Here is a 113327-nt window from a genome sequence, read left to right as displayed (position 1 = left end):
CTACGCCGTACCGGGGCCCCGCACGGTCCGGCGTTCCGGCGGCGCAGCTGCTGCCTGTACTGGCGCTGTCCGGGCGGCGGGCTGTGCGGGGACTGCGTGTTCGACCGGGCGCCCGGAGCGGGGGCGAAGGGGCGGTAGCCGTACCGCCGTACCCGGTCCGGGAGCGTCAGGAAGGCAGTACGGCGTCGATGGCGGCGTCCACGGACGGCAGGACGGGCAGGGCGCTGTCGAGGCCGATCATCTCGATCAGGCGGCGCATGAACGGGGACGGTGCGGCCAGTCGCAGCCGGTCGCCCAGCGCGGTGTGTCCCTGAAGGAGCACGTTCACCGTCGTCGAGTCCGCGAAGCCGACGCCGGAGAGGTCCACGACGACCGGGCCGGAGTCGTCGTCGGCCGCCGCGGTCAGGGCGAGTCCCAACGGTGCGACGCTGTCGATATCGAGGTCACCCGACACGGTGAGGACCAAAGCGCCCCGATCGTGCCGGGTGGTGATTCTGACGGCTCTGTCTTCGTTGGGCGATGAAAGCACGGAAGGCACCTCGGGCGGGTCGGAAGGGGGCGAAGAGCCGTGTCGCCGGACGGGTCGGCATGGTTCCGTCCCTGGTCGCGGCGGGGTACGGGGTAACGATAGAAGTAACAGTTGTCATTTGACAACATTCTCCATCGGGTAACAATCTGATCCTCGACGGTTGCTCGGCAGGCTGTCGACGGTGGAGAGCCGATGAACGCGGAAGCAGGAGCTGGATGAGGCTAGGCGCTGTCGGCGACATCATCGCGGAGTGGCGGGGCGGCCGTGTCCCTTTGCGGGGAAAGACGTTCCGAAGCGGCGGCGTGGAAGGCCGCGAGCCCCTCGGCGAGGGCGGCGAGGGCGGCGGGATCCATGCGCTCCAGTACGGCGTTCAGTTCGCCGGCGCGCAGGGCCCGGTACTCTTCGAGAAGGGTGCGGCCGCGCAGACTCAGCCGCAGTTCCACTTCGCGCCGACTGGTCGGACTGGGCGCCCGCAGGACGAGTCCCATCGCCTCCATCCGGTCGCAGAGCCTGCTGACGGAGGGAGCACGCGAGCCCAGGGCTTCGCCCAGCGCCCGCAGATTGGTGCCTTCCTGCTTCTCGATCACGAGCAGGGCCCGAAGCTGGGAGGGCGATACGGTTCCCGAAGCGGCCGATTCCTGGCCCCGGCCCCACAGCACCTCCAGCAGCTCCGAGGCGGCGACGGCGTCGGCGGACGCCTGTTCGCGACTGCTCGGGCGAAATCCTCGGTGGGGCATTCAGCCACTGTGTCACCCGTCAGGCCTGCTTGTCAGCCCGGCCCCGGCCCCTACCACGTCGCAGGACGAAGATTGCGCGAGAGACCGTGAACAGACGAACGGACATCGAGGCCGCGGTACGGGCCGCCGCGCCGCACGCCCTGCTGGCCACCCTGCGCACCAAGCTCAGCAGTGTCTACGGGGCCCTCGCGGTGGAGCTGCACCTCGCCGACTACGGCCTGCGGGTCCTCAAATCCCTGGACCGGCCCGACGACGAGAACGAGCCGCTTTCCCTCCACAACAGCCCCGAGGGCCGGGCGTTCGGCAGCCAGGAGCCCCGTGAACAGCAGGTCCGGCACGATGACGCCGTCGACCACCACCTGCCCGTGACCGTACGGGGCGAACGGCTCGGCATCCTCACCGTCCGGCTGCCCCAGGCCCTGTCCACCCCGGAGCTGGTCGGCGAGCTGACGCACATGGCCGACCTGCTGGGCCACGAGATCCTCGTCGCCGAACGGGACACCGACCTGTACCAGCGCGCCCGGCGCACCACCCGCCTCACCCTCGCCGCCGAGATGCAGTGGCAACTGCTGCCCGCCCGCGCCTGCACCGCCGCCGAGTTCGCGATCGGGGCCCAGCTGGAGCCCGCGTACGCCATCCACGGGGACAACTTCGACTGGGCCGCCGACGCCGACGAGCTGACCCTCGCGGTGACCAACGGCATGGGCGAGGGCATACAGGCCTCCCTCCTCACCAACCTCGCCGTCAACGCCCTCCGCAACGCCCGCCGGGCCGGCATCGGCATCGCGGACCAGGCCGCCCTCGCCGACCAGGCCCTCTACGACCAGCACCGCGGCGCGTCCCACGTCTCCACCCTGCTGCTCCGCTTCGAGCTGGCGACCGGACGGGTCGGCGTCGTCGACGCGGGATCGCCGCAGCTGTGGATACAGCGCGGCCGGGAGGTGCGCCGGATCGAGCTGGAGGCGCAGCTGCCGCTCGGCATGTTCGAGGAGTCGCAGTACACGGTCCAGGAACTCCACGTGGAGCCCGGCGACCGGCTGCTGCTGCTCAGCGACGGCGTCTACGAGGCGGTGTCCCCGCTCGGCGAGGCGTACGGGGAGCGCGCGCTGGCCCGCGCCATCCAGTCGACACGGCTTCTGCCGGCCGCCACCGTCCCGCGCGCGATGCTCGGCGAACTGGCGGAGTACCGGGGCACGGAGACGCTCGACGACGCGCTGGTGCTGTGCCTCGACTGGTTCGGCCGGCCGGAGGGCCGGAGCGTGTCCTAAGCCGTGTCGAAGGCGCGTCGGGAGGCTTCGATGTGGCCGATGTGCTCATGGGTCCAGTCGCACATCACATGGACCGTCCGGCGCAGGCCCTGCCCCGGCTCGGTCAGGGTGTACTCGACCCGCGGGGGCACGGTGGGGTGCACGCACCGCTCGACCAGCCCGTAGCGCTCCAGCATCCGCAGGTTCTGGGTGAGCATCTTGTGGCTGATGCCCTCGACCTCGCCCCGCAGCTCGGTGAAGCGGAGAGTGCCCTCGCCCAGAGCCTCGATGATCAGGAGCGCCCACTTGTTGGCGACGTCGGAGAAGATCTCCCGAGCCAACGAGTCCGCGCGCCGCAGATCCGCGTCTTCGGGCGACCCGCTGAACTGCTTGGTCACCATCAGGTTCCCCCGTCACCGAAAAGTGCGTTCTTCCATGTCAGCGGTCACTCTCCTACGGTTTCCGAGTAACCACAAGTGACCGGAAATCGGCCGGTCCGGTGGAGAAGAGGGGGCGCGGCCCCCAGGACGAGGAGGCGGGCAGGATGGCCATCACCCTGATGAACCCGAGCGGGCTGCCGGAGATCGGCGCCTACCAGCAGGTATCGGTCGCGACCGGATCGAAGCTGGTCTTCGTCGCCGGGCAGGTCGCCTGGGACGCGGAGGGCCGCACGGTCGGCGAGGGCGACCTCGCCGCGCAGGTCGAGCAGTGTTACGTGAACATCGGCACGGCCCTTGCGGCGGTCGGCGGCACCTTCGCGGACCTGGCGAAACTGACCGTGTACGTCGTGGACTGGGCGCCCGGGAAGATGCCGCTGTTCCTGGAGGGCGTCTCCCGGGCCGCCACGCGACTGGGTGGCGCTCCCGTACCGCCCGGCACGCTGGTGGGAGTCGCGGCCCTGGACATCCCCGAACACCTGGTGGAGATCGAGGCCGTCGCCGTGCTCGACGCCTGAGGGACGCCGGCCGGGCTCAGGTGCTGAGCTGGAACTCCGCCCGGATCCGCTTGCCCACCGGTACCCGCTCGGCCGTGAGACGGTCGCACAGGGCCACCACGATCTCCATGCCGTGACCGCCGAGGCGGGACGGGTCGGGGGCGTACAGCACGGGCATCGCGGTGCTGCTGTCGTACACCGTGACGCTGATGAGCTGCGCGTTGCCCTCCAGCTCCAGGAGATAGGGGCCGTGGCTGTAGCGGTCGGCGTTGGTGACCAGCTCGCTCACGGCCAGCATCAGGTCGCTGCGTGTGTGTTCGCCGATCGGGGCGAGGCACTCCACCGCGAGTCTCGTCAGGAAGCGGTCGGCGAGCGCACGGGCCAGCGCGATGCAGCCCGGCTCGCCGTCGAAGACCTCGGCGCTCAGCAGTACCTCGGCGGAAGCCAGCCCCTGACCCGGTTCTTCCGGTGGGGAGGTGACCTGTTCGTTCATGTGCTCCAGCCAGGGCGCCGCAGTGAGGTCGGAGACCTTTTCCGCCATTCGTCTACCCCTGGCGAACGATCCCACTCCAGGAGATCCGGACCGATCCTACGCACGTCCGGGCAGCCGCACCACGGTCACGAAGAACTCGTCGATCTGGCGGACCGCCGCGATGAACTGATCGAGGTCCACCGGCTTCGTCACGTACGCGTTCGCGTGGAGTTTGTAGCTGCGCAGGATGTCCTCCTCGGCCGAGGAGGTGGTGAGCACGACCACGGGGATGAGGGAGAGTTCGGGGTCGCCCTTGATCTGCTCCAGCACCTGCCTGCCGTCGTACTTGGGCAGATTCAGGTCCAGCAGCACCAGGTCCGGGCGGGGGGCCTCGGTGTACTCGCCGCGCCGGTAGAGGAAGTCCAGCGCCTCCTGCCCGTCGCGCACGACGTGCAGGGTGTTGCGGATCTTGTTGTCCTCGAAGGCCTCACGGGTCATCAGCTCGTCGCCGGGATCGTCCTCGACGAGCAGGACCTCGATGGGCTGGACAGGGGTGTTCACGAAGGATCTCCCGGCTGGCTGGTGAGCTGGGCGGGAGCGAGCAGCTCCGCCGTGGTGTGCGTGGGCGCCTCGGGCGCCACGGGCAGGGTGAAGTGGATGCGGGTGCCTTCGCCCGGTTCGGGCTCCAGCCAGATCCGGCCACCGTGGAACTCGATGATCTTCCGGCAGAGCGCGAGGCCGATGCCGGTGCCCTCGTACTCGTCACGGGCGTGCAACCGCTGGAAAATGACGAACACCTTGTCCGCGAACTCGGGCTCGATCCCGATCCCGTTGTCCGACACGGTCAGGTGCCAGTCCTCGTCCTCGCGCACGCAGTCGACCGAGATCCGGCACGGGACCCCCTCCCGGCGGAACTTCACCGCGTTGCCGACGAGGTTCTGCCAGACCATGGTGAGCGCGGTCGCGTCCCCGAGCAGTTCGGGCAGGGACTCCGGCCGCTCGATCACCGTCCCCGACTCCTCGATCGCGAGGGTCAGATTGCCCAGGGCGCGGTCCAGGGCCCGGTCCAGATCGACCGGTTTCCAGCTCTCCTGCACCCGGCCCACCCGCGAGAACGTCAGCAGGTCGTTGATGAGGACCTGCATCCGCTTGGCGCCGTCCACCGCGAAGGCGATGTACTGCTTGCCCCGCTCGTCGATTTCCTTGCCGTACCGCTTCTCCAGGAGCTGGCAGAAGGACGCGACCTTGCGCAGCGGCTCCTGGAGGTCGTGCGAGGCGACGTACGCGAACTGTTCCAGCTCCGCATTGGAACGGCGCAGCTCCTGTGTCTGTTCCGCGAGCAGGGCCTCGCGGTTCTGCGCCTCGGCCAGTTCGTCGGCCAGCCGCCGCCGCATGTCCTCCACCGTCCGGGCCACGGCCTGCACGTCGGAGGGTCCCTTGATCTCGATCCGCGTTCCGAAGGCCCCCGACCTGACGCGGTCCGAGGCGGCGCGCAGCCGGTTCAGCGGAACGCCCACCACCCGGTGGAGCAGCAGGCTCAGCGCCGCCACGGTCAGCACGAAGACGGTGACCAGCGCGATGAGCACCCGGTCGCGGGTGGTGCGCGCCGTGCCGAGGTCGGTGCGCGCCTGGTCGCGGGCCTCGGCGAGATGCCCCTGCTGGGCGCCGTACGCCTGCCGAAGCTGGTCGAAGTCCGCCTTGCTGCGCTGCAACTGCGCAGAGGTGGCGGCCTCGCTCGGCCCCTTCTCCCGGACCGTCGTGATCAGCGGCTCGGCCTTGCTCCGCCGCCACTTCTCGGCGGCGGCGGCGATGGTGTCGAGGTCGTCGGCGTACCGGCTGTCGGGGCCCACCAGCCGCCGTACCTGCGCGAGGCGCTCCTGCTCGGCGGCCTTTCCCGCCTCGTACGGTTCGAGGAAGGAGTCGTCGCCGGTCAGCGCGAATCCCCTGATCCCGGTCTCCTGGTCGAGCAGGGCGTTCTGGAGCTGGAAGGACGCGGATCTGGCGGGCTGGATGCGGTCCACCAGCTCGGTCGTACGGTCGGAGATCCGGGCCATCACGAGCCCGCCGATCAGCAGACAGGCGCAGACCACCACGATGAATCCGCCGAGTATGAGATGGACCCAGTTCTGCACCGACAGCCGCGCGGCGAGACCGCCCGGCGCCGGCTTCTCCGTCATGTCACCGCTCATCGGATTCCGATCCCCAGCCCAGATGCAGAACGGCCACATCGTCCGCGAGGCCGCCGTAGGGGGCGGCCCCCTCCGCTGCCCCCGCCACCAGGGCGTCGACGAACGCGCGGGCCGGCAGATGGCCGTTGGCCCGTGCCATCGCGAGCAGCCCTTCCTCGCCGAGACGGCTGTCGGGTCCGTCGCGCCCCTCGAAGAGCCCGTCCGTGAAGAGTACGAGACCGGCACCGGGTGTCAGCGGGATGTCGATCGTCGGCCACCGGCCGGCCCCGGGCAGCAGCCCGAGCGCCATGCCGCCCTCGGGCTCGACCCAGGTCACGTCCGTGCCCTCACGCAGCAGCAGGCCGGGGTGACCGGCCCGCAGGACCTGCGCGTGCCGTTGCCCGGGCGGGAACGCCAGCGAGGTGACGGTGGCGAACACGTGGGAGTCCGACCGCTCGGCGACCAGGATCTCCTCCAGCAGGGCTATCTGCTCGGGGTGGGACGTACCGCACAGCACGGCGGTACGCCAGGCCACCCGCAGGCACACGCCGAGTGCGGCCTCGGCGGCACCGTGCCCGGACACATCGCCGATCACCGCGTGGACCGTGCCGTCCGAGGTCTGCACGACGTCGTAGAAGTCACCGCTCAGCAGCCCGTGGACCCGCCCCGGCTCGTAGCGGGCGCGCGCCCGGAAGCGGTCGTCCCGCAGCAGGGGGACGGGCAGCAGCCCGCGCTCCAGCCGGGCGTTCTCCTGGGCGATCAGCCGGTTGTCGCGCAGCGCGGCGGCGGCCCGTTCCACTTCCTTGCGCTGCAGGGCGTAGCGGATCGCGCGCGCGAGCACCTCCGGGTCCAGGCGGCCCTTGACCAGGTAGTCCTGGGCGCCTCCGGCGACCGCGCGGAGCCCGGTGCCGGACTCCTCCAGACCGGTGAGGACGACGATTGCGGCGTCGCTGTCGGACTCCAGTATCTGGCGCACGGCGTCCAGGCCGTGGACGTCGGGAAGATGCAGGTCCAGGAGCACGCACACCGGGGTGGTGGCCGCGCTCAGGAAGGCGCGCGCCTCGGCCAGGGTCTTGCACCAGGTGAGGGCGGAATCCAGCTCGCTGTCGGTGAGCATCTCCTCGACGAGCAGCGCGTCACCCGCGTCGTCCTCCACGAGCAGGATCGACGCGTTCAGACTCCACAGCGGGGCCTCGGGGTGGAGCGAGGCCCCGACCTGCTGGGAGGGAATTCCGGAGATGCCCACAGGAATCGGAGCTGTGCCCACGGGCGACTCGGTCAACCCTCCACCCCCTCGTGCGACGGCGCGGTTCGTCCGGCCTGATCGTCAGGAAGCATAAGCGAGCGAGGGTTCCCGCAGTGTCATGCCTCGACGCTCATCCCCTTGCGCAGCTGCTGGACGATCCTGCTGAGCAGCCGCGACACGTGCATCTGGGACACACCCAGCTCCGCGCCGATCTGCGACTGCGTCATCTCCGCCCCGAACCGCATCTGCACGATCCGGCGCTCCCGGTCGTCGAGCTGGTCCAGCAGCGGGGCCAGGGTGTGCAGGTTCTCGACGGTCTCCATGGCCGGATCCGTCTCGCCGAGGACATCGGCGTACGCCCGCTGCTCCTGGCCGGAGTCGCTGTCCGCCGAGGGAGTGTCGAGCGAACCGGCCGAATAGCCGTTGGCGGCCACGAGCCCCTCGATGATCTCCTCCTCGGGGAGGTCGAGGTGGCCGGCAAGCTCCTTGACGGTGGGGTCGCGGTCGAGCTCCGCGGAGAGCTGCTCCTTCGCCTTGGCGAGGTCCACCCGCAGCTCCTGGAGCCGCCGCGGCACGTGCACCGACCAGGTGGTGTCGCGGAAGAAGCGCTTGATCTCCCCGACGATGTAGGGCACGGCGAAGGTGGCGAACTCGACCTCGCGGGACAGGTCGAACCGGTCGATCGCCTTGATCAGGCCGATCGTGCCGACCTGGATGATGTCCTCCGTGTCGTCGCCGCCGCGGTTGCGGAACCGGGAGGCGGCGAAGCGCACCAGGGAGAGGTTCATCTCGATCAGGGTGTTGCGGGCGTACTGGTGCTCATGGGTGCCCTCCTCCAGGACCTGGAGCCGGTCGAAGAAGATCTTCGACAGGGCCCGTGCGTCCTGCGGGGCGATCTTCCCGGCGTCCTCGACCCAGGGCAGTTCTCCGGTGACGTCCGCTGTCCGCGCACCAGTCCGGTCGTCGCTGTCGCTCAGCGGCGTCGTTCCGGTAGCTCGCACTGACATCGCCGTCATGATGTCGCCCTCCCTGCTGTCCAATGTGTCGGACGGTCGCCTGCCCGGTCCTCGCCAAGTCATGCGTCCCTGTTCCGTTTCTTTTCCAGCTGCTTCTTTCCGGCGCCCCTCCCGGGCCTGCTTCGCCGCAGGCCGCTCGTACGCGGGTCGTACGCCGCCCGTACGTCGCTCGAACAGAGCAGTGGCCCGCGCATGGCAAACTTGGGCGGGGTGTTTCGGCCTGCGGTGATCCATGATCCGCGGCGAGAAGATGACAGAGGAACGGCAATGACGGTGACAGAGGACAGCCCGGAGCTCGCTCCCGGAATCGAGGAGTTCGGTCCCGGAATCGACCCGGAGCGGCTGGCCGTCTGCCTGAGCGTGCTCGACGAGCTCGACCGGATCGAGGTGGACCACCCGGACGCCATCGCCGTCCGCCGGGCCACCGCCGGGATCTACCGCACCGTGAAGCAGCGCCGCCGCCAGGAACGCCGCGCGGCGAAGACCGCCCACGACCGGGCCGTCACCGAGGCCACGGCGACCGGCTCGGCCGAGCGCATCGACGACGAGACGCAGGGCGTGCTGCCCTCCTCCTCCGCCCAGGCCGAGATCGCGGGCATCCTCCAGCGGCCCCGGTCCTGCTACATCTGCAAGACGCGGTACGTCGAGGTCGACGCGTTCTACCACCAGCTCTGCCAGTCGTGCGCGAAGGAGAACCGCTCGCGCCGCGACGCCCGTACCGATCTGACCGGACGCCGGGCGCTGCTCACCGGCGGCCGGGCGAAGATCGGCATGTACATCGCGCTGCGGCTGCTGCGCGACGGTGCGCACACCACCATCACCACCCGCTTCCCCAACGACGCGATCCGCCGCTTCAAGGCGATGGATGACAGCGACGAGTGGATCCACCGCCTGAAGATCGTCGGCATCGACCTCCGCGACCCGGCCCAGGTCGTCGCGCTGGCCGACTCGGTCGCGGCCGAGGGCCCGCTGGACATCCTGATCAACAACGCGGCCCAGACCGTGCGCCGCTCCCCGGGGGCCTACAGCGAGCTGGTCAACGCCGAGTCGGCCCCGCTGCCCGCGGGCGAGCTGCCCGTCGCCGAGGTCATCGGCACCTTCGGCAGCGGCACGGTCGACCGGGTCGCCGCCCTGCCCGCCGCCCGCAAGGAGGGCCTGAGCGCCCAGGACGTCACCGATCTCGCCCTGGTCACCGGCTCCGCCTCGCCGGCCCGGATCGCCGCAGGCACCGCGATCGACGCGGGCGGCCTCGTCCCGGACCTGCACGACACCAACAGCTGGATCCAGACGGTGGAGGAGGTCGAGCCGATCGAGCTCCTCGAAGTCCAGCTCTGCAACTCCACCGCGCCGTTCATCCTGATCAGCCGGCTGCGCCCGGCGATGGCGGCGACCGCCGCGAAGCACGCGTACGTCGTCAACGTCTCGGCGATGGAGGGTGTCTTCAGCCGCGGCTACAAGGGCGCCGGCCACCCGCACACCAACATGGCCAAGGCCGCGCTCAACATGCTGACGCGCACCAGCGCCCAGGAGATGTTCGAGAAGGACGGCATCCTGATGACGGCCGTGGACACCGGCTGGATCACGGACGAGCGCCCGCACCCGGACAAGATGCGCCTCGCCGAGGAGGGCTTCCACGCGCCCCTCGACCTGGTCGACGGCGCGGCCCGGGTCTACGACCCGATCGTGCGCGGTGAGGGCGGCGAGGCCCTCTACGGCTGCTTCCTCAAGGACTACGCCCCCGCCAACTGGTAATCCGAACGGCTCAAACGGCCCGACGGCCCCGTGCGGCGGCCGAAAACCCGGCCCAGGATGTTTCCTGGGCCGGGTTTTCGCTGTATCCGGTGGCCGAAAGTGACCTACTGCACACGTTCTATCGAGCGCGGCAGCGCTCATTTGGTTACGCTGAGGCGAACGGACGCCATCGAGGAGCCCACGAAGGTTCCCCGACCGTCCTGGGACATGGCCGGAAACCCGGCCACTGTTCCGCCCCGAACCGGCGCCACCGCGACCGACATATCCCAGCCCCTGCCCCGCGCGGGGCGGTCGTGCCCCGGCATCGCTGCCGGAGCGACGGCGCCGCCCCGGGCGACGCGACACGAAGGAGTGCGCGGTGACGACACCGGAACTGACCGAGCGCGACAGGCGCCCCGCCGAACGGACCACGGGCCGGCCCGGCCGCCCCGAGAAGCTGCGGAACATCGAGGTCTGGGCCAGGTCCGCCCCGATCCGGCTCGCCGGATACGAGGACGACCTCGCCGAGCCGCACATCCTGCCCGGCATCGACTGACCGCTCAGCGCGTCCCGCGGCCCCTCTCCCCGCCCTCCCGCTCCGGCGGCAGCGGCCGGGCGAGGGGCCGCAGGAATTCCCGGACGTAGGTGCGGTGCCACCAGCACCCGGTGGCCCGCAGCTCCCGGAGCCCGGTGAACCGGTAGCGGAACACCCGGGCGCGCACCTGCCGGGGCGGTGCGTCGGGGAACGGGTTGTGGCCGAGCAGCCGGAGTGTGTCCCGGTCGCCGTCGAGCAGCCGCTCGGCGAAGGGCCCGAACCAGGAGCGGGCGTACGCGGGGGAGAGCGCCGCGAACCACATCATCCAGTCGAGCCGCAGATGATACGGGGCGAACAGGCGCGGCATCCGGCGTGGATCGCCCGGCTTGCCGCGGAAGCCGTACTCCCGCCACTCGGCCCCCTCGCGCGCCACCGGATCGGCGCAGCCCTCCACCACGACCTCCAGCCGCATCCGGCTGATGGATCCGAACGCGCCGTAGGTGTTGACCAGGTGCAGCGGATCGTAGGACCGGTTCATCGCCTGCCGTCGCGAGAGCAGATTGCGCACCGGGCGGTAGCTGAGCACCAGCACCAGGGCGGTGACCGCGATGACGACCGCCTCGTACCACAGCGGCGGCGCGGCCTGGGCCGGCGGCGGCCCGGCCAGGGGAGTCCAGTCGATCGCGGAGAGCGCCAGCGTGATGGTGAGCCAGTTCAGCCAGGCGAAGTTCCCCGACAGGACCAGCCAGAGCTGGGTGAGGACCATCAGACCGGCCGCCGCGCTCGCCACCGGCTGCGGGGTGAACAGCAGAAAGGGGACCAGCAACTGGGTGACGTGGTTGGCGGCGGCCTCGATCCGGTGCACGGGCCTGGGCAGATGGTGGAAGAACCAGCTCAGCGGCCCCGGCATCGGCTGGGTCTCGTGGTGGAAGTACAGGCAGGTCAGCTCCCGCCAGCACGCGTCCCCGCGCATCTTGATCAGCCCCGCGCCGAACTCCACCCGGAACAGCAGCCACCGCAGCAGCCACAGCACCAGCACCGGCGCGGCCGTGTCCCCGGTGCCGAGGAAGACCGCCAGGAACCCCGTCTCCAGCAGCAGCGACTCCCAGCCGAATCCGTACCAGACCTGCCCCACCTGGACGATCGACAGATACAGCACCCACGGCAGCGCCCAGAGCAGCATGCCGCCCCACAGCGGCAGCAGCCCGTCGAGACCGGCGATCAGGGCCACCGAGACGGCGCAACCGCTCCAGGCGACGACGGCGAAGAACCGGTCCGAGTAGTGCAGCCGGAAGAGCCCCGGAGCGGCGCGCCAGGGCGTACGCCGCAGGAGCTCGGGAACGGGCAGCATGCCGCGCTCGCCGATCAGCGCCCGGAACTGGAGCGCGGCGGAGAGGAAGGCGACCAGATAGACCACGGCCAGAGCCCGCTGGAAGATCAGCCGGCTCAGCCAGTAGCCGTCCGCGGTGAACCATTCCATCCCTGCCAGTATCGGCCAGGTGTCAGCTCGCGGCGACGATCCGGCGCAGGGTACGACCGAGCCTGCGCGCGTACCAGTGCTGTACGACCGGCACCAGCGGTCCGGCGAGCCGGGCGTACCAGGAGGCCGGGCGCGAGAACGCCAGCACCGTGAACCACACGGTGCCGTCGTCGGCGAGGTCCACGACGAAGCACTCCTCGCCGCGCTCCGGGTGTCCGGCGAGGGTGCCGTAGCCGAAGCCGGTGCGGCCGTCCTCGCCGTACGCCGTCCAGGTCACTTCGCAGGGGGCTGTGAAGCGCAGCGGCCCGAGGCCCAGGGAGACCCGGACGCTGCCGCCCGGCTCCGCGCGCCGGGCCGGGGCCTCCACCCGTGCGCCCGAGGCACGATGCATCCGCCACTCGGTTATCGCCGCTCCGGCGGCCGCGAAGTCCGCCCCGCCCCGGCCGATCCGGGTGCGGTGGTGGAGGTGGTGGTAGCCCCGGGGGAGCGGGCCCAGGCGGGTCGCGCCGACCTCCGGGTAGGTGAGGGTGCTCATGCGGTCCTGCCTCCGGTGGGGTCGGGTGTTTCGGTGCGGATGCGCCGCCAGGCCAGCAGCGAGCAGAGCGCGAAGCCCAGCGCGTTGCCCAGGCCATGGGTGGCGGCCATCCAGGTCAGGGTGGGGTGGGGCAGTCCGGTCGCCTCGCCGAGCGCCCAGCTCAGCGCGAGCAGCATCGTCGCCACCAGGACGGTGGCGGAGGCGAGCAGCAGGAGTCGCGTCGTCCGGTCCCGGCCGTCGGCGCGCCCCATGCGCCAGGTCAGCAGGCCGACCGTCCACATGCCGGCCGTGAGAACGAGGGCCCCGGCGAGCTCGGCCCAGTCGCCGATGAAGTACCCGACGAGGACGAGCAGGGTGCCCAGCGGCACGCTCAGCGCGGCGAAGCGACCCGCCGGGCCGTCGGAGACCCGGCAGACCAGCCCGGCGATCAGAGCGGCGGCGAACCCGGCGAAGTGGAAGTGCGGCACGGTCAGCGCGAGGATGCCGAGGTCGAACCCGAACAGCTCGTGCCCCGACCGTTCGGCGACCAGAGCGGTCGCGGCGACGGCCGGTGTGGCCAGCGCGGTGAGCAGCGCGATCCCCGCCGGGTCGAGGTCGCGTCCGCGGGCCGCCCGGCGCGGGGCGTGCAGGGCGAGCAGGACGGCTCCCAGCGCATAGCAGCAGGCGAGCGCCGTGGCCGCGGGGCCGCGCGGCAGCCAGAGGGCGACGGCGCCCGGCACGGCGAACAGGGGCCAGAGCCGACGGATGCGGTTCAGGTCCTGCTGCCCGGTCAGCCGAAGGCCCGCGGGCACGACGACGAGCATGCCCAGCATCACGATGGCGTTGACCAATGCGGACACGACTTCCCCCCTTGCGAACGTCCCGCTTCGAGCATCCAGCTTTGAACGTGTTCAAGTCCTGGGGGTGACAGTAGAGGGTTTCTTGAACGTGTTCAAGACGGGGGTGGCGGCCGGCTGTCCGCTTGCGGGACCGTGCTCGGTGCGGCACAGATGGTGACACCCATCCGTTCCCCAGGGACAGGCAGGAGAGCTCTGTGCGCTCACCCAGACGTATCCGGCGTACGGCGCTCGCCGCGCTGTCCGCCGGGGTGCTGCTCGCCGTCGCCGGCTGCGGCGAAGGCGGCGACCGGACGGCGAAGGGCACCACGGGTACCGCGGAGGCCAAGGACGTCCTCCTCCAGTCGCTCGCGTCCCCCGGACCCGGCCCGTTCACCGCGTCCACGGCGCGGGCGGCGGCCTCCCCTTCCCCCACCGGCGCACCGGACGCCGAACCGACCTCCGCCACCCGGACGGTCCATCCGGTCTCCGGCGCCGTCCCCGGGCTCTACGGCGGCACCCGGTCGGTCGCCGCCTGCGACGTCGAACAGCAGGCCGCCCTCCTGGCCGACGACGAGGACAAGGCGCGCGCCTTCGCCGACGCGTCCGGCATCGAGGCCGTACAGATCCCGGGCTACCTGAAGTCCCTCACCCCGGTCGTCCTGCGCGCCGACGCCCAGGTCACCAACCACGGCTACAGCGCGGGCTCGGCCACCGCCTTCCAGGCCGTGCTCCAGGCGGGCACCGCCGTGCTGGTCGACAGTCGGGGGATGCCCCGCGTCCGCTGCGCCTGCGGCAACCCGCTGCGCCCGCCCGTGGTCGCCGACGGGAAGGTCGCCCATCGAGGAGAGCGCTGGCCCGGCTACGATCCCTCGCGCATCGTGGCCGTCGAGCCCGGCGTCAAGGCGGCCACCAGCCTGATCATCGTGGACGTGGACGACAACAGCTGGATCGAGCGGGCCATGGGCGACAGCGGTGGCCGCGACCGTGCCCCGGACGACCCGCCGCCGTTCGAGCCCGACGCCGACCTGCTCTTCCCGTCGCCGGGCCGCCCCACCGAGTCCGCACCCCCGGACACCACCCCGTCCGACCCGGTCCCCTCCGGTCCTGCCGAGCCGGAAGCACCCACGGACCCCGGACCCGCGGAGCCGTCCGACGACTTCGGTGACACGCCGCCCGAGGAGCCGTGGGAGGACGAGGAGGAGGGCTACCCGGACGTCGCGCCGGAGCCGACCCAGGTCTTCCCCGGTGAGCCGGACGAGCCCTCGGTGCCCGACGGGCCCGTCGAGCCCGTCGGGCCGGACGAGCCGATGGAAGCGGGCCTCGATGACGTGTTCGCCGGCTGACGGCCCCGGATGCCAGGGGCTCGCGCCCCGCCGGCGGAATCCGTACGGCACCACCCCCGGGCGCCGTACGGAATCGGGGAATCGGACAAGAGGAATCGGACAGATGGTGGCAGAGTGGCCCACATGGATGATCGGGTAGCGGGTGCCCTGTCACTCCCCGACGACTGGCCCGCCCACCCGGACCTCAGCCTCGCCCTGAACCGTATGGGCAGCTTCGACTGGGATCTTGACACCGGTCTCATGCACATGGACCGCGCCGCCCTCGACGTGTTCGACCTGACCGCGGACGAGTACGACGACCGGCCGGCCTCGCTGGCGCCGCGGGTGCCGACGGACGAGGCCCAGCGTCTGGACGGGATGGTCTCGCACGCCCTGAAGAGCGGGCGAACCAACTACGGCGCGTACTTCCGGATCCTGCGGCGCGACGGCACCCTGCGCTGGACCCACACCCAGGGCTTCGTCCGCAGGGACGGCACCGGCCGCCCGCGCCGCATCATCGGGATCGTCCGCGACGCCACCCAGGAACTCGCCGACTCCACCGCCCGGCGCGAGCTGGACGAGGAGCGCCGCCGGCGCACCAGCCTGGTCGAGGGCACCACCGCCGCGCTGGCCCACGCCCGTACGGTCAAGGACGTCATCGCCGTTCTCAAGAACTCCCAGGGGCTCGCCCACCTCGGGGCCACCAGCCTCGTCATGGGCCTGCTGGAGTCCGGCCGCATCCACCTCGTGGCCGACGGTCCCGAGGGCTCGTACGTCCCCGGCACCCGGTACACCCGGGTGGACGAGCAGTACCCGATGAGCGAAGTGGTGCGCACCCTGACCCCGCGCTTCATCGAGTCCGCCGACGACTTCGCCGCCTCCTACCCGATCCTGTGGCCCGACATCAGCCACCTCGGGATCACCTCCGCCGCCTATATGCCGCTGATCGCCCAGGCCCGCCCGATCGGCGCCCTCGGCCTCCTCTACCGGGACAAGGGGGGCTTCACCGCCGACGAACGCAATCTGCTGATGGCGCTCGGCACCTCGATCGCCCAGAGTCTCCAGCGCGCGATGCTCTACGAGCAGGAGCACGACCTCGCCGAGGGACTCCAGCAGGCGATGCTGCCGCGCCGGATCCCGGCCGTGCCCGGGGCGCAGGTAGCCGTCCGCTACCGCTCGGCCCGCCTCGGCCGGGACATCGGCGGCGACTGGTACGACCTGATCCCGCTGCCCGGCGGCCGGGTCGGCGCCGTCATCGGGGACGTCCAGGGGCACGACACCCACGCCGCCGCCGTCATGGGGCAGCTCAGGATCGTCCTGCGCGCTTACGCCGCCGAGGGGCACAGCCCCGCCACGGTCATGGCGCGCGCCTCCGTCTTCCTCCATGAACTGGACACCGACCGCTTCGCCACCTGCACCTATGCCGAGGTCGATCTCACCACCGGAGTCGTCCAGGTGGTCCGCGCCGGACACGTCGACCCGCTCGTACGGGACGTGGACGGGAGCTGCCGCAGGATGCCGTCCGAGGGCGGTCTGCCGCTCGGCCTCTCGGCGGAGTTCGGCCGGCTGGAGTACCCGGTCGGCACGGTCGAACTGGACCCCGGCCAGACGATGATCCTGTTCACCGACGGCCTCGTCGAGATGCCGGGCTCCGACCTCGACGAAGGCATGCAACTGCTTACCGGGCTGGTCACCAACGGCCCCAAGGACCTGCAGAAGCTGGCCGACCAGCTCTGCGACGCCGTCGACGAGCGCGGCGGCCAGGACGATGTTGCGGTCCTGCTGCTGCGCCGCCGGGCCGCGCACGCCCCGCAGCCGGGCGGCCGGCTCCAGCAGCAGGTCGCCCAGAACGACCCCGAGGCGCTGAGTTCGTCCCGGCACATGATCCGGGCCGCGGTCCGGGCCTGGGGGGCGAAGGACCGGGCCGACGAGATCGAGCTCGCGGCCGACGAGCTGATCACCAACGCGCTCATGCACACCGACGGCGGCGCCGTCGTGACGATCCGGGTGCTCGCCGGATCCGAGCGACGGCTGCGCGTCGATGTCGAGGACCGCTCCAGCGCACTGCCCCGGCGCCGTGACGCGGGGGAGTCCGGAGTGTCGGGGCGCGGCCTGATGCTGGTCGACCGGCTGGCCGACGTCTGGGGCGTGGAGTCCCGGGGCAGCGGCAAATGCGTGTGGTGCGAGTTCCTCATTCCGGCCCGCTGAATCCACACCGTGGCGTAACAGTACGTAACATGTCAGTGCTTGACCGTTATCGACCGCAAAGGATTGACTGCGGGTGACCGGCCGCACCCCGGCCCTGCCGCCTTCGACGACATGAGGCCCCCGATGGGTACCGAGCTCCTCGCCCCGCTCGATCTCGCTTTCTGGCACTTCGAATCGGACGCCCATCCGATGCACCTCGGCGCGCTCGCCGTCTTCGCGCCGACGCCCGACGCCGCTCCGGGCCGGATCCTCGACCTGCTCGGGACCCGCGCCGCAGCCATCCCCCGGCTGCGCATGTGCGTACGGGACGTCCTGCTGCCCGTCGGCGGCAAGGCCTGGACGGTGGACAAGGACTTCGACGTGCACCGGCACGTCGAGCACATCGTCGTGGACGACGGCGACTTCATGACGGAGGCCGGCCGGCTGGCCGGCGAACTGATGGAGCGACCGCTCGGGCGCGGGCTGCCGCCCTGGCGGATGTACCTCATCGGCGGCGCGGAGGGCGGGCCCTTCGCCGTCCTGGTCAAACTGCACCACGCCCTGGCCGACGGGATGCGGGCGGTCGCCATCGGGGCCGGGATCTTCGACGAGATCGCCGCCGTCACCGACGCCCGTACCGCTGCCCGGGGCCGCCCCGCCGTTCCGCCCCGCTCCTGGCTGCCCGACCCCCGTGAGATGGCGGGCATGGCCCTCGGGAGGATCGGCGAGGTCGGCCGGGCGCTCGGTGTGGGGGCCTCCGTCGTCCGCGCCGGCCGCCTCGACCTGCGCTCCACGACCGCCTTCGCCGCGCCCTCCAGCGGCACCCGCCGCCTGGCCACCGCCGACCTCGACGCCGGGGCCCTCCAGCGGATCCGGCGGGCCGAGGGCGGCACCGCCAACGACATCCTCCTCGCCGTCGTCGCCGGTGCGCTGCGCCGCTGGATGGCCGGGCGCGGCGAGCCGCTGCCCGCCGCCGACCCGCGCGCCCTGGTCCCCGTCTCCCGCCGCAGGCCCGGCGGGGCCTCCGCCACCGGCAACCGGCTCTCCGCCTATCTGCTCGCCCTGCCGGTCACCGCGGCCGACCCGCGCGAGCGGCTCCGGGCGGTCCGGACGGCGATGGACCGCAACAAGGCGGCCGGACCGCTGAAGGGAGCCGGAGCCGTCGCCGTACTGGCCGACCAACTGCCGCCGCTGGCCCACCGGTTCGGCGCGCCGCTGGCCGCCAACGCCGCCCGCATGCTCTTCGACGTGCTGGTCACCAGCGTGCCGCTGCCCCGCTCCGCGCTCTCCCTGGGCGGCTGCCCGCTGACCGCCCTCTACCCCATGGCGCCGCTGGCCCGGGGCCAGTCCCTGGCGGTGGCCCTGTCCACCTACGGCGGGCGGGTGCACGTGGGACTGGTGGCCGACGGCAAGGCGCTGCCCGACCTCGACCGGCTCGCCGCCGCGGTCGAGGAGGAGTTCGCCGAGCTGGGCGCCGTCATCACCGGCACGGACCGCTCACCGGTGTCCTGACAGGCAGCCGCCCAACCGCTGCGGCAGGCTGGAGTCATGCCCGAACTGCCCGAAGTCGAAGCCCTGCGGGTCTTCCTCGACGACCATCTGGTCGGCAAGGAGATCGCCCGCGTCCTCCCGCTGGCGATCAGCGTCCTGAAGACGTACGACCCGCCGCTGACCGCCCTGGAGGGCACGGCCGTCACCTCGGTCGCCCGCCACGGCAAGTTCCTCGACATCGGGGCGGGCGGGCTCCATCTGTGCACCCACCTCGCCCGGGCCGGCTGGCTCCGCTGGAAGGACTCCTTCCCGGCCGCCCCGCCCCGCCCCGGCAAGGGGCCCCTCGCCCTGCGCCTGATCACCGTCGACGGCGACGGCTTCGACCTGACCGAGATGGGCACCAAGAAGCGCCTCTCCGTCCACCTCGTCCACGACCCCCTGGACGTCCCCGGAATCGCCCGCCTCGGCCCGGACCCCCTCGCCGACGCCTTCGACCGCGACGCGTTCGCCGCGCTGCTCGCCGGGGAACGCCGCCAGATCAAGGGCGCGCTGCGCGACCAGGCGCTCATCGCCGGCATCGGCAACGCCTACAGCGACGAGATCCTGCACGTCGCGAAGATGTCCCCGTTCAAACGGACCGCCGATCTCGGCGAGGACGACGTCACCCGCCTGTACACCGCGCTGCGCACCACGCTCCAGGACGCCGTGGCCCGCTCCAGCGGGGTGGAGGCGGGGAAGCTCAAGGCCGAGAAGAAGACCGGGATGCGGGTCCACGGGCGTACCGGAGAAGCCTGCCCGGTCTGCGGGGACACGATCCTTGAGGTCTCCTTCAGCGACTCCTCGCTCCAGTACTGCCCCACCTGCCAGACGGGCGGCAGACCGCTGGCGGACCGCAGGCTCTCCAAGTTCCTGAAGTAGCGGCATCCCGGGCTCACCGCTCCACCGTCACCAGCCGCCGCCCGTCCGCCGTCCGCACCTCGAAGTGGTCGATGCCCTCCGGCCGCAGCGCCGCCCCGCCCGACACCTCGACCGGACCGCCGCCCACGCCCCCGGCCGACCAACTGCCCACCGTCTCCTCACTGCCGTCCCGGCCCACCGCGACCAGCGCGCACACCCCCTCCACCGGAACCCGCACCACCTCCAGCGCCACCGCCGACCCCCACTCGCGCCCCGCAGCCGTCACCACCGCGGCGATCCCGGACGTCCCGTCGCTCCCGGACCACCTCCGCACAACCGCCCCTTCCGCCGGGCCGCCGGCGTCCCCGGCCACCAGCACGGGACCGCCCACCGCCAGCACGACCGCGGCCGCCACCAGCGCCAGAGCCCGCCGCCCCCTGCTGCGCCGGCCCGCCGTCACCGCGGCCGTCAGCCGTTCCGCGAGCCCGGACCCCGGAGCCGCCGGCGGCCCCGCCACCGCCAGATCCGCCCTCACCCCGGCGAACTCCCGGGCCCGTACCCGGCACCCGGCACAGTCCGCCAGATGCTCCTCGAACCGGAAGGCGTCGGCGCCCCCGAGCACGCCCAGGGCATAGGCCCCCACCGTGATGTGGGGTTCGGTCGTCCGCATGTACTGCGGTACGGGAACAACCCGGGATTCACTCAAGCCACCGGGCCCCGCACCCCCTAGGGGGCACGGGACGGATCATGGCCGGGCCCGTGTCGCCTGGCGCGGCACCTCGCGGCGTTGCCACAGCGCCCGAATCGCTCCGCGATGAGGACGCTCCGGCGCCTTGCGATGCACCGCACCAGACGACGCGGCTCTTTCCGGCCCTGATCCGCCCCGCACCCCCTAAACTCCGGCCTCATGCTGCGCGTACTCGCCGTCGACGACGAACAACCCGCCCTGGAGGAACTCCTCTACCTCCTGCGCGCCGACCCCCGTGTCCGCAGCGCCGAGGGCGCCACCGGTGCGACCGAGGCACTGCGCCGCATCGGCGGCGCGGTGGACGCGGGCCCCGACGATCCGTCCGCGATCGACGTGGTCTTCCTCGACATCCACATGGCCGGACTCACCGGGCTCGACGTCGCCCAGCTCCTCGCCGGATTCGCCGCGCCCCCGCTCATCGTCTTCGTCACCGCCCACGAGGGCTTCGCCGTCCACGCCTTCGACCTCAAGGCCGTCGACTACGTCCTCAAACCGGTCCGCCGCGAGCGCCTCGCCGAAGCCGTCCGCCGGGTCGCCGAACAGGTGGGGGACCGGTCCGCACCGGTCCACGACAGCGCGGGCGACCAGATCCCGGTCGAGCTCGGCGGCGTCATCCGCTTCATCCCCATCGACGAGATCGCGTACGCCGAGGCGCAGGGCGACTACGCCCGCCTGCACACCGCCACCGGCAGCCACCTCGTCCGCATCCCGCTCACCACCCTGGAGGAGCGCTGGCGCTCCCGCGGCTTCGTCCGGATCCACCGCCGCCACCTCGTGGCGCTCGGCCGGATCGACGAACTGCGCCTGGACGCGGGCAGCATGAGCGTGCGCATCGGGGAGGCGGAGTTGGCCGTCAGCCGCCGCCACACCCGCGCCCTGCGCGACCTCCTGATGCGCCAGGGTGGCCGCTGACCTGGGGAGTCCTTCTCCGAACCCTTCCCAGCGCGGCCCGCCGACGCCTACACTCCGAGCCCATGTCCGCAGAGCCATCGCCCCGGCGCGAAGTGGTCACGGGGGAGCCGCGGCGGGTGCGCCCGCTGCCCCGCTACCGCACCCAGTCGGAGATCGACGAGCAGACCGCCCTCGGCGGCGCCTATGTGCGATCGCTGATGCGCGGCCAGCTGCGCGCCGGGCTCACCGTCTTCGGCGTCCTCGCCCTCGTCGCGGGCACCCTGCCGCTCCTCTTCGCCGCGCTGAACAGCTCCGCGCTGGTCTGGGCGGTGCTCGGCTTCGCCACCTACCCGCCGCTCACCCTGGCCGCCTGGTGGTACGTCCGCAGGGCCGAGCGCAACGAACGCGACTTCGCCCGGCTGGTGGAGGGCCGCCCCGCCCCGTGAGCACCCCCGACCACATGGCGTCCTGGGTGGCGGTCGCCCTCGTCGTCCTCGCCACCGTCCTCGTCGGCGGATTCGGCCTGCGCATCTCCCGTACGACCTCCGACTTCTACGTCGCCTCGCGCACCGTACGGCCCCGCCTCAACGCCGCCGCGATCAGCGGCGAGTACCTCTCCGCCGCCTCCTTCCTCGGCGTCGCCGGGCTCGTCCTCGTCCACGGCCCCGACATGCTCTGGTACCCGGTCGGCTACACCGCCGGATACCTGGTGCTCCTGGTCTTCGTCGCCGCCCCGCTGCGCCGCTCGGGGGCGTACACCCTGCCGGACTTCGCCGAGGGACGGCTCGAATCACGGCAGGTGCGCCGGCTGGTCAGCGCGCTCGTCGTCGGCGCGGGCTGGCTCTACCTCGTGCCGCAGCTCCAGGGCGCCGGACTCACCCTCAAGATCCTCACGGGCGCTCCCGGCTGGCTCGGCGACGTCCTCGTCGCCACCGTCGTGACCGCAGCCGTCGCCGCGGGCGGCATGCGCTCCATCACCTTCGTCCAGGTCTTCCAGTACTGGCTGAAGTTGACCGCGCTCCTGGTCCCCGCGCTCTTCCTGGTCCTCGCCTGGCAGGGCGACGGCCGGCCCCGGGTCAGCTTCGACGACCAGCTCGCCGTCTTCCGCGCCGACCATCCGCTGTACGCCACCTACGGGCTGATCGTGGCGACCTTCCTCGGCACCATGGGCCTGCCGCATGTCGTCGTCCGCTTCTACACCAGCCCGAACGGCCGCGACGCCCGCCGCACCACCGTCGCCGTCCTCGCCCTGGTCGGTCTCTTCTACCTGCTCCCGCCGATCTACGGCGCGCTCGGCCGGCTCTACACGCCCGAGCTGCGGTACGGAGGAGACGCGGACGCCGCCGTCCTGCTGCTGCCCGCCCGGCTCATCGGCGGACTCGGCGGCGACCTCCTCGGGGCCCTGATCGCCGGCGGGGCGTTCGCCGCGTTCCTGTCCACCGCCTCCGGGCTCACCATGGCCGTCGCCGGAGTCATCACCCAGGACGTCCTGCCCTCGCGCGGAGTACGCCACTTCCGGCTCGCCACCGTCCTCGCGATCGCCGTACCGCTCGCCGGTTCCCTGCTGGTGAGCCGGGTGCCGGTGGCCGACGCGGTGGGCATGGCCTTCGCCGTCTCCGCCTCCTCCTTCTGCCCGCTGCTCATCCTCGGCATCTGGTGGCGGCGGCTCACCCCGCCCGGGGCGGTCGCGGGGCTCCTGCTGGGCGGGGGTTCCGCTCTCGTCGCGGTGGCCATCACCGTCAGCGGAGCCGTACGCCCGCCGGGCTGGCCGCACGCCCTGCTCGCCTGGCCCGCCGTCTGGTCCGTCCCCGTGGGGTTCCTCGCGATGATCCTCGTCTCGCTCGCCACACCGGGGCGGATACCCCCGGGCACCAACGCCGCCATGACCCGCTTCCACCTCCCCGAGGCGCTCTCCTCGCCGCGCTCCGCCGCGGGGCGGGAACGATGACCGGGGCCGCGATCGCCGTTCTCGTCGTGACGGCCGCGCTGCTGCTCGGCGCCGGATATCTGGTCGGCCGCCGCACCGCCCGGCCGCTGCGCCCCAGTGATGTCGGCACGCCCGTCGAGCACGCCACGTTCGAGACCCTGCACACCGCGTCGCTCGCCGCACCGCCGCTGCGGGCCGGTCTCACCGAGGAGAGCGCCCGGCGCGCCGCCCGCCGGCTGCGCTCCCTGCTGGGCACCGACGCCCTCTGCCTCACCGACCGGGACCGGGTGCTGGTCTGGGACGGCGCCGGGCACCACCACGGCAAGGACGTCATGGAGCACCTGAAGGCGCTGCTGGACAACGGCCGCCGCACCGCCTTCGACAGCGGCTGCGCCGACCTCGACTGCCCGCTGCGCTGGGCCGTCGCCGTCCCGCTCACCGTCGACAACCGGGTCCTGGGCGCGCTCGTCGCCTACGCCCCGCGCGAATCGGCGGTGCTGGCACGGGCCGCGGGGGAGGTGGCGCGCTGGGTCTGCGTCCAGCTGGAACTGGCCGAGCTGGACCGCTCACGCACCCAGCTCATCGAGGCCGAGATCAAGGCCCTGCGGGCGCAGATCTCCCCGCACTTCATCTTCAACTCGCTCGCCGCCATCGCCTCGTTCGTCCGGACCGACCCCGAGCAGGCCCGTGAACTGCTCCTGGAGTTCGCCGACTTCACCCGCTACTCGTTCCGCAGGCACGGGGAGTTCACCACCCTGGCGGACGAACTGCACTCCATCGACCAGTATTTGGCGCTCGTCCGCGCCCGCTTCGGCGAACGCCTCGCCGTGACCCTCCAGGTCGCCCCCGAGGTCCTGCCGGTCGCGCTGCCGTTCCTGTGCCTCCAGCCGCTGGTGGAGAACGCCGTCAAGCACGGCCTCGAAGGGGCGGTCACCCGCAGCCGCATCACCATCAGCGCCCTGGACGCCGGGTCGGAGGCCGAGGTGGTCATCGAGGACGACGGAACCGGCATGGACCCCGAACGGCTGCGGCAGATCCTGCGCGGCGAGGGCGGCGCCTCCACCGGCATCGGCCTGCTCAACGTGGACGAGCGGCTGCGCCAGGTCTACGGCGACGACTACGGCCTGCTCATCGAGACCGGCGTCGGGGCAGGCATGAAGATCACTCTCCGGCTGCCCAAGTACCGTGCCGGGGTGCACGGTTCCTGAAGCAGAGGCTCAGCACAGATGGACGGCCAGATGTCCCAGCGGCAGCCCCAACTGCCAGGCGGGCGTCCAGACACGGACCTCCCCGTCGTCCGCCGGGCCGGCCGCGGCGTCCCACGGAGCGGGGCCGATCGCGTCCAGGTCCGCCGCGAGCAGCTCGGTCTCCTCCAGCCAGCGCCAGGCCGCCCGCGCCAGCGCCAGATCGGGGTCGCCGGGCCCGGCGTTCCGCCCCGCCTCCGCCAGCCGCTCGCAGATCCAGGCGCGCCAGGTGCACTCGTACGCCGTGAGCATCCGCAGCTCGTCGACCCGGGGTTCGGGCAGCGCCCGGGGAGCGGGGGCGTCACGGGGGACTCCGCACAGGAACATCGTCAGCGCGAGGGCGTCGCGCCCCGCCCGGAACTCCAGGGTCGTCGGTTCCATCAGGTCGCCGGTCCTCAACAGGTCGTCGGCGAGGTACTCGGTGGACAGCCAGGTCATCGGTACCTGGAGCCCGTTCCCACCGGTCCCATCCGTATCCTCGGGACGCATCCCGTCTCGCCTCTTTCCTTGCTCGGTGCCGGGCTTCACGCAGCATTGAACCGGGGGCGGACGCCCCGCGTGGGCAGAAGGGGAGGATCGCCCAGGAGATACGAGGCTGTGAATGAGTGCCGACCCCGGCGACGACCCGCACGTGCGCCTGCTGCTGGGCGCGTACGTCCTGGACGCTCTGGACGCCGAGGAGACCTGCCGGGTCGCCCGCCACATCCAGGGCTGCGACGGCTGCGCCGGGGTCTACGTGGAGGTGGCCGAGGCATCCGCCCTGCTGGCGCTGCTCCGGGCCGAGGACCTGCGGGAGTAGCCGGGCAGCGTCCGGGCGAGGACCCGCAGGGCGTAGTACGAGCGGGACTTGACGGTCCCGGCGGGGATGCCGAGCGCCGCGGCCGTCTCGCCGACGCTCAGCCCGCGGAAGTAGATCTGCACCAGCACCGCACGGTGCTCGGGGCTGAGGGTGCGGACCGCCTCGCGGACGTCCAGGGCGCGGACGGCACGGTCCGCGGTGTCCAGGGCGTCCGGCGTGCTCTCCAGCACCGTGTCGCTGACCTCGACGGGGCGGGCCTGTCGTGAGCGCCGCGCGTCGATGGCGAGGCGGCGGCCCACGGTGAACAGCCACGGCCGCATCGAGTCGTAGGGCGCGTCGAAGGCCTCGGGGTGCTGCCAGGCGCGCACCAGGGTCTCCTGCACCAGGTCCTCGGCCCGCTGCCGGTCCCCGAAGGTCAGGCCGAGCAGGAAGTGGAACAGGGCGGGGCCGTGTTCCCGCTGCAACGCGGCGAGGGTCCGCTCATCGGTCGTCGTGGTGGTTTTCATGAACGCCCTCTCCCGCCGAGGCCCCTGACGGCCTCGTTGCCGACTGGCGTATACGAACGCATTCGGCGGCGCGGGAACAGGCGGTGCGCCGAGGCGTGCGACGAGCGGTCGCTCAGTGCGGCGAATGGTGCGGTGAACGGTCGAGGGGCCGTCGGGGTCGGCCGGTACGACCAGTTCAGCTAGGTATGCGGCAATGCTCCTTGCTTATGCGATATGAAGATATGTGTAGTCGGATGGTCGTAATCATCCGAACATGGAGTCGAGCAGATGACGCAGCGCATCCGACCGGGCACCGTGGCCGCCATCGCCCTCCTGCTCGCCGCGGCCACCGGCTGCACCGGGCAGCAGTCCACGGCCCCCGCGCCGAGCGGACCGGCCGCCGCCCGGGGCGCCGGCGGCCAGGACGCCGAGGGGCCCCGCCCGTTCACGCTTCTCGCCGCGGGCGACGTCCTGCCGCACTCCTCCGTGATCGACCGGGCCGCCGTCGACGCGGGCGGCGCCGGCTACGACTTCGCCCCGATGCTGGCGGGCGTCGCCCCGGTCGTCTCCGGCGCGGACCTGGCGTTCTGCCACATGGAGACGGTGTACGGCGAGGAGGGCGGCCCCTACACGGGCTACCCGAGCTTCAAGTCGCCGCCCGAGGTCGCCACCGCCCTGCGCACCACCGGGTTCGATTCCTGCTCCACCGCCTCCAACCACACCCTCGACGACGGGGCCGACGGCGTCCGGCGCACACTCGACGCCCTGGACGGGGCGGGCATCCGGCACGCCGGCTCCGCCCGGACCGCCGCCGAGGCCGCCCGGCCCACGATCCTGCCCGCCGGACCGGGGAAGGGCGCGGCCAAGGTCGCCCACCTCGCCTACGCCTACGGCACCAACGGCATCCCGCTGCCCGCCGACCGGCCCTGGACGGTCAACCTGACCGACGAGGGCCGGATCATCGAGGAGGCCAGGGCGGCCCGGCGGGCCGGCGCCGACGTCGTCGTCCTCTCCGCCCACTGGGGCACCGAATGGCAGGACGAGCCCGACGCGACCCAGCTGGAGCTGGCCCGTCGGCTCACCGCGTCCGCCGACGGGGGCCGCCCCGACATCGACCTGATCATCGGCACCCACGCGCATGTGCCGCAGGCGTACGAGAAGGTCAACGGGACCTGGGTCGTCTACGGGATGGGCGACCAGATCGCCGGAGCGATGATCAACTACGAGGGCGTCCAGGACCCGCGCGGCAACCAGAGCTCGATGGGCCGCTTCACCTTCGCGCCGCCCGCGAAGAGCGGCGAGCGCTGGAAGGTGAAGAAGGCGGAGTTCGTCCCGCAGTGGTACGACACCGTCACCGGGCGCGCCGTCAACCTCAACGCCTCCCTCGACGACGGGGCCGAGCACCTCCGCGAGGTCCGCGACCGCATCCGCACCGTCGTCCTCGGCCGGGGAGCGGACAAGGACGGGCTCCGCATGGGGAAGTAGCGGTCGGTGACGGGGCCCGCGGGCCCGGCGTGATCCGAACGGGAAGCCCTACGGCACCACGGTGACCGGCCAGCGCCCCGCCTTCACCAGGCGCACGGCCACCGAACCGACGAAGCGGTGCCCGGCCGACTCCGACGCCCCGACCACCACCGCGTCCGCCTTCAGCTCGTCGGCCGCCGTCACCAGCCCGTTGTACGGGTCGCCCCGGAAGGTGTGGAACTCCCAGCGCAGGTCCCACGCGTCGCCGAAGCGCTCCGTCGCCGCGCGGATCTCGGAGGCCAGATCCTCCGCGACCTCGCCCGTGGCGTCGCTCACCGGCACGCCCAGCGCCGCGCCCGCCGTCATGACCGGCTGGACGTACACCAGGGCCAGCATGGCGTTCTGCCGACGGGCCAGTCCGGCGGCGTAGGCCGCCGCGCGCATCGATGAATCGGAGCCGTCGAGCCCCGCGACGATCACCTTGGGGCCGTCCGTACCGCGTTCGAACCGCTGAGGCTGCTGCTCTGTCACGGCTCCGAGGCTATCGGCTCGCCCTGGTGGGGCGGCTCCGGGCCGCCCGCCGACCCGGATGGAGATGAACATACTGCGTCGATCGTGTACAAAACGGTCGGCATCCGGTGTCGGCGGCCGGAGCGGCCGTCCGGCCGTGCGAGCAGTTGGCCATGAGACATGATCACACCGGACCCGGGCGCCGCACCCTGCTGAGGGTCGCCCTCGGCCTCGGAACCGCCGCCGCCGTGCATCTGATCGCCGCCGATCCGGCGTCGACGCCCAGCCGCCCCGCACGCGCCGCGGGCACTCCGCCCGCCGCGGCGGCGGGACCCCCGGCGAGCGTCCGGGGCCGGCCCTCCCCGTACCGGCTCGAACCCATGACGGCCGACACCCCGCCCCGGTTCAGACCGGCCAGGCCGCCCGTGCGCGTCCGGCCCTTCGAGCATCTCCCCGAGATCGGGCACTCGATGGTCCTCAGCTTCGACGACGGCCCCGACCCGCTCTACACCCCGGACATCCTGGCCACCCTGCGCGCCCACCGGGTCCGCGCGATGTTCTTCGTCTGCGGAGAGATGGCCGACGGCAACCCGGACCTGCTGCGCGAGATGGCCGACGACGGGCATGTGGTGGGCAACCACTCCTGGTCCCACCCGCTGATCCCGAAGCTCTCCCGCCCCGCGATCCGCGACGAACTGGGACGCACCAGCGAGGTGGTGGACCGGGCGCTCGGGGCCCCGCCGCTCTGGTACCGCGCCCCCTACGGGGCGTGGAACCGCAACTCCTTCGAGATCGGGGCCGAGTTGGGCATGGAGCCGATGGCCTGGACCGTGGACACGCTCGACTGGAAAACGCCGGGCACCGGCACGATCGTCCGCCGGGTGCTGGACGGAGCGGCGCCCGGCGTCGTCGTCCTCTCGCACGACGCGGGCGGCGACCGCTCGCAGAGCGTCGCGGCCCTGCGGCGCTATCTTCCCCGGCTGCTGGACTCCGGCTACCGCATCACGGTGCCGCACCGCCTCTGAGCCCAGGAGCGCGTACGTGCACGACCGCGCCCCCGGCGACCTCACTTTCTGGTCGCCGGGGGCGCGGCCGCGCGGCGCGCGCGGTGGTCAGCGGGTGTCGACGAGCCGGGCGAAGACCACCACGTTGCCGTCGTAGCCGCCCGCCTTGGAGTAGCCCCCGCCGCAGGTGATGACCCGCAGCTCCGCGTGGCCGGTGTCGCCGTAGACCCGGGGGCCGGGGAAGTCGTTCTTGGAGAAGACCTCCACCCCGTACACCTCGAAGATCCCGACCCGGCCGTCATAGCGGGCGACCTCGACCCGGTGCCCCTTCTGGAGCGAGCCGAGGCCGTAGAAGACGGCGGGCCCGGACATGTTGTCGACGTGGCCGACGACCACGGCGGTGCCGCGCTGGCCGGGGGCGATGCCGTTCTGGTACCAGCCGGCGAGGTTGGGGTCCTCGGCGGGCGGGGCGTCGATCCACCCGTTCGCGTCCAGGTTGACGTCGATGACCGGGGCGTCCACGTCGATGGACGGGACCTTCACCCGGGAGGCCGGGGCGTACGGCAGCGGCTGCACCTGCTCGCCCTCCACCGGCGGCCCCGCGGCGTCCTTGCCCAGGTCCAGCGAGGCGGCCGCCGCGGGCTGCGGGGGGCCCGCCTCCCCGAACTCCGTACCGTTGCGCATGAGGGCGAGGCCGCTGAGCAGCACCAGGGCGACCGCACCCCATGGCACACGTCTGGTCCGCTCGGCGCCAGCGTAGTCCCGGCCCATGGTTCTCCCTTCGTCGCGACGCTGTGAACGTTAGGGGCGCCGCGTCCGGGCGGCGATCAGAGAGGGGCGAACGGGTGGCGGCGGGATCGGGCCCCCTGCCGGATGACTGCCCATCGGAGTAATGAGCAGATAAAAGTTCTGACGGTCCGTGACCTGCGACTCCGTCAGGTTCGGGGGTTTTCGTACGGCGTGTCGCATCACCGGGGTGGAGCAACCCCGAAGTGCGAGCGGTCGGCTCGCTGGTGAGTGTTCGTCATGGGAGACGTTCTCGTCGATCAAGCCCGGGGGAAAAGCCCCCGGGGGCGTTTCCCGCTGGAGGTTCACACGATGCGTGTTTCACGCGCTCTCGCGGTCACCGCGACCGCCTTCGCGGCCGTCGGGCTCTCGGCCCCCATGGCCGCCGCCACCAACGGCCCGGTCAACGTCGCCGTCAACCCTCAGGCCGTCCACCAGGGCGGCACGCTCAAGATCACCGCGCAGGGCTGCGGCCACGGCGGCAAGGTCTGGTCGAACGCGTTCCCGACGACCACCCTCTCGCCGGGCGACGGCACCAACTTCGCCCATGCCCGGGTCCGGAACAACACCACGCCGGGTCAGTACCACCTCTCCGTGAAGTGCAGTGACAACGACCGCATCGCGACGCACAAGTTCACCGTGCTCGCCGGCAACGGCGCGCAGGGCGGGCTCGGCGGCTCGATGGGTCCGAGCTCCGTGGAGATGCAGGTCGGTGGCGGTCTGGTGGCCGCGGCGGCCGTCGGCGGCGCGGTCTTCCTCGTCCGGCGCCGGCGGACGAGCCATGCGGCGTTCTAAGGCGTCGAACCTCCCGCCCGGCCCGATACGCCCGTCGCCCCGAGTCCTGGATCAGGACCCGGGGCGACTGTCGTGCGCCGCACGTTCGCGTTCAGTGGCGGCGGTCGGCGGTGCGGCGGCGCGCGAAGTAGAGGGCGCCCGCGGCCGCCGTGGCCACCAGAGCCGCTCCGGCAGCCACCTCCACCGTGTCGATGGCGCCGGAGCTTCCGCCGAGGCCGCCGCGCACGCCGCCCGGCACGAGGGCCGTCGAGCTGGCGGTCGGAACCGTGGTGGGCGTCGGGGTGGGGGTGCTCGTGGCGCCGCCGGTGATCGTCAGGTTGACGTTCCGTGAGGTGCCGGTGGAGCCGCACGCGAACGTCACCGCGTATACGGCACCCCGGCGGGCGTCCGTGTCGATGGTGGCGGTGGCCGTCGTACTGCCGCTCGGGATGGTGGTGGTGTCGAAGATGCCCGAGGTGACGGTCGTCTCGCCCGTGCAGCCGCCGGCGCCGAGGGTGACCCGGCCGCCCGGTGCGATGACCGACGGGGTGATCGTCGGATTGAACGTGCTGGTCGCCCCGTCCGGCGCGGCGTGGGCGGCGGACGGGGCCAGCAGCGTCAGGGCACTGGCGCCGAGCAGGGCGAGCGGTGCGACACGTATCGCGCGCATGGTGGATCCTCCGGGTTCCCCGAGGGGCAGCTGCGGAACCAATTTCCACATAGCAGGAAAAATGCACCTCGATGCCCGACACGCTAGGAGCGGTCCTCCCGGCACGCGATCGGGGTCCGGCGAATGGGTCAGCGGTGTCCCCCGACCGGCTCACCGACCGGCTCACGGGGCCGGGGGCGCGGATTCAGCGGGCGGCCCCCGGGAACATGTCGAGGAACGGGTCCGCGGTGGCCGAGATGCCCCGGCCGAAGGGCGCGTCGAAGTCCCAGATCAGGAAGAGCAGGAAGGCGATCAGCGCGCTGAACAGGCCCGCCAGGAGCAGTTCGCGGAACGTTCTGCGGATCTGGAGGGTGAAGATCAGCCCCACGGTCACCAGCGCCCCGATGATCAGCCCGAACCAGACCACCCCCGGCATCGTCGCCCCCGCGTTCTGCCCACGTGAGCTGCGGGCGTCGTCCGCCGCCGCCACCTGGTCGACCAGCGGCTGGTAGGCCTGCCCCTCGTGATCGGTCCGGGGCGCGTAGTCGGTGACGTCCGCCCGGACCTTGTCCAGCAACTGTGTGCCGCGCTCGGTGAGGGCGTTGTGTTCGGACATCGCCTTCCACTCGTCGTGCACCACATGACTGACATAGGCGTCGACGTCCGCCCGGATGCGGTCGCGGACCTCCGCCGGATAGACGGAGGCCCGCGCCTGCACCTCGTGCAGCGCCTGCGCCTCGATGCGTACGGACTCCTGGGCGGCGCTGCGTCCCTCCCAGACCCCGGCGATGGCCAGCCCCAGGACGATCGCGTAGACCACGCCGATCATCATCGTCATGTACTCGATGACGTCGGGCGTCTCGGACGGATCGTCGTCATCCCCGATCCGCCGGTTGTTCAGGACGGCGATGGTGAGGACGACCGCGCAGGCGGACGCCATGGCAATGCTCAGTACGAGCCATTCGGACATGCATCTCTCCTGGTCAGCGGGACGATCGCGGTCGCAGCACGGCAACGGCGAACACCGCCGGGGCGGTGATGAGCAGAGTCAGGGACACCAGCGACGGCCCGCTCCTCGGCTGTTTGCGGGTCGGTTTGCGGTACGTCGGCAACGCGACGGGCCGGGGTCGCGGCGGCTCGGTGCGCTCCGGGGGCTTCGGTGCGGGCGAGGGCTTCGGCGGCGGGGCGGGCGCCGGTGGCGGGGGAGGCGGCGGTGGAGGAGGTGGTGGCGGCGGCGGTTCCGCGATCACCGGCGGTGGTGGAGGTGGGGGCGGCGGAGGTGGCGGTGGGGGAGGAGGCGGCGGGGGCGGCGGCGGAGGAGGAGGCGGTGGGGGTGGCGGCTTCGGTGGTGGCGGTGGTGGTGGCTCGGAGACCGCGACACAGTCCCCGTCGCCCGCCACGGCGACCGACGAACTGCCGTCTCCCTGCCCGATCGTGGCCACCGCGCAGCTGTCGGCGGTGGCGGGCAGCGGTACGGCTGTCAGCCAGAGAAGTGCGGCGACCGTCGTGAGTCGCGCGATGCGTGATCCGTACACGTCCGCGAGCATGATCCACGCTGCCGGGGAACACGCGATACCTGCCGGTGATTCGCCTGATCGTGCGGTTAATGGGCCATTCGTGTTTGTCCGGTGGACGATGCACCGCCGCATTCTTCTCGGCCTTCCTTTGAACACGACCCCGTCGGCGCCCCGTACCTAGGGCCAGGAACGGCGCGGTCCCGCGCCGGCATCGGAAGCGGTACGACGAAGCACCACGGGAGTCGACATGAACACCTGGCGCAACGCCTCGCTCGCGGTCGCCGCCGCGGCTCTGCTGACGCTCACGACGGCGTGCGGTCAGGAGCAGGGCGACGCATCGCCGCGCGGCCAGGCCGTGGGCAACGCCGCCCCGGCCCAGCAGCCCGCCGACAGCGGGTACGGATCGGCCGGCGGGGGATACGGATCGGGGGCCGACACGGATGCGGCGGAGCCGAAGGAGGCCGGTCAACTCGCCGTCCAGGAGAGCAAGAAGCTCGGGAAGGTCCTCACCGACAGTGAGGGATTCACGCTCTACCGGTTCGACAAGGACACCGCCAACCCGCCGAAGTCGACCTGCGACGGGGCGTGCGCGGCGACCTGGCCGGTCGTCTCCGCGGGCAACGCCACCGCCGCGGCCGGCACCGGCCCCGAGCTGCTCGGAGAGGTCACCCGCGCCGACGGCACCAGCCAACTCACCGTCGACGGCTGGCCGATGTACCGGTACGCGAAGGACACGGCCCCGGGCCAGGTCAACGGGCAGGGTGTCGGCGGCACCTGGTTCGCCGCGGCCCCTGATGGGAAGAAGGCGGCGAAGAACGCCGACGGCGCGGGCGTGAGCGAACCGGCCGACCCCGCGGGGCTTTCGGTCCGGAAGGACCCGGAACTCGGCGACATCGTGGTGGACGGCCGGGGTATGACGGTTTACCGCTTCACCAAGGACTCGGCCTGGCCGATGAAGACCGCGTGCACGGGCGACTGCCTCAAGAAGTGGCCGGTAGTGGCCCCGATGGCCAAAAATGCGGTGGATGGTGTGACGACGAAGGGATTCGTCACCTTCGACCGCCCCGACGGGGTCAAGCAGCAGACCATCGACTGCTGGCCCATCTACACCTTCGCCGGCGACGCCAAGCCCGGCGACACCAACGGGCAGGGTGTCGGCGGCACCTGGTATGCCGTTTCCCCTGATTCCAAACTGGTCGGCGCTCCCCGGTAATCGGGCTCGGTCGAACATCGCCCAGGAGCCCCAAGTGGCCCCGAATCACCGGGAAACGGTGTCCGGAGTGCCGGTCCGTCGCTGTTCGCATACGCGCAGCGACGGACCGGCCGCCGAGCCCACCGGAGTGTGACCAATAACGGATCGCTAATTTCCGTTTCCACTCGCTCTCTTGGCGGCCGATCAGTAGCCTCTGGTCAACACTGACCATGAACATGGCCGGATCGCCGTGGCGACTTGTTGGAGACATCGATGGAGCGTCCCGCCTGGGCACCGCAAGGTATAGACATTTCGGTGCCAAGCGTGTCTCGAATGTACGACTTCTATCTGGGCGGATCGCACAATTTCGAGGTGGACCGGGAAGCCGCGCGCAAGGCCATGGAGTTCCTCCCGGGCCTTCCCAAGATCATGCAGGCCAATCGCGCCTTTATGCGCCGGACCGTCCGCTACGCCGTCGACATCGGCATCGACCAGTTCCTGGACATCGGTTCCGGCATACCGACCTTCGGCAACGTCCACGAGGTCGCCCAGGCCGCGAACCCCGGGGCCAAGGTGGCCTACGTCGACCACGACCCGGTCGCCGTCGCCCACAGCCAGGCCGTCCTGGAGGGCAACGACCGCGCGGTCATCGCCGCCGCCGACCTGCGCCGCCCCAAGGAGATCCTGGCGCACCCGGAGATCACCGGACTGCTCGACCTGGACCGTCCGGTGGCCCTGCTGCTGGTCGCGGTCCTCCACTTCGTGGAGGACGCCGACGACCCGCGCGCCGCGGTCGCCGAACTGCGCGAGTCACTGGCCCCCGGCAGTCTGATCGTCCTGACCCACGCCTCGTACGAGGGCATCCCGCTGCCCAAGGAGGAAGCGGCGGGCACGGTCGGCGTCTACAAGAACATCCGCAACCCGCTGATCATGCGCTCCCGCGAGGAGATCGGTCAGTTCTTCGAGGGCTACGAAATGGTCGAGCCGGGTCTCGTGTCGATGCCCGAATGGCGGCCCGACACCCCGCAGGCGCCGGAGCAGGAAGACCCGTACGCCTTCTCGGGCTTCGGCGGGGTTGGGCGCAAGGCGTGAGTATTCCCGCCCAGGCGTCCGGGGAACCGGACGCGGAACCTGACGGTCCGGAAGGCCGGCTCCGCAGATTCGCCAGAATCTGGAGCCGCGCCATCTTCCCCCTGACGGCCACCTCCCTCACCCGGCCGGAGTTCGAAGAGCATCTGCTGCCCCTGGCGCGCGAGCTGAACGGCATCCTGCACGCCCGGCCCTTCGACGCCTCGCCCGCCCAGCGGGTCGGTGCGGCCCTGATCGAGGCGCACTGCACCGATCCGGACGCCCTCAGCTCCACGCTCGGCGTCGTCGACTCCTACCTCGTGCTGTACTGCGGCGGCAACGGACCCGACACGTTGTCCACCGAGGACGGCCGGGCCCGCTGCGCACGGATCCAGCACACCCTCGCCGCCGGATTCACCGGGGCCCTGCGCGAGCGCACGCTCGCCGAGCAGGAGGCCATCGCCCGCTCGGCGCTGACCGCCCGCTCGGACGCGGAACAGGCCCTGCACGCGACGGAGGCCCGGTTCCGCGCGGTCTTCAAGGACGCCGCCATCGGCATCGGCGTCGCCGACCTGGACGGCAACATCCTGGAGATCAACGACACCCTCACCAAGATGTTCGGCGGTCTCGAGCACCACGTCCGCAGCCACAAGGTGAACGAGTGGGTCCACCCCGAGGACTCGCCGCAGGTGTGGAAGTACTACGACGAGCTGGTACGCGGCGAACGCGACCACTACCGGGTCGAGAAGGCGTACTACCGCAACGACGGCACCGTCCTGTGGACCAACCTCACCGTCTCGCTGCTGCGGGACTCCGAGGGCCGTCCCGAGTACCAGCTCGCGCTGATGGAGGACACCACCGAGCGGCGGCTGCTCAACCTGCGCCTGCGCTACGAGGCCACCCACGACGCGCTCACCGGACTGCCCAACAGGACCCTGTTCTTCGAGCGCCTGGAGAAGGCGCTCGCCGCCCAGGAGGGGATCCGCTTCGGCCTCTGCTACCTGGACCTCGACGGCTTCAAGGCCATCAACGACAGCCTCGGCCACGCCGCCGGCGACCGCCTCCTCGTCGAGGTCGCCGACCGGCTCCAGAGCTGCGCCACCGCGCCCGGCGAGATGGTCGCCCGGCTCGGCGGCGACGAGTTCGTCGCGCTGACCACGGGGCCGGACACCGCCGACGAGGTGGACGAGCTGGCCGGCCGCATCCTGAACGCTCTCGCCTCGCCCATCCGCCTGGACGGCCGTGAGCTGACCGTCCGCGGCTCGATCGGCGTCGTCGAGGGCCCCTCCGGGGAGCGCAGCGCCGCCGAGGTGCTGCGCAGCGCCGACATCACGATGTACCGGGCCAAGGCGGCGGGCGGCAACCGCTACCAGCTCGCCGACGCCGAGGCCGACGCGCGCGCCATCACCCGGCACGGGCTGACCACCGCGCTCCCGGCCGCCCTGGACCGGGGCGAGTTCTTCATCGAGTACCAGCCGCTCGTGCACCTGGGCGACGGCACGGTGCACGGCGCCGAGGCGCTCGTACGGTGGTGCCATCCGCAGCACGGGGTGCTCGGCCCCGACCGGTTCATTCCGCTCGCCGAGCACACCGGGCTCATCGTGCCGCTCGGGCGCTGGGTGCTGGAGGAGTCCGTACGGCAGGCGAACTTCTGGCAGGAGCGGCACAGCGACGGAGGTCCGCTGCGGATCAACGTCAACCTCTCGCCGACCCAGCTGCACCACCCCCGCCTCGTCGCCGAGACGGTCGACGTGCTGGAACGGTCCGGTCTCGAACCGGGAGCGCTCTGCCTGGAGGTGACCGAGTCCGCCCTGATCGGCGCCGACGACGATCTCCTCAAGCCGCTGCGGCAGCTCGCGGAGATGGGCGTCGACATCGCGCTCGACGACTTCGGCACGGGCTACTCGAACCTGGCGAACCTGCGCAGACTGCCGGTGAGCGTGCTCAAGCTGGACCGTTCCTTCACCCGGGGCATGCAGCAGCACCCGGCGGACCCGGTCGATCTGAAGATCGTCGAGGGCATCGTGTCGCTGGCCCACAGCCTGGAGCTGGCCGTCACGGTGGAGGGCGTGGAGACGGGCGCCCAGGCCGAGCAGCTGCGGCGGCTGGGCTGCGACACCGCCCAGGGCTGGTACTACGCCCGCCCCGGGGCTCCGGACCGCATCCACTCCCTGCTGCTGGCGGACGCGGTCTGAGCCGGCCCGGGGCGCGGAGGTCCTGCGCGCCCCGGACCGGTCAGCCGGCGACCGGGCGGTGCTTCAGCAGCATCCGCTGGAGCTCGCGCGCGGCCCGGGGCGGGGCCACGTCACTGCGGTGCGCCAGGGCGATCGTGCGCCGCAGCCCGGCGCCCGCCAGCGGAGTCCTCCGCAGGTCGTGGCCCGCCCGGGCGGCGGCCATGCTCGGCACCACGGCGATGCCGAGCCCCGCCCGTACGAAACCGAGCACCGCGTCCATCTCGCCGCCCTCGACGGTGAACGTGGGCTCGAAGCCCTCCGCCCGGCACGCGGCCAGGGTCAGCTCCCGCAGGTTGTACCCGTGCCGGAACATCACGAGCGGCGCCCCTTCCAGGTCCGCGATCCGGATCCGGCCGCGCCGCCCCGGGGGCGGCTCCGCCGCCGAGGACACCACCACCAGGTCCTCCCGCAGCAGCTCCACCGTGGTCAGCGCGGGGGAGGCGGCCGGCAGGGGCAGCACCACCAGGGCCAGATCGAGCGCTCCCCGCGCCAGCTGACGCACCAGGTCGTGCGAGCCGCCCTCCTCCAGCAGCAGCCGCACCCCCGGATGCCGGTCGTGGAAGGCGCGCAGCATGTCCGGCAGCAGCCCGGTGCACAGGCTCGGCGTCGCCCCCAGCCGCACCCGGCCGCTGCGCAGCGACACCAGCTCCTGGACCTCCTGCCGCGCCGTCTCCGCGTCCGCGAGAATCCGGCGGGCGAGCGGCAGCAGCGCCTCGCCCGCGTCGGTGAGGGTGATGTTGCCCCGGGCCCGGCTGAACAGATCGGCGCCCAACTCCGTCTCCAGCGCCCGAATCTGCTGGGAGAGCGAGGGCTGCGACACATGCACCGCCTCGGCGGCCCGGGTGAAGTGCCGGGCCTCGGCGACGGCCACGAAATAGGTGAGCTGCTGGAAGTGCATAAGCCGACGATAGCCTCCCTCGATAGCCGACGCCTATGGAGATCAGCCGGGCCATGTCTTGGACCGATCGGGCCTCTCGCCCCTACCGTCGTGTCCATGGCATTGGCAACGCGGACGGACCGACGGCCGTCGATGACGCGTACGCTCTGGGACTCGACCGTCGGCAAGAAGACGATCATGGCCGTGACCGGTCTGGTCATGCTCGGATATCTCGTCGCCCACATGGTGGGCAACCTGAAGATCTTCTTCGGACCCGGCGAGTTCGACGGGTACGCCCACTGGCTGCGCACCATGGGCGAACCGGTACTGCACTACGAGTGGGCGCTCTGGATCGTCCGGGTGGGACTGGTGGCCGCCGTCGTGCTGCACGGCGTCTCCGCGTACCAGCTGAGCCGGCGCGACATCAGGGCACGCCCGGCCAAGTACGTCCACAAGAAGCCCCGGTCGAGCTACGCCACCCGGACCATGCGCTGGGGCGGGATCATCCTCGCGCTCTTCATCGTCTGGCACATCCTCGACCTGACGACCGGCACCGTGCACACCAGCTTCGAGGCCGGGCACCCCTACCAGAACGTCATCGACACCTTCTCGACCTGGTACGGCAACGTCATCTACATCGTCGCCGTGCTCGCCATGGGCCTGCACGTCCAGCACGGCTTCTGGAGCGCCGCACAGACCCTGGGCGTCGGCAACGCGACCCGCGACCGCGTCCTGAAGACCCTCGCCAACCTCCTCGCGGCAGCGCTGACCGTGGGCTTCATCTCCGTACCCGTCGCCGTCATGACCGGAGTGGTGAGCTGACATGCCCGACTACACGCAGTACCGCACGGGTGAGCCCGTGACCGACACGAAGGCCCCCGACGGCCCCGTCGCCGAACGCTGGGACACCCGCCGCTTCCAAGCGAAACTCGTGAACCCCGCCAACCGGCGCAAACACACCGTCATCGTCGTCGGCACCGGTCTCGCCGGCGGAGCGGCCGGCGCCACACTCGCCGAGCAGGGCTACCACGTCGTCCAGTTCTGCTTCCAGGACTCGCCCCGGCGCGCCCACTCGGTGGCCGCGCAGGGCGGCATCAACGCCGCGAAGAACTACCGCAACGACGGCGACTCCATCCACCGGCTGTTCTACGACACGGTCAAGGGCGGCGACTTCCGCGCCCGGGAGTCCAACGTCCACCGGCTCGCCCAGATCTCCGTCGAGATCATCGACCAGTGCGTCGCCCAGGGCGTCCCCTTCGCCCGCGAGTACGGCGGTCTGCTCGACAACCGCTCCTTCGGCGGCGTCCAGGTCTCCCGTACGTTCTACGCGCGCGGCCAGACCGGACAGCAGCTCCTCCTCGGCGCGTACCAGGCGCTGTCCCGGCAGATCGCGTCGGGCGGCGTCGAACTCCACGCCCGCACCGAGATGCTGGACCTGATCGTGGTCGACGGCAAGGCGCGCGGCATCGTCGCCCGCGACCTGGTCACCGGGAAGATCGACACCTACTTCGCCGACGCGGTCGTCCTGGCCACCGGCGGCTACGGCAACGTCTTCTACCTGTCGACCAACGCCATGAACTCCAACGCCACCGCCGTCTGGCGGGCGCACCGGCGCGGCGCGTACTTCGCCAACCCCTGCTTCACCCAGATCCACCCCACCTGCATCCCGCGCACCGGCGATCACCAGTCCAAGCTCACGCTGATGAGCGAGTCGCTGCGCAACGACGGCCGCATCTGGGTCCCCAAGGCCAAGGGCGACGACCGCCCGGCCAACAAGATCCCCGAGGACGAGCGCGACTACTACCTGGAGCGGATCTACCCCGCCTTCGGGAACCTGGTGCCCCGCGACATCGCCTCCCGCGCCGCCAAGAACGTCTGCGACGAGGGGCGCGGCGTCGGCCCCGGCGGACAGGGCGTCTACCTGGACTTCGCCGAGGCCATCGGCCGGATGGGCCGCAAGGCCGTCGAAGCCAAGTACGGCAACCTCTTCGACATGTACCAGCGGATCACCGACGAGGACCCCTACACGGTCCCCATGCGGATCTACCCCGCCGTGCACTACACGATGGGCGGCCTCTGGGTCGACTACGACCTCTCCACCACCGTCCCCGGCCTCTTCGCCATCGGCGAGGCGAACTTCTCCGACCACGGGGCCAACCGGCTCGGGGCCTCCGCCCTGATGCAGGGCCTCGCCGACGGCTACTTCGTCCTGCCGTCCACGATCAACGACTACCTCGCCCGCCATCCGCACACCGACACCGTGGACGAGGCGCACCCCGCCGTCGCGGAGGCCGTCGCGGAGACCGAGGACCGGATCAACCTGCTGCTCTCGGTCGACGGCGACCGCACCCCCGACTCCTTCCACCGCGAGATCGGTGAACTCATGTGGGAGTACTGCGGGATGGCCCGCACCGAGGACGGTCTGCGCAAGGCGCTCGCGAGGATCCCGGAGATCCGCGAGGAGTTCTGGCGCCGCATCAAGGTCCCCGGCACCGGCGAACAGTTCAACCAGTCGCTGGAGAAGGCGAACCGCATCGTCGACTACCTGGAGCTCGCCGAGCTCATGTGCCTCGACGCCCTGCACCGCGCCGAATCCTGCGGCGGCCACTTCCGGGCGGAGTCCCAGACCCCGGACGGCGAGGCCGAGCGGCGCGACGAGGAGTTCTCCTACGCCGCCGCCTGGGAGTTCACCGCTACCGGCGGCGCCCCTGTCCTGCACAAGGAAGACCTCGTCTTCGAGTACGTCCACCCCACCCAGCGGAGCTACGCATGAAGCTCACCCTGCGCGTCTGGCGCCAGCGGAACGCCGAAGAGCCCGGCGCCATGGCCACCTACGAAGTCGACGGCATCTCCGCCGACATGTCGTTCCTGGAGATGCTCGACACCCTCAACGAGGAACTCACCCTCGCCGGGGACGAGCCCGTCGCCTTCGACCACGACTGCCGTGAGGGCATCTGCGGCGCGTGCAGCCTCGTCATCAACGGCGACGCCCACGGCCCGGAACGCACCACCACCTGCCAGCTCCACATGCGGTCCTTCGCCGACGGCGACACGATCGACATCGAGCCCTGGCGGGCGTCCGCCTTCCCGGTCATCAAGGACCTGGTCGTGGACCGCTCCTCGTTCGACCGGATCATCCAGTCCGGCGGCTACATCTCCGCCGCCACCGGCACCGCCCCGGACGCCCACGCCACCCCGGTGCCCAAGCCGGACGCCGACTTCGCCTTCGAGCACGCCGAGTGCATCGGCTGCGGAGCCTGCGTCGCCGCCTGCCCCAACGGCTCGGCGATGCTGTTCACCTCGGCGAAGGTCAACCACCTCAACGTCCTGCCGCAGGGCGCACCCGAACGCGAGACCCGCGTCCTGGACATGGTGGCCCAGATGGACGACGAGGGCTTCGGCGGCTGCACCCTGACCGGCGAGTGCGCCACCGCCTGCCCCAAGGGCATCCCGCTGCCCTCGATCGCCGCGATGAACAAGGAGTGGCTGCGGGCGACCCGCAAGGTCCGCCGCTGACCCCGAAGCCGATCGCGTACGGCCCCGGAGCCCCGAGCCCGGGGCCGTACGCGGTCAACCCGGCCCGGGACCGGGGTCCGTACGGGATCAGCGCCGCAGCGCCTTCGCCAGATACGGCGCCGTACGGCTCCCGGCCGCACCCGCCACCTCCGCCGGGGTGCCGGACGCGACGATCCGGCCGCCTCGGTCACCGCCCTCGGGCCCCAGGTCGATGACATGGTCCGCGCCCGCCACCACGGCCATGTCGTGCTCCACGACCACCACCGTGCTCCCGGCGTCGACCAGGGAGTGCAACTGCCGCATCAGCACCTCCACATCGGCCGGATGCAGTCCCGTCGTCGGCTCGTCCAGCAGATACAGCGTGTGCCCGCGCCGGGTGCGCTGGAGCTCCGCCGCCAGCTTGATGCGCTGCGCCTCACCGCCGGACAGCTCCGTGGCCGGCTGACCGAGCCGCAGATAGCCGAGACCCACGTCCAGCAGGGTGGTCAGCGCGCGCTCGGCGGCCGGCGTCCCGGCGAAGAAGGACGCCGCCGACTCCACGGTCAGATCCAGGACCTGGGCGATCGTCAGCCCGTTGAGGGTGACCTCCAGGGTCTCCGGGTTGTACCGCGCGCCGTGGCAGTCCGGGCAGGGCGCGTAGGTGCTCGGAAGGAACAACAGCTCCACCGAGACGAAGCCCTCGCCCTGGCACGTCTCGCACCGCCCGCCGCTCACGTTGAACGAGAACCGCCCCGCGCCGTACCCGCGCTCCCGCGCCGTCTCCGTCCGCGCGAACAGCTTCCGTACGGCGTCGAAGAGACCGGTGTACGTGGCCAGATTGGACCGGGGCGTACGGCCGATGGGCTTCTGGTCGACCTGGACGAGCCGGTCCACCGCCTCCAGACCGGTGGCCGCCGCGCAGTACCGCTCACCGGGACCGGGCTCATCGCCCGCCTGCCGGTCCGCCAGCACCCCGGCGAGCACCTGCCCGACCAGGGTCGACTTGCCCGAGCCGGACACCCCGGTCACCGCCGTGAACACGCCGAGCGGGAACGCCGCGTCCACGCCCCGCACATTGTGCCGCTCCACGCCGGTGAGCCGGATCCACCCGGACGGAGTGCGCGTCGCGCGCACCGGCGCGGTGTCCCGGGCGTCCTCGGTGAACAGGAAGCGGCGCGTCGCCGACTCCGGTACCCGGGCGAGCCCTTCGGGCGGCCCGCTGTGCAGCACCCGCCCGCCGTGCTCCCCGGCCAGCGGGCCCACGTCCACCAGCCAGTCCGCCCGCCGCACCACGTCCATCTGGTGCTCCACCACGAAGACCGAGTTCCCGGCCTCCTTCAGCCGGCCCAGCACCCCGAGCAGCGCCTCGGTGTCCGCCGGGTGCAGGCCGGCCGACGGCTCGTCCAGGACGTAGACGACGCCGAAGAGACCCGACCGCAACTGCGTGGCCAGCCGCAGCCGTTGCAGCTCGCCGGAGGACAGCGTCGGGGCCGTCCGGTCCAGGCTCAGATAGCCGAGCCCCAGCTCCGTCACCGTCCCGATCCGGGCCAGCAGATCGCCCGTCAGCACCCGGGCCGTCTCCTCGCCGCCCGCCCCGGCCCCGGACAGCACCTCGGCCAGTGCGGACAGCGGCAGCCCGGCCAGCTCCGCGATGGTCCGCCCGGCGAAGGTCACCGCCATCGCCTCCGGCCGCAGCCGGCTCCCGCCGCACACCGGGCACGGGGCACTGGTCAGGAAGCGCTCCGCCTTCGCCCGCAGGGCCCGGCTCCGGGTATCGGCGAAGGTGTGCAGCACATAGCGCCGCGCGCTCATGTACGTGCCCTGGTACGGGCGTTGGATCCGGCCCGCGTCCCGTACCGGATGCACCGTCACCACCGGCTGCTCGTCCGTGAACAGGATCCACTCCCGGTCCTTCGCGGGCAGCTCGCGCCACGGCCGGTCGACGTCGTGACCCAGCGCGTCCAGTACGTCCCGCAGGTTCTTGCCCTGCCACGCCCCCGGCCACGCGGCGATGGCCCCCTCCCGGATCGACAGCGAGGGATCCGGGACGAGCAGCTCCTCGTCCGTCCGGTGGATCCGGCCCAGCCCGTGGCACTCCGGGCACGCCCCGACGGCGGTGTTGGGGGAGAAGGAGTCGGAGTCCAGCCGCTCGGCCCCCGGCGGATAGTCCCCCGCACGGGAGAAGAGCATGCGCAGCGAGTTGGAGAGCGTCGTCACCGTCCCGACGGACGACCGGGCCCCCGGGGCGGAGCGCCGCTGCTCCAGCGAGACGGCGGGCGGCAGCCCGGTGATCTCCCCGACGGCGGGCGCGCCCACCTGGTGGATCAGCCGCCGGGCGTAGGGGGCCACGGACTCGAAGTAGCGGCGCTGGGCCTCCGCGTAGATGGTCCCGAAGGCGAGCGAGGACTTCCCGGACCCCGAGACGCCCGTGAACACGGTCAGGGTGTCGCGGGGGATGTCGACCCGGACGTTCTTGAGGTTGTGCTCGCGGGCTCCGCGCACGCGGACGTACGGATCGTGGGGGGAGTGCATGGGGCTCGGCTCCGTACGGGTGGGGTTCTGACGCCTGGTGGGACAAACAGTCCGATTCTAGGCGTCGGCGCCGGGGGCGGGCCCCCGGGACCGGCGGTGCGCCTCATGGCGTGCAGGCGCGGGAGACGGCCTCGGTGTCCCAGTAGAACGGCCGCACCTCGGTGATCCGGCCGTCCCGGACGGTGAGGGTCTGCAGGATGGGGAACGTCAGCTCCCGCCCGGTCGCCCGGGACACGGCGCGGACGATCGTGCGCACCACCGAGGTCTCCCCGGTGGCCAGGAAGTCCTGTTCCACCAGTGCGAACTCGGCCCAGGTGTCGCTCATCGCGCGGAAGAACCGCTCCATGCCGAGGTGCCCGCGCCAGACTCCCCCGTACGGGAGCCCCGCCGCCTGGTGCAGGACCACATCGGGTGCGAAGCAGGGAGCCAGGAGGCCGAAGGAGGCCGTACCCGGTCCGCCCGCCGCCAGATAGCGTGCTTCGGCCGTGTACAGGGCGGTGAGGACCGCCCGGGAGTCCGTCGTCGGAGAGTGGGTCATGCCTCCCAGCCTTCCCGTTCCTCAAGGTCGGGTCCGGCGGCTATCGGACGTCGAGGCTCCGCAGTGGAGACCGCCCGTCGGCCCGGTCCCGCGGGCGGGCGATCCGGGCGAGCCGCCGCAGCGAGTCCACCAGCCCCGCGCGGTCGTACGTGCTGGTGGTGACGAGCACCTCGTCCGCCCCGGTCTCCTCGATCGCCCGCTCCAGCTGACCGGCCACCTGGTCCTCGGTGCCGTGGACATGGCCGTCGAGCCCCCGCTCGTACAGCGTGCGTTCCTTGGCCGACATGGTGAGGGCCTCGATGCGCTCGGCCGGGGCCAGCGGCGGAAAGTCCCCGTGCGTACGGGAGTACGCCATGGCCCATGCCTCCGGTACGAGCAGCCGGCGGGCCGCCTCCTCGGTATCGGCGACGGCCACCGTGCCCGCGACGATCACCTCGGGCCGCTCGGCGCGGGCGGAGGGGCGGAAGTCGCGGCGGTAGACCTCGACGGCGCGCAGCACCTTCTCCCGGCCGCGCAGATCGCCGATGACGAGGGGGAGCCCGGCGGCAGCGGCGACCGACGCGCCCTCCCCGACCGCCAGGACGTACGCGGGGATGCGCAGGCCCTCCGCCGGATGGGCGTGCACTCCGGGGTGGGCCTGCTGGGTGCCGTCGATCCAGCCGAGCAGTTCGGTGACCCGTCCGGGGAAGTCCTCGGCGTCCTCCTTGCCGTGGCCGAGCGCCCGGCGGACGCCGTCGGTGAACCCCACGGAGCGGCCGAGCCCCATGTCGATCCGGCCGGGAAAGAGGGAGGCGAGCACCCCGAACTGCTCGGCGACGACCAGCGGCCGGTGGTTGGGCAGCATCACTCCGCCGGTGCCGACCCGGATGGTGGAGGTCGCGGCGGCGACGGCGGCGGCCAGCACCGTCGGCGCGGACCCCGCGACCCCCGGCACGCCGTGGTGCTCGGAGACCCAGAAGCGGTGGAAGCCGAGCGCCTCCGCCTCCCGGGCCAGGTCCACGGTGTCCCGCAGCGCCGAGGGGGCGTCGTGCCCCTCACGGGTGCGGGAACGGTCCAGGACGGAGAAGCGGGTCGAGGCGATCACAGAGCTCACGCTCTGTTCAACACCGCCGCTCCGCCAGGATTCCCGTGAGCACCGCCGCTCTCCCGGGATTCCCCGCGCGACGGCCGACGTCGGGGCCGCCGGGCTTTCTAAGCTGGGGGAGTGGACAACGACGCACGGCCGCTGGCCGTATTCGACCTGGACGGCACGCTCGCGGACACCGCCCACCGGCAGCACTTCCTGGAGGGCCCGAAGCGCGACTGGGCCGGCTTCTTCGCCGCCGCCGTGGACGACCCGCCGCTCGCGGAGGGCGTACGGATGGTGCTCGCGAGCGCCGAGGAGTGCGAGATCGTCTATCTGACCGGACGCCCCGAGCGGTGCCGTCGCGACACCGTGCGCTGGCTGGGCCGTCAGGGGCTGCCCGAGGGGACGCTGTTCATGCGGCGCAACGACGACCGGCGCCCCGCACGCCGGACGAAGCTGGACATCCTCCGGCGGCTGGGGCGGAAGGGTCAGGTGCGCATGCTCGTCGACGACGACGAGCTGGTCTGCGACGCGGCCCAGGTGGCCGGATTTACCGTGGTGCGGGCCCGCTGGGCCGACCCGTCGGAGGCGCTGAAGGACGCCCAGGAGCGCGAGGGGCGTACCTGATCAGGCGCTTTCGTCGAGGCGGAAGCCGACTTTCAGCCCGACCTGATAGTGCGCGATTCGGCCATCTTCGATATGGCCCCGAACTTGATTAATCTCGAACCAATCGAGATTGTGCAACGTTTCCGCCGCTCTTGCGACGCCGTTCCGGATCGCCGCGTCGATGCCCTCCTCGGAGGTTCCTACGATCTCGGTGACCCGATAGGTGTGGTTCCCCATGATTTGTCTCCTCTCCTGTGACCACGTTGCCCCAATCCGAGGTCTCCCGCGAGGGGGAGGGTGGGGCGCATCGGGACGGGCACCCGCCTTGACCTACTGAATGGTCCATACCAAAATTCAGCCAACCACCCGTGCGAGCGCCGCCCGCAATCCCCCCACACCGGGTCCCGATTTCGTTGTGCCGTTTCGCAGAAGGTGACCACGTGAAGAACCGCATACTGGCCGGAGCCATCGCGCTTGTCTCATCCGTCGCGCTCGGCGGATGCGGCTTCATACCGGGCTCGGGCAGCGGTGACCGCACGGTGACGGTCTGGCTGATGAAGGACAGCGTCTCGCCCGGCTTCCTGGACAAGTTCACCCGCTCGTACGAGGAGGAGAACCCCTCGATCGAGCTGGACTTCAAGATCCAGGAGTGGAGCGGCATCGGACCCAAGGTCCTCTCCGCGCTGGAGGGCGACGACGCCCCGGACGTGATCGAGGTCGGGAACACGCAGGTCGCGCAGTACGCGGAGAGCGGCGGGCTGCGCGATCTGACCCTCGAATCGATGCGCGACCTGGGCAGCGAGGACTGGCTGCCCGGCCTCGCCCAGCCCGGCAGCATCAACGGCGTGCAGTACGGCATCCCCTGGTACGCGGCCAACCGGGTGGTGATCTACAACAAGGAGATCTTCGAGGAGGCGGGCATCGACTCCGTCCCGAAGACGCGCGACGAGTGGATCGCCGCCACCGAGAAGCTCAACAGGGCGGGCAACCAGGGCATCTACCTGGCAGGTCAGAACTGGTACGTGCTCGCCGGCTTCATCTGGGACGAGGGCGGGGAGCTCGCCGACGAGAACGGCGGCGACTGGCAGGGCGCCCTGGACACTCCCCAGGCCCTGGCGGGCATGGAGTTCTACCAGGAGCTCCAGGCGCTCGGCGACGGCCCCACGGACGCCGACGAGGAGAAGCCTCCGCAGACCGACGTCTTCGCCAAGGGCGACGTCGCGCAGATCATCTCGACTCCGGGCAGTGCCGCGCTCATCGAGCAGAAGAATCCCGAACTCAAGGGAAAGCTCGGCTACTTCCCCATTCCCGGCAAGTCCTCGAAGGCCCCCGGCTCGGTGTTCACCGGCGGCTCCGACCTCATCGTCCCGAAGAAGGCCGACGAGCGCACCGCCGGCATCGCCGTCGTCAAGGCGCTGGCCAGCGAGAAGTGGCAGACGGAGCTCGCCCGGGGCATGAGCTACGTCCCCAACAAGCCGAGCCTCGCCCATGTCATCGAGGGCGACGAGGGCACTGCGGCGATGGCCGAAGGCGCCACCCGGGGCCGCGCCACCCCCAACTCGTCCCAGTGGGCGAGGGTCGAGGCGGAGAACCCGATCAAGCCCTACATGACGGCCGTGCTCGAGGGCGGCGACCCGGCCCGCGAGGCCAAGGCCGCGTCCGAGCGCATCACGGCCATACTCGCCGGCAGCGGCTGATCCCTCCCGGACGGCATCCGCGGGGACACGGCGTCCCTGGGGATTCAGCCGTCGCACATCCCCGCTCCCCACAACGGTCACGTCGAATCCAGCCGGTGACGGAAGAAGTAAGGGGCCGGACCGTCGCACCCCGCGACAGCCCGGCAGCGCCCCTCGCCTCTTCCGTCCCCGGAGACCGCCATGACCGTGCTGCCCGTCGCCCCGCTCCCCGCCCCCGCCTCCGTACCGGCCCCCGGCCCCGCCCTCACGGAGGCCCCCGCCCCCTCCGGCGCCCCGGAACCGGCCTACCGGGTCTCCCTCGCCACCTGCCAGGACGACGTACGCGCCGCCCAGCGCCTGCGCCACCTGGTGTTCGCCGGGGAGCTCGGCGCCCGGCTGGAAGGGCCCGAACCCGGCCTGGACAGCGACGCCTTCGACGCGTACTGCGACCACCTGCTGGTCCGTGAGACCGCCACCGGGGACGTCGTCGCCACCTACCGGCTGCTGCCGCCGGACCGGGCCCGGATCGCCGGACGCCTCTACGCGGAGAGCGAGTTCGACCTCACCCGGCTCGCCCCGATCCGCGACGACCTCGTCGAGGTCGGCCGCTCCTGCGTCCACCCCGCACACCGCGACGGCGCGGTCATCGCCCTCGTCTGGGCCGGACTCGCCCGCTACATGGAGCGCACCGGCCACACCTGGATCGCGGGCTGCTGCTCCCTGCCACTGGCCGACGGCGGCGCGAGCGCCGCCCGGAGCTGGAACACCGTACGCGCGGGACACCTCGCCCCGGAGAAGTACTGGGTCACCCCGCACCGCCTCTGGGACTCCTCCGCGCACGGCACCGAGGCCGGCTCCCGGGCGGACCTCCCGCCCCTGCTGCGCGGCTACCTCCGGCTCGGCGCCCAGGTCTGCGGAGCCCCGGCGTACGACCCCGACTTCAACGTCGCCGACCTGTACGTCCTGCTCTCGCTGCGCCGCACCGACCCGCGCTACCTGCGCCACTTCCTCTCCCTGGCCCCGTTGCGATGAGCGTCTGGCTGCCCGTCGCCCCGTGCACCCCGGACGGCTGCGCCCGGCACACCGGAGCCGTACGCGCTCCGCTGCCCGCCGCCGCCCTGCTGCTGGCCGGCTGCGCGCTGGTCCTGCTGGGAGTGGCCTGCGTCCCGCTGGTCCGGCTGCTCGGGGCCGTCCCGCGGGGCCGGCTGACACGGCGCTGGGCGCGCGCCGTACCCCGGGCCTTCGGCGTACGCGTCACCGTCCGACGACACGCGCCGGAACCCGCCGCGGGCGGCGAACTCGTCGTCGCCAACCACATCTCCTGGCTCGACATCCCGCTGATCGCCTCCGTACTGCCCGGCCGGATGGTCGCCAAGAGCGAGATCCGGCGCTGGCCCCTGCTCGGCCCCCTCGCCACGCTCGGCGGCACCCTGTTCATCGAACGCGACCGGCTGCGCGCCCTGCCCGCCGCCGTACGGACCGTCGCCGCGGCCCTGCGCTCCGGCTCCCGGGTCGTGGCCTTCCCCGAGGGCAGCACCTGGTGCGGACGGAACGGCGGCGCGTTCCGGCCCGCCGTGTTCCAGGCGGCGATCGACGCCGGCGCGACGGTCCGGCCCGTCCGCATCGCCTACCGCACCGCGGGGCGCTGCTCCGGACCGGCCGCGGGCGCCGTCGCGTTCGTCGGGTCCGACCCGCTCGCCGCCTCCCTGTGGCGGGTGGTGCGGGCGGCCGGGCTCACCGCCCAGGTCGACGTCCTCGCGCCGATCCCCGTCGACGGAGAGGACGGCCGCCGCACCCTGGCCCGCAGAGCGCGAGCGGCCGTCCTCGAACCCGTGGACGCCCTCCTGCCCCGTCAGACCGCCGTGGCCAGCGACAGGGCGAACCGGCCCGCCGAGTCCGTCCACCACTGAGTCAGCCGCATACCGGCGGCGGACAGCTCCTCGCGGACGTCCTCCTGCCGGAACTTCGCCGACACCTCCGTACGCAGCTCCTCACCGGCCTCGAACGGCACCACGAGGTCCAGCTCCCGGATCTTGACGCTCAGCGCCCGGCGGGCCCGCAGCCGCATCTCGATCCACCGGTCCCGCGGATTCCACACCGCGAGGTGATCGAAGTCGTCGAGCGGGAAGTCGGCCCCCAGCTCACGGTTGACGACGTTCAGGACGTTCTTGTTGAAGGCCGCCGTCACCCCGGCCGCGTCGTCGTACGCGGCCACCAGCGTCTCCTCGTCCTTCACCAGGTCCGTGCCGAGGAGCAGCGCGTCACCGGGCGAGAGCAGCGAGCGCACCGACCGCAGGAACGCCGCCCGCTCCTCCGGCAGCAGATTGCCGATCGTGCCCCCCAGGAACACCACCAGCCGGGGCCCCGGCGTCCCCGGCAGGGCCAGGCCGCCGGTGAAGTCCGCGATCAGCGCGTGGACGGACAGGCCGGGGTGCTCGGCGAGCAGCGAATCGGCCGCCCCCGTCAGCGCGCTCTCGCTCACGTCCACGGGGACGTAGCTGTGCAGCTCGGGGAGCACGTCCAGCAGATGACGGGTCTTCTCGGACGACCCCGAGCCCAGCTCGATCACGGTCCGGGCACCCGACGCCGCGGCGATCTCCTCCGCGCGCGCCGCGAGGATCTCGCGCTCCGCGCGGGTCGGGTAGTACTCCGGCAGCCGGGTGATCTCCTCGAACAGCTCGCTGCCGCGGGCGTCGTAGAACCACTTCGGCGGCAGGGTCTTGGGATGCCGGGTCAGGCCGCTGAGGACGTCGGCGCGCAGCGCCGCGTCCGTCGCGTCCATCGGCAGGGTGCGGGTCAGCAGGAAGGGACTCACGCGGTGGGCTCCTTGAGCGGGGTGAGCAGGACGTCCGTGGAGGTCGCGACCAGCAGGGTGCGGTCGGGGACCTCGTGCCAGAGCGGGTCGTCGTCGTACGGCTCCGAGGCGACCGAGGTGCGGCGGCCCGGCGTCGTGAGGTACCAGAGGGTGTCGCCCCAGGCGGTCGCGGTGATCGTCTCCCCGTCGGTGAGGAGCAGATTCAGCCGGGAGCCGGGCGCGGCGGCCGCGACCTCGCGGACGGTCTCCGCGACGGCGCGCGGCACATCGTCCCCGGCGTCGGTCCGATGGCGGATCAGCGCCCAGATCAGCGCCGAGTCGTTACGCGCGGCCAGCGCCAGGAGCCTCTCGGCGGGCAGGGCGGCGGCCGCCCCGGCCAGTGAGCCGGGCCAGCCGCGCACCATCCCGTTGTGGCTGAACAGCTGCCGTCCGGCGGTGTACGGCGCGGCCGCGGCCTCCCCGTCCGCACCCGCTTCGGTGGCATCGCGTACGGCGGCGAGCAGCGCGGTGCTGCGGACCACTCGGGCCAGATCGGTGAAGGTCTCGTCGCCCCATATCGGTCCCTGACGGCGGTAGCGTCCGGGTATCGGATCCCCGTCCGCATACCAACCGACCCCGAAACCGTCCGCGTTCACGGTGCCGTAACGCTGGCGGCGCGGCGCCCAGGACTGGCGCACCAAAGCGTGCGGAGGCCGCAGAAGAATGTCGCCGAGTGTCACCGGCTCGCCCACATAGGCGATATGACGGCACATCAGGCGTCCCTCGCGGTGCGGAATCCGGAGAAGATCTGGCGACGCACCGGAAGGTCCCAGTTGCGGAAGGTGCCCCGGCAGGCGACCTCGCCCACGGCGAACGAGCCGCCGCGCAGCACCTTGTGCCCCGGTCCGAAGAACACTTCCGAGTACTCGCGGTAGGGGAACGCGACGAACCCCGGATAGGGCAGGAAGTCGCTGGAGGTCCACTCCCACACGTCGCCGATCAACTGCCCCGCCCCGAACGGCGACCGGCCCGCCGGAAACGCCCCGGACCGCGCGGGACGCAGATGGCGCTGCCCCAGATTGGCCCGCTCCGGCGTCGGGTCCTCGTCGCCCCACGGGTAGCGCCGGGAGCGGCCGGAGGCGGGATCGTGGCGGGCGGCCTTCTCCCACTCGCTCTCCGTGGGCAGCCGCCGCCCCGCCCAGCGGGCGTACGCGTCCGCCTCGTACCAGCTGACGTGCAGCACCGGCTCGTCGTCCGGCACCGGCTCGGTCACCCCGAACCGGCGGCGCAGCCACTGTCCGGCCTCCTGTCGCCAGAACAGCGGTGCGGCCAGCTCGTGTTCACGGACCATCGCCCAGCCCTCGGGTGCCCACCAACGCTCGTTCCGATACCCGCCGTCCTCGATGAACCGGAGGTAGGCGCCGCAGCTGACCGGAGAGGTGTCCAGGCGGAACGCCGCCACGTCGCGCCGGTGCGCGGGCCGCTCGTTGTCCAGGGCCCACGGCTCGGCGGAGGTCCCCATGGTGAACGGGCCCCCGGGAACCAGGACGTCGTCCGCGAGCCCCTCGGCGTCGGCGGGTGCGGGCGGGGCGGGCGCGGTGAGCGCGGCCGGGCCCGCACGTAGCTGATGGGTGATCAGCATTGTCTCGTCGTGCTGCTGTTCGTGCTGCGCGATCATGCCGAAGGCGAAGCCGGCGCGCTCCAACGGGCGTCCGCCCTCGTGCAGCGGTGTGCCCTCCAGCAGGTCCAGTGCCCGCCCCCGTACGTCGGAGGCGTACGTCCTGGCCTCGGCGGGGGCCAGCAACGGCAGCGAGGGGCGCGAGGCGCGCGCGTGCTCGAAGGCGTTGTACAGCCCGTCGATCTCCGGGCGCAGAGCCTCCCGGCCGCCGACCGCGCGCAGCAGCCACTGCTCCTCCTGGTTGCCGATGTGCGCCAGGTCCCAGACCAGCGGCGACATCAACGGGGAGTGCTGGGCGGTCAGTTCACCGTCGTCCACGCTGTCGGTGAGCAGGGCGGTGCGCTCGCGCGCGGACAACAGCGCGTCGAGGGCGCGCCGCCGCAGGGCCTCGGGGTCGATGCCGGGCGCGACGGGGAAGCCGGTCGACGCGCTGGATCCCGCCGGATCGAAGGCGTCGGAGTGCTCGCGGTGCCGGGTGTCTTCACGGTGCTCGGTCATGCGGAGGCCGCCTTTCCGGGACGCGGCGGGGTCGGCGGGATCGTCGGCCCGGCGACAAGGCGCTCGGGCCCGCGCGCGGGCCGGTCGACGGGCCCGCTCGGCACATCGGGACCGGCCGGCGGGACCGGACCGGTCAGCCGGCTCGGACCGGTCAGCAGGCTCCGGTCGGTCAGCAGACCCTGACCGGTCAGGTCGCCCGGCTCGGGCAGGTCGTCGGCCGGACATCGGCCCCGGGCGACATAGCGGTCGGTGAAGGCGGCCACGGTGTCGCGCACCGCACCGCTCGCCCCCATCCGCTCCAGCGCCGGGAGCGCCGCCGCGAAACAGACGGTGGCCGCGGCCCGCAGTTCCGGGTCGGCGAGCCCCTCGCGGGCGGCCGTCGTCCAGAGCGGATTGCGGGGTGCGGCCGGTGAGCCCGCTGTCTCGGCCAGCGGCTTCACGGCGCGGTACACGGTCTCGGCGGCCTCAGGATCGTCGAACAGGGCCGTGGCGACGGCGAGGGGCACCAGCCACCCGTCGGGCCCGCTCTGCGCGTCGAACATGCGCAGTTCGAGATGACCGCGCGGCCGGATCGGTGGGAACAGTGTGGTGAGGTGGTAGTCGAGATCGGCCCGCACCGGCGGCCGGGGCGACCCGGTACGGATCCACTCGCGGAAGGTGAGCCCTTCCGGCACGTCCCAGGGGCCCTCCTCGCACCGGATGCACAGCACGGTCGTGTCCAGCACATGCGCGGCCCAGGCCTCGCGGGGGGCGCGCCCGGAGCCCGGTGCGAGGGTCCGGCCCGGGTCGAGGTCGGCCCACAGCTGCTGCCGGGTGGAGCGCCAGCCGGTCCGGCGGCCCTGCTGGAACGGTGAATTCGCGAACGCGGCCACCAGCACCGCGCCCAGCAGGTGCGCGAGCTGCCAGCGCCGTCCGTAACCGAGCGGTCCCGGCTCCTCCTCGCCCGCGTCCAGGCAGACCTGGACCGACGCCGAGGTGCACATCATCGCCCGCCCGGCCGGCCCCGCACGGTCCAGAGCGGCCTCCATCGCCTCGTAGCGCGGCTCCCGCAGCCTGCGGCGCGGCGGCTGCCACGGATCGACGCCGAGCCCGACCGGTGCGAGCCCCGCCGCGCCGAGCGAGGCGCGGACCGCCGCCAGATCGGCCGCGGTGGTGTCGACGCACTCCATCAGGGAGCCGGCCGGCTGCGAGCTGAGCTCCAGCTGCCCGCCCGGCTCGAATGTCAGGGCCGCGCTCAGCGGCAGCGCACGGACCGCCTCGACGGCGCTGTCCAGCCGTTCCCGGCCGACCGGAAGGTCAGGTCGTTCCCGGTCGTGGATGAGCCATTCGAGTTCCACCCCGACGGTTCGAGGGGGGCCGGTCTTGAAACATATGCCGCGCAGTAGATCCTCGGCCCCGCTCTCGTCGAGTGGGACGGCGTCCGGGCGCGAGCCGGTTGCGCCGGGAATGTCCAAGCCCATGAGGGACTCCTTCTCAGCTGCGTACCTACCAGCCAAACCCGTACCCGGAGATCGCACAAGGGTGCCCCCGAGCCACGAAAATCCGGTTGCGCCCAGGCCGGGTTCCCCGTCAGCATGCCCCGTATGCACCACACGGGGGAGCGCAGGTGAGCGCGCGGCTGCGCGGAATCGCGCGCGGGACGGAAGCGGTCGTCGAGGCCGGGAAGTATCGCAACGCGGCAGGTCAGGACGTGTCCATCGAACGGGCCGTGACCGCCGCGCTGTCGGGCACCCGGCTCTACGGACCGGACCCGGTGCCCGTCGCGGCCCTGGACATCGACCGCACCCCGCACATCGAGGTCACCGACGAGAGCAGCCTCGCCGCGGCCCGCCGGATGACCGGCGAGGCCTCCGGCCGGGTGGCCGTCCTCAGCTACGCCTCGGCCCGGAACCCCGGCGGTGGCTACCTCAACGGCGCGCAGGCCCAGGAAGAGGCCCTGTGCCGAGGCTCGGCCCTCCACGCGACCCTGCTGCGCGCCCCCGAGTACTACGCGCACCACCGCGCCGAACGCAGCGCCTTCTACACCGACCGGGTGATCCACTCGCCCGGGGTGCCGGTCTTCCGCGACGACCGAGGCGCGTTCCTGGACGCCCCGTACACCGTCGGATTCCTCACCTCGCCCGCGCCCAACGCCGGGGTGATCCAGCGGCAGACCCCCGAGGAGGCCCACCGCATCCCGGCGGCTCTGGCCTCCCGCGCCGAACGGGTGCTGGAAGTCGCCGCCGTACGCGGCTACCGCAGACTGGTCCTGGGAGCCTGGGGCTGCGGCGTCTTCCAGAACGACCCGGGACAGGTGGCGGAGGCGTTCCGGGCGCTGCTCGGCGAGGGCGGCCGGTTCGGCGGCCACTTCGAGCAGATCGTCTTCGGGATCCTGGACCGGAACCCCGACTCCGACGTCCGGGCCGCCTTCGCCCGGACCTTCACCTGACCCGGGACCCGGCGTCCGGGCTGTGCCCGGCGGGCCGCATCACCGCCCGCCGGGGCCGCACCGCCCCCTGCCGCCTCGCCGCTCAGCTCCAGCCGTACCGCTCGCGCAGCCGCCCGGCGACCCGGTCGAACCGCTCCCGGTCCAGGGCGCACGCCTCCCGGCGCATCCCGTCCTCGTGGACCCGCAGCACCCGGTCGAGACCGGCCCAGGACGGCCGCCCCGAGCTGTCCCAGGGGCCCGCGCCCAGGGCCACCCACTCGTGTTCCCGGTCGTGCTGCTTGCTGGAGAGCTGGACGGCGAGCAGCGTGCCCGCTTCCTCGCGGGCCACGACGAGCACAGGCCGGTCCTTCCCACGCCCGTCGTTCTCCTCGAAAGGCACCCAGGTCCAGACGATCTCGCCGGGGTCGGGATCGCCGTCGCGATCGGGGGCGTACGAGGTACGCACAGGGCCCACGCCGTCGGGATCGGCCTGCACCGTGGCGGTCGGCCCGCTGCTGCCGGGCACGTCAAAGGGGTTGTCGGAACGGTACGCGCTGTCGTGGAACGTCATCGCCACACCGTAGAACCTTCACCGCCCGATCCCGGGAGCGGGGCGTCGGACCGGGGCCGCGGGGCGGGCTTCCGGCCACCGTGACCGGACCTGCGGGCCCCGGGCCGAAACCCGCTCCCACGGGTCTGGAAGACTGCCCGACGCCATGAGCCAGTTACCCAAGCAGCCCGCCGAAGTCTCCGTTCCGACCAGCGCCGATGTCGCGCGCCTCGCCGGAGTGTCCCGGGCCACCGTGTCGTACGTACTGAACAACAACGCCACCGTCCGGATCAGCGAACCCACCCGACGCCGGGTCAGGGAGGCCGCCCTCCAGCTCGGTTACGTTCCGCACGCGGCTGCCCGCAGCCTGCGCGCCGGACACAGCCGCATGGTCCTGTTGCCCTCCGGCCACATACCGGCAGGACCTCTCCACCAGTACTTCTTCGAGGAACTCCAGTCCGGGCTGCGCCGCCTGGACTACACCGTCGTCCAGTACGGCAGCGTCGGACTCACCGCCGACGAGGCGGCCACGGCCTGGGCCGAACTGAGGCCCGTCGCCGTCGTCGTACCGCCGGGCATCGCCCTCACCCCGCACGGCACGGGCATCCTGACCCGTTCCGGCGCCAAGGCGGTGATCAGCCTGGGCCCCGGCCCGGTGGCCGGAGCGCACGGCCTGGTCATGGACCAACGCCAGGTCGGGGCCAGCGCGGTGGAACACCTGCTGGCCCGGGGCCGTCGCCACATCGGCGTGGTCATGCCCCAGGAGCCGGGCCGGGCGCCGTTCTCCGAGCCCCGCCTCGTCGGGGCACGTGGCGTAGCCGAACCGGCGGGGGCCCGCGTATGCCCGCTCCCGCTGCGGTACGAGGAGGAGTCGGCGCACCGGCTGGCCGCCCGCTGGCCGGAACTGGGACTGGACGCGGTGTTCGCGTACAACGACGAGTACGCCATGCTGCTGATGCGGGCCCTCCAGGACGCGGGGGTGGCCGTGCCCGCCGATACGGCGGTGATCGGCGCCGACGACTCCCTCATCGGCAGGCTGCTGCGTCCCCGGCTCAGCACGGTCCGGATGGAGCTGGCCATGCCCCAGCCGCTGGCCGAGACGATCGACCGCATGGTGCAGCACCCGGGCGGGCCACCGGTCCATCAGGACCTGCTCCGCACCAGCGCCGTGCACCGGGAATCCAGCTGACCGCCTCCGGCGCGACGACATGCGCGACACACGGCGGATGTCTAGCGTCGGAGGCATGAGCCACCCGCAGAGTTATGAGCTCCTCCTGATCCCCGACCACAGCAGGACGCGTACCGGAGCCCCCGGCAGGCCGATCCGATCAGCGGTCGTCGCCGCCACCGGCGAGACGGGGGCCTCGGGCTACCCCCGGTACGCGGGCGAGGGCATGGAGGCGGACGTCGATCCGGAGACCCGGACGGTGGAAGCCGTGCTCATCGACGGCGAGGAACTGGACTACGGCATGTCGGTCCGCGTCGCCGGGGCCGAGGGGGAGCGCCCCGCGTCCTGAGAGCCGGGAAGGGGCGCCGCCCGGGAACACGGGCCCGTCCTGCGCCCCGGGCACGACGGAGGCCCCGACCGTTCACACCGTGTCCACGGTGTCGGTCGGGGCCCTCGGTCGTACCGCGCGCCGGTAGAGCGCCTACGGAGCCTCCGGCTGTCCCTGCCCCTGTCCCGCCTCGGCCGCCCGCTTCTGCTCCTCGACGGACTTGCGGACCTCGTCCATGTCCAGCTTCCGGGCCTGCCCGATGACGTCCTCCAGAGCCGCCTCGGGCAGAGCACCGGGCTGCGAGAAGACCGCGACGTTGTCGCGGACGATCATCAGCGTCGGGATGGAACGGATCTCGAAGGCCGCCGCCAGCTCCTGCTGCGCCTCGGTGTCGACCTTGGCGAAGACGAGGTCGGGGTGGCGCTCGGAGGCCGAGTCGTAGACCGGCGCGAACTGCCGGCAGGGGCCGCACCAGGAAGCCCAGAAGTCGATCAGGACGAAATCGTTGTCGCTGACGACCTGATCGAAGTTTTCCTTGGTGAGCTCGACGGTGCTCATGCTGGGGATACCTCTTCCTCTGCCGGTGGGGTCCTGACGGGTCCTGTCCGGCACAACGGTGACTGCACTTGCGCTATTCCGCCTGCCCATGTGGCCGGGGCGCACACCCGCGAGGACACTGTTTCCATGACTGATGCAGGGAAGAATTCCGAGCGCTCCGCATACGACGTGGTGGTCATCGGCGCAGGCCCGGTGGGAGAGAACGTGGCGGACCGCGCCCGCGCCGCCGGGCTCTCCACAGCGGTGGTGGAGTCCGAACTGGTCGGCGGCGAGTGCTCCTACTGGGCCTGCATGCCGAGCAAGGCCCTGCTGCGCCCCGTCGTCGCCCGCGCCGACGCCCGCCGGGTGCCCGGCCTGAGCGCCGCGGTGCAGGGCCCTCTGGACGTGGAGGCCGTACTCGCCCACCGGGACGAGGAGGCGAGCCATTGGAAGGACGACGGCCAGGTCGCCTGGCTGGAGAGCGTCGGCGCGGACGTCCACCGGGGTACGGGCCGGCTCACCGGCCCCCGTGAGGTCACCGTCACCGCTCCTGACGGCACGGAGCATCGCCTCACGGCCCGGCACGCCGTCGCCGTCTGCACCGGCTCCCGGGCCGTGGTCCCCTCCCTCCCCGGCGTCGAGGAGGCCCGCCCCTGGACCAGCCGCGAAGCCACCAGCGCCAAGGAGGCCCCCGGCCGGCTCGTGATCGTCGGCGGGGGAGTCGTGGGCGTGGAGATGGCGACCGTCTGGCAGGCGCTGGGCTCCGAGGTGACCCTGCTGATCCGGGGCAGCGGTCTGCTCCCGAAGATGGAGCCCTTCGCGGGCGAGCTGGTCGCCGACGCGCTGACGGAGGCCGGGGCCCGGATCCGTACGGGCGTCTCCGTCACCGCCCTCCGGCGCCCCGCATCGGACGGCCCCGTCACCGTCGAGCTGGACGACGGCGACCGCATCGAGGCCGACGAGATCCTCTTCGCCACCGGCCGGGCCCCGCGCACGGACGACCTCGGCCTGGAGACGATCGGCCTCGAACCCGGCTCCTGGCTCACCGTCGACGACAGCTGCCGCGTCGAGGGCACGGACTGGCTGTACGCGGTCGGGGACGTCAACCACCGCGCCCTGCTGACCCACCAGGGCAAGTACCAGGCGCGCATCGCGGGCGCCGCGATCGCCGCCCGCACCGGGAAGACCCCGCTGGATACCGCCCCCTGGGGAGCCCACGCGGCCACCGCCGACCACGGGGCCGTCCCCCAGGTCGTCTTCACCGACCCGGAGGCCGCGTCCGTCGGCCTCACCCTCGCCGAGGCCGAACGCGCGGGCCACCGCGTACGCGCCGTCGACCACGACCTCGCCGCGGTGGCAGGATCCGGCCTCTACGCCGACGGCTACCGGGGCCGCGCCCGGATGATCGTGGACCTGGACCGCGAGATCCTGCTCGGCGTCACCTTCGTCGGCCCGGGCATCGGCGAACTCCTGCACTCGGCCACGATCGCGGTCGCGGGGGAGGTGCCCATCGCCCGCCTGTGGCACGCGGTCCCGGCGTACCCGACGATCAGCGAGGTGTGGCTGCGGCTGCTGGAGGCGTTTCGAGGTTAAGGAACCGCCGTCGAGTCACAGCCGGAGGGGTCTCACGCGCTGTGTGGCTGGAGCTCGTCGGCGGGCATGCGTCCTGTGCTTCGCCGACAGTGCCGCCTCATGCCTGCGAAGGAGCTCGGTTCCCTCGACTGGGTCTCCATAAGTCACTCATGCACTCGGCAGACGTGAAGAGCGTGGACGAAGGGGAGGAAGACGTTGACGGGGCTACGCCGTCAGGGTGCCCCTCGGCACTGTCGCCTGACCATCACCCCGCTCGGATCCGTTCGGCGAGTCACCCTGACCGAGGTACTTGGGTCAAGGGCCGCCGCCCACCTCAGGTCACAGCACTTCGCGCCCGTACTTCACCACGGCCTGGCGCTCAGCCAGGACCGAGGACGGCATATTTTGTTCCGCCCAGACCACCTTGCCGGTGACCGTGCGGGACGAACCCCAGCGGCGGCACAGCATGTTGACGAGCTGAAGCCCCCGTCCGCCCTCGTCACTGAGGTCCGCGTGCTGGATCTGGGGCAGGTCGGGGCCGGTGTCCGACACCTCCACGACGAGGCGTTCGCCGCGCAGCAGCCGCAGTTCGCCGGGGCCGTTCCCGTAGCGCAGTGCGTTGCCGACCAGTTCGGAGACGACGAGCTCGGAGACGTCGGCGAGTTCCTCGAGTCCCCACGCGGCGAGTTGGCCGGTGACGAGACCACGGGCGGCCGAGGCGGCCCGGCCGTCCTGCGGCAGCTCCCACACCCGCAGGTCCCCGGCCGGGAGTGCGGCACTCGTGGTGACGAGGAGTACCGTCTCGTCGAACCGGGCGGCGGCGGCCGGGGCGCGCTCCACCAGACCGCCCTTCTCCAGCGACCCGGGCGGCAGGCTCAGCGCCGCCGCACGCAGCCCTGCCAATTGGGCGTCCACGTCCTCGTCCCGGGACTTGATCAGGCCGTCCGTGTACATGACCAGGTGGGCGCCGTCCGGGACGCGCAGCCGCAGGGGGTCGTACGGGATCACGCCCGCCCCCAGCGGCGCGCCGGTCGGCACCGGGACGAAGTCGGCGGCACCCTGCCCGTCGAGGAGAAGCGGCGGCAGGTGCCCGGCGCTCGCCAGTGTGTAGGAGGAGTCAGCGGGGTCGTAGACCGCGCACAGACAGGTGGAGACCTGCTCGTCCTCCAGGTCGCGGGTGGCCAGGTCGAGCCGAGCGAGAATCCGCTCGGGGGCCATGTCCAGAGTCATCAGCGTGCGGGCCACCGTCCGCAGACGCCCCATGGTGGCGGCTGCGGGCAGCCCGTGCCCCATCACGTCGCCCACCATCAGGGCCGTCCGCCCGCCGGGCAGGGCCATCACGTCGTACCAGTCCCCGCCCACGCCGTGATGTGCCGCCGCGGGCGCGTACTCGGAGTGCACCAGTAGACCGGGTGTTGCCGGGGTGACACGCGGCAGCAGGGAGCGCTGCAACGAGACGACGTGCTCGCGCTCCCGCCCGTACAGACGCGCGTTGTCGATGAAGACCGCAGCCTTGGAGGCGAGCTGCTCCGCCAGCGCCAGGTCGGTGGTGGAGAACGGCGGAGTTCCGCGGCCGCGCACGAAGTCGGCGCTGCCGAGCAGCAGCCCACGGGCGATCAGGGGTACGGCGAGGTAGCTGTGCACACCTGCGGCACGCAACTGCGCAGCGGCACTCGCGGTGGGCGCGACGCGGATGAAGTCGTCGTCGCGCATCCTGCTCAGCAGCACCGGCTTCCCCTGCCGGAGGACGTACCGGTGGAGCAGCGTCTCGTGCGGCTGCTTGGCATGCACGAAGATCTCACCCACCGGGGTCGGCTCCAGGCTGGAGAGCTCCTCGATGGCGCACAGCGCCGTGGCCCGCATCTGCGGAATGCCGGGCTCGGTCTTCCGGGAGCCCTCGTCACCCCGCAGGACACTCTCGAGGATGTCCACGGCGGCCCCGTCGGCGAAACGGGGCACGGTGAACTCGGCGAGTTCTTGAGCAGTGCGCTCCAGGTCCAGGGTCGTGCCGATGCGGGAACTGGCAGAATTGAGCCAGGCAAGACGGCTGCGGGTGGTGAACCGGTCCGGCAGCTGGATACCTCTGCTCCGGCGGAACCGCACGTTCGCGCCGGCCGAGCGTCGCCCGGCGGAGCCCCGGCCGGGCAGGCGCCGTCTACCACTGCCGGCGTTCACTCTTCCGCCTCCCAACAGGAATCGACGCCTCTTGGTGCCCAGTGTGCACCGGAAACGGCCGAGACACCTCCGGGTACTCCGGATTGGTTCACCTGTTCAGGGAGTGTGCCTCGGCGCCCGTTCCTGGCTCCCGGATTCGACTTCCACGACGAGGCGATGGGCATCGGCGACCGACCGCTACGGTCACGACCTGTGCAACGGTGCGACGGGCGTGGCGGTGGCATCAGATGGGCGTCAGCCATGATGGCCACGCTTGTCCACGCCCCGCAGCGATCGCAGGACCGGCGGCGTGCACCGGCAGCAGGTTGTACTCCGGCCCCGTCAGTGCGTCCACCACCGCGACACCCAGCATGACGGCACCTCGCCCGAGACCCTGCGCCGAGCGGCCGCGTAGTGCGCTCGCGAGGTGAAGTGAGCCCCGCCGCCGGCACTTCATCTCCGACAGCTGTGCCAACTTCGGCGTCAAGCGCATCTGCCGGGTGCTCGTAGCGGTCCGCGTCGGCTACTACCGGCATCCGACCACCTGGAAAGCCCGCGCCGGGCACCAGGCTCATGAGAAGCGGACCGTGAGCGAGATCCGCGCCATCCGCGCCGAGCACCATGGCACCCATGGTGTCCTGCGCGTTCATGCCGAGCTGCGGGCGAGGGAGCGGCGGATCAACCGCAAGCGCGTGACCCGGCTGATGCGGGTCAACCACATCGTCGGCCGGCACCTGAAGAAGAAGCGGACGACGATCGCGGACAGCACCGCGCCGCCCGCGCCGGACTTGGTGATCCGCGACTTCAATGCGGACGCCCTCAACACCGGATGGTGCGCCGACTCCACCTACATGGCCGTCGGCACGACCTGTCCGTATGCGGCCATGGCGATCGGCATCTGCTTGCGCCTGCTCGTGGGCTGGTCGATCGCCGACCCTGTGTGCACCTCGCTGGCCGCCGACACGGTCGAGATGGCCGTGGCCGCCCGCAGCGGCCGGGTGAACGGCGGCGTGTTCCACACTGACAGGGGCTCCCACTACAGCAGTCGAGCATGCGCCGAAGCCTGCAGTTCAGCAGGGGTGAGGCGAAGAATGAGCGCGGTCGGGTCCAGCGCGGACAAGGCACTCGCCGCGTCCTTCAACGCCACCTTCAAGCGCGGGACCCTGCAGGGACGAAAGGGTCGGCTCGACGAGCGGGAGCCGCGACTCGACGCCTTCCGATGGCACCACCGTTACAACACCCGGCGCCCCCACTCCCGCCTCAGACAACGATCACCGATCGTCTTTGAGAATGCCTTCCACCTCACACCAACCACGTTGGCCCCGGCCGCATGAATGGTGTTCAGGATCCGAGGTCAAGGCACGTGCGGACTTTCTCGACCAGTGAACCAACGACCGCGAGGCCATGCACGTCGAGCTGGACGACATCGCATGGGCGGCCAGCAACCCGAACACCGGCTGAGCGCCGTCGGCCAGGCCGGGTAGCGGAGCGAGGCGGCTGCGGTGGCCGGGGCGTGCACCGCGGCAGAGAGTCAGTCTTGGTAACGACAGGTACGCATAGAGGTTCGGCAACGTGCCCAGTGCGCACAGTCCGGACTTCGCCCCCGATCCGTCGGTCCTGGACCACGGAGTCGCCGCCATGACGGGAGCCGTGCTGGCCGAACTCGCAAGTGGGGTGAGTCGCGCCGCATCCGGCACCTGAGCGAGAGGAACGGGTGCGGTGTCAGGCGCTGACCGCGCGTCGTGCTCGCCATGCGCGGACCCCGTGGTGGGCGGCGCCCAGCGCCACCGCCTGGACGAAGGCCCCGACCAGCACACCCGCCCAGGGAAGGGCGCCGGGCAGAGCCACGAAGAGGAACGACGTCGGGGCGGTGAGGAAGAACAGCCAGACCCCGGCCATGCTGCCGTCCAGCGAATCGGTCAGCGCGACGTCCGTCCCGACCCAGACCACCACGGCCAGATACGTCACGGCGGCAGGGCTCATCAGGTAGCGGCGAAGCGACCGGGGAAAGGTGCGTGAGGAAGCGGTCATCTCTGACTCCGAGGTGAGGAAAGGGGAATGAGCGGGGCGAGGCACCCAGGGGTGCCGGGACGAGGAACGCCGTCTGAGCGCTTCCGCGTTCGTCCGACGATCGGCCCCGAAGCCCCCACGCCGTCGGCGCAAGTCCCTTCGGCACAAGCCCCGTTGGCGGAACGGCCGTCGGGGGACCGATCGCGTTCTCGATGTGATCGAGCCTAGGGGCGGGTGACCGGTCCCGTCCTCGCGCCGGGGGACGATCAGAGGGGTGGACCACAGGTGGAGGCTCTGTACCTCAGGTAAGAGACCGGCGTCCGCCCGCAGCCCGATTCGCTCCGCTCACCTGCGACGTTAACCTTCCATCACCATGAAGCGAACCGACGACCGGCTGGCACCGGTCCTGCTGCTCTGCGCCCAGATCCTGGTATGGCCCGGAGCGCCGCTCGTACGGGGGGCCGTCCCGCCCGCGTCCGCCTTCCTCGTGGCGGCCCTGGCCGCCGGCGTGGTGGCAGCCGCGCTCGCTCTGCGCCGTACCCGGCCGGTCGCCGCCCTCGTCGTCGTTGCCGCGGCGTGCGCGCTGGGGGCCGGGCCGCTGCCCGTCGGGGCGATGGCCGTACTCGGCACCGCAGGCGTCGCACTGGCGGTGTTCACCGTGGCGACCCGATGTGACGCCTTCACCGCCGTGCTGTGCGTGACGGCACTCGCCCTCTGGCAACTGCTGCAGGGCATCAGTCTGCACGGGCTCAGCGACCGTGACGGGCTCGACCTGGTCCTGACCGCTGTCCTGTACGCCGCCTCGTGCGGCGCCGGCCTGCTCGTACGCCGGGCCCGCCGCGCACGACGAGCGGCCGATCACCTGCTGAAGCGTGCCGAGACCGAGCGTCACCGGCTCCCCGCGGCCGAGCGGCGCCGGATGGAGAGGGAGTTGCACGACATCAGCGCCCACCATCTGACCGCCGTGGTCGTCACCGTGGGCGCAGCCCTCGGACTGCGGGAGCGGCGTCCCGAACTGGCAGCCGAGGCACTGGACTTCGCAGCCGAGACCGGCCACGAAGTCGTCCGCTCGCTCGGCGCGGTACGAGCCCCGGCGCCCACGCGCGCGGAAGGGTCCTCGCCGAGGGAACAGCTACAGGACCTGGTCGACGGATTCCGGCGCCTGGGCCAGCGGGTGGACTGCGAGATCGACCCCCTGCCGGACGGGGCGGTCGCGGACGCGGCGTACGGAATCGTGCGCGAGGCACTGACCAACATCGCCCGGTACGCCCCGGGCGCGCACACCACCCTGCTGTGCCGGTACGGCGAAGCCCGCACCGAGATCGCCGTCACCAGCTCGGCTCCGCCCGCCGGTGCGGTGGCGCACGGTGCGGGACTCGGCGGCGGACGGGGGCAGGGTTTCCTGCGCTCCCGGGCGCGGGAAGCCGGCGGCACGGTGCACAGCGGTCCGACGGCGGACGGCGGCTGGGAGGTACGGGCGGTACTCCCCGGCCGAACGGCCACGCCGGTGGGACCGTCGGCGTCCACGTCCTACCGCGTGGCACAACTGGTGGCGGCGGCGGGCCTGGTCCTGCAGCCGTTGCTCCCCGCGCTGGTCATCAGGGCCGAGGACACCTCGTTCGGACCGCAGGTATCCGCGGGCGTCTTCTTCGCCCTGCTGGCGGCCGGCCAGTCGATGACCCTGCTGTGGCTGCGGAGGGCGCCACGGACGGCGTACGCGATGCTGCTGGGGCTGGCGATGCTGTGGCCCGTGGCGATGGCGGTGGGCGACTACGGCGGCCCGGTCCTCCTTCCCTGCGCGCTGAGCCTGCTGGCCACGTGCACGGCTCTCGCTCTCGCTCCCGTCCGATCGGCGACGTACCGCAACACGACCGTCCTCCTCGTGGTGCTGGTGCACACGGCTGCCGCCGCCGGCGCTGTTCTGGCCCGGGGTACGACAGCCCCCACCTGGGCGGTCGTCGTGGGCACGGCGATCGGTGCAACCCTCATCAGCACGGCGGCCCAGCTGGCCGGAGTCCGCCGGGACCGCCACCGGCAAGCCGGTGACCGCGCCCACGACGAGCGCCTCGCCGCCTGGACCGAGGAGGCCGTGCGCGACGCCTGGATCGAGCGCCACCGCATCGCTGCCGGACTCGAAGGCACGGTCTTCGCCCGCACCGCCGACATGGTCACCGAGGCCGAGGCAGGCCGGCTCGACGCGACGGCGGCCCGTGCCCGTGAGGCCCTGGCCGCGATGCGCGCCCTGCTCGACACCGTGCCCCAGGACGGGGCCGGGCCCGAACTCCGTCCGCAGCCCACCCTCCAGGCGCTCGACCTGCTCGCCCACCATCTGCGGGCCACCGGACGCGACATCGACATACGGCTGACCGACCGTGTACCGCGACACCTGCCCACCGCCGTCGATCTGGCCGCCTACCACGCCGCCGAAACGCTGCTCGCGGCCGGCGGCGAGGAGCCCGCCCTGCTCGAACTCGACGCGGACACCGATACCTTGACGCTCACGGCCACCGGGATCCCGCGCGCCGCAGGCACGGCTGTACGGGAGAGGCTGACCACGCGGGTCACCGCGCTCGGCGGCACCCTGACCACCGGCCAGCCGGGAACGGTCCGGCTCCGGCTGCCGCTCACCACCGCGCGGAAGAACGAGGAGGGACAACGATGAGCCTGAACGTGCTGGTCGTCGACGACCAGGGCATCGTACGTGCGGGATTCGCCGCCGTGATCGACGCCGAGGAGGACATGACGGTCGTCGGCGAGGCCGCCGACGGTGTCTCGGCGGTGCGGCTCGCCGAGGAGTTGGCTCCCGACGTCATCATCATGGACGTGCGCATGCCTCAGCTGGACGGCATAGCCGCCACCCGCATCATCACCGGCCGGGAGAACCCGCCCCGGGTCCTCGTCCTGACCACCTTCGACCTCGACGCCTACGTCTTCGAGGCGCTTCGCGCCGGCGCCTCGGGCTTCCTCCTCAAAGACGTGCACCCCTCGAAGCTGCTGCAGGGCATCCGGGAGGTCGCGATCGGCGAGAGCGTCCTCGCCCCCTCCGCGACACGCCACCTCATCGGCCACTACGCGTCCCGATCACCCATCGAGACTCCTGGGCGGAGCATTCCCGAGCTCGACAGCCTCACGGCCAGCCAGCGGCGCGTCCTCACCCTGGTCGCGGCCGGCCTCACCAACGCGGAGATCGGCGAGCAACTCGGCATCGCCGTGGGCACCGTGAAGTCCCACGTGACCGCGCTGCTCCGCAAGCTCGGCCTGCGCGACCGCGTGCAGGCGACGATCCTCGCCTACGACCTCGGCCTCGCCACGCCGAACCCGCCCCGCGCCCACCTCTGACCGCCCGGACCCCACCGACAGAGCCGCCACGACCGTCCCACGAAGGAGTCCACCACCATGCCCGGCACCGCCGCCGATCCCGGAAGATCGATCCCGCGCCGACTGTACGACCACCTGGGCGCCATCGGCCTCGCCTACCTCGGCGTCTGCGCCGCCCTGTTCGTGTGGGCGTGGGCGGTGACCGTCGCGGACAGCACGGACGAGTCCATGGCCGGAGTCATTCCGTTCCTTGCCACCGCCCCCGTCAGTTTCCTCTTCCTCGCGCTGCCGGAGAGCAGGGCCGTGTTCCCCATCGCCATTGCCGTCGGAGCGGCTGCCAACGCCACGATCATCGGCTGGTGCACCCGCACCTTGCGCCGCGGCGCGTGAGCCGGGGCGCGGCTACGGTGTGCCCTTCGCGGAGGTTCCCGGCGACCCCAAGGGGGTGAGGAACCGCCGTCGGCCTCCGTCTCCGGGGGAAGGGGGAGGCATCAGGTGCCGGCGGGCCACGACCACGAGCAGGACGTAGGCGAGCACCACCAGCACGACCGTGATGATCCACGCACGCGATCCGGTCGGGTCGTAGACCCGCCCCGCGTTGCCCACGTCCACGGCCGGCGCCGTCCGTCCGGCCTCGAACGTGTCCCGGCCGCTCCCGTACAGCTTGACGCCCACGAGCTCCACGGTGCCGTCGTCGGACCGGAACGTTCCCGCCCACTCGCACGTGGTGTGCCCGGAGTGACCCGCGCACACGAGACGGGCGGCGGTGAAGGTACCCCGCGGCCCGTCCGCCGTGGCGGCTCTGGCGGCGGTGCCGAGATGCGGCACCGTCATCCAGAACAGCAGGACTCCGGCCAGCAGGAGCAGCAGGGACACGAACCCGGAGGGCCTGCTGCGGCCCGTGGCCATGCGGTCAGTCCTTCGGCGCGCAGGCGCACCGTGCGGTGGCGTTGTCCTGCCGGTTCGCGCGGGTGTGCAGGTACATCGCCACCACCATGGGGATCGTCACCAGGGTGTTGTAGAAGAGGTGCAGTTCCACCCGGGGCATGATCAGCTGCACCAGGCTCGTCGGAGCGGCCTTGCCCAGCAGGTTGGCTCCCACGAGCACTTGGACCAGGAGCAGCAGGTGCTCCAGGTGGTGCCACACCTGAATCCCGAGCGACGCCTTCCACCAGGTGCCCGAGCGGCCGGTGAAACCCGGGCGAAGGAGGAACAGGCCGACCATCATCACCAGGGCGTAGCCGTAGTGCATCCATTCCGACGTGACGAGCCACGGGAACGGAATCCCGAGCACGCCGCGCGCCTCCGGGATCGGCCAGCCCATGACGTAGATCTGGTACGCCTGGACCAGGTGTTCCGCCCAGTGCGCGACGACGATGAACAGGAAGAAGCGCAGACCGAGTTGATGATGACTGCCGTTGAGCGAGTCGAGCCCGCCCCGCAGGGTGTTCGGTGACGCTCCCGTGCTGATGGCCATGCCTGAACCTCCACGGTCGGGGAACGGTGGCTCATTACATCAGGACCACATACGGGTGGGCTTCTTCCGGCGTGCTCTCCTTGAGAGCGGGTTCGCTGACCCTTGCGCCCTGCGGAACGGCACGGGGGCGCAGCCGTGCCGTGCGCGGCGCCGACCGCCCCGGCATGCGCCGAACAGATGCCGCTGCTCAGGGGCTTGATCGCAGGATGACCGATCGTCCTGTCGTCTCGGTCGGCCGGAGGTCCCGGCCGGCACTCCATAACTCCAGTGCATGGCTGGGTAGTTGCCACGAACATGACGGTTCATTAGCTTCCTGGCATCACGAGGCCCGGTCGTCCGCGGTCACTTGGCCCTCGCCGGCCCTCTGTCTCCCCTTCTCCTGGAGGAAGAGCCATGCCCCATATCGCACTGAACAACGACCTCCCCGGCATCACCGGACTGATGGCCCACCGTCCCGACACCGGCGGACCTCTGGGCGATCTCGCGGACGCTCTGCTGAGAGCTCCGTCCTCGCTCGAACCGGGAGAGCGCGAGCTGATCGCCGCGTACGTCTCGCGGCTCAACGACACCGAGTTCTGCGCCTCCTCGCACGGAGCTTTCGCCGCCGCGCAGTTGGCCGGCGGCCAGGAACTGGTCGGGGCCGTGCTGGCCGACCCCGGTACCGCACCGGTCAGCGGCCGGCTGCGTGCGCTGCTGGGCGTGGCGGCCGAGGTCCAGGAAGCCGCGCGCCCGGTCTCCGACAAGGCGATCGCGGCGGCCCGCGCCGAGGGCGTGGACGACACGGACCTGCACGACACCGTGCTGATCGCCGCGGCGTTCTGCATGTACAACCGCTACGTCAGCTGCCTCGCGACCGAGCTGCCCAAGGACGACGCGTACTACCAGCACGCCGCCCGGCGGATCGTGACCGACGGCTACCGGGCCGGGATCGTCCGGGGAGAGGAGTCCGCGGATGACGGGCAGGTCCGCTGAACCGTTACCGGACACCGGCCACCACCTCACCTACCGCGCCTGTCGGGAGAACATCACCCGACTCGTCACCTCGGGCCCGTCGGTCGCGGAGCTCCCGGTGCCGGCCTGTCCCGGCTGGAGCGTGCGCGATCTCGTCGGGCACCTCGTGGTCGTCTGCCGGATGGCCGTCGAGGAGGACCCGGGCGAGATCAGCGAGCCGCCGCCCCCGCCCCCGGGCATCCCTGTCTCCGAACTCGTCAGCACGTGGGCCGAGTTGGAGAGCGACCTCGCAGGGGTGCTGCCGCGCGCGGACTGGCTGCGCCGCCGCATCCTTCCGCTGGACGCGCTCTCGCACGAGCTCGATCTCCGTTCGGCCCTCGGCATGCCCCCGCCCGGCCGTCCCCCCGCCCTCGCCGACGCGCTGGATCTCGCCGTCATGGGCTTCACCCTGTCTCTGGACGGGCATGGCCTGCCGGCGCTGCGCGTCCGGACGCCCGACCGGGTGTGGACGGCCGGGGAGGGTGAACCGGCCGCCACGTTGCGCGGAGGGAGCAGGGAGATCTTCCGTGCTCTGACCGGGCGCCGTACGGTCCGGCAGATCGGCGAGCTGTCCTGGAGCGCCCCGTCGGACAGGTGGCTGCCCGCGTTCACGTGGGGTCCCTTCACGCCGCCGACGCGCACCGTCGAGGAGGCGGCGCCCTCCGGTCCGGCTCCGGGCCTCCACTCCCGTAACTGATGACCGTCGCCACCCGGGAGGCCGGGTGGCGACGATCATCGGGGCGCGGGGCCGCGTACGCGCGTCGGCTCCGGCTCAGCCGGCCGTCTCCAGCCGGCGGCGGCGCTCGCCGGCGGGGCGGCCCGACGCCGCGCGGAAGACGATGGGGCGGGCGATGGCCTGGAAGTCCACGTCGGGGTCGAGACGGCGGACCGTCTGCTCCACCATGAGGAGCGCGAGGAGGGGGAACACGAACTCCGACGAGGCGTAGATGCCGTTACGCCGTTGGCTGGCGAACAGTTCGGTGGAGAAGGCGATCAGGTCGAAGTCGCGGGCGGTGGTGCCGCCGTACCGGTCGACGAGGCGGGTCATGTCGGCGGTGAAGGCGGCGGTGTCGCTGCGCCCGTCGACCTGTTCGGCGCTGGCCAGGACCGCTTCGGCGCACCGGGGGCCGTTGCGGAAGCCGAGGTTGAGGAAGAACAGGGCCAGATTCTCCCGTACGACTTCGGGGACGCGGTAGACGAATCCGGCGTCGAGCACGACCACGGAGCCGGAGCGGGTGAGACGCAGGTTGCCGGGGTGCAGGTCGCAGTGGACCAGCCCGGTGCAGAACAGCATCTCGAAGACGGCCCGGAGAGTCTGGTCGGCGAGCGCCCGGCGGCGCTCCGTGCTCAGCTCGGCCACCTCGACGTGGTCGCGCACCCCGGGCACGAAGTCCATGACCACACAGGCCTCCCCGCACAGCGCGGAGACGGGCGCGGGTACGGCGATGAACTCGAGGGTGGAGAGGTCGTCACGGAGCAGGGCGAGGTTCCGCGCCTCGGTGTCGAGGTCGAGTTGGCGGAGCACGCTCGCCCCGACGGCGTGCGCCATGTCGGCGAGTGGGGCTCCGCGCAGGCCCGGCAGGCGTCCCGCGAGCGCGAAGACCGTGCTGAGGATGGCGACGTCGCGGCGGACCGTGTCGGTGAGGCCGGGCCTGCGGAGCTTGACGGCCACCCGGGTTCCGTCGCTCAGCCGGGCCGGGTAGACGCAGGCGATGCTGCCCGACCCCAGGGGCTCGGGGTGAAAGTCCGTCAGCGACCGGGCCCAGCCGGGGCCGAGGTGTTCCGCCAGCGCTTGACGGACGTCCTGGGGCCGCATGGGCTGGACGTCGTCGTGGAGGCGTTTGAGCGCCGTGCAGGCGCGGGGCGGCAGGACGTCCTCGCGGGTGCTGGCTATCTGGGCGAACTTGATGAAGGCCGGGCCCAGTCGCTCGACGATCCGCGCGAGCTCCTCGGGCCAGTCCGCAGCGGTGGTCGGCCGCCCCCTCAGGCGCCGCCAGGAGCGTCGCACCAGGTGGCGGGCGGTGCCCGCGGAGACGGTCGACAGGATCCGGCCGAGACGCAACAGCGCTGCGGTGGTGGTCACGGAAGGCAGATCAGGACGTTCAGCTCGTTCCATATGGCCACACGTTCCTTAAGTAGATGATCTACGGTCCCCAGTATCCGCCAAGTGATCCCTGGAGGCACCGTGCTTGACAGGTAGATGTGACTTAGTTTTCATATAACTACCTCGCATGGGGTGCACTACCTAACTGCGGAGGAAACATGACCCAATCGATCGAATCCCGGATGCAGGAAGGCCTGGTGGCCCTCACGCCGCCGCCGGCCGCCCGGTACAACGACCCCGCGGAGTACCTGGACTTCGCCCGGCCGATCACCGAGAAGTTCCTGCCGTACGACACCCGTAGCGACAGTGAGCTCCGAGAGGTCACCGAAGGGCACGAGAGCCCCCTGGAGCGCGAGCGTGCGCTGTGGGAGTTCGCCGACCGCAACCCGGAGGAGAGCCTGGCGTTCATCTCCGACACGATCGCCACCGAGAAGGACCGCCTGGTCCGCTCCGGCGCGCTGTGGCTGGCCCTGCGTTCGGCCGGTCCGCGGGCCATGGGCGTCTTCGAGAAGTACGCGACGGACGACGACCCCGAGGTCGCCGACTGGGCGCGCGTGCTCACCGGCGACATCACGGGCGTGAAGCCGCAGCGGGTGTACAGCGAGGCCGAGGTCGAGGAGACCGGGTACTTCGACCAGACGGTGCCGCTCATCATCGGCGGCCGGGTCGTCATCATGACCCCGGGCGTCGGCGCGGTCCGTGCGGTGCTCTCACCGCTGTGGTTCGACTCCATCCTCGGCCGGGTGCTCGCGAGCACCAACGTCGGGACGATCCGGACCGACCTCACCGTCGAGAAGGAGCTCAAGGGCCTCAACGAGGACGGCTCGTGCCACTACGAGATCTTCCCGTTCCGCGGTCTGAGCGTCGAGTACGACGGCAACAACCTGGAGCACAACTACCTCTCCGAGACGCTGCGTCCGTTCTACCCGAGCGGCTTCGTCGGCAAGGGTGAGATGGTCGAGGTGCCCGTGTCGCTCGGCCGTATCGCGCTCACCTCGCTCGCCCGCAAGGGTGAGGTGGCGATCCAGGGCGACGGTGCGCGTGCGCAGCGCCTGCGCGACGCCGACATGCCGTTCGTGGAGAGCGTGCGCGGCCGGTACTACGGCTGGGCCGCGGTCAACCTGGACCGCACCTTCGACCGTGGCACCGTCGGCGCCGGCGACGTGCAGCTGTCGAACCCGACGGACCCGATCGCGGGCCCGATGACCAACGCCAAGCTGTACGGCACGTTCCGCGGCAAGACGGGCGACTACACCGGCGCGGGCCGCTACACGCTCAACTCGATCAAGTGCCACGGCCGTCCCGACGGCAAGATCGACGTGGTCCAGGGCGGTGCCGAGCTGGCCGCCGAGTGACCTGTGTCGTGACGTGACGGTGCACCCCCACGCGGTGTGGGGGTGCACCGTTGTGTCGTGCCCGGCCAGGGCGCCGGACGGCGAAACGGGTGGACTGAGCCCCCGGGCGGATCCGCCGCGCCCGGGGGCTCAGTCCAGGCCGAGCATCAGGGTGCAGCGGAGCACGGCCTCGGGGTCGCCCTTGATCCGGACGTCGCCGGTGGCGAGGGCCTGGAACGGGGAGAGCAGCCGCGCGCCCACCCGGACGAACGTGCCGGCGTCGCACTCGATGGTCAGCGCGGGCTCCGCCACCGCGCCGCGCTCGAAGGACACCCGGCCGTCGCGCACCAGGATCTGGAAGATCTGCTCGCTGACCCTGAACTCGTAGACCTCGTCCACCTGGGGGACGGCGTCGTCGACGATCATCGCCTGCACGGCGAGGAAGCCCCACTCGGCGCGGGTCGTCCCGTCGGCATCCGACTCGTCGAGGAACTTCAGGCCCCAGCGCGCGAGCGTGAGGACCGGCTCCCGCAACTCCTGCCCGGACTCGGTGAGCCGGTAGAGCCGGGCACGCCCGTCCTCGGCCACGGACGTCTGCTCCACCAGACCGTGGTCGCCGAGCATCCGCAGCCGATCGGTGAGCAGGTTGGGGCCGATCCCGGGGAGGTTCTCCAGCAAGCTCTTGAAGCGGGCGGGGCCGATCAGCAGCTCCCGCACGATGAGGAGGGTCCACCGCTCGCCGATGACGTCCAGCCCGGCGGCCAGACCGCAGAACTGTCCGTATTCTCGCTTCACGGCGGCCTCCTTCACTCTCGTTGTCGATAGTAACATTCGTGCTCCTTACAAGGGAGCGCGGAGAGGCCGGTGGGCGGGCGGTGGAGCGGCCCGTCGTGGCCGGTGAGGCCCCCCGCGGCGGAGCCGGTTGGGCGGGTGCGGCGGGGGAGGTGGGCGGGAGGTCGCTTCGAGCCGCCGCGGGGGCCGCGTCGGGGTCCGTCGGACCGCTGGGTTCCGAGGGGACCCACAGCCCTCATCACCGCTGCTGCGCAAGGCGGTTCGGATGTCGATCAGGGGTGCTGTGTCTCCTGTGTCCGCCCCGTCGCGGGCGTGTCGGGTCGGCTGCGCCCTGCCGATCCGCCGTGGCGGGGGCATGTGTCGGCGGCACGCCGGGCCGACGGTGGAGCCGGTGCGGATGCGGCGTCATGCGGGTCCTGGGGCGCCCGACGTGATTCTTGCCACTCACTTAGTATTCGTATAGCCTCCTGCCGGACAGCTCGATTCACAGGCCTCTTTTCCGGGGCTCAAATCTCGCTGGGGTGGTGGATTCCGTGTATCTCATCTGGTTCCTGCACAGGGTGCCCAGGTCACGCGAAGAGGATTTCCGCGCCGTCGTCCACGACGCCGTGGAAGTGTTCCGGCGACACGGCGCCATCGGCGGCACCGTGATGGAGGTGAGCGACCCCGAGGCGAAATACGGCTGCTCGGACATCGCCTCCGGTGTCGACGTGGCACCGGACGAGGTGGTCTACGCCGAACTCACCTACTTCCACGACCGGGCGCACTACGACGAGGTCATGCCGAGGGTCGACGCCGATCCCGAGTTGATGGAGCTCTACGAAAAGCTCGTGGAAACCGTCGATATCTCAAGAATTCTGCGCAGCGAGATGAGCACCGTATTCGAGCTGATGAACACCGAGGAGCACGCCAAGTACCGGCGGACTCCGCACAGGCATTGGCATCCGGCGCACCAGGAGACAGCGTGACGACTGAACACCAGGACGGGACCGATTCGGCGACAGCCGAACCCCCATGGAACTTACGGGCCGTCACCTGGTTGTCCGGCACCCAGTTCTTCATGTTCGGCATCGCCATCGGTGTGATGACCGTGGCCTGGGCGGAGGTCATCCGTTCCCTCGACCTGAGTGACGGGTTCTTCGGCACCGCGCACCTGCTGTTGCCGGTCGTCGGACTGCTGACGCTGCTCGCCGCCAAGCGGATCTACCGCTACCTGGATCACCGCTGGATCGGCATCTACGGCCAACTCGCCCTCATCGGGCTGCTCGTGATGCTGGCCGTGAGCGACCACTTCGTGGGTCTGCTGATCGCCTTCGTCCTCGCCGGCCTCGGGTCCGCACTGGTCGACACCGCCACCAACAGCGTGTTCATGGAGATCCAGGCCCGCAGCGGCCGCGAAGTGATGAACATGATGTACGCGATCAACAGCGGCGGCACGGTCATCAGCGCCCTCGGCGCGGGCGCACTGATCAGCCTGGGCATGGACTACCGCTGGGTCGCCGTGCTGTTCGCCGTCATCATGGCGCCGGTGCTCCTCGCCTCCTTCGTGATCAAGTACCCGCCGGTCAACCAGGACGAGCCCGAGGAGACGCCGAGCGGCTCGGAGGCGGAGGGCGACATCGGCCTCATCAAGCTGATGCGCAACCCGCTGTTCCGCGTGGTCTTCGTGATGACCGTCCTCGGCATCGCGGTCGAGAGCATCGTCCAGGTCTGGTCGGTCATCTACGTCGACCAGCTCCTCGACGCCCCCATCGTCTACGGCGGCGCGGCGTTCGCCCTCTTCAGCCTCACGATGATGATCGGCCGCATGATCAACGCCTGGCTGGTGGCCTCCCTCGGCATCCGCAGGTCGTTCCTGATCTCCGCGATCGGAACCGCCCTGTCCGGCGCCCTGCTGATGGGCGCCTTCGACCTGTGGCTGTCCGTCTTCGCCTTCCTGCTCATGGGCATCGCCATCGCCGGCGTACAGCCCACCTGCCTCAGCGCCGCGGCCCGGGTGGCGCCCAGCCGCGTCAACATCGTCGCGGCGGCCATGATGGTGCCCGCGTACGCCGCGTTCATCGCGACGCCGACCGCCTACGGGTGGCTCTCCGACGCCACCTCCCTGAACACCGCCATGGTGCTCGTCGTGGCCGCGGGCGTCGGGGTCGGCGTGCTCGCCCTGAGCCGCCCGATCGTGGAGGCCGACCGCGCGGCGGCGGCGCCGGCCGAGACCGGGGACTCCACGCTCACCGCACAGACCTGACCGGCCCGTCCCCGCCGCGTACCACCCGCACATCTCCACCTCGCCCGGCCCCGCGCACTCCCCTCCCCGTCCACGCACAGAAGCGGAGTTCATGATGAGCGGATCGCTCAGCGCCCTCGGAACGGCATCGCGTACGGCACGCACGGCGAGGCTGGACCGGGTTCTCCCGGCGACGCCCGACGAGGTGTGGCGGGCCTGGACCGAACCGGACCGGCTGCCCCACTGGTTCGGTCCGGTCCTCAAGGGCATACCGGGGCCCGACGTGGAGTACGTCCTCGAGGGGCGCGGCGCGCACGGCGACACCATCGTCTGCCGCGTTCTCTCCTGGGAGCCGTCCACCCGGCTGCGGGTGACCTGGCGCTACACCGGCGAGACGGAGTCCGAGCTGCGGCTTGACCTGTCGCCCACGGAGGACGGCGGCACCCGACTGCTCCTGGAGCACGTGGGGTTCGGCCCGGAGGCCGACCCGGTCGACTACGCGGCCGGCTGGCACATGTACACCGACAACCTGGAAGCACACCTCGCCGGTACACCCGGGGTGGCGGACTCCGACGCGCGCTGGATGGAACTGATGCCCGTCTACGCGGCGGCATCCGCCGACTGAGTCTCGAACAGAACAGATCAGAACAGAGCAAGGAGAGAGCACGACATGAGCACCACCGACGAGAACGGCACCCCCCAGGACGCCGTTCAGGTCCCCGACATCCTGCATTCCACCCTGGTCCGCGCGGCGCCCGACGCCGTGTTCGACCTGCTGTCCAGCGGCACGGGCTGGGACAAGTGGTTCACCAACGGCTCGGCCTTCGGCCCGTCCGAGGGCAGCCCGGTGCACCTGGTCTGGCGCGGGTGGACGGACGACGGCAGCGAAGTCACCGACGACGGGGTGGTCATGGAGTGCGTGCCGAACGAACGCTTCGCGTTCACCTGGGGCACACCGCCCTCGCTGGTCACCTTCACCACCGCGGAGCACCCGGACGGCACCTGGCTCACGGTGGTGGAGACCGGATTGCCGCAGACCGCGGCCGGTCTCGCCCGGTTCGGGGAGTGCGCACCCGGGTGGGGCGAGGCCCTGACGCTCGTCCGCTGCTATGCCGAACACGGAATCCGCCTGTCCACCTGAGCGGGCACCGCCCCCGCTGACCCAGGAGCTGATGTCCATGACAGACCCCCGCACACCATCACGTGTCGCTCTGATCACCGGCGCCAGTACCGGGCTCGGCGAGACCGTCGCCGAGTTCCTCGGCGGCGCCGGCTGGCGACTGGTGCTCACCGCGCGGACCGAGTCCGACCTGACGGCGGTCGCCAAGCGGCTCACCGACCGGGGCGTCACCGTCGTCGCGGTGGCGGGGGACGTGGGGGAGGCCGCGCACCGGGAGCGGCTGATCGCGGAGGCAGGTTCCCTCGGACGCCTCGACTGGCTGGTGAACAACGCCTCCCAGATGGGGGTCAGCCCGATCAGGCCGCTGCTCGACCACCCGGTGGACGTCTTCGAGAAGGTGCTCCGCACCAATGTGGTCGCCCCCGTGGCACTGGCGCAGCTCGCCCTGCCGCTGCTGCGGGACAGCGGCGGACTGGTGGTCAACCTGTCCAGCGAGGCGGCCGTGGACGTGTTCCCGTGCGCGGGCATCTACGGGGCCAGCAAGGCCGCCCTCGACCAGGCCTCGCGCATCATCGCGGCGGAACTGGCCGACACCGGCGTGGGGATCACCTCCGTCGACCCGGGCGGCATACGCACGCGCGGCTACGCCGAGGCGGAGCCCGGCTTCGATCTGTCGGGCGTGCCGACCCCGGACGTGACGCTGCCGTTCTGGAAGTGGCTGGCACAGACCTCGTCCGGGGAGGTCTCCGGGCGGCGGTACCTGGCGCAGGCCGGACCGTGGGACGCCCGGTGAGCCCCCGGCCGGAGGCGGACGACGGGTACGGGGCTCCGTACAGCGCGCTCGCCCAGGTCTACGACCGGTGGATGGCCGCCGACCGTGTCCCGTACGACCAGTGGCTCACCTTCACGGGGAAACGATTCGCCGAGTCCGGTCTCCAGGTGCGGAACGTACTCGACGTCGCCTGCGGCACCGGTATGACGATCAAGGCCCTGCAGGACCACGGCTACGAGGTCACCGGGGTCGACGCGTCCGACGCGATGCTGGACGTGGCCCGCGCCCGCACGGCCCCCGGAACCGAACTGCTCTGCCTGGCCGTGCCCGACGAACGGCTCGCGGAACTGGGGCCCTTCGACGCCGCCCTCGTCTGTTTCGACGGGGCGAACTACCTGACGGGCCAGGACGCGCTGGCCACCACCCTGCACCAGCTCGCCCGGACACTCCGGCCGGGCGGGGTGCTCGTGTTCGACCTGAGCACCCGGCGCACCTTCGAGGAGATCGCCGCCGCCGGCGAGTTCGGCGAGGACTTCGGCGACTTCGCCTACATCTGGAACACCCGGCACGAGCCGGACACACCCGCGTACGAATACCTCGTGTCGCTCTTCGTGGCCGAGGGCGAGCTGTTCCGGCGATCGGTCGAGCAGCACGCGCAGCGCCACTTCTCCCGCGACGAGGTCCGGAACGCGCTGCGCGCCACCGGATTCACCGACATCGCCGTCTCGGACAACTACACCGAACGCGACGTGACCGACTCCACCCGGCGGGAGACCTGGAGCGCCCGCCGCACGACCGGCCCAATCCCACGATGACGCCCAGGGGGCTGAAGATGCTGCGCCGTTTGTGCACCGCCACGCTCGCCACCGCCATGTTCTGCGGACTGATGACCGGCGCCGCCTCGCAGGCCGGGGCCGACGGACGGCTCGACGTGGTCGCCGAGAACCTGGTGACCCCGCGCGGGCTCACCTGGGACGCCCACGCCGGGCGTGTCCTGGTCACCGAGGCCGGCCGGGGCGGACCCGGTCCGTGCGCGCCCGGTGTGGGCGGATACCCCGCCTGCTTCGGCGCCACCGGGGCCATCACCTCGTACACCCCGGGGAAGAGGCACGGGACCGAACGCATCGCCACCGGTCTCCCCTCGGTGATCAACGAGTTCAGTGTGCTCGGACTGCACGACATCGACGCGAGCCGCGGGCGGATCTCCGTCGTCTTCGGCCTCGGCGGCGAGATGGCCACCCGCAACGGTCTGGGCCCTGCCGCACGGGGGCTCGCGCAGACCGGCACCATCGACCGCAAGGGCCGCCTCCACCCGGTCGGAGACCTTCTCGCGTTCGAGCAGCGGTACAACCCCCACCGTGCCGACGTCAACGCCAACGCGTACGGGATCGTCCGGGTTCCGGGCGGCACCCTGGTGGCGGAGGCCGGCGGCAACAACATCCTGTCGGTGGCCGACAACGGGTCGGTCCGCATGGTGGCCCTGATGCCCGACCAGACCGTCGACGGCAAGCCGCTCGAGTCCGTGCCGTCGGCCATCGTGAAGGGGCCCGACGGCGCCTTCTACATCAGTGAGTACAGCGGCGAGCCGACCCAGCTGGGCAAGGCCCGGATCTGGCGCATGGCGCCCGGACGGAAGCCGGTCGTCGTGACGAGCGGGTTCACCGGCGTCATCGACCTCGCCTTCGACCGCCAGGGACGGATGCTGGTCCTCGAACTGGCCGAGAAGGGCTTCGACTCGCCCGACCGCACCGGGCGGCTGGTGCGCGTCGAGAGGGACGGAGGCCGGACGGTCCTGGCGCGCGAGGGACTGGAGCACCCCGGAGGGGTCACCGTCGCTCCCGACGGCGACATCTATCTGACCAACCGGACGACCTCGCTCGGCGAGGCGAACGGGCAACTCCTCCGACTGCGCCCGGGCCGGCAGTGACCGGCGGGGCCGCCGACGGACACGTGAAACGTCCCTCGGCGGCCCCCGGCAGCGGTGGCGTCAGACGTCGCAGTGGCCGCAGCCGTCCTCTTCGGCCCGGTCGCCGTAGTCGTCGTGGTGACGGACCCAGTTCATGATCCCGGCCTCCTCCTGGCGCCCGAGAGGGGTCAGGTCGAGGTAGTTGAAGGTGCCGTTGAGAAGATCGGTGCCGCGCGAGTACGTCGAGTAGGTGTGGAACACCCGGTCGTCCTCGCGGAGAAAGACGCTCAGGCCGTGCTGCTCGCCGCTCAGGGCCCAGGATCCGATTCCGGCTTCCCGCAGTTCGTCCTTCGTGCGGAAGTTGAAGAGAACGGGCGCCACGGATTCATCCATGGTGACGTGGAAATCGTAGTTGAAAGACGTTCCGTGGGAGGAGAACCAGGGGAAATCCCACCCCATGCGTTCGCGGAATTTCGTGATGTTCGCGAGAGGCGCGCGGGAGACCGCGGCGAATGACGTACGGGCCGCGTGCAGATGCGCCAGGTGGCCGATGTTGTCGGCGAGGAGCGAACACCCCGTACAGCCGGCGTCCCAGTCGGGCGCCAGCATGAAGTGATACACGATGAGTTGGCTGCGGCCGTCGAACAGGTCGACGAGACGTGCCGCGCCGTTCGGGCCGTCGAAGACGTACGGCTCGGTGATCTCGACCATCGGCAGAGCCCGGCGCTGTGCGCTGAGCGCGTCCCGTTCCCGGTCGAACTGCTTCTCCCGCGCCAGCAGTTCCTTCCGGGCCGCTAACCATTCTTCTCTTGACACAATCGCCGGACTGTTCATTCCGGGCCTCGCCTTCGTCGTGCTTTACCAGCAGAGGGAACCCTACCGGAAGAGCGTCGGACGCAGCGTTCGGTCACCGGTGCCGGCACCCGGTGCATTCGCGCCCGGACCGGGCGTCGAAACCACGCTCCCACGAGCCGGCGCACGGACCGGGAATAGGGAGCGCACATTTCGAGTGGACAACGGACCGGAAGCGCCGGGTACATTCGGCATGGCTTTTCCGTACCGGCTTGAGGCACCCAAACGAGGGGGTACCGCACAGTGACGGCTGGATTACGTGCGCTCCGGCGCCGAATATTGACCCCCGCCCTGTCCAGCACCAGTCTGGAAGTACGCGGATTCAGGAAAAAGAACCCAACGGCCCAGGAACTGCTGGAAACCGTGGGCAGAAGCTTCCTCGAAGGCTATGGGCGGATCGTCGAAGCGCCGGATTCGCAAGCCGCGGAGCCCCGACTGGAAGCGATTCCCAGGGAGTTCCGGGGATTCGCCTACGAGGGCGCGGCCATGGCGTGCTCCATCATGGACGCGCTGCCCGGCAGCGGGGGCCGGCGCCTGAGCGGTCTGCTGGCCGGACGCGGCGGTGCGCACACGTACATGGCCTACGTCGGCATCGGCTGGGCCATGGCCCGGCTGCCCCGCATGCTGCACCCGGACACAGAGGACACGGACCCGCTTCTGCGGTGGCTGATTCTGGACGGATACGGCTTTCACCAGGCCTACTTCCACACCGACCGCTACGTTCGCGGGCAGCATCGCGAGCGGAAGCTGCCGTGGCCCGAGGACCAGGCCTCCTACGCGCACCGCGCGGTGGACCAGGGGATCGGCCGGGCGCTCTGGTTCGTCGGCGGCACCGACGTCGACGCCGTCCTGGCGCTCGTCGACGCCTTCCCGCCGGCCCGACGCGGCGACCTGTTCAGCGGCGTGGGACTGGCCGCGACCTACGCGGGCGGCGCCGGTGCGGACGAGCTCCTGCGCTTGCGGGAGGGCGTCGGCGCGTACCGGCCGCAGCTCCTCCAGGGCTCGGCGTTCGCCGCGGAGGCGCGCGAGCACGCGGGACTGACGGTGCCTCACACCCACCTCGCCACCGAGGTGCTGTGCGGCATGAAACCGCACGAGGCGGCAGGAGTCTGCCGGGAACAGCGGCCGGGCGCGTCCGACCGGGTGGACATGCCCGCGTACGAGACATGGCGTCAAGGCATAGCCGGAGCACTCGTTTCCGAGGGAAGGAGCTAGTCACATGTCAACCGTGCGATCCCGCCTTTATCTCAAGCTCCCCGGAATCGTCGCCGTCCTGCTCATGGTGGTGACCTATGTCGTGGTGCGCCCCGCGACACCGTCCGCGGCGCAGACGGAGGAGCTGGCGAGCTCCTTCGCCTTCACCCCGAAGACCATCGCCATGCCCGCGGGCCACGACCAGCAGGAGATCCGCGAGGTCAACAAGGCGTACAAACATATCGAGGCGTGGATCTCCTCGGTGGGCGCCGGCATCGCCATGAACGACGTCGACGGCGACGGCTTCTCCAACGATCTCTGCGTCACCGACCCTCGGATCGACCAGGTCGTCGTGACGCCCGCGCCCGACGAACGCGGCGACCGCTACACGCCGTTCGTCCTCGACCCCGCCCCGCTCCCGATGGACGACGTGATGGCCCCGATGGGCTGCGTCGCCGGTGACTTCAACGAGGACGGGCACAGCGACCTGCTCGTCTACTACTGGGGCCGCACCCCGGTCGTCTTCCAGGCCCGGTCGGGCCGGGACGACATGACCGCCGACTCCTTCGAGCCCGTCGAGCTGATCGCCGGCGTGGGCAAGGCGCGTTACACCGGGCCCCGTTGGCACAGCAACGCGGTGACGATCGCCGACTTCGACGGCGACGGCCACGACGACGTCTTCATCGGCAACTACTTCCCGGACAGCCCCGTCCTCGACCCCTCGGTGCGGGGCGGCGTGGTCATGAACGACTCGCTGTCCAACGCCCTCAACGGCGGCGAGGACCACATCCTGCGGTGGACCGAGAACGGCTTCGTCGAGGCCGAGGACGTCATGCCCCGCGACATGCGCATCGGCTGGACGCTCGGCGCCGCCGCCACCGACCTCGACGGCGACCAGCTGCCCGAGCTGTACGTCGCCCACGACTTCGGCACCTCGCGTCTGCTGCAGAACAGGTCGAAGCCCGGCCGGATCGCGTTCGCCGAGGTGAAGGGCGCGCACCATCCGATGGTGCCCAAGTCCAAGCGGATCGGCGCCAGTTCCTTCAAGGGGATGGGCATCGACTTCGGGGACCTGAACCAGGACGGGCTGTACGACATGTTCGTCTCCAACATCACCACCTCCTTCGGCCTCCAGGAGAGCAACTTCGCGTTCATGAGCACCGCCGACGGCACGGACGACGTGCGTACCCGGATGAGCCGGGGCGAAGCGCCGTACGTGGACCGCAGCGGCCCCCTCAACCTCGCCTGGTCGGGCTGGGGCTGGGACGTGAAGATGGGCGACTTCGACAACGACAGCCGGCTGGAGATCACCCAGGCCACCGGCTTCGTCAAGGGCCGGAACAACCGCTGGGCCCAGCTGCAGGAGCTGGCCACCGCCAACGACGGCCTGGTCGCCCACCCCGGCTGGTGGCCCCACGTCAGGAAGGGCGACGACCTGGCCGGGGACCAGACCATGCGGTTCTTCGCCCGGACCCCGGACGGCGACTACGCGAACCTGTCCGACCGGCTCGGCCTGGCCGTGCCCATCCCCACCCGTGGGATCGCCGTCGGGGACTCCAACGGCGACGGCAGGCTCGACCTGGCGGTGGCACGGCAGTGGGGCGAACCCGGCTTCTACCTGAACGAGAGCCGCACCGCCGGCGACTTCCTCGGCCTGAAGCTGACCCACCCCTCCGGATCACCGGTCGTCGACGCCCAGGTGACCGTGACCCTGCCCGACGGCACCCGGCGGGTCAGCCGTGTCGACGGCGGCGGCGGACACTCCGGCAAGCGCAGCCACGACGTGCACATCGGCCTCGGTGAGCAGAAGGGCACACCGCTGCCGGTCCGCCTGAAGTGGCGCGACCGCTCCGGCGAGGTCCACGAGAAAGACCTGCGGCTGGCCCCCGGATGGCACGACCTCCAGCTCGCGACCGACGTCAAGGAGAAGTGACCGCGATGACCGAGGTACCCACCACACCCCCACGGCACGACCCGAAGATCGTCACCGCGCTGCGTCGGTTCGCCATCTCGATCACCGTGCTCAACATCGCCGGCTACACCGTGCTCGGCTTCGAACAGCCCTGGCTGTGGCCCATCCTGGCGGTCGCCGTCGGCTACACCGTCGAAACGGTCCTGGAGTACATCGGAGCCCGGGTCGAGAAGCGCCGGCCGCGCTTCGCCGGGAGCGGTGCGAAGGGGATCCTGGAGTTCCTCTACCCCAGCCACATCACCGCGCTCGCCGTCAACATGCTGCTGTACGTGAACGACCGGCTGTGGGTGATGCTCCTCGGCGTCATCATCGCGGTCTCCGCCAAATGGGTCCTGCGCGCACCGGTACGGGGCAGGCCGCGGCACTTCATGAACCCGTCGAACTTCGGCATCGCGGTGGTGCTGCTGCTCTTCCCGTGGGCCAGCATCGCACCCCCGTACCAGTTCACCGAGTACACCGACGGGGCGGTCGACTGGATCATTCCCGCGGTGATCGTCGCCCTGGGGACCCTGCTCAACGCGAAGCTCACCGGACGGATGTGGCTGATCGGCGGCTGGCTGGTGGTCTTCGTGCTCCAGGCCGTGCTGCGCGGAGTGCTCTTCGACACCGCGATCCCGCCGGCGCTGGGCATGATGACCGGGGTGGCCTTCGTCCTGTTCACCAACTACATGGTCACGGACCCGGGCACCACCCCGTCGCGGCCCGTCGCACAGGTCGCCTTCGGCGGCGGCGTCGCCGTGACGTACGGGATCATGACCGGTCTGGGCATCGCGTACGGCCTGTTCTTCGCCACGGCCGTGGTCTGCCTGGTGCGCGGCGGCTACCTCTGGCTGGTGCACCTGCGCACCGAGCAGGCCGGGACGAGCCCGGCCCCGGCGCCGGCCGTCGAGGCCCGGGGCGTCCCGTCGGAGTCCGGGAAGGCGCCGGTGGCGGCATGACACGCGTAGCGATCGTCGGTATGGCCTGCCGGTTCCCGGACGCCGCGTCGCCCCGCGAGCTGTGGGAGAACGCGGTGGCCGGCCGGCGCGCCTTCCGCCGGATCCCCGACGTACGGATGCGCCTGGACGACTACTGGGATCCGGACCCGGCCGCCCCCGACCGCTTCTACGCGCGTACGGCCGCCGTACTGGAGGGCTACGCCTTCGACCGCGTCGCGCACCGGGTCACCGGCAGCACCTACCGCTCGACGGACCTCACGCACTGGCTCGCCCTGGAGACCGCCGGCCGGGCGCTGGCGGACGCCGGATTCCCCGAGGGCGGCGGACTGCCGCGCGCCCGGACCGGCGTCGTCGTCGGCAACACCCTCACCGGGGAGTTCACCCGGGCGAGCGGAATGCGGCTGCGCTGGCCGTACGTACGCCGGGTGTTCGCGGAGGCGCTGCGCGGCCAGGGCTGGGACGAGGACCGGCTCGCCGTGTTCCTCGAAGGCGTCGAGAAGACGTACAAGCAGCCGTTCCCCGCGATCGACGAGGACTCGCTCGCCGGAGCCCTGTCGAACACCATCGCCGGCCGGATCTGCAACTACTTCGGTCTGGGCGGCGGCGGTTACACCGTCGACGGCGCGTGCTCCTCCTCGCTGCTCTCGGTCACCTCCGCCGCCGGCTCCCTGCTTAGCGGGGATCTCGACGTCGCCGTCGCCGGGGGCGTCGACCTGTCCATCGACCCGTTCGAGATCGTCGGCTTCGCCAAGACCGGCGCCCTCGCCCGGTCCGAGATGCGCGTGTACGACCGGGGCTCCAACGGATTCTGGCCCGGCGAGGGCTGCGGCATGGTCGTCCTGATGCGGGAGGAGGACGCCCGCGCGGCCGGCCTGCGCCGCTACGCGACGATCGCCGGATGGGGCGTCTCCTCCGACGGGCAGGGAAGCATCACCCGCCCCGAGTCGGGCGGCTACCGGCTGGCCCTGGCTCGCGCCTACGAACGGGCCGGGTTCGGGATCGGGACCGTGCCGTTCTTCGAGGGGCACGGCACCGGCACCCCGGTGGGCGACGCCAACGAGCTCGGCGCGCTCACCGCCGCCCGTGCGGAGGCCGACCCCGGCGCACCGGCCGCCGCCATCGGTTCCGCCAAGGCGATGATCGGCCACACCAAGGCCGCCGCCGGGGTCGCCGGACTCATCAAGGCCGTGATGGCGGTGGACGCGCGCCTCCTGCCCCCCACCATCGGCTGCCAGGATCCCCACGAGCTGCTCACCGGACCGGGAGCGGGCCTGCGCGCGCTGCGCACCGCGGAGCCGTGGCCCCGGGACATGCCGCTGCGCGCCGGGGTCACCGCGATGGGCTTCGGCGGCATCAACACCCATGTCGTCATCGACAAGGAGGCGCCCGCGCGCCACCGGGCGCCCCATCGGCGTCACCTCATGCTCGCCGGTTCCCTCCAGGACTGCGAACTGCTCCTCCTGGACGGCGAGTCGTCGGCCGAGCTGCGTGAGCGCCTGGCCGCGACGGCCGACCTCGCGCCCCGGCTGTCCTACGCGCAACTCGGCGATCTGGCCCACACCCTCCAGCGCGACCTGCGGGAACTGCCGTGGCGCGCGGCCGTGGTGGTGAGCTCGCCGGACGACGCGGAACGCCGGCTGCGGCAGTTGACCGACGCGCTGGAGCGGGACCCGGGCCGGCTGGTCACCGTCGACGACCGGGCCTTCGTCGGGTGCGTGGGGGGCGAGGCCGGGAACATCGGCTTCCTCTTCCCCGGCCAGGGATCCGGCCGGGGCACCGACGGCGGCGCACTCCGCCGGCGCTTCGCCCAGGCCGCCGAGGTCCACGAGCGGGCCGGGCTGCCCGGGGACGGGGACCCGGTGGCGACCGACGTGGCGCAGCCGCGGATCGTCACCGCCGCCACCGCCGGGCTGCGCGTGCTCGACTGGCTCGGCGTGGAGGCGGAGTCGGCCGTCGGGCACAGTCTGGGCGAACTCGTCGCCCTGCACTGGGCGGGAGCCCTGGACGAGGCGCTGCTGTCGCAGGCGGCCCGGGTGCGCGGCGAGGCCATGGCCACGTACGGCGAGCCCGGCACCATGGCGTCCCTGTCGGCCACCCCCGAGCGGGTACGGGAGCTGACGTACGGCATCGACGTGGTCATCGCCGGGTACAACGGCCCCGAGCGGACGGTCGTCGCCGGACCGGCCGGGGCCGTGGCCGCAGTGACGGAGCAGGCCTCCCGGCAGGGCGTCGTCTGTACGCCGCTCGCGGTGTCCCACGCCTTCCACTCCCCGCTGGTCGCATCGGCCGCCGACGTCTTCGGGGGCTGGCTGGTCGACACGCGGTTCGGGCCGGTGCGGCGCCGCGTGCTGTCCACCGTGACCGGGCGGGAGCTGGCCGAGGACACCGACCTCTGCAAGCTGCTGCACCGGCAGATCACCGAGCCGGTGCTCTTCACCAAGGCGGTCCAGGAGGCGGCCCGGGACGTCGACCTCTTCGTGGAGGTGGGGCCGGGCCAGGTGCTCAGCTCCCTGGCCACGGGCGCGACCGGCGTTCCCTCCGTCGCGCTGGACACGGACGAGCAGTCCTTGCGCGGTCTGCTCCGGGTCGCCGGAGCCGCGTACGTGATCGGCGCCCCGCTGATGCACGAGCGGCTGTTCACGGACCGGCTCACCCGGCCCCTGGACCTCGACGCCGGGTTCGACTTCCTGGCGAGCCCCTGCGAGAGCGTCGCCCCCGACGGGCTGTCGGCCGTGCCGGCCCCGGGGGAGCGGCCTGCGAACGGAGCCGGGCCGGCCGACGGGGGGACACACGCGACCGGCGACGGCGGGCCGGGTGCCGGCGCCGGCGAACCGGTGGGCGGCGAGGGGCAGTCGGCCATCGAGGTGCTGCGCGCCCTGGTGGCCGAGCGGACCGAACTCCCCGTGGAGCTCGTGCGGGACGACAGCAGCCTCCTGGACGACCTGCACATGAGCTCCATCACCGTGGGGCAGATCGTCAACCAGGCGGCCACCCGCCTCGGCCTCGCCACCGCCCACGCCCCGGCCAACTTCGCCACCGCCACCCTGGCCGAACTCGGCGAGGCCCTGGAGTCGTTGGCCGACATCGGCCCGGACGGTGGCGCCGGGAGGCCCCCGGCCGTACTGGGCGCCGCCTCCTGGGTGCGGGCCTTCGCCGTGGACCTGGACGAGGAGCCGCCCGCGGCGGTCCGGACCGAAGCGTCCGACGGTGACTGGGAGGTGTTCGCGGCAGCCGATCACCCGTACGCCGAGGAGCTGCGGACCGCGCTCCGCAGCGCCCGCGTGGGGCCCGGCGTCCTGGTGTGCCTGCCGCCGAGGTGTCCCGGCGACCGGCTGACACCGGCGCTCGACGGCGCCCGGCGGGCCCTCGCGGGCGAGGCCGGGCAGCGGTTCGTCCTGGTCCAGGAAGGTCTCGGCGCGGCCGGCCTCGCCAAGTCCCTTCACCTGGAGGCCGCCCACTTGCGCACCACGGTCGTGGACACCCCGGCGGTCGACGGGGTCGTGGACCGGATCGTCGCCGAGGTGGCGGCGACCACGCGGTTCACGGAGGCCTGCTACGACGCCGCCGGGACCCGCCGGGTGCCCGTACTGCGGGTGCTGCCGGTGCGCGGTGAGCGCACCGACGAGGTGCTGGACTCCACCGACGTCATCCTGGTGACCGGGGGAGGCAAGGGCATCACCGCCGAGTGCGCGCTCGCGGTGGCCGACCGGACCGGGGCCGCCGTGGCGGTCGTGGGCCGCTCCGACCCGGCCCACGACGAGGCCCTCGCCGCGAACCTGCGGCGGATGGCCGACCGGGGCGTCCGGGTGGGCTACGCCCGCGCGGACGTCACCGACCCGGAACGGGTGAGCGCGGCGGTCGCCGAACTGACCGCCGGACTCGGGCCCGTCACCGCGGTGCTGCACGGCGCCGGACGCAACGAACCCGCCGCACTCGCCGATCTGACCGAGGAGGACTTCCAGCGGACCCTGGCACCGAAGGTCGACGGACTGCTGGCCGTCCTCAAGGCGGTCGACCCGAGCGCCCTGAAGCTGCTCGTCTGCTTCGGCAGCGTGATCGGGCGCACCGGACTGCGCGGCGAGGCGCACTACGCCACCGCCAACGAACGGCTCGCCGACCTCGCCGAGCGGTTCGCCGACGCGTCGCCGCACTGCCGCGTGCGATGTGTGGAGTGGTCCGTGTGGTCCGGTGTCGGCATGGGCGAGAAGCTGTCCGTCGTCGAGTCCCTGGCCCGCGAGGGCATCACGCCGATCTCCCCGGACCGGGGTGTGGAGATGCTGCTGCGTCTGATCGCCGATCCTGACGCCCCGCCGGTCACCGTCGTCACCGGCCGCACGGGGGAGATGGAAACACTGCGCCGGGAGCTGCCGCCGCTGCCCCTGCACCGGTTCACCGTCGCCCCGATCGTCCGCTACCACGGCGCCGAGCTGGTCACGGAGGCGGAGCTGAACGTGGGCACCGACCCGTACCTCGGTGACCACCTGCTCGACGGCAACATGCTGCTCCCCGCCGTGATCGGCATGGAGGCGATGTGCCAGGTGGCCGCCGCGGCCACCGGGTGGAGCGGCGTCCCGGTCCTGGAGGACGTGCGGTTCCTGCGCCCCGTCGTGGTGCCCCCCGACGGCACGGCCCGGGTGCGGATCGCCGCCACCGTCACGGACGCGGACACGGTGGAGGTCGTCCTGCACGCGGAGGAGTCCGGATTCGTCGCGGAGCACTTCCGGGCACGGTTGGTGTACTCCGGCCCGCCGGTCCCCGAAGGCCCGCCCACGCCCCGCGGGCCGGGCCTCGGGGACGTACCGCTGGATCCGGCGGCGGACCTGTACGGCGACGTGCTCTTCCAGGGCGACCGCTTCCGACGGTTGCGCCGCTTCCACCGCGTCTCGGCACGGCACGTGGACGCGGATCTGTCGGTGGACGAGGTGCCGGACTGGTTCGCCGCCTACCTCCCGGGCGGGCTGCTTCTGGCCGATCCGGGCATGCGGGACGCGCTGATGCACGGCAACCAGGTGTGCGTCCCCGATGCCACCCTGCTGCCGTCGGGCATCGACCGGTTGTACCCGCTCGCCGCGGGCGCCGATGTGCCGAAGGAGCTCCGCTACACGGCGGTCGAGCGGGCTCGCGAGGGCAGCACGTACGTGTACGACATCGCCGCCCACGCCCCCGACGGACGTGTCGTGGAGCGGTGGGAGGGGCTGCGCCTGACGGCGGTGCGCAAGAGGACGCGGAGCGGTTCGTGGGCCGCGCCCCTGCTCGCGTCCCACATGGAACGAACCGTGGAGGAACTGACCGGGCGGCGGGTCGCCCTGGCGGTGGAACCGGACGAGGGGCACGGGCCGGGCGAGGCGCCGGCGGACGCCGGTGTGCGGCGTTCGCTGACGGCGCGGGCCGCGAGCCGTGCTCTGGGCGCTCCGGCCACTGTCACCTACCGGCCTGACGGGCGGCCCGAGCTTTCGGACGGCTCGGTCGTGTCCGCCTCGCACATGGCCGGATGGACGCTGTGCGCGGTGGCCGAAGCCGCCGCTGTGGGCTGCGACATCGAACGCGTCGTGGCCAGGCCGACAGCCGAGTGGGAAGGGCTTCTCGGCGTGCACGCCCCGCTGGCCGCGTTGGCGGCGAAGGAGACGGGAGACAGTTACGACACCGCTGCCACCGCCGTGTGGACCGCCCTCGAATGCCTGCAGAAGGCCGGCCTCACCACGCACGCCCCGCTCTCGCTGACACCGCGCACCGTCGACGACTGGACGGTGTTCGCCTCGGGCGGACTGCGCGTAGCGGTCCTGGCGGCCCGGCTCAAGGGTGTGCCGGATCCGGTGGCGGTCGCGGTCCTCGTCGCGGCGGAGTCACGCCCGTGACGGTCGCCCCGGACCCCTGTGCACCTGCCGAATCCGTGCGGCCGGCTCCGCACCGCTCTGAAGGAAGGGAGAGGTTCGTGGCGGACCACTTCGAGTACCGGCATGTCGTCGGCTTCGAGGAGACCAACCTCGTCGGCAACGTCTACTACGTCAACTACCTCCGCTGGCAGGGGAGGTGCCGTGAGATGTTCCTGAGGACCCATGCCCCGGAGGTGCTCGCCGACATCCTCGCGGACCTCAAGCTGTTCACCCTGAAGGTCGACTGCGAGTTCTTCGCCGAGATCGGCGTGTTCGACGAGCTGTCCATCAGGATGAGACTGACCGAAATCCGGCAGACCCAGCTGGAGTTCACCTTCGACTATGTCCGACTCGACCCCGAGGGGTCCGAGCGACTGGTCGCCCGGGGCAGGCAGCGGGTCGCGTTCATGCGGGGCCCGAACACGGCCACGGTCCCGACTCCCGTGCCCGAACCGCTGGTCCGGGCACTGGAGGCGTACGCTCCGTCGCCCCGGCCCGGGTGGAGCGCGTGACCGGCCCCCGCGAGAGCGCCCTCCCGCTGCCGACGCGGCGGGAGGCGGACGCGAAGGAGCTGCGCCGCGCGTTCGCGGAGTTCGCCACCGGGGTCACCGTGGTGACGGTGGGCGGGTCCTCCCCGCGCGGCATGACGGCGAACTCCTTCACCTCCGTGTCCATGCGCCCGCCGCTGCTGCTCGTCTGCGTCCACAACGACGCCGTCATGCGGCAGGCCCTCCACCCCGCGCGGCACTTCGGAGTGTCGGTGCTCAGCGCCGCCCAGGAGGCCGTGGCCCGGCACTTCGCCGACGACTCCCGCCCTGCGGGCCTGCGGCAGTTCGACGCGGTCGGCTGGTCCCCCGGCGCCACCACCTCGGTCCCCCTGATCGACGGAGCGCTGGCGCGCTTCGAGTGCGAGAAGTGGCGTGCGTACGACGGCGGGGATCACACGATCCTCGTCGGCGCGGTGGTCGGCTGGAACCGGCCGCCGACGGTGGACGCGGGGTCCACGGGTCCGGGAACGGCCGAGGACGCTCTGCTGTACTTCCGCGGCCGGTTCCGGGAGCACGGCCTCGGGGCCGAGGAGCCGTCGCCCCGGTGAGGCGGGGGCCCGGGCGGGGCGTTTCATGAACCGGCCGGGGCCGGGTGCAGCCCTTGGTTGGCCGCCGAGCAGAGACGAAGCGTGGCCAGGTTCACCCGGCACAGGCGGAGCACGACCGGTTCCGGCGCGTGGTCCGCTGACGCGGTGATCGGCCCGAAGCCGCCGACCGTCGGTGTGTGACGGACCTGACGCCCTTCTCCGGTCCGCGTCACGGAGCGTGCCAGCACGTACCACTTTCCCGTGGGCACGTTGTCGAGGACGAAGGCCCCGGGGCGGGGCAGCACCGTGCAGCGCACGGGGTGCCCCTGCGGGAAGGGGGCGGGGAAGAGCCCCACGAAGACCACCCCGGACTGATCCCCGGTGGGCGCTTGCACGTGTCCGTGAAGCGGCGTCGGCGCCGTCGGGGCGCCGGTGTCCCGGTGCGGGTCCTCCCCGGCGGCGAGGGGGGACGCCGATCGGAGCAGGCGGTACGCGGACGGGGTGATGCCCGTGCAGGACTTGAAACATGAACTGAAGGTCCCGACGCTGCTGTACCCGACCGTGTGGCTGATCTCCGCTATGTTCAGCCGGGAATCGGAGAGGAGCCGCTTCGCTTCCTCGAAGCGGATCGCTCTGAGGAACCGTCGGGGCGAGACCCCTATCAGGTGTGTGAACTCCCGGGTCAAGTGGAATCTGCTGAATCCGGCCGCCTGGGCTATGTCATCTATGGTCAGATCTTCTCTGAAGTTGTGATGCATATTCGCGATCACATGAACCACGGCTCGCGTAATTGCCGACTCCATAACATCTCCCTCATCAGGATTGCAGTCATCGAAGATCTCGTTGCGCAATGAAATGGGTACACGAGCGGATGTGCGGCTGGATGCGATGGGCCGAAACAGGGCGACGCCTTGCCACGTCCAGGTGAAAGGTCCCTTTACGGGCCAGGCGGTTGAAGAGTCAGTATCCGCTCCTCGGCTCGAAAGGGACGGAGAGTTTCCGGCCGATTCCGGTCTCCCTGCCCCGGGCTTGGTCGTGTGATCACTGGAAGCCCTGACATCGTGACCGGGTTGGATCGGCGGCGACAGGTTGCCCCTTGATCGTCGGCTTGTTTCGGCAGTTTATGTGCCCGTCTCGCCCCGATATGCAGCGTAAATTGGCTGGAAAATGACGTAATGTGCAATCTCTGAGAGCTTGCTGTCCGTGTGTCAGGAGTGGCGGATGTGATAGGTGAGAAAGGGAGGCGGAACGGACCGCCGAACACTTCGAGCCGGTGGCCGGAGACCGTGGTCCTCGCGCTTCCCGTTCGGTCGACGCTTTCGGGTCAGTGCCGAGGAGGGAACACCGTCGAACGGCTGATCAAAGCCTGATGCCGGGGCATCTGATGGACCAGGCTGCCCCGACCCTCTCCCGCACGTCGGGGAAAGCACCCGTCCGGGTGTGCCGGGCAGGCGCTCGCCCGTGGGTGGCAACCAGGATGGAGAGCGTTGCCCACGTACGAGGGAGAGGCATGAGCGAGAACGGCTCGGGCAGGATCGCACGCGACCGGGCCCTGGAGCGCCGGAATCCACTCTCCGGCCTGCCCGATCTGCGTCGGTTCGGGGTGAACCCGGATTTCTGGTACCCGGTCGCACAGTCACGGAGCGTACGTGGCGGGCAGGTGGCCGCGACCGCGTTCGCCGGGGAGCGCATGGCTCTCTTCCGCGGTCGGAGCGGTGCGGTCCATGCGCTGGAGGACCGGTGTGCCCACCGGCAGGTGCCGCTGAGCATGGGCGTCGTGGACGGTGAGACGCTCCGCTGCTGCTACCACGCCTGGGCCTATCGCGGCGACGGCCGCATCTCGCAGATCCCGTACCTCTCCAAGGGCGATGGGCGGCCGCCACGCGGCGTGCGCGCCTACCCGGTCCGCGAGGCGTACGGCCTGGTGTTCGTCTTTCCGGGCGACCCGGAGAAGGCGGCGGTCACCCCGCTGCCCGAGGTTCCCGGCTTCGCCTCGCCGCGGTACAGGACCATGACCTTCTCCCGGACCGTGCGCTGCCACTACTCGTTCATGCACGAGAACCTGCTCGACATGAACCACCAGTTCCTCCACCGGGGCGTCGTCGGCAAACTCCAGCCGAAGCTGCTGGGTTACCGGAGTGACCAGCGTTCGGTGGAGGCCCGGTACCTGTTCACCCACACCGGGGGCAAGCGCAACCGCAGCGCCCGTGTGCTCGCCGCCGAGGGCATCGGCAGCCAGGCCTCCAGCGACGTCATGACCATCCGCACCGAGTACCCCTACCAGACGCTGGAGCTGGTCCCGGAGAACGCCGACCACCCGGTGTTGCGCCTCTGGGCCGTGTACGTACCCGAGGACGCGGAGCAACGGACATGCCACGCCTACGGCCTGCTCATGATCAAAAGGCCCAGGATTCCCGCCGCCCTGCAGGTGGCCTGGCCGTTCATCCGGCATTTCACCGAACGGGTCTTCGCCGAGGACCGGATGGCCGTCGAAGCCGAACAGCGAGCATGGGACGAGCAGGGCGAGGACCGCAACCACGAGGTCTTCCCCCTGATCCTGGACGTCCGTGACGTGCTGCGCGCCAACGGCGTCCCCCTCCGCCCCCGCGCTGCCGCCGGGTCCGGCACTCCGGCGTGCGACGGCCGGGCGTGCGACGACCCGGCGCCCGGATCCGGCCTGCTCGCCGCGCATCCGGGCAATCCGGCCGAGTCGGAGTCTCCCGCACCACCGGGAGGGTGAGCGCGGCCGAGGCAACACGTGCCCCGTGACCAGGTGGCGCCCCGTGCCGATCCCGGATCGGGCCGTGTCGGTGCCGGGTGACACGATCCGAGGATGTTGATCAACGGATACCCCGACGGCCCGCTGGTGGCGGGCGAGTCACTGCTGGACCGACCGGGCTTCTGGTCGAACCACCTCCTGGCGATGTGCGGGGACGGGGCGTGTGCCGAGCGGCCGGTCCCGGAGTGGTTCGGTGACGACGGCGCCGATGTCGACGCCCTGTCCGAGGTTCTCTTCGACCCTGAACAGTGGCCGGTGTTCAGGGTGCCCGCCGAGGACGGTCCCGGAGTTGTGGTGATCTACCGCAACCTGGTCGGCGACTACGGCACCGACTACCTCCTCACCCACCCGGACAGGAGCCGCGCCCGGCGGATCGCCGGCCGCGAAGGAGACGTCTCGGGGATCGGCCTGACGTGGCACCAGCTGGTCCGCATCGCTGACCACCCTTCCGCCGGGGCCGAAGGCGCCCAGGACGGAGCCGTCCGCCTGCTGCTTCTTCCCCTCCTGGCCGATGCGGACCTGCCGGAGGCCGCCCGGGAAAGGATCACCGTCGCCCTGACCGCGACCTGCGCGCCGCAGGACACGGCGGCGACCGCGGCTGAGCATCTGCTCGCCCACCTGGAGAGAAGGTCCCGGCACGATCCCACGTGGGAGTCCCCTCTGAGCGGCAGCCGAACGGCGGGCCGGCGCTCGGGCACCCCGTGAAGTGAGCCTGGTGCGACTACTCGGCGTCGCGCCGCCGGCGCGCGCGCTCGAACTCGGCGACATCCGACATCCAGGGGCCGTGCTCCTCGAGTGCGGCGCAGCCACCGCGGACGAAAGCGCTCACCAGGTTCCGGTACCCGCTCATCCCGTCGACCAGGCTGTACTCGACCCGGTACTCCGGATCCGCCCCGCCCTTCCCCTTGCGGACCGTCGTGATCCGGGCGATGGAGTCCGCGTAGAAGTGGAGCTGGATCCCTTCGCCCCTCTTCTCGTCCTCGATGGTGAACACTTCGTTGTCCCGGGCAGAGCGATCGCCGACGAACTCCCAGAACTCCGCGGTGGCGGTGCGGGGACCGCCCGGGAGCCACTTCTTCTCGACGTCCTTGTCGTCGGTGAACGACAGGGGCCTCTTCCTCGCGCTTCCGCCGAGGTCGGCGCGGTCGTCGGCTGACTCCATGGGCGTGTTCCTGGAGCGGTCCGCCGCCTCCGAGCACATCAGGAAGCTCACGGTGCGCACCGCGTCATCGACGAGCTCGGGGTGTGCCCGGCGCACGGCCGCGTCGATCGTCGTCGTCATCCGCTCCCAGTCGCGCTTGTCCGTGGCGCGCTTTCCCCGTCGTGGGTCGCGACCGATCCGCATTCCGGCGCACGCCCGCTCCGCGGTGGCGATCACACGCAGGACCGCGGGCAGCAGCGCCGGGTCGACGGCATCGGGCAGCCGCTTCGGAACCGTCGCGCCGTGGAGGTACTGACCCGTGTACGTCAGCAACGCGGCGTCGAGCGGGCCGAGGACCGTTCCGCGCTCGGCGCGACGGCGGTCCGCGTGGTACTTCTGAGCTCGCTTCCCGTCGGACGTCTCCGTCGCCGCGCGCATCGCCGCGTGGACCTGACCGCGCCCGAGCAGATCGATGTCGGCCCCATGGGCGATCAGCCGGCCCCTGTCCCACGGGATGCGCCGGAAGAGCGCGTCGACCTCCGCGGGCGCGGAGAGGAGGACCGGGTCCAGGAGCGCGACGGCGGCGTCCTCGTCGAGCCGTCCCCGGGTTCCGGCGGCGTCGCACAGCGGAAGGACCGCGCTCCACAGCAGCAGGTGCCTGGCCAGGTCCTCCTGGATCACCCCAAGATGGGCTTCTCCGATCGGGAACGTGAACGTGCGAGGCTCATGGTTGGCGTCGGCCCCGGCGCCGAGCATCAGCTTCAGCCCGCCGTCCTCGCGGATCACGTTCGGGATCCAGCCGCTCATGCGCGTGAAAACGATGTCTCTCATGGAATCGGTCCTCCCCATCGGACGAGACTAGCGAGCCCTCCCTCCACCGGTCCGACCGGCCGCCTTCTCGCACCACCCGTACCGCCGGCCGCTCAATCGGGGTACCCGAGCAGCAGGGCGTCCAGGCCGGCGGCCAGTTCATCGGGCCCGCCCCGGTCGACGAGACGGACCGCGGTCGCCCGCAGCCGGGGCAGTTCACCGGCCGGGATCCGATGGAGACCGAGCCGGAAGGCCGGGTCGGGCTCGCCGGGGTCGTCGTCCATCGCCCGCAACTCGACAAGGAGGTAGCCGAGCAGCCATGCGGTGAATCTCCTGTGGATACGAACAGTGTCCGACGCGCTGAATCCGCCCGCATGCAGCAGGGCCAGGACGCGTTCGTCGGTCCGTAGAACGGGGAGCGGCCTCCGGGCCAGCGGGGTGGCCAGCAGGCGGGTGGCCAGGAGCGGCACCACATGCGGGTGACGCAGGGCGACGCCGAGGGTGGCCCGTGCGATGCGATGGAGGCAGGCCCGCCAGTCGGGAGACCCGGCCGCCCCGTCGGGGCCGGCCGGGCCCTGTTCGAGTTCCCGGTCCACCTGCAGACAGAACACCTCGACCAGACCGTCCAGCAGTGCGTCCTTGCTGGGGGCGTACCGGTACAGCGCCATGGCCTCGACGTCGAGCTCCGCGCCGAGTTTGCGCATGCTGAGGCCCGACAGGCCGTCGCGGTCCACCACCTCCAGGGCGGCGAGCAGGACTCGCTCCCTGCTGAGACGGCCGTACCGCCCTTTGTCGCCTGCTCGGCGGGCCGGTCCATCGGCTCCGCTCCCGTGTTCCCGCGTCATGGCGACCTCCACTTGACTCCGAGGAGCCTCAGCGTCAAAATCGTACATATACGTCGTAAACGTACATCGGAAGCATACAGTGCAGGGACCCGAAGGAGGGCCCGCCGTGATGCAGGACGAGCTGAAGACGGCCGATCTCACGCAGGTGGAGCAACACCTGCGCGAGATCTCCGACGGAAACGTCGTCCGGGTCGCCGAGGAAGGGCCGGCCTTCGAACATCCGTACCGGGTCCGCACCGTGCGCGGAACCACCTTCGTTCCCGCGCTGCCCGCTTGGGCCAGAAGGGCCCTGTGGGCGATCGGCACGGGCTGGGCGGCGTCCTTCGTCTGGTTCTGGCTCTGGTGGCTGCAACCCGAGCACCGGGCGGGCTGGGCCGGACTCGTCGTCAACAGCCTGCTGTTGCTGTATCTCACCGGCATCCCGGCCTACTTCTTCGTCACCGCCCTGCGGCTCCGCCGGGTCGATCCGGCCCTGCCCGTTCCGTCGGTGCCCGTCGCCTTCGCCGTGACCCGCGCGCCTTCCGAACCGTGGCCGACCGTCCGCCACACCCTCGAAGCCATGCTGACCCAGGACTACCCGCACGACTACGACGTCTGGCTCTGCGACGAGGACCCTTCCCGGGAGATCGAGCAGTGGTGCCGACAGCACCGTGTCCAGCTGTCCTGCCGGCGCGGAGTGGATCCGTACCACCGGGCGACCTGGCCACGGCGCACGCGCTGCAAGGAAGGCAACCTCTGCTACTTCTACGACCACTGGGGCTACGGGAACTATGCCGTCGTCGCCCAGCTCGACTGCGACCACGTGCCCGCTCCCACGTATCTCGCCGAGATGGTCCGCCCCTTCGGCGACCCCGCGATCGGCTACGTCGCCGCTCCCAGCGTCTGCGACGCCACTGACGGAGTCTCCTGGGCCGCGCGCGGCCGACTGCACCGCGAGGCCATCTGGCACGGTGCCGTTCAACTGGGGCACAGCGACGGGCTCGCACCGATGTGCATCGGTTCCCACTACGCGGTGCGCACGCGGGCCCTGCGGGACATCGGCGGTCTGGGGCCCGAGCTCGCCGAGGACTTCTCCACCACCTTCCTGCTGAACTCCTCGGGCTGGCACGGCGCCTTCGCCATCGACGCGGAGGCACACGGCGACGGACCGCTGACCTTCGCCGACATGGTCACGCAGGAGTACCAGTGGTCCCGGAGCCTGACCACCATGCTGCTGGGCCTGCTGCCGCACCACCTCGGACGACTGCCCATGCTGCTGAAGCTGCGCTTCGGTTACGCCCTGGCGTACTACCCGCTCCTCGGCCTGATGATCGTCTCCGGGCTGGTCCTGCCGCCGATAGCGGTGATGACGGGACTGCCGTGGATGAACGTCAACTACTTCGACTTCCTCCTGCACTTCTGGATCATGCCCGTGTGGCTGTTCCTGACCCTGTGGCTGCTGCGCGGCAGGCAGCTGATGCGTCCGCGCAACGCGCCTCTCATCAGCTGGGAGACCTGGCTGTTCGCGCTCGCCCGCTGGCCGTTCGTCATCTGGGGGATGCTCGGAGCCGTGCGTCAGAAGGTCCGGCCACGCCCGGTGACGTTCAAGGTCACCCCCAAGAACACCGGTGGGCCCCGCCCTCTTCCGGCCATCCTGACCGTGCCGTTCGTCGCCATCTCCGTGCCCCTGGCCGCCGTCGCCCTCTACGGCGAACTGAACAGCCCGGTGGCCGGCTATGTCTTCCTCTGCGTCATCGCCGCGACGGCCTACGCGACGGTCGCGCTCGCCGTGCCCCTCCTGCACGTTCGGGAGGTGGCCAAGGCTTCCGGCACACGCTTCAAGGAGGCCATGGGCACCGCTCGACTGCCCCTCGCACTCGGACTCGTGTGCGCGGTGCCCGCCATCGCGTCGATCGTCTTCTACCCGGCCTACGTGGCCGCCGTCCTGGGCTGGTGAGCGAGATGACCTCGAAATCTTCCTCGCGACAAGGAACCGCACCCATGAACTCCCCCTCTACGATTCTTGTCACCGGCGGAGCCGGCTTCATCGGCTCCCACGCCTGCGTCGAACTCCTCGACCACGGCTACGAACTGATCGTGGTCGACGACTACTCCAACAGCACCCCCCAGGTCTTCGCCCGCGTGGAGAGGATCGCCGGCCGATTCGTCGGCACCGTGTACGAACTGGACATCCGTGATCGGCACGCCCTTTCGGCAGTCTTCGACCGTCACTCTGTGGACGCTGTCGTACACTTCGCCGCTCTGAAGGCCGTCGGCGAGTCGACGCGGATGCCCGTCGAGTACTACGACACCAATGTCGGCGGGACGACCACTCTCCTGCGGGCGATGCATGAGCACGGAGTGCGGCACCTGGTGTTCTCCTCGTCGTGTTCGCTCTACGGCGAAGGCGACGGCGGACCGCTCAGCGAGGAGGCCGCCGTCCGGCCCACCAACCCGTACGCGGCCTCCAAATGGGCGTGCGAGCAGATCCTCGCCGACGTCTGCCGGCGGATTCCCGGGTTCACCGTGCTGTCGCTGCGGTACTTCAACCCGGTCGGCGCCCACCCCAGCGGGCTGCTCGGAGAAGAGCCCCGCGGGACGCCGGACAACCTGATGCCCTATCTGGCGCAGGTCGCCATCGGCAGGCTCGAGCGACTGCACGTGTTCGGCGACGACTGGGCGACCCCCGACGGGACGGCCGTCCGCGACTACCTGCACGTCATGGACACCGTCGAAGCGCATCGCATCGCACTGGAACACCTCGGAGACAGTCCGGGGATGCACGAGTACAACCTCGGTGTCGGCAAGGGAAGTTCGGTCCTCGAGGTCGTCGCCGCGTTCGGCGAGGCCTGTGGCCGGCCCATCCCCTACGACATCGCGCCCCGCCGCCCCGGCGACGTGCGGGAACTCGTCGCCGACGCGACCGCCGTAGCACGCGACTGGGGCTGGCGGCCCGTCCGTAACCTCGCCGACATGTGCCGGGACGCATGGCGGTTCCAGCGACTCAACCCCTCGGGCCATGCCGGTTCAGCCCGGCAGGCGAACCGAAAGAAGTGACGTCATGCGGATGACAGTCATCGGAACTGGATACGTCGGAACAGTGCACGCCGCGTGCATGGCCGACATCGGTCACGAGGTCCTCGGTATCGATGTCGATGCCGACCGGATCGCCTCCCTGGCCGCGGGGCGCGCGCCCATCCGCGAGGCGGGCCTGGACGAGCTCCTCGCCCGGACCGTCGCGTCCGGGCGGCTGCGCTTCTCCACCTCCCTCGCCGAGGGCGCCGCTTTCGCACGAACACACTTCGTGTGCGTCGGCACCCCGCAGCGCCCCGACGGCGAAGCCGCGGACCTACGGTGCGTCGACGCCGTGCTGGACGAACTGGCACGGCATCTGCGGCCCGGCAGCCTGGTCGTCGGCAAGTCCACCGTGCCGGTCGGCACCGCGGCCCGGCTCGGCCGGCGGCTCGCGGCCTCCGTCCCGGACGCCGAGGTCGCCTGGAACCCGGAGTTCCTGCGTGAGGGCTCGGCCGTCCAGGACTCCATGCGGCCCGAACGCATCGTGGTGGGCACCGCATCGGCACGCGCCGAGGCGGTCCTGCGGACGCTGTACGCCCCTCTGCTGCGCGCGGGCGCCACCTTCTTCGGCACCGACACGGCCACGGCGGAGCTCGTCAAGGTGGCCGCCAACTCCTTCCTGGCCACGAAGATCTCCTTCATCAACGCCATGGCCGAGGTGTGCGACGCCGCCGGGGCGGACGTCACGGTCCTGGCGTCGGCCGTCGGCGCCGACTCGCGGATCGGCGACCGCTTCCTCGATCCCGGGCTGGGATTCGGCGGGAGCTGCTTCCCCAAGGACATCAGGGCGTTCGCGGCCCGCGCCGAGGAGATCGGAGCAGGCGAGGCGGTGGCCTTCCTGCACGAGGTCGACCGGATCAACACCCGTCAGCGCGAACGTACGGTCGGCCGGGCACGGCGCCTCGTCGGCGGGTCCTTCGCCGGCCGCCGGGTCGCGGTGCTGGGCGCTTCGTTCAAACCCGGCAGCGACGACGTGCGTGACTCGCCCGCCCTCGCCGTCGCCGAATCCGTACGACAGGAGGGCGCCGCCGTTCGGGTGCACGACCCGCAGGCCCTCGACAACGCGCGTGCCGCGCTGCCCGATCTGACGTACACCTTGGACATCCCCAAAGCGTGCGAACAGGCGGACCTGCTCCTGCACCTCACGTCGTGGCCCGAGTACCGGCAGATCGATCCCGGCGCGCTCGTCCCCGTCGTGCGACGCCCGGTACTGCTGGACGCCCGGAACAGCCTGCACGCACAACCCTGGCGCTCGGCCGGCTGGTCGCTGCACGCGCTGGGCCACCCCACGGGAGGCACATCATGAAGGTCGTGGTCACCGGCGGCAGCGGATTCGTGGGATCCCATCTGTGCGAGGCGCTGCTCCGCCGGGGTGACACCGTGTGGTGCCTGGACAACTTCTGCACGGGCGATCCGGAGAACGTCGCCCAACTGCGCGCGGACCCCGGCTTCCGGCTGCTGCGCGCCGACGTGACGTCGGATCTCGACATCCCCGGCCCGGTGGACGTCGTAGCCCACCTGGCCAGCCCCGCGTCGCCGCCCGACTACCACCGGCTGCCGCTGGAAACGCTCTCGGTGGGCGGGCGGGGCACGGAGAACGCGCTGCGCCTGGCCCAGCGCCGCGGCGCCCGCTTCGTGCTCGCCTCCACCAGCGAGGTCTACGGCGACCCCGAGATCCACCCGCAGCCCGAAGGCTACTGGGGCAACGTCAACCCGGTCGGCCCACGCAGCGTCTACGACGAGGCCAAGCGGTACGCGGAGGCGATGGCCATGGCGTACCGACGCAGTCTCGACGTCGACGTGGGCATCGTCCGGATCTTCAACACCTACGGGCCGCGCATGCGTCCCTACGACGGCCGTGTCGTGTCCACGTTCGTGCGACAGGCCCTGGCGGGCTCTCCACTGACCGTCTACGGGGACGGCAGCCAGACCCGTAGCTTCTGCTACGTCGATGACCTGGTGCGCGGTATCACGGCGATGATCGATCACCGTGGCCTCAGCGGTCCGGTCAACCTCGGCAATCCGGCCGAGCGCAGTGTCCGGGAGCTCGCGGAGCTCGTCCTGACGATCACCGGATCCCGCTCCGGAATCGAGTACCGCCCCCTGCCCGTCGACGACCCCACCCGGCGGCGCCCCGTCATCACCCGCGCCCGTGAACGGCTCGGCTGGGAGCCGCTCGTGCCGGTCGACGTCGGCCTGCGGCGCACCGCCGCCTGGTTCACCGCGCTTTCACGTCCGAAGCCGGGGTCCGCACCGAGGCAACCCGCCGCGGACCCGCGCTCCCTCCACCCTCAGACCGCGGAGGCCTGATCCCATGCGCGGAACAGCCGCCACGACCGCTGCCGCCACAGCGGTCCTCCTCCTCGCCGGGAGCGGGTGCGGCGCCACGCCGCACTACGAGCCGCCGTCCGCCACGTACTACGTCGCTCCGAACGGCGACGACGGGAGCTCGGGTACATCCCCCGGCGAGGCATGGCGCACCCTCGACCGGGCCGAACGGACGGGGCTGGAACCGGGCGACAAGCTGCTGTTGAAGGGCGGCGCCCGGTTCTCCGGCACCATCACCGTCGGCGAGGAAGAGGCGGGTGACGCGGACCGGCCGGTGGTCATCGGCTCGTACGGCGGGGGGCGCGCCACGGTGGCGGCGATGAACACCCCCGGCGTCTCCGTGCACAACACGGCGGGGGTGGAGATCCGCGACGTCAGGGTGACCGGAGGGGGCAGCTCCTACGAGCAGGAGGGGGGCATCAACATCTTCAGCGACCTCAAGGGCGGCGAGAAGCTGGACCGGGTGACGGTCACCGACGTCGAGGTCTCCGGCTTCCGGGCGGGCATTGCGGTGGGCGGTACGGAGTCCGGCTCCGGTTTCCGTGATGTGACGGTGCGACAGGCCGAGCTGCACGGGAACAAGGATGTCGGGCTGCTGACGTACGGCCCCGAGTTCGACGCCGGCAAGCCCGCGTACGCGCACCGGGACATCCGCATCGAGGGAGTGGAGGCACACCACAACACGGGCGATCCCGAGCTGACGAAGACCCACTCGGGCAACGGCATCATCCTGGGCGGCGTACAGAACGCGACGGTCCGTGCCTCCAGCGCGCACGACAACGGCACGCGCTCGTCGGCGAAGGCCCCGGCGGGGCCGGTGGGCATCTGGGCCTACGACGCGGCCGACGTCGTGGTGGAGCACAACACGTCCTACCGCAACCACACCGGCTCGGCGGTGGACGGTGCGGGCTTCGGCCTCGACTCGAACGTCTCGGGCTCGACGATCCAGTACAACCTGGCGTTCCAGAACGACGGGCCCGGCTACTACGTCTACACGAACAAGAAGAACGGCGCCCACAAGCAGAACACCATCCGCTACAACGTCGCCACCGAGAACGGGCGCAAACTGCCGGTCAACGGCGCCCTCGCCGTCCACGGCCAGGACATCCGGAACCTCGACATCTACCAGAACACCCTGGTGATGTCCGATTCCCCCAACGGCCCGGGGCCCGCCGTGCGCCTGCGGGACGGACAGTCGGGCGTCGCACTGCGCAACAACATCCTCGTCACCGAGCACGCACCGCTGGTCACGGCGGAGGCAGACCTGCGGCCCCGCGACGTGGTGCTGCAGGGGAACGACTACTTCGTGCCGACGGGCCCGTGGAGCATCGACTGGGCCGGGCGTTCCTTCGCCGGCCTGGACGCGTGGCGCGACGCGACGGGACAGGAGCGAGCCGACGGGCGGCCCTCGGGGCTGGACGCCGACCCCTGTTTCGCCGGCGGTGCCCTGCCGGAGATCCGCTCCGCGGCCGACGCGCGGCTGATCGTCCCCGACTGCGCCGCGCTCGTGGGCAAGGGCCTTGATCTGCGGGCACTCTTCGACACCGACGCGGGCAGCGTCGACTATTTCGGCAGGACGGTCGGTACACCGCCTCCCCTCGGCGCCGCCGTCCCCTCGGCTTCGGAATAGGGGGTCGGCGCCGGCCCCCGCCCGACGGGATGCGACGCGCGTACCGCATGCCTACGATCGGAAGGGAGGCGTATGCCTGTGACCCGGACACGAGCACTGATGGCCGGCTACATCCTTTTTGTGGTCGGCCTCACTGCGGGCTATCTGATGTGGCCCGCCGCCCACGCGCCCCTGTGGGCTCTGATCGGTCTCGCCGGCGCGGCGGCAGTCCTGGTGGGTGTGCGCGTCCACCGGCCCGACTGCCGATGGCCCTGGTGGGTGCTCGCCGCCGCGCTTCTCCTCTTCGCCGCGGGCGACACGTACTACAACGTGATGGAGGCGTACTTCTCGGCGTCAAATCCCTTCCCGTCCCCTGCGGACGCCTGCTACCTCCTGACCTACCCCCTGTTCACCGTGGGGCTGCTCGGACTGGTGCGCAATCGCATGGCGGGCCGCGATGTGCCGGGATTGCTGGACGCGCTGATCATCACAGCCGGGCTGACTCTTCCGGTCTGGGTCTTCCTGGTGCAGCCGCTCACGCAGGTCGACGGGCTGACCTGGGAGCAGCGCGCCATCAGCATCGCCTATCCGCTCGGTGACGTTCTCGTGCTGGCCCTGCTGGTGCGGTTGCTGACACTCGGCTCCGTACCGAGCCGCAACCCGGCCACGCACCTTCTGGTACTCGGTACGCTGACGCTCCTCTGCTTCGACATCGCGTACGGGGTCCTGCAGCTCAACGGAACCTGGCAGGCGGGCACCCTGCTCGACAGCGGATGGGTGTTCTTCTACACCGCCTGGGGTCTGGCGGCGCTGCATCCGTCCATGGCCGAACTGACCACGCGGGAGGACCGGCAGGAGTCGCTGCTCCCGCCGACGCGCCGGCTCCTCCTGCTGTCCGGCGCCGCCCTGACCGCGCCCGGAATCCTGCTTTACGAAGGGCTTCGCGGCAGACCCGAGGACGCCTCCGTGATCGCCGTCTTCTCCGGGGTCCTGATCGTGCTGGTCATCCTGCGTCTGACCGGCATGGTCGTGGCCCACCGCAAGGCCATGGCCCGGGAGGTCGCCCTGCGGAACGCGGCCGCCTCACTGGTGGCGGCGATGAGCCCACGGGCGATCGCCAGGTGCTGCGACGACACCGTGCGCGCGCTGTTCGGTCCCCGGACCGAGCACGCGAGCATGCTGTTGTCGGCCGACGACGCAGAGGACGCACCGGCCGACGCGAGACCCCGTACAGCATCTGCCGGCCGATGGCGGGACGCGGCGACGGGCCAGGTTCCTCCGGGGCAGCCGACCGAACTGTCCGCCCGTCACTCCCGTGTGGTGCCGGTCTCGCAGCTGGGTCCCGGCGTCAGCGCCGGGCTGGGACACCTGCACACCGCTCTGGTCTGTCCGACCGTCCGGCCCGACCGGCCGGACGGTGCCGAGACGCCAGGAATACTGCTGACCGCGGGCCCCACGAAGCGGCTGGGCGAAATGCGCAGCTCCCTGGAGATCCTCGCTTCGCACGTCGGACTCGCGCTGGGGCGGTTCGCCCTGCGCAAGGAGATCGTCCGGCAGGAGAGTGAGGCGTACTTCCGCACCCTGGTGCGCAACGCCGCGGACGTCATCCTCATCGTCGCGTCCGACAACACCGTCCGCTACGCCAGCCCGTCGGCCCGGTCCGTGTTCGGCGGTGTCAAGTTGATCGGCGCCACTCTGCACGATCTGGTGGACGAGCGGGACCGGGCCCGGGCGGCCCGGCTGCTGACCGTGATGGGGAACGGGATCCGGGGAGAGGGGCAGGATCACTGGCACATCCCCAACGGCAACGGCCACATCGAAGTAGAGGTGAGCTGCCGCGACCTGCGGCAGGACCGTACCGTCAGAGGGCTCGTGGTCACCCTGCGGGATGTGACGGAGCAGCGTCAACTGGAGCACGAGCTCACCCAGCGGGCGTTCCACGATTCACTGACCGGTCTGCCCAACCGCATGCTGCTCCTGGAGCGGATCGAGCGCGCGCTGCTGCGCGGCCGCCGTGAGTCGACCCTCACGTGCGTGCTGTACATCGACCTCGACGACTTCAAGATCGTCAACGACAGCATGGGCCACGCCGTGGGGGACCAGCTCCTGAACGCGGTGGGCGGCCGGCTCACCGAGACCCTGCGCCGCACCGACACGGCCGCACGTCTGGGCGGCGACGAGTTCGCCGTACTCATGGAGGGCGCGAAGGAGCCCATCGACGCCGAACTGCTGGCTGCTCAGATCGTCCAGAGCCTCAACCGCCCCTTCCGGCTGCCGGACGGTTCGGTGAGTGTGTCGGCGAGTGTCGGAGTGGCGACGGCGATGGACAGCGTGGACAGCGAGGAACTGCTGAGCCACTCCGACCTGGCGCTTCGCGCTGCCAAAGCGGGGGGCAAACGTCAGTGGCGTCGCTTCCGGACCCGGCTGCGGGCCCGCATGATCGAACAGCACGATCTGAGGGCGAGCCTGGACTCGGCGATCGTCCAGGAGGAGTTCGCGGTGCGCTACCAGCCGGTCGTGGACATCACAGGCGGTCGCATCGTCGGCTTCGAGGCGCTCGCCCGGTGGCCCCACGCGCGGCGCGGATCCGTTCCCCCGCAGCAGTTCATCGCGCTGGCCGAGGAGACCGGCCACATCATGCCCCTGGGCACCTGGGTGCTGGGGAGAGCCATCGGCGACATCACGGTCCTCCAACAGGCTGCTCGGAGTGCCCCTCCCTATGTCAGCGTCAATGTGTCGGCCCGTCAGTTCCGTGATGCGGACTTCCTGGACGAGGTCTGCGGAGTACTCGCCACGCCCGGGCTCTCCCCGGGGTCGCTGCAGCTGGAACTCACCGAGACGGTCATGCTGCACTGGGACAGCCAGGTCGAAGCGGTCATGCGGTCCCTGAAGGACCTGGGTGTACGCATCGCCCTGGACGACTTCGGCACCGGATTCTCCTCCCTGCGTTACCTCAAGGAAATGCCCATCGACGTGCTGAAGATCGACAAGTCGTTCATCGACGACATCACGACCGATCGGCAGCAGGTGGCACTGGTGGAGGGCATCGTTCACATCGCCGACACGCTCGGTCTTCAGGTGATCGCCGAGGGAATCGAGGATGCCGGACAGCGGGATCTGCTGGCATGCATGGGCTGCCGGTACGGGCAGGGGTTCCTCTACGCCCGTCCGATGACAGCCCGACAGAGCGCATCGCTGCTGCGGCGCCCCAGAAGGAGTTGGCGGCCGGAGGCGAGCCGACCGCCGGAGGAAGGAGCAGGCCGATGCCGGACATCACCACCTCGGTCATGAAGGATGGACAGGACCAGCGCTGGGGCGACCTCGAACACCTCCGACGAACCAGCCCCATGAGCGACGCGGTCCTCGACGAGGTGCGGGGCCGTCACATCCGCTGCGGAGACCAGTGGCTGATCGACTTCGCCTCCTGCAACTACCTGGGCTTCGACCGAGATCAGGAGATCATCGGTGCCATCGAACCCGCCGTGCGGCGCTGGGGCACCCACCCGAGCTGGTCACGGCTGCTCGGCAGCCCGCGGATCTACCCCGAGATAGAGGAGCGGCTCGCCGCGCTCCTCGAAGCCCCGGACACCTTGCTGCTGCCGACGGCGACCCTGATCCACGCCTCGGTGATCCCGGTTCTCGCGGGCAGCGGGCATGTGTTCGTCGAGGCGACGGCGCACCGGACCGTGTACGACGGTTGTGTGGCGGCCCGCGGGCAGGGGGCCACCTTGCAGCGGTTCCGCGGCGACCGGCCGGACCAACTCGACGCCCAGCTACGGGCGGTGCCGTCCGGATCGGCGCGGCTGGTCTGCCTGGACGGCGTGAACAGCATGAGCGGGAACGTCCCCGACGTGCCCCGGCTGGCGGAGATCTGCCGGAACCGGGGCGCCACCCTGTACCTCGACGACACCCATGGATTCGGCATCGTCGGGGAACGACGCGGCGACGAGCTGAGTCCGTACGGGGCACGCGGGAACAGCGTGGTCCGGCACACCGGGGAGACGTACGACGACATCGTGCTCGTCGGCGGCTTCTCCAAGGCGTACTCGTCGCTGCTTGCCTTTCTGGCGCTGCCGACTCCCCTCAAGGACCTGCTGAAGGTCGCGGCGGGCCCCTACCTGTACTCCGGTCCGTCACCGACGGCCTCGTTGGCGACCGCACTCGCCGGGCTGGAGGTCAACGAGCGCCGTGGCGACGCCATTCGAGCCGATGTGCACCGCAAGACGGCCAAGGTGCTCGACCATGTCCGTGATCTGGGTATGGCCACGCCCAACGTCGATGGACTGCCGATCGTGGAGATCGTCCTGCCGGACGCGTCGGACCTCGACGCGGTGGCCGGATTTCTCTGGGACAGCGGGATCTACGTGACCCTGGCCGCGTACCCCCTCGTCCCGCGCGACCGTGTGGGCTTCCGGGTGCAGATCACGGCGCTCAACTCCGACGACGACATCGACCGGCTCAACGCCACCCTGACGGCGCTCTGCGAGCGTTTCGCCGTACGGCGGCCGGGGAGCTGAGCGGGCCATGCCGGGGCAGGTGACCCGCAACGACGACGTGGACTGGGACAGCTGGCCGGTCCAGGACTACCTCGCGGAGAACTACCGTGAGATACACCCGTCCGACGCGGCCGTCATCGCTCACCACAGCGCGGTCTATCGCGGCATCGCGCCCGGCAGCGCCGCCCGTTCGGTCGAGTTCGGCGCGGGACCCAACCTCTATCCCCTGCTGCTCGCCGCGGCCGCGAGCCGTCGGATCGACGCGGTCGAGGCGAGCGCCGCCGGAGTCCGGTACCTGACCGGACAACTCAGCCGCGGCCCCGACGCGAGCTGGGAGCAGTTCCATGCCCTGTGCCGGGAGCTGAACCCCGACCTGCCGCCGTCGCTGCCCGAGGCCCTCTCGGTGGTCCGCGTCGTCCACGCGGACGTACGGACCCTGGAACCCGGTACCTACGACATCGCTTCGATGAACTTCGTCGCCGAGGGGGTCACGGAGGACTTCACCGAGTTCGCCGACTTCTGCGGCCGCTTCGCGCACTCCGTGAGGCCCGGCGGACGCCTGGTCGCGGCCTTCATGGAGAACATGCCGACATACCGCATCGGCCCGGCGTCGCGTTGGCCCGGCTGCCCGGTCGACAGCGCGATCGTCACCGAGGTCTTCGCGCCGTCGACAGATGACCTGCGGGTCACACGGATAGGCCCCGACGCCAGCCTGCCGGACTACGGTGACTCCGGGATGGTGCTGCTGTCCGCCGTCAGGCGCATGCCTTCGCGGTGACGCCTGCCCGCTGGAGGGCGAACGCCGTCTCCACCAGCGCGATGTGGCTGAAGGCCTGGGGGGTATTGCCCAGGTGGCGGTGGCGCACCGGGTCCCACTGCTCCGAGAGCAGCCCGACATCGTTGCGTACGGCGAGCACCCGCTCGAAGGTCTCCCGGGCCCGGTCCCGTTCGCCGACCGAGGCGAGCGCGTCGGCGTACCAGAGCGAACACGCGACGAAGGCGCCCTCGCCGCCGCGCAGCCCGTCGACGTCGTTCACGCCCCTGCCGTCCACGACGTAACGCCGCACGAAGCCTCCCTGGTCCAACTCCCGCATCGCCGCGATGGTGCGTCGCACCCGGTCGTCGCCCGGGCGGAGGAAGCCGAGCCTCGGAATCAGCAGGGCGGACGCGTCGAGTGCGGACGAACCGTAGGACTGTACGAAGGAACGGCGCACGGGGTCCCACCCCTCTTGGCACACCTCCGCGTGGATGGCGTCCCGCATGGCCCGCCACTGGCCCGACGATCCGTTCCTGTCCAGGAGAACCCCAATGCGCAGCGCCCGGTCGGCCGCGACCCACGACATGACTTTCGAATGGACGAAATGCCGCCGTGGACCACGGACTTCCCACAGGCCCTGGTCGGGCTCGCGCCAGTGCTCACGCAGATAGCTCATCAGGACGTTGACCAGGCTCCACATGTGCCTCTCCAGAGGTATGCCGGCGCGCAGCGACCTGTAGAGGGTGTCGAGGACGTCTCCGTACACGTCGAGCTGAAACTGACCGGCGGCCGCGTTCCCGAACCGCACCGGTCGCGCACCTTCGTACCCCGGCAGCCAGGGGGCCTCGGACTCCGGCAGGCCCCGTTGCCCCTCGAGGCCGTACACCGTCTGCAGGCCGGCGGGTCCGCCGGCGACGGCTCGCAGCAGCCAGTCCAGCCAGGCGGCGGCCTCGTTCCGATAGCCGCTGCGCAGCAGGCACGACAGGGTGAGGGCGGAGTCACGCAGCCAGCAGTACCGATAGTCCCAATTCCGCTCCCCTCCCGCGGATTCGGGGAGAGAAGCGGTCGGCGCTGCGACGATGCCGCCCGTGGGGGCGTAGGTGAGGGCTTTGAGGGTGATCAGTGAGCGGACCACGGCGTCACGCCAGGGCCCTTGGTAGCAGCACCGGGCCGTCCAGTCGCGCCAGAAGTCGCCGGTCTCCTTCAGCGCGGTCTCCGCGGGGACGCACAGGGGAGCGGGCATCTCGCAGAGGTGCGAGGGAGCCCACGCGAGCATCAGGTTCACGCGGCGACCCGCGGGGACGATGAAATCGAGAGTACCGGGGTCGCCTCCGCGCGGCGTACGCCCGGTGTCACCGGCGCTCAGCCAGAGTGAGTCCGGCCCCGCGACTGCCACCGTGCAGGCGCCGGCTTCCCTCACCCACGGGACGATCCGTCCCTGGTTGAAGCGGGGTCTCAGCTCGCTGCGCACCCTCACGCATCCGGACGTGCCCTCCACCGTGCGCACGATGCACGGGAACCGAGTACGGGGCGGCATGAAATCACTGACCCGGACCGTGCCCGAGCCGGTCTCCCACCAGGAATCCAGGATCAGGGTGTCGTCGCGATAGGCCCGGCGCGAGCACCTTTGCGCGTCCACCGGTGCGACACGCCAGAAGCCGTTGTCGTCGGTGCCCAGCAGGGACGCGAAGCACGCCGGCGAGTCGAAGCGCGGAAGGCAGAGCCAGTCGATCGAGCCGTCCCGGCCGACCATGGCAGCGCTCTCCAGGTCACCTATGAGGGCGTAGTCCTCGATTGGTTTATTCATGATCGGGATACGCCGTCGTACACGAGCCGCTGCTCCCATTTTACGACGCCTGTGCGGCCAGGACACCCTGGCGGGCTGCCCGCTCTCGGGGTGGACGACCGATGGCCAGGCCTGTCCGAAGGCCCCGCCGAGCCTCGGAATATACCCCCGGGGGTAAGAGTGTTACGGTGAACGACATACCCCCCGGGGTAATTTTTCCGTCGGAAGGAGACTTTCCGTGTTCTTCGTTGAAGCCATCGAGCTGGAGGGCCTGGGTAACCGCAGCTACCTCGCCGGCGGCCGTCGGACGGCGGTCGTCGTGGATCCGCCCCGTGACATCGACCGGGTGCTGGCCACTGCGGCCCGGCGTGGTGTGGCGATAACCCATGTGGTCGAGACGCACATCCACAACGACTACGTGACCGGCGGTCTTGAGCTGGCCCGCATCACCGGAGCCGCCTACCTCGTTCCGGCCGGCGCGCACGTCTCGTTCGCTCGTACCGCCGTGTCCGACGGCGACACCGTCGTCATCGACGCGGAACTGGTCCTGGCCGCGGTGGCGACACCCGGGCATACGCCGCACCACACGGCGTACGTGCTGAGCGAGGCGGGCCGGCCCGTCGCCGCGTTCACCGGCGGTTCCCTCCTCATCGGTACGGTGGGGCGCCCCGATCTCGTGGAGCCGAGGCTCACCGAGCAGTTGGCCCGCGCCCAGCACGCCTCCGCCCGCCGCCTCGCGGACTCCCTGCCCGATGAGACCGAGGTGCTGCCGACGCATGGATTCGGCAGCTTCTGCTCGTCCGCCCAGGCCGACGGGGAGGCGACCACGATCGGCAAGGAGAAGGCGGCCAATCCGGCTCTCACCGTGGAGGTGGACACCTTCGTCGCCGAGCTGCTGGCGGGACTGGAGGACGTGCCCGCCTACTACGCGCACATGAGCCCCGCCAATACGGCCGGGCCCGCCCCCGTGGACCTGACCGCGCCGGCCGTCGCCGACCCCCACGACATCGCCGCGCGGCTCGCGGCGGGGGAGTGGGTGGTGGACCTGCGCAACCGCATCGCTTTCGCCGAGGGGCATGTCGCGGGTTCCTTCAACTTCGAGGCGGACGGCAAGCTCGCCACGTACCTCGCCTGGCTGATCCCCTGGGGCAAGCCGGTGACCCTGCTCGCCGAGTCGGCCGGGCAACTCGCCGCGGCCCAGCGGGAGCTGGTGCGCGTCGGCATCGACCGGCCGGCCGCCGCCGCGACCGGGGGGCCCGCGGACTGGCTTCGCGCCGGCGAGAGCGTCGCATCCTTTCCGCGTGCCACGTTCGCCGAACTGGCAGGTCGGGACAGGGACCGGATCGTCGTGCTGGACGTACGCCGCTCATCGGAGCGGGCGGAGGGCTGGATCGAGGGATCGGTCCACATCCCGGTCCACCAGGTCCACCGACGTATCGACGAGGTGCCCGACGGCACGGTCTGGGTGCACTGCGCCGGCGGTATGCGTGCCGGCATCGCCGCGTCGCTGCTGGACGCGGCGGGACGGGACGTGGTCGCCGTGGACGACGGTTTCGACGCCGCCGCCGCGGCCGGACTGGCCATCGTCACCGAGGAAGGGTGACGTCGATGTTCCTCTTTCGTGGACGTGGACAACGCCTGTCCATCGGCGAGGCACGCACCCGCACCGGCGGGGACAGCCCCGAAGCCGTACTGCTGGACGTACGGGAGAAGCCCGAGTGGCGAACCGGCCACGCTCCCGGCGCGGTGCACGCACCGCTGACCGCCCTGGCCGAGGGTGCGGCGCTTCCGGCGGCAGTGCGGGGGAGGCCGTTGGTGGTGATCTGCCGCAGCGGGCAGCGCTCCCAACGGGCCGTGAAGCTTCTCGCCGAGCGGGGAGCGGACGCGGTGGACGTCAAGGGCGGCATGAACGCGTGGGCCGCCGCGGGGCTGCCGGTGATCGACGAGCGCGGTGACGGCGGCTCGATAGCGTGAGCACCTTGGTTCTCGCCCTCGTCGCCGGGACGGTGATCGGGCTCGCGCTCGGCGCGCTCGGTGGCGGCGGTGGTGTGCTGGCGGTTCCGGCGCTGATCTACCTGCTCGGCTTCTCGGCGGCCTCGGCCACCACGGCCAGTCTGATCATCGTCACCGCCACCTCGGCCACCGCTCTCTACGCGTACGCGAGAGACGGCCATGTCGCCTGGAAAGCCGGGGCGTTGCTCGCGGCGGCGGGAGTCGTCCCGGCATACCTCGCCGGAGCGGTCGCCGGTCATCTGCCCGAAGCGGCTCTCACGACGGCGTTCGCGGTGATCGCCGCCCTGGCGGCGCTGCGGATGCTCAGGCCTTCGGCCGCCGAGCAGAAGGAGGGGGCGCGGCCTGCGAAGGCGGCCGGAACCGGCGCCGGGCTCGGCGCTGTGACGGGATTCCTCGGAGTGGGGGGCGGGTTTCTCGCCGTGCCCGCCCTCGTCGGCGTCCTCGGCCTGCGGATGAAACAGGCCGTGGGCACCAGCCTCCTGGTCATCACGGTCAATTCCCTCACCGCCCTCGCGGCTCGATCGGGAACCGGCGACCACCTCCGATGGGAGGTGATCGCCCCGTTCGCCGGAGCGGCGATCCTCGGTGCCTGGGACGGCAAACGGCTCGCGGCGAAGGTCGCCGGCGCCACCCTGCAGAGAGTGT

105 protein-coding genes (1 of these 105 running past the window's edge) are annotated in these 113327 nt (G+C 71.4%); 65 read left to right on the top strand and 40 right to left on the bottom strand.

Translation table 11 applies throughout. From position 1 onward, the window contains the following. Window positions 1-138 carry the 3' end of a (2Fe-2S)-binding protein gene (locus IE272_RS35095; protein ID WP_056705224.1) on the top strand. The gene continues 567 nt to the left of window position 1, outside the view, so the window shows 138 of its 705 coding nt (coding positions 568-705); the start codon falls outside the window, past its left edge; it ends in the stop codon at window positions 136-138. Window positions 139-166: 28 nt separating this feature from the next. On the opposite strand, the gene IE272_RS35090 is transcribed toward IE272_RS35095, so the two are convergent. Together IE272_RS35090 and IE272_RS35085 are read right to left on the bottom strand one after the other, a co-directional pair. After that, window positions 167-529, bottom strand: coding sequence for an STAS domain-containing protein (locus IE272_RS35090; RefSeq protein ID WP_079045454.1), 363 nt, complete (start codon window positions 527-529; stop codon window positions 167-169). A 221-nt stretch (window positions 530-750) separates the two neighbouring features. After that, the gene (locus IE272_RS35085; protein ID WP_050361897.1) at window positions 751-1266 is read right to left on the bottom strand and encodes a MarR family winged helix-turn-helix transcriptional regulator; all 516 of its coding nucleotides are present in this window, start codon (window positions 1264-1266) and stop codon (window positions 751-753) included. A gap of 86 nt (window positions 1267-1352) precedes the next feature. Here IE272_RS35085 and IE272_RS35080 point away from each other — a divergent pair, with 86 nt between their 5' ends. Further along, complete coding sequence (locus IE272_RS35080; protein WP_050361896.1) at window positions 1353-2534, top strand: PP2C family protein-serine/threonine phosphatase; 1182 nt, start codon at window positions 1353-1355, stop codon at window positions 2532-2534. On the opposite strand, the gene IE272_RS35075 is transcribed toward IE272_RS35080, so the two are convergent. Beyond that, on the bottom strand, window positions 2531-2914 hold the full coding sequence (locus tag IE272_RS35075; protein WP_007451137.1) for a winged helix-turn-helix transcriptional regulator: 384 nt from the start codon (window positions 2912-2914) through the stop codon (window positions 2531-2533). The two genes, IE272_RS35080 and IE272_RS35075, sit on opposite strands and share 4 nt — an antisense overlap. A 143-nt stretch (window positions 2915-3057) precedes the next feature. Here IE272_RS35075 and IE272_RS35070 point away from each other — a divergent pair, with 143 nt between their 5' ends. Further along, window positions 3058-3468, top strand: a complete 411-nt coding sequence (locus tag IE272_RS35070) for a RidA family protein (RefSeq protein WP_190009671.1) — start codon at window positions 3058-3060, stop codon at window positions 3466-3468. Between the two features lie 16 nt (window positions 3469-3484). On the opposite strand, the gene IE272_RS35065 is transcribed toward IE272_RS35070, so the two are convergent. The 5 genes from IE272_RS35065 to IE272_RS35045 form a co-directional block, all read right to left on the bottom strand. Then, entirely contained in the window at window positions 3485-3940 is a 456-nt protein-coding gene (locus IE272_RS35065) for an ATP-binding protein (protein ID WP_069752378.1), read from the bottom strand. 96 nt (window positions 3941-4036) lie between these two features. After that, complete coding sequence (locus IE272_RS35060) at window positions 4037-4480, bottom strand: response regulator (protein ID WP_030089012.1); 444 nt, start codon at window positions 4478-4480, stop codon at window positions 4037-4039. Further along, window positions 4477-6096: a sensor histidine kinase gene (locus IE272_RS35055; RefSeq protein ID WP_190009669.1), complete on the bottom strand. Its 1620-nt coding sequence runs from the start codon at window positions 6094-6096 to the stop codon at window positions 4477-4479. Before IE272_RS35055 ends, IE272_RS35060 begins: the two co-directional genes overlap by 4 nt. 1 nt (window position 6097) lies before the next feature. Then, window positions 6098-7333 (bottom strand): PP2C family protein-serine/threonine phosphatase, encoded by a 1236-nt coding sequence (locus IE272_RS35050; protein ID WP_190009693.1) that lies wholly within the window; start codon window positions 7331-7333, stop codon window positions 6098-6100. Between the two features lie 116 nt (window positions 7334-7449). Next, window positions 7450-8349, bottom strand: a complete 900-nt coding sequence (locus IE272_RS35045) for an RNA polymerase sigma factor SigF (RefSeq protein WP_073959428.1) — start codon at window positions 8347-8349, stop codon at window positions 7450-7452. A 267-nt stretch (window positions 8350-8616) separates the two neighbouring features. Between IE272_RS35045 and IE272_RS35040 the strand changes: the two genes are divergently transcribed. Then, on the top strand, window positions 8617-10101 hold the full coding sequence (locus IE272_RS35040) for an SDR family NAD(P)-dependent oxidoreductase (RefSeq protein WP_050361890.1): 1485 nt from the start codon (window positions 8617-8619) through the stop codon (window positions 10099-10101). A gap of 358 nt (window positions 10102-10459) precedes the next feature. Beyond that, on the top strand, window positions 10460-10636 hold the full coding sequence (locus tag IE272_RS35035) for a hypothetical protein (RefSeq protein WP_169808558.1): 177 nt from the start codon (window positions 10460-10462) through the stop codon (window positions 10634-10636). A gap of 4 nt (window positions 10637-10640) precedes the next feature. On the opposite strand, the gene IE272_RS35030 is transcribed toward IE272_RS35035, so the two are convergent. The 3 genes from IE272_RS35030 to IE272_RS35020 are packed head-to-tail and all read right to left on the bottom strand — an operon-like array spanning window position 10641 to window position 13469. Then, the gene (locus tag IE272_RS35030) at window positions 10641-12095 is read right to left on the bottom strand and encodes a lipase maturation factor family protein (RefSeq protein ID WP_050361889.1); all 1455 of its coding nucleotides are present in this window, start codon (window positions 12093-12095) and stop codon (window positions 10641-10643) included. 22 nt (window positions 12096-12117) lie between these two features. Then, window positions 12118-12630: a DUF1990 domain-containing protein gene (locus IE272_RS35025; RefSeq protein ID WP_190009667.1), complete on the bottom strand. Its 513-nt coding sequence runs from the start codon at window positions 12628-12630 to the stop codon at window positions 12118-12120. Further along, window positions 12627-13469 carry a YndJ family protein gene (locus tag IE272_RS35020; protein ID WP_190009665.1) on the bottom strand — a complete coding sequence of 281 codons (843 nt, stop codon included), beginning with the start codon at window positions 13467-13469 and terminating at the stop codon, window positions 12627-12629. Before IE272_RS35020 ends, IE272_RS35025 begins: the two co-directional genes overlap by 4 nt. Before the next feature lie 194 nt (window positions 13470-13663). Here IE272_RS35020 and IE272_RS35015 point away from each other — a divergent pair, with 194 nt between their 5' ends. The 4 genes from IE272_RS35015 (at window position 13664) to IE272_RS35000 (ending at window position 19366) form a co-directional block, all read left to right on the top strand. Next, window positions 13664-14791 (top strand): DUF6777 domain-containing protein, encoded by a 1128-nt coding sequence (locus tag IE272_RS35015; RefSeq protein ID WP_190009662.1) that lies wholly within the window; start codon window positions 13664-13666, stop codon window positions 14789-14791. A gap of 123 nt (window positions 14792-14914) precedes the next feature. Next, a complete protein-coding gene (locus IE272_RS35010) occupies window positions 14915-16978 on the top strand; it encodes a SpoIIE family protein phosphatase (RefSeq protein WP_073959424.1) in 2064 nt (687 codons plus the stop codon). A 123-nt stretch (window positions 16979-17101) separates the two neighbouring features. Further along, a complete protein-coding gene (locus tag IE272_RS35005; RefSeq protein ID WP_098892912.1) occupies window positions 17102-18469 on the top strand; it encodes a wax ester/triacylglycerol synthase family O-acyltransferase in 1368 nt (455 codons plus the stop codon). A 36-nt stretch (window positions 18470-18505) separates the two neighbouring features. Further along, on the top strand, window positions 18506-19366 hold the full coding sequence (locus IE272_RS35000) for an Fpg/Nei family DNA glycosylase (protein ID WP_056705198.1): 861 nt from the start codon (window positions 18506-18508) through the stop codon (window positions 19364-19366). Between the two features lie 13 nt (window positions 19367-19379). Here the strand turns inward: IE272_RS35000 and IE272_RS34995 are convergent, their stop codons facing one another. Next, the gene (locus IE272_RS34995) at window positions 19380-20015 is read right to left on the bottom strand and encodes a zf-HC2 domain-containing protein (protein WP_190009660.1); all 636 of its coding nucleotides are present in this window, start codon (window positions 20013-20015) and stop codon (window positions 19380-19382) included. 237 nt (window positions 20016-20252) lie between these two features. Between IE272_RS34995 and IE272_RS34990 the strand changes: the two genes are divergently transcribed. The 4 genes from IE272_RS34990 to IE272_RS34975 all read left to right on the top strand — a co-directional run bounded on the left by IE272_RS34990 (window position 20253) and on the right by IE272_RS34975 (window position 24119). Continuing rightward, window positions 20253-21005: a LytR/AlgR family response regulator transcription factor gene (locus IE272_RS34990; protein WP_003964604.1), complete on the top strand. Its 753-nt coding sequence runs from the start codon at window positions 20253-20255 to the stop codon at window positions 21003-21005. A gap of 62 nt (window positions 21006-21067) precedes the next feature. Next, window positions 21068-21430, top strand: coding sequence for a hypothetical protein (locus tag IE272_RS34985; RefSeq protein WP_047180039.1), 363 nt, complete (start codon window positions 21068-21070; stop codon window positions 21428-21430). Next, a complete protein-coding gene (locus tag IE272_RS34980; protein WP_050361881.1) occupies window positions 21427-22932 on the top strand; it encodes a sodium/solute symporter in 1506 nt (501 codons plus the stop codon). The genes IE272_RS34985 and IE272_RS34980 overlap by 4 nt, the downstream gene beginning before the upstream one ends. Then, window positions 22929-24119 (top strand): sensor histidine kinase, encoded by a 1191-nt coding sequence (locus IE272_RS34975; protein ID WP_050361880.1) that lies wholly within the window; start codon window positions 22929-22931, stop codon window positions 24117-24119. The genes IE272_RS34980 and IE272_RS34975 overlap by 4 nt, the downstream gene beginning before the upstream one ends. Before the next feature lie 9 nt (window positions 24120-24128). Here IE272_RS34975 and IE272_RS34970 read toward each other — a convergent pair whose 3' ends face one another. Beyond that, window positions 24129-24644 carry a hypothetical protein gene (locus IE272_RS34970; RefSeq protein ID WP_056705192.1) on the bottom strand — a complete coding sequence of 172 codons (516 nt, stop codon included), beginning with the start codon at window positions 24642-24644 and terminating at the stop codon, window positions 24129-24131. Window positions 24645-24756: 112 nt separating this feature from the next. Between IE272_RS34970 and IE272_RS34965 the strand changes: the two genes are divergently transcribed. Then, window positions 24757-24954 carry a zf-HC2 domain-containing protein gene (locus IE272_RS34965; RefSeq protein ID WP_050361878.1) on the top strand — a complete coding sequence of 66 codons (198 nt, stop codon included), beginning with the start codon at window positions 24757-24759 and terminating at the stop codon, window positions 24952-24954. Here IE272_RS34965 and IE272_RS34960 read toward each other — a convergent pair. Continuing rightward, window positions 24888-25460, bottom strand: coding sequence for a sigma-70 family RNA polymerase sigma factor (locus tag IE272_RS34960; RefSeq protein WP_050361877.1), 573 nt, complete (start codon window positions 25458-25460; stop codon window positions 24888-24890). The genes IE272_RS34965 and IE272_RS34960 overlap by 67 nt on opposite strands. A gap of 267 nt (window positions 25461-25727) precedes the next feature. Here IE272_RS34960 and IE272_RS34955 point away from each other — a divergent pair, with 267 nt between their 5' ends. Next, window positions 25728-26924: a CapA family protein gene (locus IE272_RS34955; RefSeq protein WP_190009658.1), complete on the top strand. Its 1197-nt coding sequence runs from the start codon at window positions 25728-25730 to the stop codon at window positions 26922-26924. Window positions 26925-26972: 48 nt separating this feature from the next. Here IE272_RS34955 and IE272_RS34950 read toward each other — a convergent pair whose 3' ends face one another. Beyond that, window positions 26973-27434, bottom strand: coding sequence for a universal stress protein (locus IE272_RS34950; protein ID WP_050361875.1), 462 nt, complete (start codon window positions 27432-27434; stop codon window positions 26973-26975). A 152-nt stretch (window positions 27435-27586) separates the two neighbouring features. On the opposite strand from IE272_RS34950, the gene IE272_RS34945 reads away from it, so the two are divergent. After that, entirely contained in the window at window positions 27587-28438 is an 852-nt protein-coding gene (locus IE272_RS34945) for a polysaccharide deacetylase family protein (protein WP_050361874.1), read from the top strand. An 87-nt stretch (window positions 28439-28525) separates the two neighbouring features. On the opposite strand, the gene IE272_RS34940 is transcribed toward IE272_RS34945, so the two are convergent. After that, window positions 28526-29188: a class F sortase gene (locus tag IE272_RS34940; protein WP_050361873.1), complete on the bottom strand. Its 663-nt coding sequence runs from the start codon at window positions 29186-29188 to the stop codon at window positions 28526-28528. Window positions 29189-29515: 327 nt separating this feature from the next. Between IE272_RS34940 and IE272_RS34935 the strand changes: the two genes are divergently transcribed. Next, a complete protein-coding gene (locus tag IE272_RS34935) occupies window positions 29516-29998 on the top strand; it encodes a hypothetical protein (protein WP_007451445.1) in 483 nt (160 codons plus the stop codon). A 91-nt stretch (window positions 29999-30089) separates the two neighbouring features. Here the strand turns inward: IE272_RS34935 and IE272_RS34930 are convergent, their stop codons facing one another. Both IE272_RS34930 and IE272_RS34925 read right to left on the bottom strand, forming a co-directional pair. Further along, window positions 30090-30647, bottom strand: a complete 558-nt coding sequence (locus tag IE272_RS34930) for a hypothetical protein (protein ID WP_050361872.1) — start codon at window positions 30645-30647, stop codon at window positions 30090-30092. Between the two features lie 184 nt (window positions 30648-30831). Further along, entirely contained in the window at window positions 30832-31596 is a 765-nt protein-coding gene (locus tag IE272_RS34925; RefSeq protein ID WP_050361871.1) for a bestrophin-like domain, read from the bottom strand. Between the two features lie 794 nt (window positions 31597-32390). Between IE272_RS34925 and IE272_RS34920 the strand changes: the two genes are divergently transcribed. From IE272_RS34920 to IE272_RS34910, 3 genes are all read left to right on the top strand, one after another. Beyond that, window positions 32391-33356 carry an SCO0930 family lipoprotein gene (locus IE272_RS34920; RefSeq protein ID WP_190009656.1) on the top strand — a complete coding sequence of 322 codons (966 nt, stop codon included), beginning with the start codon at window positions 32391-32393 and terminating at the stop codon, window positions 33354-33356. A gap of 252 nt (window positions 33357-33608) precedes the next feature. Continuing rightward, complete coding sequence (locus tag IE272_RS34915) at window positions 33609-34427, top strand: SAM-dependent methyltransferase (RefSeq protein ID WP_050361869.1); 819 nt, start codon at window positions 33609-33611, stop codon at window positions 34425-34427. Then, window positions 34424-36598: a putative bifunctional diguanylate cyclase/phosphodiesterase gene (locus IE272_RS34910; RefSeq protein WP_050361868.1), complete on the top strand. Its 2175-nt coding sequence runs from the start codon at window positions 34424-34426 to the stop codon at window positions 36596-36598. The genes IE272_RS34915 and IE272_RS34910 overlap by 4 nt, the downstream gene beginning before the upstream one ends. Before the next feature lie 40 nt (window positions 36599-36638). On the opposite strand, the gene IE272_RS34905 is transcribed toward IE272_RS34910, so the two are convergent. After that, window positions 36639-37535 carry a LysR family transcriptional regulator gene (locus tag IE272_RS34905; RefSeq protein ID WP_190009654.1) on the bottom strand — a complete coding sequence of 299 codons (897 nt, stop codon included), beginning with the start codon at window positions 37533-37535 and terminating at the stop codon, window positions 36639-36641. Window positions 37536-37667: 132 nt separating this feature from the next. On the opposite strand from IE272_RS34905, the gene IE272_RS34900 reads away from it, so the two are divergent. Genes IE272_RS34900 through IE272_RS34890 form a run of 3 tightly spaced genes read left to right on the top strand, consistent with a single transcriptional unit; the run spans window position 37668 to window position 41030 of the window. Further along, window positions 37668-38336 carry a succinate dehydrogenase gene (locus IE272_RS34900; protein ID WP_056705186.1) on the top strand — a complete coding sequence of 223 codons (669 nt, stop codon included), beginning with the start codon at window positions 37668-37670 and terminating at the stop codon, window positions 38334-38336. 1 nt (window position 38337) lies between these two features. Next, window positions 38338-40287, top strand: a complete 1950-nt coding sequence (locus IE272_RS34895) for a fumarate reductase/succinate dehydrogenase flavoprotein subunit (RefSeq protein ID WP_050361865.1) — start codon at window positions 38338-38340, stop codon at window positions 40285-40287. Continuing rightward, a complete protein-coding gene (locus IE272_RS34890) occupies window positions 40284-41030 on the top strand; it encodes a succinate dehydrogenase/fumarate reductase iron-sulfur subunit (RefSeq protein ID WP_007451460.1) in 747 nt (248 codons plus the stop codon). Before IE272_RS34895 ends, IE272_RS34890 begins: the two co-directional genes overlap by 4 nt. Before the next feature lie 87 nt (window positions 41031-41117). Here the strand turns inward: IE272_RS34890 and uvrA are convergent, their stop codons facing one another. From uvrA to IE272_RS34875, 3 genes are all read right to left on the bottom strand, one after another. Next, entirely contained in the window at window positions 41118-43541 is a 2424-nt protein-coding gene (uvrA, locus tag IE272_RS34885; RefSeq protein ID WP_098891167.1) for an excinuclease ABC subunit UvrA, read from the bottom strand. 103 nt (window positions 43542-43644) lie between these two features. Then, on the bottom strand, window positions 43645-44079 hold the full coding sequence (locus IE272_RS34880) for a nuclear transport factor 2 family protein (protein WP_050361863.1): 435 nt from the start codon (window positions 44077-44079) through the stop codon (window positions 43645-43647). 40 nt (window positions 44080-44119) lie between these two features. After that, complete coding sequence (locus IE272_RS34875; protein ID WP_056705185.1) at window positions 44120-45172, bottom strand: LLM class flavin-dependent oxidoreductase; 1053 nt, start codon at window positions 45170-45172, stop codon at window positions 44120-44122. Between the two features lie 111 nt (window positions 45173-45283). On the opposite strand from IE272_RS34875, the gene IE272_RS34870 reads away from it, so the two are divergent. Further along, the gene (locus tag IE272_RS34870) at window positions 45284-45772 is read left to right on the top strand and encodes a phosphatase domain-containing protein (protein ID WP_050361861.1); all 489 of its coding nucleotides are present in this window, start codon (window positions 45284-45286) and stop codon (window positions 45770-45772) included. Here the strand turns inward: IE272_RS34870 and IE272_RS34865 are convergent, their stop codons facing one another. Further along, a complete protein-coding gene (locus IE272_RS34865; protein WP_007451468.1) occupies window positions 45773-45988 on the bottom strand; it encodes a dodecin in 216 nt (71 codons plus the stop codon). It lies immediately after the preceding gene. A gap of 203 nt (window positions 45989-46191) precedes the next feature. Here IE272_RS34865 and IE272_RS34860 point away from each other — a divergent pair, with 203 nt between their 5' ends. The 3 genes from IE272_RS34860 to IE272_RS34850 all read left to right on the top strand — a co-directional run bounded on the left by IE272_RS34860 (window position 46192) and on the right by IE272_RS34850 (window position 49337). Beyond that, window positions 46192-47448 carry an extracellular solute-binding protein gene (locus IE272_RS34860; protein ID WP_050361860.1) on the top strand — a complete coding sequence of 419 codons (1257 nt, stop codon included), beginning with the start codon at window positions 46192-46194 and terminating at the stop codon, window positions 47446-47448. 180 nt (window positions 47449-47628) lie between these two features. Beyond that, the gene (locus IE272_RS34855; protein ID WP_057667327.1) at window positions 47629-48459 is read left to right on the top strand and encodes a GNAT family N-acyltransferase; all 831 of its coding nucleotides are present in this window, start codon (window positions 47629-47631) and stop codon (window positions 48457-48459) included. Continuing rightward, on the top strand, window positions 48456-49337 hold the full coding sequence (locus tag IE272_RS34850; protein WP_190009652.1) for a lysophospholipid acyltransferase family protein: 882 nt from the start codon (window positions 48456-48458) through the stop codon (window positions 49335-49337). Before IE272_RS34855 ends, IE272_RS34850 begins: the two co-directional genes overlap by 4 nt. Here the strand turns inward: IE272_RS34850 and egtD are convergent. The 4 genes from egtD to egtA are packed head-to-tail and all read right to left on the bottom strand — an operon-like array spanning window position 49280 to window position 53857. After that, complete coding sequence (gene egtD, locus IE272_RS34845) at window positions 49280-50242, bottom strand: L-histidine N(alpha)-methyltransferase (RefSeq protein ID WP_050361857.1); 963 nt, start codon at window positions 50240-50242, stop codon at window positions 49280-49282. The genes IE272_RS34850 and egtD overlap by 58 nt on opposite strands. Further along, entirely contained in the window at window positions 50239-50994 is a 756-nt protein-coding gene (gene egtC, locus IE272_RS34840) for an ergothioneine biosynthesis protein EgtC (RefSeq protein ID WP_190009649.1), read from the bottom strand. The genes egtD and egtC overlap by 4 nt, the downstream gene beginning before the upstream one ends. Continuing rightward, window positions 50994-52397 (bottom strand): ergothioneine biosynthesis protein EgtB, encoded by a 1404-nt coding sequence (gene egtB, locus IE272_RS34835; protein ID WP_057667332.1) that lies wholly within the window; start codon window positions 52395-52397, stop codon window positions 50994-50996. Before egtB ends, egtC begins: the two co-directional genes overlap by 1 nt. After that, window positions 52394-53857: an ergothioneine biosynthesis glutamate--cysteine ligase EgtA gene (gene egtA, locus IE272_RS34830; protein WP_229897945.1), complete on the bottom strand. Its 1464-nt coding sequence runs from the start codon at window positions 53855-53857 to the stop codon at window positions 52394-52396. Before egtA ends, egtB begins: the two co-directional genes overlap by 4 nt. A gap of 146 nt (window positions 53858-54003) precedes the next feature. Between egtA and IE272_RS34825 the strand changes: the two genes are divergently transcribed. After that, window positions 54004-54825: a TIGR02452 family protein gene (locus IE272_RS34825; protein ID WP_190009647.1), complete on the top strand. Its 822-nt coding sequence runs from the start codon at window positions 54004-54006 to the stop codon at window positions 54823-54825. An 82-nt stretch (window positions 54826-54907) separates the two neighbouring features. On the opposite strand, the gene IE272_RS34820 is transcribed toward IE272_RS34825, so the two are convergent. Further along, window positions 54908-55375, bottom strand: coding sequence for a type II toxin-antitoxin system PemK/MazF family toxin (locus tag IE272_RS34820; protein WP_050361852.1), 468 nt, complete (start codon window positions 55373-55375; stop codon window positions 54908-54910). A gap of 145 nt (window positions 55376-55520) precedes the next feature. On the opposite strand from IE272_RS34820, the gene IE272_RS34815 reads away from it, so the two are divergent. Together IE272_RS34815 and IE272_RS34810 are read left to right on the top strand one after the other, a co-directional pair. Next, the gene (locus IE272_RS34815; RefSeq protein ID WP_056705165.1) at window positions 55521-56543 is read left to right on the top strand and encodes a LacI family DNA-binding transcriptional regulator; all 1023 of its coding nucleotides are present in this window, start codon (window positions 55521-55523) and stop codon (window positions 56541-56543) included. Between the two features lie 55 nt (window positions 56544-56598). Beyond that, complete coding sequence (locus IE272_RS34810; protein WP_007451487.1) at window positions 56599-56871, top strand: hypothetical protein; 273 nt, start codon at window positions 56599-56601, stop codon at window positions 56869-56871. Window positions 56872-57003: 132 nt separating this feature from the next. Here IE272_RS34810 and trxA read toward each other — a convergent pair whose 3' ends face one another. Continuing rightward, window positions 57004-57408 carry a thioredoxin gene (trxA, locus tag IE272_RS34805; RefSeq protein WP_032791861.1) on the bottom strand — a complete coding sequence of 135 codons (405 nt, stop codon included), beginning with the start codon at window positions 57406-57408 and terminating at the stop codon, window positions 57004-57006. Window positions 57409-57534: 126 nt separating this feature from the next. On the opposite strand from trxA, the gene IE272_RS34800 reads away from it, so the two are divergent. Next, complete coding sequence (locus IE272_RS34800) at window positions 57535-58980, top strand: dihydrolipoyl dehydrogenase family protein (RefSeq protein WP_078961433.1); 1446 nt, start codon at window positions 57535-57537, stop codon at window positions 58978-58980. Window positions 58981-59298: 318 nt separating this feature from the next. Here the strand turns inward: IE272_RS34800 and IE272_RS34795 are convergent, their stop codons facing one another. Further along, window positions 59299-61134 carry an ATP-binding SpoIIE family protein phosphatase gene (locus tag IE272_RS34795; RefSeq protein WP_190009645.1) on the bottom strand — a complete coding sequence of 612 codons (1836 nt, stop codon included), beginning with the start codon at window positions 61132-61134 and terminating at the stop codon, window positions 59299-59301. 434 nt (window positions 61135-61568) lie between these two features. On the opposite strand from IE272_RS34795, the gene IE272_RS34790 reads away from it, so the two are divergent. Continuing rightward, the gene (locus IE272_RS34790; protein WP_190009691.1) at window positions 61569-62447 is read left to right on the top strand and encodes an IS3 family transposase; all 879 of its coding nucleotides are present in this window, start codon (window positions 61569-61571) and stop codon (window positions 62445-62447) included. Window positions 62448-62685: 238 nt separating this feature from the next. Continuing rightward, window positions 62686-62814, top strand: a complete 129-nt coding sequence (locus tag IE272_RS39185; RefSeq protein ID WP_268254212.1) for a hypothetical protein — start codon at window positions 62686-62688, stop codon at window positions 62812-62814. Between the two features lie 21 nt (window positions 62815-62835). On the opposite strand, the gene IE272_RS34785 is transcribed toward IE272_RS39185, so the two are convergent. Then, a complete protein-coding gene (locus tag IE272_RS34785; RefSeq protein ID WP_190009643.1) occupies window positions 62836-63144 on the bottom strand; it encodes an SCO4225 family membrane protein in 309 nt (102 codons plus the stop codon). Window positions 63145-63496: 352 nt separating this feature from the next. Here IE272_RS34785 and IE272_RS34780 point away from each other — a divergent pair, with 352 nt between their 5' ends. The 3 genes from IE272_RS34780 to IE272_RS34770 are packed head-to-tail and all read left to right on the top strand — an operon-like array spanning window position 63497 to window position 66831. Further along, window positions 63497-65785 carry a sensor histidine kinase gene (locus IE272_RS34780; RefSeq protein ID WP_190009641.1) on the top strand — a complete coding sequence of 763 codons (2289 nt, stop codon included), beginning with the start codon at window positions 63497-63499 and terminating at the stop codon, window positions 65783-65785. After that, complete coding sequence (locus IE272_RS34775) at window positions 65782-66462, top strand: response regulator (protein ID WP_190009639.1); 681 nt, start codon at window positions 65782-65784, stop codon at window positions 66460-66462. Before IE272_RS34780 ends, IE272_RS34775 begins: the two co-directional genes overlap by 4 nt. Before the next feature lie 57 nt (window positions 66463-66519). Next, window positions 66520-66831: an SCO4225 family membrane protein gene (locus tag IE272_RS34770; protein ID WP_056705154.1), complete on the top strand. Its 312-nt coding sequence runs from the start codon at window positions 66520-66522 to the stop codon at window positions 66829-66831. 12 nt (window positions 66832-66843) lie between these two features. On the opposite strand, the gene IE272_RS34765 is transcribed toward IE272_RS34770, so the two are convergent. After that, the gene (locus IE272_RS34765) at window positions 66844-67350 is read right to left on the bottom strand and encodes a hypothetical protein (protein WP_056705152.1); all 507 of its coding nucleotides are present in this window, start codon (window positions 67348-67350) and stop codon (window positions 66844-66846) included. A gap of 4 nt (window positions 67351-67354) precedes the next feature. Continuing rightward, window positions 67355-67918, bottom strand: coding sequence for a hypothetical protein (locus IE272_RS34760; RefSeq protein WP_050361842.1), 564 nt, complete (start codon window positions 67916-67918; stop codon window positions 67355-67357). 393 nt (window positions 67919-68311) lie between these two features. On the opposite strand from IE272_RS34760, the gene IE272_RS34755 reads away from it, so the two are divergent. Beyond that, the gene (locus tag IE272_RS34755; RefSeq protein ID WP_056705150.1) at window positions 68312-68890 is read left to right on the top strand and encodes a carboxymuconolactone decarboxylase family protein; all 579 of its coding nucleotides are present in this window, start codon (window positions 68312-68314) and stop codon (window positions 68888-68890) included. After that, window positions 68871-69605: a maleylpyruvate isomerase family mycothiol-dependent enzyme gene (locus IE272_RS34750; protein ID WP_190009637.1), complete on the top strand. Its 735-nt coding sequence runs from the start codon at window positions 68871-68873 to the stop codon at window positions 69603-69605. Before IE272_RS34755 ends, IE272_RS34750 begins: the two co-directional genes overlap by 20 nt. A 75-nt stretch (window positions 69606-69680) precedes the next feature. Here IE272_RS34750 and IE272_RS34745 read toward each other — a convergent pair whose 3' ends face one another. Then, on the bottom strand, window positions 69681-70991 hold the full coding sequence (locus tag IE272_RS34745; RefSeq protein WP_229897941.1) for an ABC1 kinase family protein: 1311 nt from the start codon (window positions 70989-70991) through the stop codon (window positions 69681-69683). Window positions 70992-71170: 179 nt separating this feature from the next. Here IE272_RS34745 and IE272_RS34740 point away from each other — a divergent pair, with 179 nt between their 5' ends. After that, on the top strand, window positions 71171-72367 hold the full coding sequence (locus IE272_RS34740; protein ID WP_050361838.1) for a HEAT repeat domain-containing protein: 1197 nt from the start codon (window positions 71171-71173) through the stop codon (window positions 72365-72367). Between the two features lie 129 nt (window positions 72368-72496). On the opposite strand, the gene IE272_RS34735 is transcribed toward IE272_RS34740, so the two are convergent. Next, window positions 72497-73141: a winged helix-turn-helix transcriptional regulator gene (locus tag IE272_RS34735; protein ID WP_106431533.1), complete on the bottom strand. Its 645-nt coding sequence runs from the start codon at window positions 73139-73141 to the stop codon at window positions 72497-72499. A gap of 530 nt (window positions 73142-73671) precedes the next feature. Here IE272_RS34735 and IE272_RS34730 point away from each other — a divergent pair. From IE272_RS34730 to IE272_RS34700, 7 genes are all read left to right on the top strand, one after another. Continuing rightward, entirely contained in the window at window positions 73672-74106 is a 435-nt protein-coding gene (locus IE272_RS34730; RefSeq protein ID WP_032791873.1) for a DUF1428 family protein, read from the top strand. Window positions 74107-74177: 71 nt separating this feature from the next. Then, window positions 74178-75383, top strand: a complete 1206-nt coding sequence (locus IE272_RS34725; RefSeq protein ID WP_229897939.1) for an MFS transporter — start codon at window positions 74178-74180, stop codon at window positions 75381-75383. Window positions 75384-75477: 94 nt separating this feature from the next. Continuing rightward, window positions 75478-75987 carry an SRPBCC domain-containing protein gene (locus IE272_RS34720; protein ID WP_229897937.1) on the top strand — a complete coding sequence of 170 codons (510 nt, stop codon included), beginning with the start codon at window positions 75478-75480 and terminating at the stop codon, window positions 75985-75987. 45 nt (window positions 75988-76032) lie between these two features. Continuing rightward, window positions 76033-76503 carry an SRPBCC family protein gene (locus IE272_RS34715; RefSeq protein WP_190009635.1) on the top strand — a complete coding sequence of 157 codons (471 nt, stop codon included), beginning with the start codon at window positions 76033-76035 and terminating at the stop codon, window positions 76501-76503. A 37-nt stretch (window positions 76504-76540) separates the two neighbouring features. Next, the gene (locus IE272_RS34710) at window positions 76541-77275 is read left to right on the top strand and encodes an SDR family NAD(P)-dependent oxidoreductase (RefSeq protein ID WP_190009633.1); all 735 of its coding nucleotides are present in this window, start codon (window positions 76541-76543) and stop codon (window positions 77273-77275) included. Beyond that, complete coding sequence (locus IE272_RS34705) at window positions 77272-78069, top strand: class I SAM-dependent DNA methyltransferase (protein ID WP_143202819.1); 798 nt, start codon at window positions 77272-77274, stop codon at window positions 78067-78069. Before IE272_RS34710 ends, IE272_RS34705 begins: the two co-directional genes overlap by 4 nt. Then, window positions 78066-79181, top strand: coding sequence for a ScyD/ScyE family protein (locus IE272_RS34700; RefSeq protein WP_229897925.1), 1116 nt, complete (start codon window positions 78066-78068; stop codon window positions 79179-79181). Before IE272_RS34705 ends, IE272_RS34700 begins: the two co-directional genes overlap by 4 nt. Before the next feature lie 60 nt (window positions 79182-79241). On the opposite strand, the gene IE272_RS34695 is transcribed toward IE272_RS34700, so the two are convergent. Beyond that, the gene (locus tag IE272_RS34695) at window positions 79242-79994 is read right to left on the bottom strand and encodes a DUF899 domain-containing protein (RefSeq protein WP_190009631.1); all 753 of its coding nucleotides are present in this window, start codon (window positions 79992-79994) and stop codon (window positions 79242-79244) included. Between the two features lie 261 nt (window positions 79995-80255). Here IE272_RS34695 and IE272_RS34690 point away from each other — a divergent pair, with 261 nt between their 5' ends. The 6 genes from IE272_RS34690 to IE272_RS34665 all read left to right on the top strand — a co-directional run bounded on the left by IE272_RS34690 (window position 80256) and on the right by IE272_RS34665 (window position 91085). Beyond that, complete coding sequence (locus IE272_RS34690) at window positions 80256-81227, top strand: DUF1702 family protein (protein WP_056705141.1); 972 nt, start codon at window positions 80256-80258, stop codon at window positions 81225-81227. 4 nt (window positions 81228-81231) lie between these two features. Further along, window positions 81232-83139: a CRTAC1 family protein gene (locus IE272_RS34685; RefSeq protein ID WP_190009629.1), complete on the top strand. Its 1908-nt coding sequence runs from the start codon at window positions 81232-81234 to the stop codon at window positions 83137-83139. A gap of 5 nt (window positions 83140-83144) precedes the next feature. Next, on the top strand, window positions 83145-84116 hold the full coding sequence (locus IE272_RS34680; RefSeq protein ID WP_190009628.1) for an enediyne biosynthesis protein: 972 nt from the start codon (window positions 83145-83147) through the stop codon (window positions 84114-84116). Continuing rightward, the gene (locus IE272_RS34675; protein ID WP_190009626.1) at window positions 84113-89971 is read left to right on the top strand and encodes a type I polyketide synthase; all 5859 of its coding nucleotides are present in this window, start codon (window positions 84113-84115) and stop codon (window positions 89969-89971) included. The genes IE272_RS34680 and IE272_RS34675 overlap by 4 nt, the downstream gene beginning before the upstream one ends. Before the next feature lie 77 nt (window positions 89972-90048). Beyond that, complete coding sequence (locus IE272_RS34670; protein ID WP_050361830.1) at window positions 90049-90501, top strand: acyl-CoA thioesterase; 453 nt, start codon at window positions 90049-90051, stop codon at window positions 90499-90501. After that, complete coding sequence (locus tag IE272_RS34665; protein WP_373304229.1) at window positions 90498-91085, top strand: flavin reductase family protein; 588 nt, start codon at window positions 90498-90500, stop codon at window positions 91083-91085. The genes IE272_RS34670 and IE272_RS34665 overlap by 4 nt, the downstream gene beginning before the upstream one ends. A gap of 23 nt (window positions 91086-91108) precedes the next feature. Here IE272_RS34665 and IE272_RS34660 read toward each other — a convergent pair whose 3' ends face one another. Next, complete coding sequence (locus tag IE272_RS34660; protein WP_190009622.1) at window positions 91109-91915, bottom strand: helix-turn-helix transcriptional regulator; 807 nt, start codon at window positions 91913-91915, stop codon at window positions 91109-91111. A gap of 659 nt (window positions 91916-92574) precedes the next feature. Here IE272_RS34660 and IE272_RS34655 point away from each other — a divergent pair. Together IE272_RS34655 and IE272_RS34650 are read left to right on the top strand one after the other, a co-directional pair. Continuing rightward, entirely contained in the window at window positions 92575-93804 is a 1230-nt protein-coding gene (locus IE272_RS34655) for a Rieske 2Fe-2S domain-containing protein (protein ID WP_190009620.1), read from the top strand. A 93-nt stretch (window positions 93805-93897) separates the two neighbouring features. Continuing rightward, a complete protein-coding gene (locus tag IE272_RS34650) occupies window positions 93898-94548 on the top strand; it encodes a hypothetical protein (RefSeq protein ID WP_190009618.1) in 651 nt (216 codons plus the stop codon). 16 nt (window positions 94549-94564) lie between these two features. On the opposite strand, the gene IE272_RS34645 is transcribed toward IE272_RS34650, so the two are convergent. Further along, a complete protein-coding gene (locus IE272_RS34645) occupies window positions 94565-95815 on the bottom strand; it encodes a DUF6357 family protein (protein WP_057667358.1) in 1251 nt (416 codons plus the stop codon). Between the two features lie 92 nt (window positions 95816-95907). Next, the gene (locus IE272_RS34640; RefSeq protein ID WP_056706077.1) at window positions 95908-96639 is read right to left on the bottom strand and encodes a TetR/AcrR family transcriptional regulator; all 732 of its coding nucleotides are present in this window, start codon (window positions 96637-96639) and stop codon (window positions 95908-95910) included. A gap of 109 nt (window positions 96640-96748) precedes the next feature. Between IE272_RS34640 and IE272_RS34635 the strand changes: the two genes are divergently transcribed. The 8 genes from IE272_RS34635 to IE272_RS34600 all read left to right on the top strand — a co-directional run bounded on the left by IE272_RS34635 (window position 96749) and on the right by IE272_RS34600 (window position 108904). Further along, entirely contained in the window at window positions 96749-98575 is a 1827-nt protein-coding gene (locus IE272_RS34635) for a glycosyltransferase family 2 protein (RefSeq protein ID WP_063804642.1), read from the top strand. 44 nt (window positions 98576-98619) lie between these two features. Beyond that, window positions 98620-99675, top strand: a complete 1056-nt coding sequence (gene galE, locus IE272_RS34630; protein WP_179890659.1) for a UDP-glucose 4-epimerase GalE — start codon at window positions 98620-98622, stop codon at window positions 99673-99675. 4 nt (window positions 99676-99679) lie between these two features. Further along, window positions 99680-100999, top strand: a complete 1320-nt coding sequence (locus IE272_RS34625; RefSeq protein ID WP_190009616.1) for a UDP-glucose dehydrogenase family protein — start codon at window positions 99680-99682, stop codon at window positions 100997-100999. Next, window positions 100996-102003, top strand: a complete 1008-nt coding sequence (locus IE272_RS34620; protein ID WP_079045453.1) for a UDP-glucuronic acid decarboxylase family protein — start codon at window positions 100996-100998, stop codon at window positions 102001-102003. The genes IE272_RS34625 and IE272_RS34620 overlap by 4 nt, the downstream gene beginning before the upstream one ends. A gap of 4 nt (window positions 102004-102007) precedes the next feature. Further along, entirely contained in the window at window positions 102008-103651 is a 1644-nt protein-coding gene (locus tag IE272_RS34615; protein WP_050361822.1) for a right-handed parallel beta-helix repeat-containing protein, read from the top strand. Between the two features lie 72 nt (window positions 103652-103723). Continuing rightward, window positions 103724-106921 carry a putative bifunctional diguanylate cyclase/phosphodiesterase gene (locus IE272_RS34610; RefSeq protein ID WP_229897923.1) on the top strand — a complete coding sequence of 1066 codons (3198 nt, stop codon included), beginning with the start codon at window positions 103724-103726 and terminating at the stop codon, window positions 106919-106921. Further along, window positions 106894-108147 (top strand): aminotransferase class I/II-fold pyridoxal phosphate-dependent enzyme, encoded by a 1254-nt coding sequence (locus tag IE272_RS34605; protein WP_229897921.1) that lies wholly within the window; start codon window positions 106894-106896, stop codon window positions 108145-108147. Before IE272_RS34610 ends, IE272_RS34605 begins: the two co-directional genes overlap by 28 nt. A gap of 7 nt (window positions 108148-108154) precedes the next feature. Then, window positions 108155-108904 (top strand): class I SAM-dependent methyltransferase, encoded by a 750-nt coding sequence (locus IE272_RS34600; protein WP_050361820.1) that lies wholly within the window; start codon window positions 108155-108157, stop codon window positions 108902-108904. On the opposite strand, the gene IE272_RS34595 is transcribed toward IE272_RS34600, so the two are convergent. Further along, a complete protein-coding gene (locus IE272_RS34595; protein WP_190009614.1) occupies window positions 108882-110690 on the bottom strand; it encodes a glycoside hydrolase family 15 protein in 1809 nt (602 codons plus the stop codon). The genes IE272_RS34600 and IE272_RS34595 overlap by 23 nt on opposite strands. A gap of 217 nt (window positions 110691-110907) precedes the next feature. On the opposite strand from IE272_RS34595, the gene IE272_RS34590 reads away from it, so the two are divergent. The 3 genes from IE272_RS34590 to IE272_RS34580 all read left to right on the top strand — a co-directional run. Further along, window positions 110908-112272 (top strand): MBL fold metallo-hydrolase, encoded by a 1365-nt coding sequence (locus IE272_RS34590; protein WP_190009613.1) that lies wholly within the window; start codon window positions 110908-110910, stop codon window positions 112270-112272. A 5-nt stretch (window positions 112273-112277) separates the two neighbouring features. Beyond that, on the top strand, window positions 112278-112643 hold the full coding sequence (locus tag IE272_RS34585) for a rhodanese-like domain-containing protein (protein ID WP_056705115.1): 366 nt from the start codon (window positions 112278-112280) through the stop codon (window positions 112641-112643). Then, window positions 112640-113327, top strand: a 688-nt coding sequence (locus tag IE272_RS34580) for a sulfite exporter TauE/SafE family protein (protein WP_190009610.1), incomplete at its 3' end; no start/stop codon positions are given. The genes IE272_RS34585 and IE272_RS34580, both read left to right, overlap by 4 nt.

Origin of the sequence: Streptomyces anulatus (assembly GCF_014650675.1) — a bacterium.
Taxonomy (GTDB): domain Bacteria; phylum Actinomycetota; class Actinomycetes; order Streptomycetales; family Streptomycetaceae; genus Streptomyces; species Streptomyces anulatus.
The sequence above is the reverse complement of the archived record's forward strand: the minus strand, read 5'-3'. Positions and strand labels throughout refer to the sequence as shown.

Bases quoted from the DNA above. Each gene is read 5' to 3' on its own strand.
- IE272_RS35085 (WP_050361897.1), bottom strand. From the start codon at position 1,266: ATGCCCCACCGAGGATTTCGCCCGAGCAGTCGCGAACAGGCGTCCGCC.
- IE272_RS35075 (WP_007451137.1), bottom strand. From the start codon at position 2,914: ATGGTGACCAAGCAGTTCAGCGGGTCGCCCGAAGACGCGGATCTGCGG.
- IE272_RS35070 (WP_190009671.1), top strand. From the start codon at position 3,058: ATGGCCATCACCCTGATGAACCCGAGCGGGCTGCCGGAGATCGGCGCC.
- IE272_RS35065 (WP_069752378.1), bottom strand. From the start codon at position 3,940: ATGAACGAACAGGTCACCTCCCCACCGGAAGAACCGGGTCAGGGGCTG.
- IE272_RS35055 (WP_190009669.1), bottom strand. From the start codon at position 6,096: ATGACGGAGAAGCCGGCGCCGGGCGGTCTCGCCGCGCGGCTGTCGGTG.
- IE272_RS35045 (WP_073959428.1), bottom strand. From the start codon at position 8,349: ATGACGGCGATGTCAGTGCGAGCTACCGGAACGACGCCGCTGAGCGAC.
- IE272_RS35040 (WP_050361890.1), top strand. From the start codon at position 8,617: ATGACGGTGACAGAGGACAGCCCGGAGCTCGCTCCCGGAATCGAGGAG.
- IE272_RS35030 (WP_050361889.1), bottom strand. From the start codon at position 12,095: ATGGAATGGTTCACCGCGGACGGCTACTGGCTGAGCCGGCTGATCTTC.
- IE272_RS35025 (WP_190009667.1), bottom strand. From the start codon at position 12,630: ATGAGCACCCTCACCTACCCGGAGGTCGGCGCGACCCGCCTGGGCCCG.
- IE272_RS35010 (WP_073959424.1), top strand. From the start codon at position 14,915: ATGGATGATCGGGTAGCGGGTGCCCTGTCACTCCCCGACGACTGGCCC.
- IE272_RS35005 (WP_098892912.1), top strand. From the start codon at position 17,102: ATGGGTACCGAGCTCCTCGCCCCGCTCGATCTCGCTTTCTGGCACTTC.
- IE272_RS35000 (WP_056705198.1), top strand. From the start codon at position 18,506: ATGCCCGAACTGCCCGAAGTCGAAGCCCTGCGGGTCTTCCTCGACGAC.
- IE272_RS34995 (WP_190009660.1), bottom strand. From the start codon at position 20,015: ATGCGGACGACCGAACCCCACATCACGGTGGGGGCCTATGCCCTGGGC.
- IE272_RS34990 (WP_003964604.1), top strand. From the start codon at position 20,253: ATGCTGCGCGTACTCGCCGTCGACGACGAACAACCCGCCCTGGAGGAA.
- IE272_RS34985 (WP_047180039.1), top strand. From the start codon at position 21,068: ATGTCCGCAGAGCCATCGCCCCGGCGCGAAGTGGTCACGGGGGAGCCG.
- IE272_RS34975 (WP_050361880.1), top strand. From the start codon at position 22,929: ATGACCGGGGCCGCGATCGCCGTTCTCGTCGTGACGGCCGCGCTGCTG.
- IE272_RS34970 (WP_056705192.1), bottom strand. From the start codon at position 24,644: ATGCGTCCCGAGGATACGGATGGGACCGGTGGGAACGGGCTCCAGGTA.
- IE272_RS34965 (WP_050361878.1), top strand. From the start codon at position 24,757: ATGAGTGCCGACCCCGGCGACGACCCGCACGTGCGCCTGCTGCTGGGC.
- IE272_RS34960 (WP_050361877.1), bottom strand. From the start codon at position 25,460: ATGAAAACCACCACGACGACCGATGAGCGGACCCTCGCCGCGTTGCAG.
- IE272_RS34955 (WP_190009658.1), top strand. From the start codon at position 25,728: ATGACGCAGCGCATCCGACCGGGCACCGTGGCCGCCATCGCCCTCCTG.
- IE272_RS34945 (WP_050361874.1), top strand. From the start codon at position 27,587: ATGAGACATGATCACACCGGACCCGGGCGCCGCACCCTGCTGAGGGTC.
- IE272_RS34940 (WP_050361873.1), bottom strand. From the start codon at position 29,188: ATGGGCCGGGACTACGCTGGCGCCGAGCGGACCAGACGTGTGCCATGG.
- IE272_RS34935 (WP_007451445.1), top strand. From the start codon at position 29,516: ATGCGTGTTTCACGCGCTCTCGCGGTCACCGCGACCGCCTTCGCGGCC.
- IE272_RS34930 (WP_050361872.1), bottom strand. From the start codon at position 30,647: ATGCGCGCGATACGTGTCGCACCGCTCGCCCTGCTCGGCGCCAGTGCC.
- IE272_RS34925 (WP_050361871.1), bottom strand. From the start codon at position 31,596: ATGTCCGAATGGCTCGTACTGAGCATTGCCATGGCGTCCGCCTGCGCG.
- IE272_RS34920 (WP_190009656.1), top strand. From the start codon at position 32,391: ATGAACACCTGGCGCAACGCCTCGCTCGCGGTCGCCGCCGCGGCTCTG.
- IE272_RS34915 (WP_050361869.1), top strand. From the start codon at position 33,609: ATGGAGCGTCCCGCCTGGGCACCGCAAGGTATAGACATTTCGGTGCCA.
- IE272_RS34905 (WP_190009654.1), bottom strand. From the start codon at position 37,535: ATGCACTTCCAGCAGCTCACCTATTTCGTGGCCGTCGCCGAGGCCCGG.
- IE272_RS34900 (WP_056705186.1), top strand. From the start codon at position 37,668: ATGACGCGTACGCTCTGGGACTCGACCGTCGGCAAGAAGACGATCATG.
- IE272_RS34895 (WP_050361865.1), top strand. From the start codon at position 38,338: ATGCCCGACTACACGCAGTACCGCACGGGTGAGCCCGTGACCGACACG.
- IE272_RS34890 (WP_007451460.1), top strand. From the start codon at position 40,284: ATGAAGCTCACCCTGCGCGTCTGGCGCCAGCGGAACGCCGAAGAGCCC.
- uvrA (WP_098891167.1), bottom strand. From the start codon at position 43,541: ATGCACTCCCCCCACGATCCGTACGTCCGCGTGCGCGGAGCCCGCGAG.
- IE272_RS34880 (WP_050361863.1), bottom strand. From the start codon at position 44,079: ATGACCCACTCTCCGACGACGGACTCCCGGGCGGTCCTCACCGCCCTG.
- IE272_RS34865 (WP_007451468.1), bottom strand. From the start codon at position 45,988: ATGGGGAACCACACCTATCGGGTCACCGAGATCGTAGGAACCTCCGAG.
- IE272_RS34855 (WP_057667327.1), top strand. From the start codon at position 47,629: ATGACCGTGCTGCCCGTCGCCCCGCTCCCCGCCCCCGCCTCCGTACCG.
- IE272_RS34850 (WP_190009652.1), top strand. From the start codon at position 48,456: ATGAGCGTCTGGCTGCCCGTCGCCCCGTGCACCCCGGACGGCTGCGCC.
- egtC (WP_190009649.1), bottom strand. From the start codon at position 50,994: ATGTGCCGTCATATCGCCTATGTGGGCGAGCCGGTGACACTCGGCGAC.
- egtB (WP_057667332.1), bottom strand. From the start codon at position 52,397: ATGACCGAGCACCGTGAAGACACCCGGCACCGCGAGCACTCCGACGCC.
- egtA (WP_229897945.1), bottom strand. From the start codon at position 53,857: ATGGGCTTGGACATTCCCGGCGCAACCGGCTCGCGCCCGGACGCCGTC.
- IE272_RS34820 (WP_050361852.1), bottom strand. From the start codon at position 55,375: ATGACGTTCCACGACAGCGCGTACCGTTCCGACAACCCCTTTGACGTG.
- IE272_RS34815 (WP_056705165.1), top strand. From the start codon at position 55,521: ATGAGCCAGTTACCCAAGCAGCCCGCCGAAGTCTCCGTTCCGACCAGC.
- IE272_RS34810 (WP_007451487.1), top strand. From the start codon at position 56,599: ATGAGCCACCCGCAGAGTTATGAGCTCCTCCTGATCCCCGACCACAGC.
- trxA (WP_032791861.1), bottom strand. From the start codon at position 57,408: ATGAGCACCGTCGAGCTCACCAAGGAAAACTTCGATCAGGTCGTCAGC.
- IE272_RS34800 (WP_078961433.1), top strand. From the start codon at position 57,535: ATGACTGATGCAGGGAAGAATTCCGAGCGCTCCGCATACGACGTGGTG.
- IE272_RS34785 (WP_190009643.1), bottom strand. From the start codon at position 63,144: ATGACCGCTTCCTCACGCACCTTTCCCCGGTCGCTTCGCCGCTACCTG.
- IE272_RS34780 (WP_190009641.1), top strand. From the start codon at position 63,497: ATGAAGCGAACCGACGACCGGCTGGCACCGGTCCTGCTGCTCTGCGCC.
- IE272_RS34775 (WP_190009639.1), top strand. From the start codon at position 65,782: ATGAGCCTGAACGTGCTGGTCGTCGACGACCAGGGCATCGTACGTGCG.
- IE272_RS34770 (WP_056705154.1), top strand. From the start codon at position 66,520: ATGCCCGGCACCGCCGCCGATCCCGGAAGATCGATCCCGCGCCGACTG.
- IE272_RS34765 (WP_056705152.1), bottom strand. From the start codon at position 67,350: ATGGCCACGGGCCGCAGCAGGCCCTCCGGGTTCGTGTCCCTGCTGCTC.
- IE272_RS34760 (WP_050361842.1), bottom strand. From the start codon at position 67,918: ATGGCCATCAGCACGGGAGCGTCACCGAACACCCTGCGGGGCGGGCTC.
- IE272_RS34755 (WP_056705150.1), top strand. From the start codon at position 68,312: ATGCCCCATATCGCACTGAACAACGACCTCCCCGGCATCACCGGACTG.
- IE272_RS34750 (WP_190009637.1), top strand. From the start codon at position 68,871: ATGACGGGCAGGTCCGCTGAACCGTTACCGGACACCGGCCACCACCTC.
- IE272_RS34740 (WP_050361838.1), top strand. From the start codon at position 71,171: ATGACCCAATCGATCGAATCCCGGATGCAGGAAGGCCTGGTGGCCCTC.
- IE272_RS34720 (WP_229897937.1), top strand. From the start codon at position 75,478: ATGAGCGGATCGCTCAGCGCCCTCGGAACGGCATCGCGTACGGCACGC.
- IE272_RS34715 (WP_190009635.1), top strand. From the start codon at position 76,033: ATGAGCACCACCGACGAGAACGGCACCCCCCAGGACGCCGTTCAGGTC.
- IE272_RS34710 (WP_190009633.1), top strand. From the start codon at position 76,541: ATGACAGACCCCCGCACACCATCACGTGTCGCTCTGATCACCGGCGCC.
- IE272_RS34700 (WP_229897925.1), top strand. From the start codon at position 78,066: ATGACGCCCAGGGGGCTGAAGATGCTGCGCCGTTTGTGCACCGCCACG.
- IE272_RS34695 (WP_190009631.1), bottom strand. From the start codon at position 79,994: ATGAACAGTCCGGCGATTGTGTCAAGAGAAGAATGGTTAGCGGCCCGG.
- IE272_RS34685 (WP_190009629.1), top strand. From the start codon at position 81,232: ATGTCAACCGTGCGATCCCGCCTTTATCTCAAGCTCCCCGGAATCGTC.
- IE272_RS34680 (WP_190009628.1), top strand. From the start codon at position 83,145: ATGACCGAGGTACCCACCACACCCCCACGGCACGACCCGAAGATCGTC.
- IE272_RS34675 (WP_190009626.1), top strand. From the start codon at position 84,113: ATGACACGCGTAGCGATCGTCGGTATGGCCTGCCGGTTCCCGGACGCC.
- IE272_RS34655 (WP_190009620.1), top strand. From the start codon at position 92,575: ATGAGCGAGAACGGCTCGGGCAGGATCGCACGCGACCGGGCCCTGGAG.
- IE272_RS34650 (WP_190009618.1), top strand. From the start codon at position 93,898: ATGTTGATCAACGGATACCCCGACGGCCCGCTGGTGGCGGGCGAGTCA.
- IE272_RS34645 (WP_057667358.1), bottom strand. From the start codon at position 95,815: ATGAGAGACATCGTTTTCACGCGCATGAGCGGCTGGATCCCGAACGTG.
- IE272_RS34640 (WP_056706077.1), bottom strand. From the start codon at position 96,639: ATGACGCGGGAACACGGGAGCGGAGCCGATGGACCGGCCCGCCGAGCA.
- IE272_RS34635 (WP_063804642.1), top strand. From the start codon at position 96,749: ATGCAGGACGAGCTGAAGACGGCCGATCTCACGCAGGTGGAGCAACAC.
- galE (WP_179890659.1), top strand. From the start codon at position 98,620: ATGAACTCCCCCTCTACGATTCTTGTCACCGGCGGAGCCGGCTTCATC.
- IE272_RS34625 (WP_190009616.1), top strand. From the start codon at position 99,680: ATGCGGATGACAGTCATCGGAACTGGATACGTCGGAACAGTGCACGCC.
- IE272_RS34620 (WP_079045453.1), top strand. From the start codon at position 100,996: ATGAAGGTCGTGGTCACCGGCGGCAGCGGATTCGTGGGATCCCATCTG.
- IE272_RS34615 (WP_050361822.1), top strand. From the start codon at position 102,008: ATGCGCGGAACAGCCGCCACGACCGCTGCCGCCACAGCGGTCCTCCTC.
- IE272_RS34610 (WP_229897923.1), top strand. From the start codon at position 103,724: ATGCCTGTGACCCGGACACGAGCACTGATGGCCGGCTACATCCTTTTT.
- IE272_RS34605 (WP_229897921.1), top strand. From the start codon at position 106,894: ATGCCGGACATCACCACCTCGGTCATGAAGGATGGACAGGACCAGCGC.
- IE272_RS34600 (WP_050361820.1), top strand. From the start codon at position 108,155: ATGCCGGGGCAGGTGACCCGCAACGACGACGTGGACTGGGACAGCTGG.
- IE272_RS34595 (WP_190009614.1), bottom strand. From the start codon at position 110,690: ATGAATAAACCAATCGAGGACTACGCCCTCATAGGTGACCTGGAGAGC.
- IE272_RS34585 (WP_056705115.1), top strand. From the start codon at position 112,278: ATGTTCCTCTTTCGTGGACGTGGACAACGCCTGTCCATCGGCGAGGCA.